At 40.1% G+C, this 115,343-nt stretch carries 115 protein-coding genes and 1 tRNA gene (2 of these 116 cut by a window edge); 76 read left to right on the top strand and 40 right to left on the bottom strand.

The features are described 5' to 3' along the window. Nucleotides 1-213: the start of a TonB-dependent receptor gene (locus tag ACSSVW_RS03870; RefSeq protein ID WP_454178887.1), read on the bottom strand. The gene continues 2,277 nt to the left of window position 1, outside the view; the window shows 213 of its 2,490 coding nt (coding positions 1-213); the start codon lies at nucleotides 211-213; the stop codon falls past the left edge of the window. 376 nt (nucleotides 214-589) lie between these two features. Here ACSSVW_RS03870 and ACSSVW_RS03865 point away from each other — a divergent pair, with 376 nt between their 5' ends. The 5 genes from ACSSVW_RS03865 (at nucleotide 590) to ACSSVW_RS03845 (ending at nucleotide 5,852) form a co-directional block, all read left to right on the top strand. Further along, nucleotides 590-1,363: a substrate-binding domain-containing protein gene (locus tag ACSSVW_RS03865; protein ID WP_421418314.1), complete on the top strand. Its 774-nt coding sequence runs from the start codon at nucleotides 590-592 to the stop codon at nucleotides 1,361-1,363. Continuing rightward, complete coding sequence (locus ACSSVW_RS03860; RefSeq protein WP_454178886.1) at nucleotides 1,360-2,457, top strand: hypothetical protein; 1,098 nt, start codon at nucleotides 1,360-1,362, stop codon at nucleotides 2,455-2,457. Before ACSSVW_RS03865 ends, ACSSVW_RS03860 begins: the two co-directional genes overlap by 4 nt. Nucleotides 2,458-2,548: 91 nt before the next feature. Beyond that, entirely contained in the window at nucleotides 2,549-3,943 is a 1,395-nt protein-coding gene (locus ACSSVW_RS03855; protein WP_454178885.1) for a M28 family metallopeptidase, read from the top strand. Nucleotides 3,944-4,040: 97 nt separating this feature from the next. Beyond that, nucleotides 4,041-5,393: an NADP-specific glutamate dehydrogenase gene (gene gdhA / locus ACSSVW_RS03850; RefSeq protein ID WP_454178884.1), complete on the top strand. Its 1,353-nt coding sequence runs from the start codon at nucleotides 4,041-4,043 to the stop codon at nucleotides 5,391-5,393. Between the two features lie 105 nt (nucleotides 5,394-5,498). Then, nucleotides 5,499-5,852: a DUF1428 domain-containing protein gene (locus ACSSVW_RS03845; RefSeq protein WP_036968171.1), complete on the top strand. Its 354-nt coding sequence runs from the start codon at nucleotides 5,499-5,501 to the stop codon at nucleotides 5,850-5,852. 97 nt (nucleotides 5,853-5,949) lie between these two features. Here the strand turns inward: ACSSVW_RS03845 and ACSSVW_RS03840 are convergent, their stop codons facing one another. The 3 genes from ACSSVW_RS03840 to ACSSVW_RS03830 form a co-directional block, all read right to left on the bottom strand. After that, nucleotides 5,950-7,665 (bottom strand): AMP-binding protein, encoded by a 1,716-nt coding sequence (locus tag ACSSVW_RS03840; protein WP_454178883.1) that lies wholly within the window; start codon nucleotides 7,663-7,665, stop codon nucleotides 5,950-5,952. A gap of 236 nt (nucleotides 7,666-7,901) precedes the next feature. Further along, nucleotides 7,902-8,348 carry a DUF3010 family protein gene (locus tag ACSSVW_RS03835; protein ID WP_036968178.1) on the bottom strand — a complete coding sequence of 149 codons (447 nt, stop codon included), beginning with the start codon at nucleotides 8,346-8,348 and terminating at the stop codon, nucleotides 7,902-7,904. Between the two features lie 64 nt (nucleotides 8,349-8,412). Then, nucleotides 8,413-9,423 (bottom strand): endonuclease/exonuclease/phosphatase family protein, encoded by a 1,011-nt coding sequence (locus ACSSVW_RS03830; RefSeq protein WP_118844335.1) that lies wholly within the window; start codon nucleotides 9,421-9,423, stop codon nucleotides 8,413-8,415. A gap of 257 nt (nucleotides 9,424-9,680) precedes the next feature. On the opposite strand from ACSSVW_RS03830, the gene thrS reads away from it, so the two are divergent. The 10 genes from thrS (at nucleotide 9,681) to ACSSVW_RS03780 (ending at nucleotide 19,958) form a co-directional block, all read left to right on the top strand. Beyond that, the gene (gene thrS / locus ACSSVW_RS03825; RefSeq protein WP_454178882.1) at nucleotides 9,681-11,591 is read left to right on the top strand and encodes a threonine--tRNA ligase; all 1,911 of its coding nucleotides are present in this window, start codon (nucleotides 9,681-9,683) and stop codon (nucleotides 11,589-11,591) included. Between the two features lie 57 nt (nucleotides 11,592-11,648). Next, nucleotides 11,649-12,212 (top strand): translation initiation factor IF-3, encoded by a 564-nt coding sequence (gene infC / locus ACSSVW_RS03820; RefSeq protein ID WP_074989585.1) that lies wholly within the window; start codon nucleotides 11,649-11,651, stop codon nucleotides 12,210-12,212. 206 nt (nucleotides 12,213-12,418) lie between these two features. Next, a complete protein-coding gene (gene rpmI / locus ACSSVW_RS03815) occupies nucleotides 12,419-12,619 on the top strand; it encodes a 50S ribosomal protein L35 (protein WP_004587840.1) in 201 nt (66 codons plus the stop codon). A gap of 15 nt (nucleotides 12,620-12,634) precedes the next feature. Further along, nucleotides 12,635-12,994, top strand: a complete 360-nt coding sequence (gene rplT, locus ACSSVW_RS03810; protein ID WP_036968189.1) for a 50S ribosomal protein L20 — start codon at nucleotides 12,635-12,637, stop codon at nucleotides 12,992-12,994. Nucleotides 12,995-13,193: 199 nt separating this feature from the next. Next, nucleotides 13,194-14,984, top strand: a complete 1,791-nt coding sequence (locus ACSSVW_RS03805; protein ID WP_454178881.1) for a M14 family metallopeptidase — start codon at nucleotides 13,194-13,196, stop codon at nucleotides 14,982-14,984. Between the two features lie 5 nt (nucleotides 14,985-14,989). Then, complete coding sequence (locus ACSSVW_RS03800) at nucleotides 14,990-15,631, top strand: MBL fold metallo-hydrolase (RefSeq protein ID WP_036968195.1); 642 nt, start codon at nucleotides 14,990-14,992, stop codon at nucleotides 15,629-15,631. 97 nt (nucleotides 15,632-15,728) lie between these two features. Continuing rightward, entirely contained in the window at nucleotides 15,729-16,187 is a 459-nt protein-coding gene (locus tag ACSSVW_RS03795) for an Lrp/AsnC family transcriptional regulator (protein WP_036968198.1), read from the top strand. Between the two features lie 164 nt (nucleotides 16,188-16,351). Then, entirely contained in the window at nucleotides 16,352-17,908 is a 1,557-nt protein-coding gene (locus ACSSVW_RS03790; protein ID WP_036968200.1) for a SulP family inorganic anion transporter, read from the top strand. A gap of 155 nt (nucleotides 17,909-18,063) precedes the next feature. Then, nucleotides 18,064-19,137: a sensor histidine kinase gene (locus ACSSVW_RS03785; protein ID WP_036968201.1), complete on the top strand. Its 1,074-nt coding sequence runs from the start codon at nucleotides 18,064-18,066 to the stop codon at nucleotides 19,135-19,137. Further along, nucleotides 19,134-19,958 carry a LytR/AlgR family response regulator transcription factor gene (locus ACSSVW_RS03780; protein ID WP_036968204.1) on the top strand — a complete coding sequence of 275 codons (825 nt, stop codon included), beginning with the start codon at nucleotides 19,134-19,136 and terminating at the stop codon, nucleotides 19,956-19,958. Before ACSSVW_RS03785 ends, ACSSVW_RS03780 begins: the two co-directional genes overlap by 4 nt. A gap of 63 nt (nucleotides 19,959-20,021) precedes the next feature. Here ACSSVW_RS03780 and pyk read toward each other — a convergent pair whose 3' ends face one another. Next, nucleotides 20,022-21,455, bottom strand: coding sequence for a pyruvate kinase (gene pyk, locus ACSSVW_RS03775; RefSeq protein ID WP_454178880.1), 1,434 nt, complete (start codon nucleotides 21,453-21,455; stop codon nucleotides 20,022-20,024). 422 nt (nucleotides 21,456-21,877) lie between these two features. Between pyk and gndA the strand changes: the two genes are divergently transcribed. Further along, nucleotides 21,878-23,251, top strand: a complete 1,374-nt coding sequence (gene gndA / locus ACSSVW_RS03770) for an NADP-dependent phosphogluconate dehydrogenase (protein ID WP_075593539.1) — start codon at nucleotides 21,878-21,880, stop codon at nucleotides 23,249-23,251. A 70-nt stretch (nucleotides 23,252-23,321) separates the two neighbouring features. On the opposite strand, the gene ansA is transcribed toward gndA, so the two are convergent. Together ansA and sppA are read right to left on the bottom strand one after the other, a co-directional pair. Next, nucleotides 23,322-24,332: an asparaginase gene (ansA, locus tag ACSSVW_RS03765; protein ID WP_036968216.1), complete on the bottom strand. Its 1,011-nt coding sequence runs from the start codon at nucleotides 24,330-24,332 to the stop codon at nucleotides 23,322-23,324. Between the two features lie 58 nt (nucleotides 24,333-24,390). Then, nucleotides 24,391-26,256, bottom strand: a complete 1,866-nt coding sequence (gene sppA / locus ACSSVW_RS03760) for a signal peptide peptidase SppA (protein ID WP_036968219.1) — start codon at nucleotides 26,254-26,256, stop codon at nucleotides 24,391-24,393. A gap of 198 nt (nucleotides 26,257-26,454) precedes the next feature. Here sppA and ACSSVW_RS03755 point away from each other — a divergent pair, with 198 nt between their 5' ends. From ACSSVW_RS03755 to ACSSVW_RS03725, 7 genes are all read left to right on the top strand, one after another. After that, complete coding sequence (locus tag ACSSVW_RS03755; RefSeq protein WP_036968222.1) at nucleotides 26,455-28,416, top strand: oxidoreductase; 1,962 nt, start codon at nucleotides 26,455-26,457, stop codon at nucleotides 28,414-28,416. 62 nt (nucleotides 28,417-28,478) lie between these two features. Continuing rightward, nucleotides 28,479-29,180 (top strand): HvfX family Cu-binding RiPP maturation protein, encoded by a 702-nt coding sequence (locus ACSSVW_RS03750; RefSeq protein WP_417699831.1) that lies wholly within the window; start codon nucleotides 28,479-28,481, stop codon nucleotides 29,178-29,180. 61 nt (nucleotides 29,181-29,241) lie between these two features. Continuing rightward, a complete protein-coding gene (locus ACSSVW_RS03745; protein ID WP_074989591.1) occupies nucleotides 29,242-29,790 on the top strand; it encodes an NAD(P)H nitroreductase in 549 nt (182 codons plus the stop codon). 200 nt (nucleotides 29,791-29,990) lie between these two features. Next, nucleotides 29,991-30,368: a hypothetical protein gene (locus tag ACSSVW_RS03740; RefSeq protein WP_036968230.1), complete on the top strand. Its 378-nt coding sequence runs from the start codon at nucleotides 29,991-29,993 to the stop codon at nucleotides 30,366-30,368. Between the two features lie 73 nt (nucleotides 30,369-30,441). Then, a tRNA-Ser gene (locus ACSSVW_RS03735) sits at nucleotides 30,442-30,532 on the top strand. A 53-nt stretch (nucleotides 30,533-30,585) separates the two neighbouring features. Then, a complete protein-coding gene (locus ACSSVW_RS03730) occupies nucleotides 30,586-30,987 on the top strand; it encodes a hypothetical protein (RefSeq protein ID WP_454178879.1) in 402 nt (133 codons plus the stop codon). Nucleotides 30,988-31,058: 71 nt separating this feature from the next. Then, a complete protein-coding gene (locus ACSSVW_RS03725; protein ID WP_036968233.1) occupies nucleotides 31,059-31,676 on the top strand; it encodes an FKBP-type peptidyl-prolyl cis-trans isomerase in 618 nt (205 codons plus the stop codon). 62 nt (nucleotides 31,677-31,738) lie between these two features. Here the strand turns inward: ACSSVW_RS03725 and fur are convergent, their stop codons facing one another. The 5 genes from fur to ACSSVW_RS03700 form a co-directional block, all read right to left on the bottom strand. Next, nucleotides 31,739-32,182, bottom strand: a complete 444-nt coding sequence (gene fur, locus ACSSVW_RS03720) for a ferric iron uptake transcriptional regulator (protein WP_036968236.1) — start codon at nucleotides 32,180-32,182, stop codon at nucleotides 31,739-31,741. A gap of 190 nt (nucleotides 32,183-32,372) precedes the next feature. Further along, entirely contained in the window at nucleotides 32,373-32,900 is a 528-nt protein-coding gene (gene fldA / locus ACSSVW_RS03715) for a flavodoxin FldA (RefSeq protein ID WP_036968238.1), read from the bottom strand. Nucleotides 32,901-32,914: 14 nt separating this feature from the next. Then, the gene (gene ybfE, locus ACSSVW_RS03710) at nucleotides 32,915-33,193 is read right to left on the bottom strand and encodes a LexA regulated protein (protein ID WP_004586673.1); all 279 of its coding nucleotides are present in this window, start codon (nucleotides 33,191-33,193) and stop codon (nucleotides 32,915-32,917) included. Between the two features lie 2 nt (nucleotides 33,194-33,195). Further along, entirely contained in the window at nucleotides 33,196-33,417 is a 222-nt protein-coding gene (locus ACSSVW_RS03705; RefSeq protein WP_036968243.1) for a DUF2788 domain-containing protein, read from the bottom strand. A gap of 96 nt (nucleotides 33,418-33,513) precedes the next feature. Next, nucleotides 33,514-34,281, bottom strand: coding sequence for an alpha/beta fold hydrolase (locus ACSSVW_RS03700; RefSeq protein ID WP_036968246.1), 768 nt, complete (start codon nucleotides 34,279-34,281; stop codon nucleotides 33,514-33,516). A 131-nt stretch (nucleotides 34,282-34,412) separates the two neighbouring features. On the opposite strand from ACSSVW_RS03700, the gene seqA reads away from it, so the two are divergent. The 7 genes from seqA (at nucleotide 34,413) to ACSSVW_RS03665 (ending at nucleotide 42,274) form a co-directional block, all read left to right on the top strand. After that, nucleotides 34,413-35,009, top strand: a complete 597-nt coding sequence (seqA, locus tag ACSSVW_RS03695) for a replication initiation negative regulator SeqA (protein ID WP_036968250.1) — start codon at nucleotides 34,413-34,415, stop codon at nucleotides 35,007-35,009. Between the two features lie 16 nt (nucleotides 35,010-35,025). After that, on the top strand, nucleotides 35,026-36,663 hold the full coding sequence (gene pgm / locus ACSSVW_RS03690; protein ID WP_036968253.1) for a phosphoglucomutase (alpha-D-glucose-1,6-bisphosphate-dependent): 1,638 nt from the start codon (nucleotides 35,026-35,028) through the stop codon (nucleotides 36,661-36,663). An 81-nt stretch (nucleotides 36,664-36,744) separates the two neighbouring features. Continuing rightward, nucleotides 36,745-37,800, top strand: coding sequence for a succinylglutamate desuccinylase (astE, locus tag ACSSVW_RS03685; RefSeq protein ID WP_036968256.1), 1,056 nt, complete (start codon nucleotides 36,745-36,747; stop codon nucleotides 37,798-37,800). 269 nt (nucleotides 37,801-38,069) lie between these two features. Further along, nucleotides 38,070-39,284, top strand: coding sequence for a thiamine pyrophosphate-dependent dehydrogenase E1 component subunit alpha (locus ACSSVW_RS03680; RefSeq protein WP_454178878.1), 1,215 nt, complete (start codon nucleotides 38,070-38,072; stop codon nucleotides 39,282-39,284). Then, nucleotides 39,284-40,261, top strand: coding sequence for an alpha-ketoacid dehydrogenase subunit beta (locus tag ACSSVW_RS03675; protein ID WP_036968262.1), 978 nt, complete (start codon nucleotides 39,284-39,286; stop codon nucleotides 40,259-40,261). Before ACSSVW_RS03680 ends, ACSSVW_RS03675 begins: the two co-directional genes overlap by 1 nt. An 8-nt stretch (nucleotides 40,262-40,269) precedes the next feature. Continuing rightward, nucleotides 40,270-41,841: a dihydrolipoyllysine-residue acetyltransferase gene (locus ACSSVW_RS03670; RefSeq protein WP_454178877.1), complete on the top strand. Its 1,572-nt coding sequence runs from the start codon at nucleotides 40,270-40,272 to the stop codon at nucleotides 41,839-41,841. Between the two features lie 94 nt (nucleotides 41,842-41,935). After that, entirely contained in the window at nucleotides 41,936-42,274 is a 339-nt protein-coding gene (locus tag ACSSVW_RS03665; RefSeq protein WP_065979958.1) for a DUF805 domain-containing protein, read from the top strand. 54 nt (nucleotides 42,275-42,328) lie between these two features. Here the strand turns inward: ACSSVW_RS03665 and ACSSVW_RS03660 are convergent, their stop codons facing one another. Next, entirely contained in the window at nucleotides 42,329-43,501 is a 1,173-nt protein-coding gene (locus ACSSVW_RS03660; protein WP_180310849.1) for a putative manganese transporter, read from the bottom strand. 71 nt (nucleotides 43,502-43,572) lie between these two features. Further along, the gene (locus tag ACSSVW_RS03655) at nucleotides 43,573-45,198 is read right to left on the bottom strand and encodes a M28 family metallopeptidase (protein WP_036968276.1); all 1,626 of its coding nucleotides are present in this window, start codon (nucleotides 45,196-45,198) and stop codon (nucleotides 43,573-43,575) included. A gap of 111 nt (nucleotides 45,199-45,309) precedes the next feature. Between ACSSVW_RS03655 and ACSSVW_RS03650 the strand changes: the two genes are divergently transcribed. The 4 genes from ACSSVW_RS03650 to ACSSVW_RS03635 all read left to right on the top strand — a co-directional run bounded on the left by ACSSVW_RS03650 (nucleotide 45,310) and on the right by ACSSVW_RS03635 (nucleotide 51,318). Beyond that, nucleotides 45,310-46,122, top strand: a complete 813-nt coding sequence (locus ACSSVW_RS03650; protein ID WP_454178876.1) for a DUF3025 domain-containing protein — start codon at nucleotides 45,310-45,312, stop codon at nucleotides 46,120-46,122. After that, the gene (locus ACSSVW_RS03645) at nucleotides 46,119-46,907 is read left to right on the top strand and encodes an ABC transporter ATP-binding protein (RefSeq protein ID WP_454178875.1); all 789 of its coding nucleotides are present in this window, start codon (nucleotides 46,119-46,121) and stop codon (nucleotides 46,905-46,907) included. Before ACSSVW_RS03650 ends, ACSSVW_RS03645 begins: the two co-directional genes overlap by 4 nt. After that, on the top strand, nucleotides 46,900-48,108 hold the full coding sequence (locus tag ACSSVW_RS03640) for an ABC transporter permease (protein ID WP_065979954.1): 1,209 nt from the start codon (nucleotides 46,900-46,902) through the stop codon (nucleotides 48,106-48,108). Before ACSSVW_RS03645 ends, ACSSVW_RS03640 begins: the two co-directional genes overlap by 8 nt. A gap of 171 nt (nucleotides 48,109-48,279) precedes the next feature. Further along, complete coding sequence (locus tag ACSSVW_RS03635) at nucleotides 48,280-51,318, top strand: ATP-binding protein (RefSeq protein WP_454178874.1); 3,039 nt, start codon at nucleotides 48,280-48,282, stop codon at nucleotides 51,316-51,318. A 5-nt stretch (nucleotides 51,319-51,323) separates the two neighbouring features. On the opposite strand, the gene ACSSVW_RS03630 is transcribed toward ACSSVW_RS03635, so the two are convergent. From ACSSVW_RS03630 to ACSSVW_RS03605, 6 genes are all read right to left on the bottom strand, one after another. Continuing rightward, nucleotides 51,324-52,157, bottom strand: coding sequence for a UDP-2,3-diacylglucosamine diphosphatase (locus ACSSVW_RS03630; RefSeq protein ID WP_036968287.1), 834 nt, complete (start codon nucleotides 52,155-52,157; stop codon nucleotides 51,324-51,326). A gap of 144 nt (nucleotides 52,158-52,301) precedes the next feature. Continuing rightward, nucleotides 52,302-54,026 (bottom strand): proline--tRNA ligase, encoded by a 1,725-nt coding sequence (locus ACSSVW_RS03625; protein WP_036968292.1) that lies wholly within the window; start codon nucleotides 54,024-54,026, stop codon nucleotides 52,302-52,304. Nucleotides 54,027-54,139: 113 nt separating this feature from the next. Further along, nucleotides 54,140-54,844, bottom strand: coding sequence for a tRNA (N6-threonylcarbamoyladenosine(37)-N6)-methyltransferase TrmO (gene tsaA, locus ACSSVW_RS03620; RefSeq protein ID WP_421418282.1), 705 nt, complete (start codon nucleotides 54,842-54,844; stop codon nucleotides 54,140-54,142). A gap of 98 nt (nucleotides 54,845-54,942) precedes the next feature. Beyond that, a complete protein-coding gene (locus ACSSVW_RS03615) occupies nucleotides 54,943-55,515 on the bottom strand; it encodes an outer membrane beta-barrel protein (RefSeq protein WP_036968298.1) in 573 nt (190 codons plus the stop codon). A gap of 207 nt (nucleotides 55,516-55,722) precedes the next feature. Continuing rightward, nucleotides 55,723-56,187 carry an acyl-CoA thioesterase gene (locus ACSSVW_RS03610; protein ID WP_036968300.1) on the bottom strand — a complete coding sequence of 155 codons (465 nt, stop codon included), beginning with the start codon at nucleotides 56,185-56,187 and terminating at the stop codon, nucleotides 55,723-55,725. Between the two features lie 367 nt (nucleotides 56,188-56,554). Continuing rightward, the gene (locus ACSSVW_RS03605; RefSeq protein ID WP_454178873.1) at nucleotides 56,555-58,201 is read right to left on the bottom strand and encodes an electron transfer flavoprotein-ubiquinone oxidoreductase; all 1,647 of its coding nucleotides are present in this window, start codon (nucleotides 58,199-58,201) and stop codon (nucleotides 56,555-56,557) included. A 194-nt stretch (nucleotides 58,202-58,395) separates the two neighbouring features. Here ACSSVW_RS03605 and ACSSVW_RS03600 point away from each other — a divergent pair, with 194 nt between their 5' ends. Together ACSSVW_RS03600 and ACSSVW_RS03595 are read left to right on the top strand one after the other, a co-directional pair. Beyond that, nucleotides 58,396-59,145 (top strand): electron transfer flavoprotein subunit beta/FixA family protein, encoded by a 750-nt coding sequence (locus ACSSVW_RS03600; protein ID WP_036968304.1) that lies wholly within the window; start codon nucleotides 58,396-58,398, stop codon nucleotides 59,143-59,145. Further along, nucleotides 59,146-60,072 (top strand): FAD-binding protein, encoded by a 927-nt coding sequence (locus ACSSVW_RS03595; protein ID WP_182396384.1) that lies wholly within the window; start codon nucleotides 59,146-59,148, stop codon nucleotides 60,070-60,072. It abuts the gene before it with no gap. A 316-nt stretch (nucleotides 60,073-60,388) separates the two neighbouring features. Here ACSSVW_RS03595 and ACSSVW_RS03590 read toward each other — a convergent pair whose 3' ends face one another. Continuing rightward, nucleotides 60,389-61,318, bottom strand: coding sequence for a PstS family phosphate ABC transporter substrate-binding protein (locus ACSSVW_RS03590; RefSeq protein WP_074989598.1), 930 nt, complete (start codon nucleotides 61,316-61,318; stop codon nucleotides 60,389-60,391). Between the two features lie 160 nt (nucleotides 61,319-61,478). Further along, complete coding sequence (gene asnS, locus ACSSVW_RS03585; RefSeq protein WP_180310841.1) at nucleotides 61,479-62,876, bottom strand: asparagine--tRNA ligase; 1,398 nt, start codon at nucleotides 62,874-62,876, stop codon at nucleotides 61,479-61,481. A 272-nt stretch (nucleotides 62,877-63,148) separates the two neighbouring features. On the opposite strand from asnS, the gene ACSSVW_RS03580 reads away from it, so the two are divergent. Next, nucleotides 63,149-63,583: an ATP-binding protein gene (locus ACSSVW_RS03580; RefSeq protein ID WP_036968312.1), complete on the top strand. Its 435-nt coding sequence runs from the start codon at nucleotides 63,149-63,151 to the stop codon at nucleotides 63,581-63,583. Between the two features lie 28 nt (nucleotides 63,584-63,611). Here the strand turns inward: ACSSVW_RS03580 and bioA are convergent, their stop codons facing one another. After that, nucleotides 63,612-64,904 carry an adenosylmethionine--8-amino-7-oxononanoate transaminase gene (gene bioA / locus ACSSVW_RS03575; protein ID WP_196857767.1) on the bottom strand — a complete coding sequence of 431 codons (1,293 nt, stop codon included), beginning with the start codon at nucleotides 64,902-64,904 and terminating at the stop codon, nucleotides 63,612-63,614. Between the two features lie 97 nt (nucleotides 64,905-65,001). Here bioA and bioB point away from each other — a divergent pair, with 97 nt between their 5' ends. The 5 genes from bioB (at nucleotide 65,002) to htpX (ending at nucleotide 69,690) form a co-directional block, all read left to right on the top strand. Beyond that, nucleotides 65,002-66,042 carry a biotin synthase BioB gene (gene bioB / locus ACSSVW_RS03570; protein WP_036968319.1) on the top strand — a complete coding sequence of 347 codons (1,041 nt, stop codon included), beginning with the start codon at nucleotides 65,002-65,004 and terminating at the stop codon, nucleotides 66,040-66,042. Nucleotides 66,043-66,049: 7 nt separating this feature from the next. Then, nucleotides 66,050-67,183: an aminotransferase class I/II-fold pyridoxal phosphate-dependent enzyme gene (locus ACSSVW_RS03565; protein WP_454178872.1), complete on the top strand. Its 1,134-nt coding sequence runs from the start codon at nucleotides 66,050-66,052 to the stop codon at nucleotides 67,181-67,183. Further along, a complete protein-coding gene (locus ACSSVW_RS03560; RefSeq protein ID WP_454178871.1) occupies nucleotides 67,180-67,974 on the top strand; it encodes a methyltransferase domain-containing protein in 795 nt (264 codons plus the stop codon). Before ACSSVW_RS03565 ends, ACSSVW_RS03560 begins: the two co-directional genes overlap by 4 nt. After that, complete coding sequence (gene bioD / locus ACSSVW_RS03555) at nucleotides 67,971-68,654, top strand: dethiobiotin synthase (RefSeq protein WP_065979947.1); 684 nt, start codon at nucleotides 67,971-67,973, stop codon at nucleotides 68,652-68,654. The genes ACSSVW_RS03560 and bioD overlap by 4 nt, the downstream gene beginning before the upstream one ends. A 175-nt stretch (nucleotides 68,655-68,829) precedes the next feature. After that, nucleotides 68,830-69,690 carry a protease HtpX gene (gene htpX, locus ACSSVW_RS03550; protein ID WP_036968332.1) on the top strand — a complete coding sequence of 287 codons (861 nt, stop codon included), beginning with the start codon at nucleotides 68,830-68,832 and terminating at the stop codon, nucleotides 69,688-69,690. A gap of 66 nt (nucleotides 69,691-69,756) precedes the next feature. On the opposite strand, the gene ACSSVW_RS03545 is transcribed toward htpX, so the two are convergent. After that, a complete protein-coding gene (locus tag ACSSVW_RS03545; protein ID WP_036968335.1) occupies nucleotides 69,757-69,963 on the bottom strand; it encodes a hypothetical protein in 207 nt (68 codons plus the stop codon). Nucleotides 69,964-70,043: 80 nt separating this feature from the next. Between ACSSVW_RS03545 and ACSSVW_RS03540 the strand changes: the two genes are divergently transcribed. From ACSSVW_RS03540 to ACSSVW_RS03525, 4 genes are all read left to right on the top strand, one after another. Beyond that, on the top strand, nucleotides 70,044-70,523 hold the full coding sequence (locus ACSSVW_RS03540) for a GNAT family N-acetyltransferase (RefSeq protein WP_065979945.1): 480 nt from the start codon (nucleotides 70,044-70,046) through the stop codon (nucleotides 70,521-70,523). Nucleotides 70,524-70,607: 84 nt separating this feature from the next. Continuing rightward, nucleotides 70,608-71,039 (top strand): DUF3859 domain-containing protein, encoded by a 432-nt coding sequence (locus ACSSVW_RS03535; RefSeq protein ID WP_454178870.1) that lies wholly within the window; start codon nucleotides 70,608-70,610, stop codon nucleotides 71,037-71,039. A 17-nt stretch (nucleotides 71,040-71,056) separates the two neighbouring features. Then, complete coding sequence (locus ACSSVW_RS03530; protein ID WP_180310836.1) at nucleotides 71,057-71,467, top strand: GFA family protein; 411 nt, start codon at nucleotides 71,057-71,059, stop codon at nucleotides 71,465-71,467. A gap of 5 nt (nucleotides 71,468-71,472) precedes the next feature. Next, nucleotides 71,473-71,784, top strand: coding sequence for an antibiotic biosynthesis monooxygenase family protein (locus ACSSVW_RS03525; RefSeq protein ID WP_454178869.1), 312 nt, complete (start codon nucleotides 71,473-71,475; stop codon nucleotides 71,782-71,784). Between the two features lie 537 nt (nucleotides 71,785-72,321). On the opposite strand, the gene ACSSVW_RS03520 is transcribed toward ACSSVW_RS03525, so the two are convergent. Next, the gene (locus ACSSVW_RS03520; RefSeq protein WP_075593554.1) at nucleotides 72,322-73,530 is read right to left on the bottom strand and encodes a porin; all 1,209 of its coding nucleotides are present in this window, start codon (nucleotides 73,528-73,530) and stop codon (nucleotides 72,322-72,324) included. Between the two features lie 171 nt (nucleotides 73,531-73,701). Continuing rightward, entirely contained in the window at nucleotides 73,702-74,223 is a 522-nt protein-coding gene (locus ACSSVW_RS03515) for a TetR/AcrR family transcriptional regulator (RefSeq protein ID WP_454178868.1), read from the bottom strand. 205 nt (nucleotides 74,224-74,428) lie between these two features. Between ACSSVW_RS03515 and ACSSVW_RS03510 the strand changes: the two genes are divergently transcribed. From ACSSVW_RS03510 to ACSSVW_RS03480, 7 genes are all read left to right on the top strand, one after another. Further along, nucleotides 74,429-76,015, top strand: a complete 1,587-nt coding sequence (locus ACSSVW_RS03510; RefSeq protein ID WP_074988205.1) for an ABC-F family ATPase — start codon at nucleotides 74,429-74,431, stop codon at nucleotides 76,013-76,015. A 195-nt stretch (nucleotides 76,016-76,210) separates the two neighbouring features. Beyond that, entirely contained in the window at nucleotides 76,211-76,693 is a 483-nt protein-coding gene (purE, locus tag ACSSVW_RS03505) for a 5-(carboxyamino)imidazole ribonucleotide mutase (protein ID WP_065979940.1), read from the top strand. A gap of 1 nt (nucleotide 76,694) precedes the next feature. Next, nucleotides 76,695-77,843, top strand: a complete 1,149-nt coding sequence (locus ACSSVW_RS03500; protein ID WP_454178867.1) for a 5-(carboxyamino)imidazole ribonucleotide synthase — start codon at nucleotides 76,695-76,697, stop codon at nucleotides 77,841-77,843. A 137-nt stretch (nucleotides 77,844-77,980) separates the two neighbouring features. Next, nucleotides 77,981-78,211 carry a DUF2798 domain-containing protein gene (locus ACSSVW_RS03495; protein WP_036968356.1) on the top strand — a complete coding sequence of 77 codons (231 nt, stop codon included), beginning with the start codon at nucleotides 77,981-77,983 and terminating at the stop codon, nucleotides 78,209-78,211. After that, the gene (locus ACSSVW_RS03490) at nucleotides 78,208-79,140 is read left to right on the top strand and encodes a YeiH family protein (RefSeq protein ID WP_454178866.1); all 933 of its coding nucleotides are present in this window, start codon (nucleotides 78,208-78,210) and stop codon (nucleotides 79,138-79,140) included. The genes ACSSVW_RS03495 and ACSSVW_RS03490 overlap by 4 nt, the downstream gene beginning before the upstream one ends. Then, complete coding sequence (locus ACSSVW_RS03485) at nucleotides 79,137-80,300, top strand: endonuclease/exonuclease/phosphatase family protein (RefSeq protein ID WP_036968360.1); 1,164 nt, start codon at nucleotides 79,137-79,139, stop codon at nucleotides 80,298-80,300. Before ACSSVW_RS03490 ends, ACSSVW_RS03485 begins: the two co-directional genes overlap by 4 nt. A 105-nt stretch (nucleotides 80,301-80,405) precedes the next feature. Next, nucleotides 80,406-82,898, top strand: a complete 2,493-nt coding sequence (locus ACSSVW_RS03480; protein ID WP_454178865.1) for a prolyl oligopeptidase family serine peptidase — start codon at nucleotides 80,406-80,408, stop codon at nucleotides 82,896-82,898. A gap of 74 nt (nucleotides 82,899-82,972) precedes the next feature. Here the strand turns inward: ACSSVW_RS03480 and ACSSVW_RS03475 are convergent, their stop codons facing one another. Together ACSSVW_RS03475 and rrtA are read right to left on the bottom strand one after the other, a co-directional pair. Then, entirely contained in the window at nucleotides 82,973-83,566 is a 594-nt protein-coding gene (locus tag ACSSVW_RS03475) for a hypothetical protein (protein ID WP_454178864.1), read from the bottom strand. A gap of 78 nt (nucleotides 83,567-83,644) precedes the next feature. Continuing rightward, nucleotides 83,645-84,259 (bottom strand): rhombosortase, encoded by a 615-nt coding sequence (gene rrtA, locus ACSSVW_RS03470; protein ID WP_374027194.1) that lies wholly within the window; start codon nucleotides 84,257-84,259, stop codon nucleotides 83,645-83,647. Between the two features lie 54 nt (nucleotides 84,260-84,313). Between rrtA and ggt the strand changes: the two genes are divergently transcribed. The 7 genes from ggt (at nucleotide 84,314) to ACSSVW_RS03435 (ending at nucleotide 91,586) form a co-directional block, all read left to right on the top strand. After that, nucleotides 84,314-86,071 (top strand): gamma-glutamyltransferase, encoded by a 1,758-nt coding sequence (gene ggt, locus ACSSVW_RS03465; RefSeq protein WP_454178863.1) that lies wholly within the window; start codon nucleotides 84,314-84,316, stop codon nucleotides 86,069-86,071. A 175-nt stretch (nucleotides 86,072-86,246) separates the two neighbouring features. Further along, on the top strand, nucleotides 86,247-87,941 hold the full coding sequence (locus ACSSVW_RS03460; RefSeq protein WP_075593559.1) for an NAD-dependent malic enzyme: 1,695 nt from the start codon (nucleotides 86,247-86,249) through the stop codon (nucleotides 87,939-87,941). A gap of 900 nt (nucleotides 87,942-88,841) precedes the next feature. Continuing rightward, a complete protein-coding gene (locus tag ACSSVW_RS03455) occupies nucleotides 88,842-89,282 on the top strand; it encodes a cupin domain-containing protein (protein WP_454178862.1) in 441 nt (146 codons plus the stop codon). A gap of 60 nt (nucleotides 89,283-89,342) precedes the next feature. Further along, nucleotides 89,343-89,486, top strand: coding sequence for a hypothetical protein (locus tag ACSSVW_RS03450; protein ID WP_454178861.1), 144 nt, complete (start codon nucleotides 89,343-89,345; stop codon nucleotides 89,484-89,486). Next, entirely contained in the window at nucleotides 89,465-90,091 is a 627-nt protein-coding gene (locus tag ACSSVW_RS03445) for a DUF6058 family natural product biosynthesis protein (protein WP_454178860.1), read from the top strand. Before ACSSVW_RS03450 ends, ACSSVW_RS03445 begins: the two co-directional genes overlap by 22 nt. A 136-nt stretch (nucleotides 90,092-90,227) precedes the next feature. Next, nucleotides 90,228-90,722, top strand: coding sequence for a nuclear transport factor 2 family protein (locus tag ACSSVW_RS03440; protein ID WP_454178859.1), 495 nt, complete (start codon nucleotides 90,228-90,230; stop codon nucleotides 90,720-90,722). A gap of 147 nt (nucleotides 90,723-90,869) precedes the next feature. Beyond that, nucleotides 90,870-91,586, top strand: a complete 717-nt coding sequence (locus ACSSVW_RS03435; protein ID WP_454178858.1) for an SIMPL domain-containing protein — start codon at nucleotides 90,870-90,872, stop codon at nucleotides 91,584-91,586. Between the two features lie 4 nt (nucleotides 91,587-91,590). Here ACSSVW_RS03435 and ACSSVW_RS03430 read toward each other — a convergent pair whose 3' ends face one another. Continuing rightward, nucleotides 91,591-92,940, bottom strand: a complete 1,350-nt coding sequence (locus tag ACSSVW_RS03430; protein WP_065979934.1) for a DUF2254 domain-containing protein — start codon at nucleotides 92,938-92,940, stop codon at nucleotides 91,591-91,593. 131 nt (nucleotides 92,941-93,071) lie between these two features. On the opposite strand from ACSSVW_RS03430, the gene ACSSVW_RS03425 reads away from it, so the two are divergent. The 4 genes from ACSSVW_RS03425 to ACSSVW_RS03410 all read left to right on the top strand — a co-directional run bounded on the left by ACSSVW_RS03425 (nucleotide 93,072) and on the right by ACSSVW_RS03410 (nucleotide 95,359). Further along, complete coding sequence (locus ACSSVW_RS03425) at nucleotides 93,072-93,446, top strand: MAPEG family protein (RefSeq protein ID WP_036968374.1); 375 nt, start codon at nucleotides 93,072-93,074, stop codon at nucleotides 93,444-93,446. 112 nt (nucleotides 93,447-93,558) lie between these two features. After that, on the top strand, nucleotides 93,559-94,197 hold the full coding sequence (locus ACSSVW_RS03420; protein ID WP_036968376.1) for a sulfotransferase: 639 nt from the start codon (nucleotides 93,559-93,561) through the stop codon (nucleotides 94,195-94,197). A gap of 49 nt (nucleotides 94,198-94,246) precedes the next feature. Beyond that, nucleotides 94,247-94,819 (top strand): tRNA-(ms[2]io[6]A)-hydroxylase, encoded by a 573-nt coding sequence (gene miaE / locus ACSSVW_RS03415; protein WP_036968378.1) that lies wholly within the window; start codon nucleotides 94,247-94,249, stop codon nucleotides 94,817-94,819. A 168-nt stretch (nucleotides 94,820-94,987) separates the two neighbouring features. Then, entirely contained in the window at nucleotides 94,988-95,359 is a 372-nt protein-coding gene (locus ACSSVW_RS03410) for a hypothetical protein (protein ID WP_304635435.1), read from the top strand. Here the strand turns inward: ACSSVW_RS03410 and ACSSVW_RS03405 are convergent. Further along, a complete protein-coding gene (locus ACSSVW_RS03405) occupies nucleotides 95,348-96,067 on the bottom strand; it encodes a metallophosphoesterase (protein WP_454178857.1) in 720 nt (239 codons plus the stop codon). The genes ACSSVW_RS03410 and ACSSVW_RS03405 overlap by 12 nt on opposite strands. A gap of 245 nt (nucleotides 96,068-96,312) precedes the next feature. On the opposite strand from ACSSVW_RS03405, the gene ACSSVW_RS03400 reads away from it, so the two are divergent. After that, nucleotides 96,313-97,884: an ABC-F family ATP-binding cassette domain-containing protein gene (locus ACSSVW_RS03400; RefSeq protein WP_454178856.1), complete on the top strand. Its 1,572-nt coding sequence runs from the start codon at nucleotides 96,313-96,315 to the stop codon at nucleotides 97,882-97,884. A 64-nt stretch (nucleotides 97,885-97,948) separates the two neighbouring features. Next, a complete protein-coding gene (locus tag ACSSVW_RS03395; protein ID WP_454178855.1) occupies nucleotides 97,949-98,116 on the top strand; it encodes a hypothetical protein in 168 nt (55 codons plus the stop codon). Between the two features lie 176 nt (nucleotides 98,117-98,292). Here the strand turns inward: ACSSVW_RS03395 and ACSSVW_RS03390 are convergent, their stop codons facing one another. Continuing rightward, nucleotides 98,293-99,147: a hypothetical protein gene (locus tag ACSSVW_RS03390; RefSeq protein ID WP_454178854.1), complete on the bottom strand. Its 855-nt coding sequence runs from the start codon at nucleotides 99,145-99,147 to the stop codon at nucleotides 98,293-98,295. 802 nt (nucleotides 99,148-99,949) lie between these two features. On the opposite strand from ACSSVW_RS03390, the gene ACSSVW_RS03385 reads away from it, so the two are divergent. The 5 genes from ACSSVW_RS03385 (at nucleotide 99,950) to ACSSVW_RS03365 (ending at nucleotide 105,498) form a co-directional block, all read left to right on the top strand. Next, nucleotides 99,950-100,330, top strand: a complete 381-nt coding sequence (locus tag ACSSVW_RS03385; RefSeq protein ID WP_036968390.1) for a response regulator — start codon at nucleotides 99,950-99,952, stop codon at nucleotides 100,328-100,330. A 22-nt stretch (nucleotides 100,331-100,352) separates the two neighbouring features. Further along, nucleotides 100,353-101,246 (top strand): AAA family ATPase, encoded by an 894-nt coding sequence (locus ACSSVW_RS03380; protein ID WP_036968391.1) that lies wholly within the window; start codon nucleotides 100,353-100,355, stop codon nucleotides 101,244-101,246. Nucleotides 101,247-101,396: 150 nt separating this feature from the next. Next, nucleotides 101,397-102,209, top strand: coding sequence for a DUF58 domain-containing protein (locus ACSSVW_RS03375; protein ID WP_454178853.1), 813 nt, complete (start codon nucleotides 101,397-101,399; stop codon nucleotides 102,207-102,209). Between the two features lie 2 nt (nucleotides 102,210-102,211). Next, entirely contained in the window at nucleotides 102,212-104,167 is a 1,956-nt protein-coding gene (locus ACSSVW_RS03370; protein ID WP_454178852.1) for a transglutaminase family protein, read from the top strand. Nucleotides 104,168-104,175: 8 nt separating this feature from the next. Beyond that, nucleotides 104,176-105,498, top strand: a complete 1,323-nt coding sequence (locus ACSSVW_RS03365; protein WP_454178851.1) for a Na+/H+ antiporter family protein — start codon at nucleotides 104,176-104,178, stop codon at nucleotides 105,496-105,498. Between the two features lie 278 nt (nucleotides 105,499-105,776). Here the strand turns inward: ACSSVW_RS03365 and ACSSVW_RS03360 are convergent, their stop codons facing one another. From ACSSVW_RS03360 to ACSSVW_RS03350, 3 genes are read right to left on the bottom strand one after another with little or no spacing between them, the layout of a single operon-like run. After that, nucleotides 105,777-106,214: an acyl-CoA thioesterase gene (locus tag ACSSVW_RS03360; RefSeq protein WP_036968399.1), complete on the bottom strand. Its 438-nt coding sequence runs from the start codon at nucleotides 106,212-106,214 to the stop codon at nucleotides 105,777-105,779. A 5-nt stretch (nucleotides 106,215-106,219) separates the two neighbouring features. Further along, complete coding sequence (locus ACSSVW_RS03355; RefSeq protein WP_454178850.1) at nucleotides 106,220-107,038, bottom strand: M23 family metallopeptidase; 819 nt, start codon at nucleotides 107,036-107,038, stop codon at nucleotides 106,220-106,222. Beyond that, a complete protein-coding gene (locus ACSSVW_RS03350) occupies nucleotides 107,031-107,888 on the bottom strand; it encodes a 6-carboxytetrahydropterin synthase (RefSeq protein ID WP_454178849.1) in 858 nt (285 codons plus the stop codon). The genes ACSSVW_RS03355 and ACSSVW_RS03350 overlap by 8 nt, the downstream gene beginning before the upstream one ends. 207 nt (nucleotides 107,889-108,095) lie before the next feature. Between ACSSVW_RS03350 and fabA the strand changes: the two genes are divergently transcribed. Further along, the gene (fabA, locus tag ACSSVW_RS03345) at nucleotides 108,096-108,611 is read left to right on the top strand and encodes a bifunctional 3-hydroxydecanoyl-ACP dehydratase/trans-2-decenoyl-ACP isomerase (protein WP_036968405.1); all 516 of its coding nucleotides are present in this window, start codon (nucleotides 108,096-108,098) and stop codon (nucleotides 108,609-108,611) included. 66 nt (nucleotides 108,612-108,677) lie between these two features. On the opposite strand, the gene rmf is transcribed toward fabA, so the two are convergent. Beyond that, nucleotides 108,678-108,848, bottom strand: a complete 171-nt coding sequence (gene rmf / locus ACSSVW_RS03340; protein WP_036968408.1) for a ribosome modulation factor — start codon at nucleotides 108,846-108,848, stop codon at nucleotides 108,678-108,680. 360 nt (nucleotides 108,849-109,208) lie between these two features. Between rmf and acuR the strand changes: the two genes are divergently transcribed. The 4 genes from acuR to gloA all read left to right on the top strand — a co-directional run bounded on the left by acuR (nucleotide 109,209) and on the right by gloA (nucleotide 112,351). Continuing rightward, nucleotides 109,209-109,841, top strand: a complete 633-nt coding sequence (gene acuR, locus ACSSVW_RS03335; RefSeq protein ID WP_180311557.1) for an acrylate utilization transcriptional regulator AcuR — start codon at nucleotides 109,209-109,211, stop codon at nucleotides 109,839-109,841. A 69-nt stretch (nucleotides 109,842-109,910) separates the two neighbouring features. After that, the gene (gene acuI, locus ACSSVW_RS03330) at nucleotides 109,911-110,903 is read left to right on the top strand and encodes an acrylyl-CoA reductase (NADPH) (protein WP_454178848.1); all 993 of its coding nucleotides are present in this window, start codon (nucleotides 109,911-109,913) and stop codon (nucleotides 110,901-110,903) included. A gap of 93 nt (nucleotides 110,904-110,996) precedes the next feature. Beyond that, nucleotides 110,997-111,413 carry a VF530 family protein gene (locus ACSSVW_RS03325; protein WP_036968414.1) on the top strand — a complete coding sequence of 139 codons (417 nt, stop codon included), beginning with the start codon at nucleotides 110,997-110,999 and terminating at the stop codon, nucleotides 111,411-111,413. Nucleotides 111,414-111,817: 404 nt separating this feature from the next. Beyond that, nucleotides 111,818-112,351, top strand: a complete 534-nt coding sequence (gene gloA / locus ACSSVW_RS03320; protein ID WP_036968417.1) for a lactoylglutathione lyase — start codon at nucleotides 111,818-111,820, stop codon at nucleotides 112,349-112,351. Between the two features lie 82 nt (nucleotides 112,352-112,433). On the opposite strand, the gene ACSSVW_RS03315 is transcribed toward gloA, so the two are convergent. The 5 genes from ACSSVW_RS03315 to ACSSVW_RS03295 form a co-directional block, all read right to left on the bottom strand. After that, complete coding sequence (locus ACSSVW_RS03315) at nucleotides 112,434-112,646, bottom strand: CPXCG motif-containing cysteine-rich protein (RefSeq protein ID WP_180311555.1); 213 nt, start codon at nucleotides 112,644-112,646, stop codon at nucleotides 112,434-112,436. A gap of 121 nt (nucleotides 112,647-112,767) precedes the next feature. Continuing rightward, nucleotides 112,768-113,877 (bottom strand): serine hydrolase domain-containing protein, encoded by a 1,110-nt coding sequence (locus ACSSVW_RS03310; protein WP_454178847.1) that lies wholly within the window; start codon nucleotides 113,875-113,877, stop codon nucleotides 112,768-112,770. Nucleotides 113,878-113,998: 121 nt separating this feature from the next. Beyond that, nucleotides 113,999-114,343, bottom strand: a complete 345-nt coding sequence (locus tag ACSSVW_RS03305) for a lipoprotein (RefSeq protein ID WP_454178846.1) — start codon at nucleotides 114,341-114,343, stop codon at nucleotides 113,999-114,001. Between the two features lie 56 nt (nucleotides 114,344-114,399). Beyond that, nucleotides 114,400-114,996, bottom strand: coding sequence for a DUF6624 domain-containing protein (locus ACSSVW_RS03300; protein ID WP_074988223.1), 597 nt, complete (start codon nucleotides 114,994-114,996; stop codon nucleotides 114,400-114,402). A gap of 183 nt (nucleotides 114,997-115,179) precedes the next feature. After that, a protein-coding gene (locus ACSSVW_RS03295) for a DUF7010 family protein (RefSeq protein ID WP_421419737.1) crosses the window boundary here: on the bottom strand, nucleotides 115,180-115,343 show its 3' end. Its footprint extends 382 nt past the window's final position; 164 of the gene's 546 nt are visible here — the last part of the coding sequence; the start codon falls outside the window, past its right edge; its stop codon occupies nucleotides 115,180-115,182.

Below are 115,343 nucleotides of genomic sequence, written 5' to 3'. Positions count from 1 at the left end.
ACGTCCAATGGTATCAGCTGCTACAATATCAACAAAATTTGAGGCTGATTGCTTTGCCATGATTGCAGCTTTTTGGCTATCTTTGATGGGAGATGCCACAGCGACGACTTCTTCTATTTGGTTATAATCGCTTGTTTGTTCTGCATAGCTATATGACGATGAACAGGCAAGTACAACACACGCTGCTAATCGATTTCGAGTAAATGGTGTCACTTGAATACTCCGGGTTATTTTTTGCTGTTTAAAAAGTTGCTGAAAGAATGGAATAGAAATATTTCAGTTTGGTTAAAAAATAAATGATTCAAAATACAGGGATATCTTTTAAATTTTTGTTTATATAAAACATAGGTTTATTGTTTTTTTAGAGATGTCTTTATGATTAATTTACTTAACCGAATAAGGGAACAGGTAAGGTGTGAATTTATGTTTCTTTGATAATAAAAAGTAATCAAATCGCTTTTCATAACTTTGTAATATAAATGCTATAAATTAGTCATTTAAAAGACTCCTTTAAAAATAATAAATGCCCCATAATTCTGTTTTCTACATTTTGAAGCTGCTTATTGTCATTGCGTTTTTTTTGTCTTGCATGGCTTTTTTTACCCATCAGACAATTGAGCCATTGACTTTAAAGCAGCAATACACTTATCGCTGTAATGTTAAACAGCCTAGTGGTAAAAAGCGCTTTCATATTTATTTGCCCACTAATTGGCAAGTAGAGGTGTTTGCTGAAAAGTTATGTGGCTCATTGCTAGTTGGCCAACCCTTTGAGACAGTCACAGTATCTTGGCAGCCCAGAGAGATGCTTAATACAGAACAATTACTCAATGACAATTATGCACTTATTTTAAATCGTGATTATGCCTTAAGCGGGTTACTGCCAAATTGGGATGATTTTTATACGGCAATATTAAGTTTTCCTAGTTATCAGATTTCATGGTTTTCACATCAAGACAACATGCTACTTTCGGCAAATTCATTAAAGAATAAACGAATCGGTTTACTTGACGACAAACGAAGCGAGTCTGGTTATCTAGCTCCAATGAGTGAGTTAAAACAGCTTGGTCACGGCCTTGATATTGCACAACTTGTTTTTTATCCAAATAGAGAAAGTTTGGTCAATGATTTCATGGCGGAAAAGCTCGATATAATTCCAAGTGTAGGTCATCATGAGCAGCTTCGGCATTGGCCTATATCAAAAACGCTGCCCTTACAACATGTTTCATCGACATTGTCTTGGTATCTCAATAATCAATATACTTATTTAGCTGCGCCGCTGACATCTTATTTACAACAATATCAAACAAGACTTTTAAAAGTTCATACTACGCATCCTTATAGTTTAGATGGGGGGTTAAGATGAGCTACTTAAAAATGCTCGTCTTATTTTTAGTCATTGTTGTTGGGCTTGTTTTCATGTCAGGGCAGAGTGCGAAACAGCAACTATTGATGACACTTGCAGATCAACTCCCTAAGGTAGTTAACCCATCACTCAATAATGCTATTGATGAAAGCCATGATCTTTTGCGAATGAGCCATTCGTTAGCACAAGACATGAATGAAATTACCTTTGTATCTCAATTACCGATAAATTTAGTCGAGTCATTGACTGTGACTAAATTAAACCTCAGTAAAATAGAGCTTTTAGGCAGTAATACGCTCAGCTGGCAATTTGGTAATCATAGGCTTTATGCAAGCATAGCTAGCTCAATTAAATTTCGTTTTTGGCTGGTGGTTATTTGCGCTAGTATATTAACTGCGCTTGGGGTATTAATTGATTATCTGTTGAGTCTTTTTGTAAAGCATAAAATTAATGCCAACAACATAGCGGCGTATGATGAAACAAGGACTGCCGCGATTGAAGAAATAAAGGCGATTACAGAACCAAGTTGGTTTGACGATTTAAAACATCAAGGTTTAATTAATGAATTAACTGCCCAGCAAGCGTTACAACTAGAATCATTACCAGCACAGCAACGGTGCTGGCTAAGTATTGCGTTAAAGCAGGGGTTAACGATGTCTAACGCATTGCAAGCGGCAGAGGCTGACGATGAGTTGTGCTTTGACTTAGTTAATCAACAAGTGATTATCCATGGTGTACCTATCAGAATTTCCAAAACCCCTTTACTTTATTATTTTTGGTATGCGAAAAGAAAGTTTGAGGGTGAGCCTGCTTATTTGAATCCACCACAAGCTAAACCCGATCAAAAAAGTGGTCAGGTATTAGCCAAGTTAATGTTGCAATATAGTGGTCATCAAAAAGCAATTCGTGATCTTGATGGTGGCTTAAAGAGCAAAACTTTGGATCAGAACCGTAATAAGATTAAAACAGAGCTACAACGTGTACTTGATGATTTAGCATGTGACTACTTGTTTGACTGCGAACGGGATGAACGAACAGCTCGATACCGTTATAGCTTGAAGCTGTCAGCCTCTCAATTAAAGTTCATCTCATAGCTTTAACCTAATAATCTGTCTTCTAACTCATTACTATTGCTTGAAGCGAAATATTAGTTAGCCTTGAATGATTCATTGAAGGAGTGACACTATGTTAAAGCGAAAAACAATAACAACGAGCAGTGTTTTGTTTGGCTCATCATTACTATTAGCAACGGCTGCACACGCCACAACGCCTGAAGTTAATAACCAACGAGCGTTGCATGAAATAGCCAGTGCAGTTTCAAAGACCCGTATAGAGCAAGATATTCAAACCTTGGTTGATTTTGGCACGCGACATACTTTATCAGAGACTAAATCAAATACTCGTGGTATTGGGGCTGCAAGACGCTGGATAAAAGCGGAGTTTGAAGCAATTTCAAAAGCGTGTGGCCAGTGCCTTGAAATCATTGAGGTCAAAGACACTATTTCTGGCGAAAAACGTATTCCAAACCCTGTTGAGGTGGTAAATATAATTGCCATTCAGCGAGGACAGGTTGACCCTAATCGGATGGTTATGATGTCGGGTGATATCGATTCTCGTGTCAGTGATGTGATGGACTACACCTCAGATGCACCGGGTGCGAACGATAATGCCTCAGGTGTAGCGGGTGTGATTGAGTCTGCGCGGGTGTTGTCACAATACACATTTAATGGCTCGATTGTTTATGCCGCACTATCAGGTGAAGAGCAAGGATTGTTTGGTGGTAAAATATTAGCGAAATACGCGCAAGATAATAACTGGCGAGTACATGCTGTCTTAAATAACGATATGATCGGTAATTCTACCGGTATTAATGGTGTAACAGATAACACCACCGCACGTATTTTCTCTGAAGGCACACGGGTTATTGAAACCAAAGAACAAGCCCATAAGCGTCGGTTTACCGGGGGAGAAGTCGATTCTGCGAGCCGCAACCTCGCACGTTACATCGATACAATCGCCGACAAATACATAGAAAATCTTGATACCATGTTGGTGTATCGATTAGACAGGTTTGGGCGTGGAGGGCATCATCGCCCATTCAACGATGTTGGCTTTGCTGCTGTTCGTATAATGGAAACCAACGAAAATTATAATCAACAACATCAAGACTTGCGCACCGAAGATGGCATTACATATGGTGATACAATTGATCATGTTGATTTTGCATATGCTGCAAAGTTAACGTCATTAAATGCAGTGAGTCTTGCGTCAATGGCATGGGCGCCAGCACCACCAACGGGAGTCAGTATTTCAGGGGCCGTTAAACCAAGCACCACCTTATCGTGGCACCACAGTGATGATCCTACAATTACAGGCTATAAAATTTACTGGCGTTATACCAGTGAACCCCAGTGGCAATTTAGTCGTGATGTTGGCAAAGTGACAACAGCGACGTTAAAAAATGTGGTGATTGATAACTACTATTTTGGTGTTGCAGCAGTAAATAAAGACGGTATTGAATCACCCGTTGTTTTTCCGGGTGATGTGGGTGCATTCGAATGGGCGAATAATGAGCCTTAAAACCTAATAACACGTCTTTATTATAAAGTGATCGATTTGTCTCATCAGTGAGTTTAAAACTAGTGAGACATTTCAATAGCTTGAAAAAGGAGCTGACATGCAATATCTAGAAAATATGCTGCAAACTGTAAAGGATTCTAACCCACACGAACAGGAATTCCATCAAGCCGTTGAAGAAGTGCTTACCTCATTAACCCCAATTCTTAAAGAAAATGACGTGTATCAACATAATGCGATTGTTGAGCGTTTAGTTGAGCCTGAAAGACAGATAATGTTTCGCGTGCCTTGGTTAGACGATAAAGGAAACGTGCAAGTTAATCGGGGATTTAGAATCGAATTTAGCTCTTCTCTTGGTCCTTACAAAGGGGGATTACGGTTTCACCCGAGTGTTAATTTAAGCGTGGTCAAATTTTTAGGCTTTGAGCAAGTTTTAAAAAATGCGTTAACAGGGCTTCCTTTAGGCGGTGCAAAAGGAGGGGCTGACTTTGATCCAAAAGGAAAGAGTGATCATGAAATTATGCGTTTTTGTCACTCTTTTATGACAGAGTTGTACCGACATATTGGTGCACAAACCGATGTGCCTGCAGGTGATATTGGTGTTGGGGAGCGAGAAATTGGCTATCTATTTGGTCAGTACAAGCGGATTACAAACCAATATAATGGGGTACTTACAGGTAAGCCCACTCTGTTAGGGGGCTCTTCATTAAGAGTCGAAGCAACGGGTTATGGTATCGCCTATTTTCTTAGTGCCATGCTTGATGCTAAAAATGATTCACTAAAAGGTAAACGTTGCTTGGTGTCAGGGGCTGGAAATGTTGCCCTGTATTTAATGGAAAAACTGTCACAATTCGATGCGATTATTTTGACCTGCAGTGACTCAAAAGGCACCTTATATTGTGAAGATGGCCTTGACGTTGAATTAATAAAACACTTAAAAAAAGAGCAGGGCGCTGCGCTGCGTGATTACTTGAACGAGCACCCACAAGCAGAGTATATCCCTGTGGGTCAGTATCCAAAAGATGGTCACCAAGTTTGGCACTTTAACGGCGATATCGCATTACCGTGCGCCACACAAAATGAAATAACTAAAAAAGATGCCCAAGCGCTTGTCGATAATGGCTGTAAAATTGTCTGTGAAGGTGCAAACATGCCAACGACCGCTGAGGCACACGCTATATTTCAAGAACACGATGTATATTTAGGTCCAAGCAAGGCTGCTAATGCTGGTGGGGTTGCAACGAGTCAATTTGAAATGGCGCAAAATGCAAGCTTGCAAACATGGCGGCCACAGCAGGTTGACGAAAAACTGCAACAAGTAATGAAAAACATTTTTTATAGAGTATCAGCAACGGCAAAGCGTTATTCAAGTGAAGACGACCTGTCGCTCGGTGCAAACATTGCAGGGTTTGAACGGGTTGCTCAGGCGATGCTTAAGCAAGGCGTTGTTTAACTCGCAGAACACTTATTAATGTTAAGAATGCGCTGCTAATGAAAATAGCTAGCCACTTTTTTGCTAATAGACTATGTTTAACATGCTTATTAAAGGAGTTAACTTATGTCTTATGCCGACGGTTTTGTAGCTGCTGTACCCACAGTAAATAAAGAAAAATACCTTGCACATGCTGAATTTGCAGCCGAAATATTCAAAGAATACGGTGCGTTAAAGGTGGTCGAAACCTGGGGGAGTGATGTACCCGAGGGTGAAGTCACTTCATTTCCCATGGCTGTAAAAGCGGATGAAAATGAAACGGTGGTGTTTTCATGGGTCATCTGGCCTTCAAAAGCTGTTCGCGATAGCGGCTGGCAGAAACTAATGGAGGATTCACGTATGAGCCCTGAAAACAACCCCATGCCATTTGATGGTAAACGCATGATTTATGGTGGTTTCGATATTATATTAGACAAATAAGAAGCGTGTATGTGGGCGTGTTTAAGCCCAATGATTTTTTCTGTCTGATTGCCTATTTATGTAAAGCTCAGCCTTGCTGAGCTTTACTGTTTCTAAACTACGAAAATGCCTTTTCGTTGAGTAGTTCTTGCATCTGTTCACGCATTTTGAATTTTTGCAATTTGCCTGTAACTGTCATCGGGTATTCGTCGACAAAGCGAATGTGCTTTGGCACTTTAAAATAAGCCAGCTTGTCTTTTAAAAACTCACGAATGGTATCTTCGTCAAGTACGGCATCCTCTTTTGGTTGGATCCACGCACACACTTCTTCACCATATTTTTCATCACTGATGCCAAAAATCGCTGCATCCTGAATACCTGGGTAGGTGTATAGTACTTCCTCTATTTCACGAGGGTAAATATTTTCGCCGCCGCGAATGATCATATCTTTAATACGACCAACAATCGCTACAAAACCGTGTTCGTCCATCACACCTAAATCGCCAGAATGTAACCAGCCGTGTTCATCGATAGTGGCATTGGTTTTTTCTTCATCGTTCCAGTAACAACGCATAATACCCGCACCTCGGCTACATACTTCACCGGGCACACCAATTTTTTGGATATCGCCAAGTTCATCAATAATTTTCACCTCGGTATGGGCAAGTGCTCGTCCTACTGTTGTCACTTGTTTTTCCAGTGGTGAATCGGTTTCGGTTACATTGTTAATCGGGCTGCATTCAGTTTGTCCATAACCAATAACCACCTCTTTCATGTGCATTAATGTTTGTACTTTGCGCATGACTTCCTCTGGGCATGTGGAGCCAGCCATAACACCTGTACGCAGGCTTGATAAGTCATAATCAGCAAAGTTTTTTAGTTCAAGTTCGGCAATAAACATAGTGGGTACGCCATGAAGTGCTGTACAGCGTTCTTTTTCAACAACATCTAACGTTGTTTTCGGATCAAAGGAATCACCAGAAAAAACCGCAGTAGCCCCTTTACTAATACACACTAAATTGCCCAGTACCATGCCAAAACAATGATATAACGGAACTGGAATGCATAATTTATCAAGATGGGTTAGTTTCATGGCTTGTGCCATTAAGAAACCATTATTGAGAATGTTTTTATGCGATAACGTTGCGCCTTTAGGGTTTCCTGTCGTACCCGAGGTAAATTGAATATTGATATCTTGATCTGCTTTTAATGTTGCACTAATCGCATCAAGCTCAAGTTTATGTGCATCAGTCGCACGTTGCATTATGTCGCTAAAACAATACATTCCCGCTGTAGGACGTTCGCCAATGCGAATGATATTTTTCAAATGGGGAAGTGCTTTAAGATCTAAATTGCCTGCATTTGCATTTTTTAGTTCAGGTGCAAGTTCATTTAGCATGTCGATATAATTACTCGATTTAAACTCATCAGCGGTGATGAGTGTTGAGCATTCGACACTGTTTAATGCGTATTTTAGCTCGCTTGGGCGGTAGGCAGGGTTAATACACACCATAATGGCACCTATTTTCGCCGTAGCAAATTGTGTTAAACACCATTCAATGTTATTGGGTGACCAAATACCCACACGATCGCCGGGTTTAACGCCAATTGACAGCAAGCCCATCGCAAGTTGGTTAATCTGTTGCTGGTATTCTTTATACGTAAGGCGGATATTTTGATGATTAACAACAATCGCGGGGTGTTCTGGGTAATTGTCGACAATGTTATCTAGGTACTGACCAATGGTTTGCTCTATGAGTGGAATGTCAGTGCGACCTTTAAAATAGCTTTGTGTTAATGGGAGACTGTTATTATGTATGTTCTTTGCTTGCATTGTTTTCTCCGTGTCCTATTAAAATGTTGTCATGGACTTGATGCGAAAATAACAAAAATGAATACACTGCGTGTTCATTTAGTGTCAGCTTACAGTGTTAACTAAGCACAGATTGTCGACAAATAAAAGTCTTATAAGACTAATGTACAGTGATTGCAGCTAAATTAAGAGAAAAGAATGGTTTTTGGCAGGCATAAAAAAACGTGCCGTAGCACGTTCTTTTTAAACAAGATAAATTACGCTTGATCCTGTTTATAGGTTTTTCGCATTAAGTACACATAGGCACTGATAAACGCGTTTTCTTGAAACTTTTTCAGTCCAGTGTCTTCAAATTCGATAGGCAGTGGATTGCGTTTAAGCTGCTCTTTAATTGTTGTTGCGCTGAAAATTTGCACATCTAACTCTTCAATAAGTTGAATGGCTGTTTCCATTTTGAAACCTTTAGCACTGCCTGCAAATTTACCTTTAGGTTGACGCTCTTTAATTGCAACAGAATCAATTTGGTAATCTTGCATCAGTTTTCTAAAATCAAACTGAAATTTGCGCATAACTTCTGTGTCATTACCATCGCCTAACGTAAAGCGAGTTTGTCTTACATCACGGATATCAAACACGTCGTTATCTTTCGTTAAAATACACAGTAGTACATCACTACCTGTAATTTCTACACCGCATGTTCTCATAGTTAATCTCTAAATAACTTAATTTGCGCAATTATAGCAAGTAACGTCCTGAAAAACAGTTGCTTTAAAAATGAATTTTAATTGCAATCGAACTATGGTCACTTACTGTAATATCTTCTACTGCTTGGTGGGGGTTTAAATGCGCATCATAGCTTTCGTATTCCAGCTTTGAGACCTTTGATAGTGCGCATTGTGGATTAAAATGCGCAGAGACCAAAATATAATCGAGCACGTTTCCCTTGCCGTGATAATAGTGGCTAAACGGCTTTGTGTTGTTCTCACTAGCAGCGCAAAATAGGTAGGCGTCTGTTAAGCCGACGACGGGTTCATTATTTGCTATACAGGGCTCGCAACGAGTCGGGTGAAAGCCTTGTGTCATAAATGATAATGTGGGGCTTGTCAGCACGTCGTTAAAATCGCCCATCACCAAGGTGGCACATTGTTTTTCACGCTGTGTTTTTAACGCATCGTAATAAACAATAGACGCCTCTAATGAGCGTGATATTTGCGATTGCATTGCGCCAACTGTTTGGTGCAGCAACTGCAATAAGGGATCTTCAAGGTTATGTATGTTGAGTATGTGCGCCATAGATTGCACACGTTGTGATTTAAAATGCACAACATAACAGCACACCTCACCAAATTCAGGAAAGTCCAAGAAACACTTTATAGGCGTGCGATTAAACTTAAAATCACTTTGGTTGTTGAGGTATTCAAGCAATTCTGGGCAGGGAGTCAAAGGTTCGACACAAGTGAAAGGGTATTTACTGGCGATAGCAACAATAGGATTAAACAGCACTTGAGGGTACAGCGCATCGTGCGAAGGGGAGTCAACGGTTTCAAAATAATCATAACCGGCTTCTTTACACTGTATTTCTAATGCGTGAGCACTAAAAACCTCTTGAAACGCGACCACATCGGCTTTCGAATCAAACAGAAAATCACGCACAAACTGCTGCTTTTGCTGCCACTGCGTGTTGTTATAGCGTTCATGCTGTTGGTAAAACGAATAAGGGGGGGCAGTGTAGTTAAGTAAATTCAAACTAGCAAACTTGAGCGTATGCGTGTGTGGCATCGTGATCACCGTTAAAGTACTGACCTGTTAAGTATGAAATGACTTAAGTAATTGTCAATTTACTCACCTAAATACTTGTATTTGAGGACTCTAGCGGCGACAATGGGTGCTTGTATTTGCGAAGACTCAGTAAATACACGTCTTTTAGGCACCAAATGGCAATGCTTATTCGTAAAAGCGTTGCAGAGTTACTCAAAATTTATTTAAAAAATTACATGTGATGCATTGTAGGCATCACCACTGTATAAGGATTTATAATGCCAGTTATTACCCTTCCTGACGGCAGTCAGCGTAGTTTTGAAAACCCAGTAAGTACATATGATGTTGCCAGCGATATTGGCCCAGGTTTAGCGAAAGCAACCATAGCCGGTCGTGTAAATGGTAATCGTGTTGATGCATGTGACTTAATTACCGACGATGCGCGCTTAGAAATTATTACTGCCAAGGATGACGACGGTTTAGAAATCATCCGTCACTCTTGTGCGCACCTTATTGGTCACGCAGTTAAGCAACTTTTCCCTGACGCGAAAATGGCAATTGGTCCAACGATCGACAATGGTTTTTACTACGATATCGATATGGATCACTCATTAAGTCAAGACGATTTAGACGCCATCGAAAAGCGTATGCTTGAACTTGCAAAAACAAACTACGATGTGGTTAAAAAGACCGTAAGCTGGCAAGAAGCGCGTGATACATTCGAAGCACGTGGTGAAACATACAAAATGGAAATCTTAGACGAGAATATCGCAAAAGATGACCGCCTAGGTTTATACCACCACGAAGAATACATTGACATGTGTCGTGGCCCACACGTACCAAATATGAAATTCTGCCAACATTTTAAAATAATGAAAGTGGCGGGTGCTTATTGGCGCGGTGATTCTGAAAACAAAATGCTGCAACGTATTTACGGCACAGCATGGGCAGATAAAAAGCAACTTAAAGCGTATCTAAAACGTTTAGAAGAAGCTGAAAAACGTGACCACCGTCGCATTGGTAAAGCACTTGATTTATGGCATTGGCAAGAAGAAGCGCCGGGTATGGTGTTTTGGCATAATGACGGCTGGAGCATTTACCGTGAGCTTGAAGACTTCGTTCGTGAAAAATTACGTGAGTACGATTACGAAGAAGTGAAAGGCCCATTAATGATGGACCGTGTTTTGTGGGAAAAATCAGGGCACTGGGATAAATACGCAGATGCCATGTTCACCACAGAATCTGAAAAGCGTGAATATGCTATTAAACCAATGAACTGTCCTGGTCATGTGCAAATTTTCAACCAAGGTCTAAAATCATACCGTGACTTACCATTGCGTATGGCTGAGTTTGGTTGTTGTCATCGTAATGAGCCATCAGGTGCATTACATGGCTTAATGCGTGTTCGTGGTTTTACACAAGATGATGCACATATATTCTGTACTGAAGACCAAATTATGGATGAAGTATCAGCGTGTATCAAAATGGTTTACGACACGTATGAAACGTTCGGTTTTGAAAAGATCGTTGTAAAACTGTCTACTCGCCCAGAAAAACGTATCGGTGAAGACGAAATGTGGGACAAAGCAGAGCTTGCGTTAGCAGAAGCTCTGAAAGTAAACGACATTGAGTTTGATTACTTACCGGGTGAAGGGGCGTTTTACGGTCCGAAAATTGAATTTACATTATATGATTGTTTAGACCGTGCATGGCAATGTGGTACAGTGCAATTAGATTTTGCATTACCAGGTCGTTTAGGTGCGACATACGTTGCAGAAAATAACGAACGTCGTACACCAGTTATGATACACCGTGCTATATTAGGTTCGATTGAGCGTTTCATTGGTATTTTAACCGAAGAATACGCCGGATTGTTCCCGACATGGCTTGCACCTAAGCAAGTGGTGATCATGAATATCACGGATAAACAAGCTGACTATGTGCAAGAAATTGTACAAAAATTAAATAAACTTGGAATTAGAGCCGCTGCTGACTTGAGAAATGAGAAGATTGGCTTTAAAATCCGTGAACATACGTTAAAACGTATTCCTTACTTACTTGTTGTAGGCGACAAAGAAGTTGAACAACAAGAAGTGGCAGTACGCACTCGCACAGGTGAAGACCTAGGCAAATTTAATGTTGATGATTTCATTGCAAAAATTAGCGACGAAATAAAAAATCGACAATAAATCATGAGCGTGTAGGGCATAACAAACAGCCAACTACACGCTTTTTATTTTATATTCTTGGAGGATCGTACCATTAGAGGCGGCAAGAAAGGGCAACAAACAGCTCAAAAAAATCGTATCAACGAAGATATTACAGCTAAAGAAGTTCGTTTAATTGACATTGACGGCGAGCAAGCTGGCATCGTGTCATTAAAAGAGGCGCAAGCTATGGCTGATGATGCGGGTGTAGATCTTGTAGAAATCAGTCCTAATGCTGAGCCACCTGTTTGTAAGGTTATGGACTACGGTAAGTTCATCTTTGAGAAAAGCAAAGAACTAAAAGAACAAAAGAAAAAGCAAAAGCAAATCCAGGTGAAAGAAATCAAATTCCGTCCAGGCACGGATGAAGGTGATTACCAGGTTAAGCTTCGCAATTTGCGTAAGTTCTTAGAAGCGGGTGATAAAGCTAAAATTACTATTCGTTTCCGTGGTCGTGAAATGGCTCACCAAGAAATTGGTATTGAATTATTAAATCGTGTTAAAGCTGATTTGGAAGATGTTTCACAAGTTGAATCTTTCCCAAATCGTGTTGAAGGTCGCCAAATGGTTATGATGATGGCACCTATTGCTAAAAAGCAATAAACAAGCGATAATACGCACCGAATTTATCTCAGGTCATCAAGTAACAGCATGCTGTTCACCTGAAATAACCGGTTTAAGTAAAGTTGCAGTGCATTAGTACTGGGCTTTCACCGGATAATGGCGGTAAGTTAGGCCTTGAAAGAAGAGCTATTTATATCTCTCGCCTGCTTGCCATATTGTTGAGCAATACATTTGGAGTTATTGCAATGGCTTACAAGCTAAAATCACACAGAGGCGCAGCTAAGCGTTTCAAGAAAACTGCTTCTGGCGGTTTCAAGCGTAAACAAGCGCATCTTCGTCACATTCTGACTAAGAAAACTTCTAAGCGTAAATTACACTTACGTCCTAAGATGATGGTTCATAAGAATGACCATGGTCTAGTTTCACGTATGTTACCATTCGCTTAATAGGAGTCTTCAGAAATGGCAAGAGTTAAACGCGGTGTTATCGCACGTGCACGTCACAAAAAAGTTTTAAAACAAGCTAAAGGTTACTACGGAGCACGTTCACGTGTTTACCGCGTAGCTTTCCAGGCAGTTACTAAAGCGGGTCAATACGCTTACCGTGACCGTCGTGCTAAGAAACGTACTTTCCGTCAACTTTGGATTGCACGTATCAATGCAGCAGCTCGTCAAAACGGTCTTTCATACAGCCGTTTTATCAATGGTCTTAAAAAGACATCTGTAGAAATCGATCGTAAGATCCTTGCAGATATCGCTGTTTACGACCAAGTTGCATTCGCAGCGCTTGTTGCAAAAGCTAAAGAAGGCCTAGCGGCTTAATTTTCGCTTTTGATACAGTTTAAAAAGGAGCCTAGTGCTCCTTTTTTTGATCTTAGAACTCCTTGAACCGTGAATCTTTAAATAATCACGTCCTGTCATTTGCTCCATTTTTTTGTTGAATCACCGCAGTTTACGCAATCTATTCTAATTAGTTGTTATAATTCCCGTTAATAGAATAAGTACCGCACTTGAGAGTGATATGTTTGCCAGTTTAGTGTTTTTATCTACTGTAGTGACTTTAGACAGCCACCTACCTCCTTTGTTACCGTGGCAAGGTAACAGTGTGTCATTAATGCAAGAAAAAGGGCCATTAACGACTGATTTTGAATTAAGTGATGGCACCTTATCGCCAAATTATGCAGACACAATGGCTTTTGTAGATCGACTCGTTGCGGCTAATCCTACTCAATTTAAAGTAAAAACGATTGCCACAAGTAGCAGTGGCCGCGCAATAAAAATGCTTGTTGCTAATGAGCAAGGGTTGTTTGAGCCAACACAACTTGTTGCAGATACCAAACCAACTATCTTTGTTCAAGCGGGTATTCACAGCGGGGAAATTGACGGTAAAGATGCCATGTTTATGCTATTACGTGATATTGCGACCGGAAAGCGTCGTGATATTTTAAGTAAAGTAAACATACTGTTCATTCCAATTCTGAATGTAGATGGTCACGAACGTAGCAGCCAATTTAACCGTATAAATCAACGCGGCCCAGCAGAAATGGGATTTAGAACTAACGGTCTAAATTTAAACTTAAATCGTGATTATACCAAGCTTGATACCCCCGAAATACAAGGGGTTATGCAGGTTATAAATCAATTCAAACCCGACCTTTATATTGATGTACATGTAACAGATGGCGCTGATTACCAATACGATGTCACGTATGGGTACAATCCTGTGTTCTCAAGTGAGTCACCAAGTGTGTCAGAAGCGCTAGACACCCTGTTTAAACCTGTCATTGATGCCAAATTAGAAAAAGCAGGGCACATACCTGGGCCATTAGTGTTTGTTATGGACAAGCGCGATTTTAAAAAAGGCTTAGCAGGATGGGTTGCGACACCTCGTTATTCGAATGGGTGGGGTGACTTACGTTCATTGCCTAGTATTTTAGTTGAAAATCACTCTTTAAAACCTTACAAGCAGCGTGTGTTAGGCACTTATGTGTTTATCGACGGCGCTATTGATGCGCTTGCAGCTAACGATAAAGCATTAAATGCCGCTGTAAAAAAAGAGCTCGATTTTAAACCGAGACAACTCGTTGTTGAGCGAAGTTACGCAAAGCAACCCGACACACTCGCATTTAAAGGCATTGCCTATTCACGCAGTGAAAGCGCGCTTACAGGGCAAGCTGAAGTTAAATACCTCGGTGAAGCTAAAAACTATGAGTCATTGCCGATTTTTTGGCAAAAAGACGTTAAGAAAACGGTTCATGTTCCTCGTGCGTTTTACATTCCACCTGCGTATAGCAATATAATCAAAAAACTTAAGTTACACGGTATCGACGTTACTCCGGTTGATAACACGCCAACAGCAGTGATGACACGGGCAAGCGTAGTCGACTATACATTTGCTAAAGCTCCCTTTGAAGGGCGTTTTCGTGTAGATGCCAAATTTGACTATGCCCCTGTGCAAGTAGATGTACAGGGCTGGTATAAAGTCTCAACGGCGCAACCCTACTCAGAATTGGCAACACATTTGCTGCACCCTGAAGCCCCTGATTCATTTTTTTCATGGGGTGAGTTTAACACCATTTTTCAACGTACTGAGTACATGGAAAATTACGCGCTCATGCCATATGCTCGTCAGATGCTAAAAGAAAAACCGGCCCTTGCATTAGAGTTTGATCAGAAAATTCGTGAAGATAAACAATTTGCGAATGATCCAGAAGCGCGTCTGAATTGGCTTTATGAGCGTACCCCATTTTATGATCAAGCGTATTTAAAATACCCAATTTTAATGACGTTTGAGACACCTGAACAAGGATAAAAACGATGAAAGTCATTACAGTCCCTGTGACGGGGTTTGCACAAAACTGCCGCATAATTATTTGCCAGCAGACGAATAAAGCAGCATTAGTTGACCCTGGCGGTGATGCTGAAAAATTATGCGCTCAGCTTGCCTCACTTGGTTGTGAATTAATTGCAATTTATCTAACCCATGGTCATTTAGATCATGTTGGTGCGGCTAAACAGCTTGCCGATAAGTTTAATGTTGACATTATTGGTCCACACATTGACGACAAGTTTTGGTTTGATTCACTGCCAATGCAAGCTCAAATGTTCGGATTTGCACCAATTTCACCTTTTTATCCAACACAGTGGTTAAACCATGGCGATGTGATTAGCGTGGGTAATAGCCAGTTATCGGTGCGCCATTGTCCAGGCCATACGCCAGGGCACGTGGTCTTTTATGATGACGAGACACAGCAGGTCATCGTCGGAGATGTTATTTTTCAAGGTTCAGTAGGGCGCACAGACTTTCCAAAAGGCGATAGTGCGCAGCTGCTTGCATCAATTAAATCAGAAATTTTATCGTTTGCAGATGAAGTTGCCATTTTACCTGGTCATGGTCCAAACACTACCGTAGGGCATGAGCGAAAAACGAATCCATTTATTAGTGGACGCTTTGGCTAAAATTGCATTTTTTTCGCATAAATAATAGAAAATAGGCAGACTGACATTCAAATCAGTTATATAATTTACTCAGTATTTTTAAAGAAAAAGAAATAAAATGTCTCTAAACCAAGTAGATCGCCAAATTTTGGCATTATTACAGCAGGATGCTAGCTTATCAACGGCAGAAATTGCCGATAAAGTTGGTTTATCTCAATCTCCTTGTTGGCGTCGTATCGCTAAACTTGAACAAGATGGTTATATCAAAGGTAAAGTTGCTTTACTTGATGAGAAAAAGCTTGGCTTTGATATGTTGGTTTATGCACATGTTCGCTTATCAAATCATGGCAGAACAAACTTAGCTGAATTTGAACGTTTAATCATGAGCTACGACGAAGTGACCGAGTGCTATAGCATGGCGGGTACTATGGACTTTATGCTGCGCATTATTTCTAAAGGAATTGAAGGGTATGAGCAGTTTGTTCGCGATAACCTTCTAAATCTTGAGTTTGTGCAAGAAGTACACTCAAATGTGACGATGACTTGTGTGAAGCGAAGTACATCTTTACCTCTTTAATTATACCTTCTTCATTTAGCTTTTTATTGACAAACGGTTAGTGCTTTTGCGTGCTAACCGTTTTGTTGTCTGTGTGTTTACGGTTGTTGCTGATTGTTAACGTAGGCAGTTTTTGCTAGAATTCTGCGCCTTGCCAAAATGCATACACTTGAAAGAGGATCTTAATGTTTAACTTACTCAGCAAAGCGCCAAGCTCTGCTAAAAACGATATATTATCAGGCCTGACAGTCGCACTGGCATTGGTGCCAGAAGCCGTAGCTTTTGCTTTCGTTGCTAATGTAGAGCCTTTAGTAGGCCTATATGCCGCATTTATTGTTGGTTTGATTACGGCTATTTTTGGTGGTCGCCCTGGAATGATATCAGGTGCAACCGGCGCATTAGCCGTCGTAATGGTAAGTTTAGTATTAGACCATGGCGTTGAATATCTATTTGCGACGGTATTATTGATGGGGATATTACAGATCCTCGCAGGTATATTTAAGCTTGGTAAGTTTATTCGCATGGTACCTCACCCCGTCATGTTAGGCTTTGTGAATGGTCTTGCTATCGTTATTTTCTTAGCCCAACTAGGTCAATTTAAAGTGCCAGATGGTATGGGCGGCCAACAGTGGATGGAAGGTCAAGCGCTCTACATAATGCTTGGTTTAGTCGCGTTAACAATGGCGATTATTCACTTTTTACCTAAGCTAACTACCGCGGTACCTTCATCATTAGTTGCTATTGTGACAGTCACGGGCATTGTGATTGGGTTTGACCTTGAAGCACGCACTGTGCTTGATTTCTTAAAAGGGATGACGGGTAACGAGCAAGCAACTATCGCAGGCGGTCTGCCGCAATTCCATATTCCAATGGTGCCATTTACCCTTGAAACGTTAAAAATAATTTTTCCGTATGCATTAATTCTAGCGGCAATTGGTTTAATTGAATCATTGTTAACACTCACGCTTATAGATGAAATTACAGAAACGCGTGGCCACAGTAATAAAGAGTGTATTGGTCAAGGTGCTGCTAATGTAACCTGTGGTTTCTTTGGTGCAATGGGCGGGTGTGCAATGATTGGCCAATCAATGATTAACATTAACTCGGGTGGTCGCTCACGTTTATCAGGTATTAGCGCGGCCTTACTCCTATTGGCATTCATTATTTTTGCAGCAGGCTTAATCGAAATGATCCCGCTGGCGGCACTGGTTGGTGTAATGTTCATGGTGGTACTGGGCACATTTGAATGGGCAAGCTTTAAAATGATGAAGCGCGTGCCAAAGTCTGATGCATTTGTGATTGTATTAGTGTCTGGTGTGACTGTTGCCACTGACCTTGCTATTGCTGTATGCGTAGGTGTGATTGTGTCTGCACTGGTATTTGCTTGGCAGCATGCTAAACACATTTATACAAGTAACTATATCGACCAAGAAGGCTCAAAAGTGTATGAATTGCATGGCCCACTGTTTTTTGGCTCGGTGAAAAACTTTGCCGAATTATTCGATGTAAAAAGTGATCCCCAAGACGTCATTATTGAGTTTAAACATAGCCGAGTGGCAGATCACAGTGCGATTGAAGCCATTGATAGTTTAGCCGATAAGTATGCTAAAGCGGGTAAAAAATTACATTTACGTCATTTAAGCCCAGATTGTATTCAGTTGCTTCATAAGGCGCGCGATCTTGTCGAGGTTAACGTGATTGAGGATCCTAAATACAAAGTAGCCTCTGATAAATTGGCGTAATAAATTGCTGATTAAAAAGCGAAGGCCGTCAAAGTCTTCGCTTTTTTAATGCCTGTAGAATGCGGTAAGGCTATTAAAAATTAAGATAGGTGGCAGTGCTTTGCATGAGTGACTATCGGTATAATAAAAATAACGACGAAAGGTAACTTGATATTTTGAATTGGCAATCATTAGTTGATAATCGACAACGCTTCTTCTGGGTTTTGCAAATAGCAGGCTGGATAGGCTACGCGTTGGTGAATTATATCGGCTCAAAAGTATTTGAAATGCGTGATATTTACGTATTTGTTATTGTATTAAACGCCTATGCAGGGTGTTTAATGACAGTACCACTGCGTTATATGTATCGCAAAGTTTGGAATGCATCGCCATGGGTTCTTATGCTGGTTGTGTTTGGGGCATCCTATATCACGGGCACGTTATGGGCGGTCGTTCAAAAATTCAACTTATGGGAAATTTATCGACACGGTTACCGGCCGAATGAATGGTTTTATTATTTTCAGCAAGGATTAGACTCTGTCTATATTATTCTGTGCTGGAGTGGTTTGTATTTTGGCATAAAGTATTACCAACTACTGCAAAGTGAGCGTCAAAAAGCCCTAAAAGCAACAACAATGGCGCACGAAGCACAGTTAAAAATGCTGCGCTACCAACTTAATCCGCACTTTTTATTTAATACACTGAATGCAATATCAACCTTAATTTTGGTGAAAGAGAATAAAGATGCGAATTTAATGGTCTCTAAATTAAGTGACTTCTTACGCTACACACTCAATACTGATCCCATTAAAAAGGTGCCTCTAGAGCAAGAAATACACGCACTCATGCTGTATTTAGAGATTGAAAAAGTACGTTTTGATGAGCGTCTTCAGGTCAATGTTGATGTTAGCGAGCAAGCGAAAGAGGCATTAGTACCGAGTTTGATCCTCCAGCCCATTATTGAAAACTCAATCAAGTATGCGATAGCGCAGCTTAATGAGGGGGGAGTGATTGATATTAAAGCACAAGTTTTTGCAAATGAACTATTATTGGAAGTAGGCGATAATGGTCCTGGTACTGAGTTAATAGATGGTCAACTGGTTAATTCTCAAGGCGTTGGCATAGCAAATACAAAGGACCGATTAAAAACACTTTATGAGAACAACTATTCGTTTGTACTCTCTGACAATTCGCCAAGTGGATTAAAAGTTAATCTGCGTGTTCCGTTTGAAAAGGCTGTTAAGAAATGAGCAAAATTAGAACTTTGATCGTTGATGATGAACCATTAGCTAGGAAAGGCTTAGCGGTTCGGCTCTCTGAGTTTGACGACATAGAAGTCATTCGTTTATGTAGCAATGGTCAAGAGGCAATAGATGAATGCCTTAGTGGTAACATCCAATTAGTTTTTTTAGATATTCAAATGCCAAATATGAATGGTTTCGAAGTAGCACGTGCGTTAAGCGAAAGTGTGAACCCTTTACCTGCAATTGTATTTGTAACGGCGTTTGATCAGTTTGCTGTAAAAGCATTCGAGATTCATGCATTGGATTATATTCTTAAACCAGTCGATGACAACAGACTAAAACAGGCGGTAGAGAAAGTGCATACCTATTTAAAGACGCAACAAGATAACGCCCATAAGAAAAAACTAGCGAGTTTTGTCGCGGGTATAACAGGCAATAATTGCGAAGAGATTTTAAAAAAGCTGGCCACAGGTGATAGCTTAGCCGACCGTCGTTATCCGGAGTCACTGGCTGTAAAAGAGCAGGGTGAAATAGTCCGTGTGCCTGTTGTTACTATTCAATGGGTTGACGCTGCTGGTGATTACATGTGTTTACATTGCCAAGACGGGCAAACACATATCTTACGCAAAACAATGAAAGAGCTTGAACAAGAACTAGATCCCCAGTTATTTGTGCGAGTACATCGCAGTGCGATTGTTAATACAAAACAAATCAGCAAACTTGTTACTCAAGTCAGCGGTGAGTACTTATTAGTGCTCGATAATGGCCAAGAGTTAAAAGTAAGCCGCAGTTATCGCGATAAAGTAAAAGCAGCACTGGCAAGCTGATACGCTATTTTAAACAAAAAAGGCGCAAAATTAATTCTGCGCCTTTTTTCGTTATATTGGTTTTTATACCGTCACAATTTTCATCGTGTTAGTTGCACCAATGGTTTCCATAGCGTCACCGTGAGTTAATATTACAGTGTCACCTGTGGCTAAAGAGCCTTGCTTAACAAGCGTGTTTAACGCATCACGAACCATGTTGTCTTTTTCACATTTAGTTGAGTCAAAGTATACAGGGTAAACGCCACGATAAAGTGCTGTTTGGCCTAATGTACTTGCATGACGAGACAGCGAATAAATAGGTAAACCAGAGCTGATACGCGACATAAGTTTAGCCGTGCTACCAGATTCAGTCAGTGTGATAATCGCTTTCACTGAGTCAAGGTGGTTAGCAGCATACATGGCTGAAAGTGCAATAGATTCAGCGTTAGAAGAAAAACGGCTATCTAAACGGTGTTTAGAGACGTGCGTTTCTTTTTGTGACTCGGCACCTAAACATACACGCGCCATGGTTGCGACAGTCTCTTCTGGGTAGTCACCTGCCGCTGTTTCTGCTGATAACATAACCGCATCAGTCCCATCAAGCACTGCGTTGGCAACGTCCATAACTTCTGCACGTGTTGGCATTGGGTTATCGATCATTGATTCCATCATTTGCGTTGCCGTTACTACTGTACGGTTTAATGAGCGAGCGCGTCTAATAATAAGCTTTTGCTTACCCACAAGGGCAGCATCACCAATTTCAACACCTAAATCACCACGCGCAACCATTACAGCATCAGAAGCTAGGACGATATCATCAATTGCTTCAACGGTTTCAACCGCTTCTGCACGCTCAATTTTAGCGAGTAACTGCGCGTTCGAACCTGCCGCTTCGGCTAGTGAACGTACATAGCGCATGTCATCACCACTGCGTGGGAAGGAAACTGCAATATAGTCAACACCAATTTCGGTTGCTGTGATTAAATCTTCTTTGTCTTTCTCGGTGAAAGCAGGGGCCGTTAGACCACCGCCTAAACGGTTGATGCCTTTATTGTTCGAAAGCACGCCACCCACAGTGACTGTGGTATGCACTAATTCACCTTCAACAGAGTCGACAGTAAGTTGAATTAAGCCATCATTTAACAGTAGCAAATCACCTGATTTTACATCGTTTGGTAATTCTTTGTAGTCAATACCCACAGCGTTTACGTCGCCTTGGCCTTTTTCCATTTTTGCGTCTAGCGTAAATTTAGCACCTACTTCTAAGTTTACTTTGCCATCTTTAAATGTAGAAACGCGAATCTTAGGACCTTGTAAATCAGCAAGTATTGCAACGTGCTTGCCTAAACGCTTTGCTATATCGCGTACAGCTTGAGCACGGTCTTTGTGATCTTGAGCAACGCCATGTGAGAAGTTCAAACGAACAACATTTGCACCTGCACGAATAATTTTTTCTAGGTTGTTATCGCGATCGGTTGCCGGTCCAAGTGTCGCAACAATTTTTGTGCGTCTTAGCATCAAATTCTCCTGTGCGCTTAATCGATGTTAAGCGAATTGATGGTTTACTATTAAAAAGTCGTGCTAAAAGCCTTGCTAATGGGCTTATACAACGGCACGGTGTAGAACTCATAGGTAAAAAATGTGTTTTTTAACTATGAGTATCTGAATCCATGTATTATTGAATCATAATACAAAAATTGAATGACGATATTATGACACCGGTGTCAGGTGGCGTCAATACACTTAACTTTTAAATGGGTATTATAAAAATCTGGTCCGATGCCTGCGTTATTTTGATATAATTTGAACAACGTCGCTTTTAAACACACTGATTTTTACCAAGTTGGCTTGGATGCTCGCATTTTTGGGCTGCTTGGGTATAATGCGCGCGTATTTATTTTGATTAACTAACCAATAGTTGTTACCGAGGAGGACACTAAATGCAAGTTGCATTAGTAGGGTTAGGCGTTATGGGTAAAAATCTTGCCCTCAACCTGATTGAAAAAGGGCTGACATTAGTAGCGTACGATAAGAACCCTGATGCGGGTGCTGAGTTACTAAGCTGTGCGAAAGCACTCGGATTGGCAGACCGTTTACATATTGTGTCTGATTTAAATGATATGGTTAGACGTTTAGAGCCGCCTCGTTCAATTTTACTTTTAGTTCCTGCTGGTGAATTGGTTGATAAAGTATGTACTGAGCTTGCGGAAGCAGGCGTCGAGTGTGATGACATCATCGTCGATTGCGGCAATAGTAACTATAAAGACGGTATTAGCCGTAAACTTAAGTTCCAAAATAAATTTGAATTCGCCACAATGGGGATCTCAGGGGGTGCCGAAGGCGCACGCCATGGTCCTGCAATGATGGCCAGTGGCTCCGAAGGCGGCTGGGAGCGTGTTGAGCCGTGGTTTGAAAAAGTTGCAGCAAGTTACAAGGGTGAGTCGTGTTTTGCGCGTGTAGGGCAATCTGCAAGCGGTCACTTTGTAAAAATGGTGCACAACGGTATCGAATATGCGTTGATGCAGCTTATTGCAGAAATGTATCAACTGCTTCGTTTGGGCACTAATCGCACGCCAAAAGAAGTTGCCGACATTTTTAATGATTGGTCTGAAGGAACATTAAATAGCTACCTACTATCAATCTCTAGTCATATTCTTAGCCTTGAAACAACTGAAGGTGAGCCTTTAGTTGACTTAATTGACAATAAAGTAGGGGCCAAAGGCACTGGATTATGGACAGCACAAAATGCGCTTGAGTTAGGCATTGCAGTGCCTTCACTGGTTGCTGCGGTACAAGCTCGCCATTTAACAAATACATGTGATACGCATGCTGCAAAAGAAATGACTTATGCAGCCAAAGCAACTAACACTGTTGAGTTAGACCTAGAAGAATTAAAAGACGCGTTTACGTTGGCAAGTTTACTGGCTTACCGTCAAGGTCTTGCGCTTATCAAAGGTGCATCACGTGCGCACCAATGGAAAGTTGATCTTGCTAAAACGTTACAAACGTGGCGAGCGGGTTGTATTATTCGTGCCGATTACTTAGATAATGTTGCTGAAGGCGTAGAGTTTATTGATTCTATGCAGCGTGAATCAGCTGCACTTCGTAAAGTGACAGGGGCGGCAGTTGCTTCTGGTCTTGCATTCCCTGTGTTAACTGCAACACAAACGTATATTGCAACACTTACAACACCAAGCAATGGACATTTGGTTCAGGCACAGCGTGATTACTTCGGTGAGCACGGTATCAAAACACACAGTGGTGAAGTTTGCCATTTAACTGATTTAGTCGATATTGACGAAAAAGTCCGTTAATGAGTTGAATTACTCACCATCATGAAAAAAGGCACCGTACGGTGCCTTTTTAATATCTAAAACTTTAATTTTATCGACTCAACTCGCCACGTAGGTTGTCTTGCATAAGATGGCGCACTGTTTCAACTTCAAGCTTTTGGCTAAATAAGTAATGTAACTTTGTTAAACAGGCTTCTAAAGTCATGTCATAGCCACTGATAACACCACAGTTGAGTAATGCATTACCGGTGGCATACCCGCCCATGTTGACATGTCCTTTTAAACACTGGGTAAGATTAACAATCACCATGCCACGCTTACTAGCCTCATTGAGGATGTCTAGAAAGGCAGGGTCTTGTGGTGCATTGCCAACGCCAAAGCTTAATAATACAAGCGCTTTAATGTTATCGTTAACCAAGCTTTTTACAACCTCAGGACTGATCCCCGGATATAAATACAGCACGCCAATTGGTTGTGGAGTAATGTTAGATACTTGCAGTTCGTTATCGACATACGGGCTCAATTGCCCCTTGATTAATTGTATATTGATACCTGATAACGCTAACGGTTCAAGGTTAGGTGAAGCAAACGCGTCAAAACCATCTGCGTGTGCTTTTGTTGCTCTATTACCACGGAAAAGTTGGTTATTGAAAAACAGGCTGACTTCAGCAATAGGGTAATTCGCTGCTAAGTACATGGCGTTTAGTAAATTAACTTGACCATCAGAGCGAAGCTGTGACAAAGGAATTTGCGAGCCTGTGACAATCACGGGTTTGGTCAAATTTTCAAACATAAACGATAAAGCCGATGCCGTGTAGGCCATTGTGTCAGTGCCATGTAATACGACAAAGCCATCATAGTCTTGGTATTTACTTTTGATATCGTCAGCAATAAGTTGCCAATGTGCCGGTGACATATCGGATGAATCAATCAAAGGGCAGTATTCGTGAATATCAAATAAAGGCATTTCATCACGATTAAACTCAGCATTGTTGACCACTGTTTCGGTTAAAAAGCCTTCAGCAGGAACATAGCCTCGGCTCGATTTTTTCATCCCGATTGTGCCGCCTGTATAGGCGATATATATACGTTTACGTTTCATAAAAAAGCCCAGTAAATTAACTGGGCTTAGTATACCTAAAATCGCGTTAGTTAGTAACTTATTGAATTACATTACACACTAAACAGCGTGCATAGACACCTTGTGGGTCGTTGTAATCTTTTAAATTATCAATTTCACTACTCAACTGCTTAACAAGGCTTTGTAAGTTAGCTTGTGTTGCAAGCACAGAGTCAGAAGACTGCGACTTAGCTAAGAATGCTTGTACAGCAGCGGTGCCAAAAATATCCTGTAGCATTTGCTCTTGGGGTGTTAAAGATTGCTTGATGGTTTTAACATCGTAATGCTTTAATTTTGCAAGTTCTGCTGCCGCTTCAATCGCATCTTGTTTGTCACCTAGTTTATCAACTAAGCCAAGCTCTTTCGCCTGAGTTGCAATCCACACACGCCCTTGGGCAATTTTATCAACTTGCTCAGGAGTCATATTTCGCGCTTCGGCTACAACGTTTAAGAAGCGTTTGTAGGCATTTTCTACACTGAGTTGAATGATGTCGGCCATTTTTTCATCCAGTGGGCGAGCAATAGAGAAGCCTGCTAAATCAGTGGTTGCAACACCATCTGAATAGATACCTAACTCAGCCATGGTGTTTTCAAATGTCATAAAAGTACCAAAAACACCGATTGAACCTGTAATCGTACTTGGCGCTGCCCAAATCTCATTTGCAGCAGAGGCAATCCAATACCCCCCCGAGGCCGCAACAGAACTCATTGACGCAATAACCGGTTTTCCTGCGGCTTTAAGTGCCAGAACTTCAGCACGAATAACCTCAGAGGCAAACATGCTACCACCGCCTGAGTCAATACGCAGAACCACAGCTTTTACTTTATCATCTAAGCGCGCTTTGCGAAGTAGGGCTGCGGTAGAATCACCGCCAATTTCACCGGCTTTACGTTCACCATCAACAATCGTGCCTTTTGCAACAACGACCGCTACTTTTTCGGTAATAGGGTTATCAAATTCGATAGGAGGTTTAACCAGCGATAAATATTCACGGAAGCTCACTTGCTTAAATGTTTTACCGGTTTCTTCTGTACCGACTAGGTCAATAAGTTGCTGGCGAATTTGTTGAGATGTTTTTAGTGAATCAACCCATTGATTGTTTAAGGCATAGTCACCTGAATTTCCATCCACTGCTTGCATTTTTGCAAGGTAAACATCCATATCTTCGTCAAAGTTACTTTCATCAAATGGGCGAGAAGCGGCAACATCTGACTTATATTCGTTCCAAAGTGCAGTTAACCATACTTGGTTGGCTTCTTTTGCTGCATCTGACATATCATTACGAATAAATGGTTCAACTGCTGACTTGTACGTACCTACACGGAAAATATGCTGTGTTACTTTTAGCTTTTCAAGGGCGTCTTTAAAGTAAAGCGGGAACATGCCGTAACCTTCAATGCTGACACCACCATAAGGGTGCATAGACACTTCATTGGCATGTGCTGCAATATAGTACTGTGCTTGAGTGTAGTAATAGCCTGTAGCAATAACTTGTTTACCAGCGTCTTTGAACTCATCAATCGCTTTTGTTATTTGTTTAAGCTTATTGATATGCGCGCTTGGCATTTTTTGAAGATCAAGCAACATAACAGAGATACGGTCATCTTTTGCAGCTTGGTTGATAACTTCAATAATATCATCAAGCAAAATCTCTGAAGGTGCTTCTTTGCCCATAGTCGCATCATTAATGGCTGCTTCTACAGGGTCAACATAGGTTTTCTCTTCAACGATAGGGCCATTTAAGTTTAGGCGCAGTACGGTTCCATCCGCGACTTTAACTTTGTCTTCTTCGCTAGTAATAGCGACAATAAAGAGTATTACTAGTATTAAAAATAATAGGTTTAGAACCAAACGGCGGGAAAAGTTTATCCCAGTCCATATGCCTTTAAATATCTTTGCTAGCAAAATAATTCCTTAATTCAGTACAGCTTAGTAGTAATCCCATCTTAGCTTAGAATAATCTGAAATTTAACTGTTAAATAGTAACAGAGTGTTTAAAACGAGAAATTGCGACAGTTAATTACTCGCTAAAAGTTGATTATTCTGGGTTATTACCGCAGAATCTAAACATCATAGAGGTTCGACCAGTTAACGGGGCAGACAATGTTAGAACAAAAATTACAATTACCGCATACCGAACTTCGTAATCGTTTGGTTATGGGCTCAATGCACACCGGTCTTGAAGAGGGCTGGCATAATCGTAAACGGTTACGCGCATTTTATGAAGCACGTGCTAAAGGAGGCACAGGCTTAATTATTACCGGCGGGTATAGTCCGAATTTACGCGGTAAACTTACTCCATTTGCATCAACGTTTAGCTCATATTATGACGTTGTTAAACACCGTGCTTACACTGAAGCAGTACACCAGCATGGTGGGAAAATTTGTTTACAGCTTTTGCATGCAGGGCGTTATGCCTACCATCCATTTAATCATGCTCCTAGTGCGATTAAAGCGCCAATAAACCCATACAAACCAAAGGCGATGTCACTTGGTGCTATTAAAAAAACCATAAAAGATTTTGCAAGCTCAGCGCGCTTAGCCGAAAAGGCGGGCTACGATGGTGTTGAGATCATGGGCTCAGAAGGCTACTTAATTAATGAGTTTATGGCGAATCATACTAATAAGCGTAATGATGCTTATGGTGGTAGCTTAGAAAACCGAATGCGCCTAGCTGTTGAAATAGTGAAAGCAGTACGCGCAAAAGTCAGTGAAAAATTTATTATTATTTTTCGTTTATCAGTGATGGATTTAGTTCCTGACGGTTCTACTCCTGATGAAGTAAAGCAACAAGCTTTGGCGCTTGAAGAAGCCGGCGTTGATATCTTTAATACTGGTATAGGTTGGCATGAGGCTCGCGTCCCAACGATTGCCAGTATGGTTCCTCCTGGCGCATTTAAAGAGGCGTCAAAACGTTTAAAAGACACGGTCTCAGTTCCTGTGGTTGCGGTAAACCGTATTAACACCCCACAGATTGCTAATAGTATTTTAGCGGCAGGAGAGTCAGACCTTATTTCGATGGCAAGACCACTTTTAGCTGATCCTGAGTTTTTTAATAAATACGTAAATAATAAAACTGAGCAGATAAATATTTGTATTGGTTGTAATCAGGGTTGTTTAGACCACGTATTTAAAAATAAACGTGCGACCTGTTTAGTGAACCCTCAAGCTGCATTTGAGCTTGAATATAGCCTAGAAAAAGCCGCGTCATCACGTTTAGTGTTAGTGGTAGGTGCAGGACCAGCTGGCCTTGCTGCGAGTTGCTATTTGGCGCAAAAAGGGCACAAAGTAACGCTCATTGAGCGTAAAGAGCAAATGGGCGGCCAGTTTAATTTAGCCATGCAAATACCCGGAAAAGAAGATTTTAATCACACGCTAAATTATTTCACTAATGAACTTAAGCGTTTAAATGTTGAATTAAAATTGGGCACTGAGTTTTCAGATAACATGCTAAATCAATACGATGATGTTGTTTTTGCGACCGGTGTTAGACCTCGTGAAGCTAAAATTGAATGTGCTGATGGTAAGCGTGTTTTTGCCTACGATGAAGTGATTAGAGGTGAGGTTGAACTGGGTGAAAAAATTGCGATATTAGGCGCTGGAGGTATCGGTTTCGATATGGTGGCCTTTTTAAGTGAGCATAAAGATCAAACCATTGAAGAGTTTAAAACTCAATGGGGAATAGAGTGTGAGCCACAACCTCACAAAGATAATCGCCAAATTTATATGCTAAAACGAAGTTCAGGTCGCTTTGGCAGTGAGCTGGGTAAAACGACGGGGTGGATCCACCGCCAAGTAGCAAAACAGCATGGAGTTAAACAAATTGCTGACTGCCAGTACATCAGTTTTGATAATCAAGGGTTAAAGATTACCGTAAAGGGTGAGGAACAGATACTTGATGTTGATACAGTGATTGCCTGTATTGGTCAGGTGTCTAACAGTGAACCATTTGCAGCTGAGGCTGAAAACGCAAAAGTGCATGTGATAGGTGGTGCAAAACTGGCCGCGGCCATTGATGCAAAACGTGCAATTTTTGAAGCATTGCAAGTCGCACGCAAAATCTAACTGAAAGATAACCACATTGTTAGCGGTCTTATTGATTAATCTATTTTAGTCATGAGACCGCTATGCACATTACACATACCTATCAAACAATCTTCAAACGTCTGCAGTGTTTACAGGGGATACCCGCTTTAATTTTTCGCTTAATCTTAGCGCCGGTGATGATAATCGCTGGGTTTAACAAGTTAGCGTTGAGCGGAGATGTCTCGCATTTTTACCAATATTTTCTTGCATCTGATGACATCGTTACATGGTTTGGTAACAAAGAATGGGGGTTAGGTTTACCGATGCCTGCACTACTGGCATTTTTGGCCGCATGGGCCGAGTTTCTTGGCGGTATACTGCTATTTTTGGGGCTGTTTACACGTCTTACAGCTATTCCATTAATGATTACGATGTGTGTGGCTGCGACTAGCGTACACGGTGATAATGGCTGGTTTGCTGTCACGCCTACAGATGCCAGTACCAGTCCTGCAAGAGTATTAAGCTGGCTACAAATACCAGGTGCACAAGCAAGCCTAGACAACTCCTCAGCGGCAGCTGAGCGCTTAACAAAAATGCGCGACTTATTAGAAACCCACGGTTTTACTGATTATTTATATGAAACAGGGCGCCCTGTGATTTTAAATAACGGAATGGAGTTTTCTGTTATTTATTTTGCGATGCTGTTAAGCCTATTTTTTACAGGCGGGGGACGCTATGTCAGTCTCGATTACTGGTTTAGCAGAAAGTACCGTAATCGCTTTATTGATAATGAAGTTAAATGATAAGCTTACATTTTATTGCCCGTATTAACGGGCATCGTATTTAAGAATTTACGGAATAATAATGGACGCTTTAACGCTTTTACAAACACGACAGTCAGATCCACGTTTAATTTCACCGGGTCCAACAGAAGAACAGCTTTCAATTATTCAGCGCGCTGCGATTAAAGTCCCCGATCATGGTTGTATTGCGCCGTGGCGTTTTATCGTGGTGGAAGGCGAAGCACGCCATAAATTAGGTGAGATCTATCACCAAGCCGCTATCGAAGAGCAGCAAGATGACCGTGTAATTGAGCGGGCAAAAGAGCTCCCCCTCAGAGCACCTATGGTGATAATCGCAATTGCCGATGTAAAAGAAAACCCCAAAGTACCGCGCATAGAGCAGGTGCAAAGTGCTGGGTGCGCTGTGTTAGCAATGCAACAAGCTGCATTCGCTCAGGGATTAGGTGGCATTTGGCGCACAGGCTACTTTGCGCAAAGTCCAGCTGTTAAACACGCGCTTGGTTGCAAAGCAGAGGATGAAATTGTCGGCTACTTGTATATAGGCACACCTGAGGTAGATATTAAAAAGCCCATTCGTCATAAACCAGACACTTTTTTTGAGAAACTGTAAGTTAAGGGAACTTTTTAGCATCACAAGAGTCATACCTGATTAAGCTTGCTTATGTTACTTTTTTTCAAGTTGTGGCTTTGCTGTAAGAAGCGCTTGGATGCAAAAACTTAATTATTCTTCTTCAGTATGTTTTTTAATCGGTTGTTTTTTGTTAACGTATGGATAGTCTTAGAAAAATAACGATAAAGAAGACGAGAAAAATGGGAAACTTATTTTTACGTGAAAAAGAAAATTGGTTCGCTTGGTCTCTTTGGGGCATTGTTGGTGCAGTGATCACTTTGTTTGTTGCACTCTCGACAAAAGCACCTCAGTTTTTAGGTTTATCAGCGGTCGGTGTTTTGTTTCTACTTACCTGGTGGATGCACAGTACAAAACGTTTTGATTTTGGGCGTGCGTTTAAAGTCTGTTGTTATGTTTTAACGTTTAGCAGTCTACCGGCCTTTTTACTGGTGATTGTGCCAAATCACAACATGAATAAAATAGACATTATTGTTCAAACACTCGGCTTTGCACTAATCAGTTTATTCGTCTGTTTAATTTGTTCATGGATTGCCCGCAGACCAAAGCAATATTATTGATTTAAATTTTTTAGGCTTTTTTACAGTTAAGTCTTTACAATGAAAGCTGTAAGCACTATTATGCGCGCCGTACGGAGAGATGGCAGAGTGGTCGAATGCACCGGTCTTGAAAACCGGCAGGGGTTTGTAGCCCCTCTAGGGTTCAAATCCCTATCTCTCCACCATTATTTTTAAAAAACCGCCTACAGGGCGGTTTTTTGCTATCTGGAGATAAGTCATGTCAACAAGCGAGTCTTCGTCTACTTTTAAACACCTTATAAAACATATTCTGCTTTGGAGTGTTTTTTCTTATTTTTATCATAGCGGCGTGAATGTTCTAGTTGCTATGGCACATGATGCAAAGCCAGAGCATGGTTTACTCACATCGATTGCTTATGGCATCGGTTTTAATGTGCTGGTTGGTCACTTAATTGGAAAATATGATAAGCATTGGCCTATTATAGCTGCACTGTATATCGCATCAGTTGGCTTGTTAATTGTGCCACTTGTTATACTCGGTAAAGCAGGATTGATGGATGTTTATTTTATTGTCGCAATGATCTTAAGTTTACCAACGTCAACCTTTGTCATTGAAAAAATAAAGCAGCGAATTAGTTTAAACACTGAGCAAACGCAGTAAACTAAGCATTATTCGTTGTTTTTTTATGTTAGTATAAATGCATCTTTTAACTAATAAACGTGAATTTAAACATGTCAGATATTTTTACAACAGACGCTGAAAAAGCAAGCTACGGTATTGGTTTACAAATGGGTGAGCAACTTAAAGCTAACCCTTTTGAAGGTTTAAACCTAAACTCAGTTTTTGAAGGTATGAAAGACGCATACGCAGGAAGTGATTTCCAAGTTGAGATCCCTGCAATTCAAGCTGCTTTCGAAAAAATCAATGCAGAAATCCAAGCTCGTCGTGAAGAAGAAGCTAAAGTACTTGCTGCTGAAGGTGTTGCGTTCTTAGAAGAAAATGCAAAACGTCCAGAAATTACGGTAACTGAATCAGGCTTACAGTACGAAGTATTAACAGCGGGTGAGGGTGAAAAGCCAACTGCTGAGTCTACAATTCGTGCTCATTACCACGGTACATTAATTAACGGTACTGTTTTTGACAGCTCTTATGAGCGTGGTCAACCTGCTGAATTCCCAGTAAGCGGTGTTATCAAAGGTTGGACTGAAGCGGTACAAATGATGGGTACTGGTTCAAAATGGCGTTTATACGTACCACACGAACTTGCCTATGGTGAGCGTGGCGCAGGTGCTGCAATCGCACCTTTCTCAACATTAATCTTTGATGTTGAGTTACTAGAAATTATCTAATTAATTTCTACAGGCATAAAAAAACCTGCTTAATGCAGGTTTTTTTATGTCTAAATCAAATTTTAACTATTTGATTCAGCGAACTCTTTGCACTTAGCAGTGTCTTCGCATTCACCATAAAGGTAAAGAGAGTGGTTTGTTAGTTTAATACCGTTCTCTTTTGCGATTTCTTCTTGGCGACGTTCAATCGTATCATCTTCGAACTCAACAACTTTACCACATTTTAAACACACTAAGTGATCGTGGTGAGTACTACCCGATAATTCAAAAACTGACTTGCCACCTTCAAAATGATGACGAGACACAATACCTGCATCGTCGAATTGGTTTAAAACACGGTAGACAGTTGCAAGACCAATCTCTTCGCCAATGTCTAACAGAATTTTATAGACATCTTCAGCGCTGATGTGTTGGTTGTCTGGAGATTGTAGAATCTCTAAAATTTTAATACGCGGCAGTGTTACTTTTAACCCTGCTTTTTTTAATTCCAAGTTGTGATCAGTCATTAAATCTGTCTCAATTTTATTTATTTATACTAGGCATCATAAAGATGCACACGACACATTAGCAAATATTAGAATAACGTGCCTAGTTACTAAGTGCAAAGAACAATTCGTTTAATTGCCGATTTTTTAAACAAAAATGAACTGGTTGTGCATCTTTACATCAGCTAGTAAATGCGAGTAGTACTTGTTATTAATCAGCAAGTTCTGCTAAACACATTTCTTCATAAACTTGAGCACACCACTCTTTAACACGCTTTTCAGTAAGTTCTGGCTGACGGTCTTCATCAATGCCTAGGCCTACAAAGTGATTATCATCAATGACCGCTTTTGAGGCTTCGAAGTCGTAACCTTCAGTAGGCCAGTGACCCACAACTATAGCACCACGTTCAGTAACGATATCGTTGATCATGCCCATCGCATCTAAGAAATACTCAGCATAGTCTTCTTGGTCACCGCAACCAAAAATAGCAACAAGTTTACCATCGAAGTCTACTTCTTCTAACTCAGGGAAAAAATCATCCCAGTCACATTGCGCTTCGCCATAATACCAAGTGGGGATACCGAATAACAATAAATCGAATTCAGCAATCTCTTCTTTAGAACTTTTTGCAATATCGTGAACAGCAACGAGCTTTTTACCTAATTCTTTCTGAATCATTTTTGCTACGTGTTCAGTATTGCCTGTATCGCTTCCGAAAAAAATACCTACGCTTGACATGGATTTAAAACCTTCTATCTATCAATAGCCAATCTTTCTTGTAAAATTGTTTCAATCAACGCGCTACGGCTAATATTCTGCGCATCGGCCATATCGCTTAGTGCTTGATATAACTGTGATGAAACCTTAAATTCTACACGCTTTAAACCACGTGCTTTGTCTCGTTTTATTTGATTACGTTTGTTGACTTTCAACTGCATGTCACGTGGTAGGGGGTTTGTTTTTGGTCTACCAGGACGCTTTTCGTATTCAAATAAATCGGGTGTTGTTCTATCTGTTTCTGACTTTGCCATGCCTAGCCTACACCTGCGCCTTGCCAGAAGACTTGAATAAGTCCTTTTGCTATAAAACCAGAGCAGCCTAAAAATAGCACTAACCAAACGATGTATCGGCCAAATCGGGGCACGTCACCTTTCTTTAGTACGTCTTGAATTGCCATACCAATAAAAAAGAAAATGCCGGCTAAGCCAAAATACAACCCTAAGGTATCAAATTCGTTAATTAACTGACTGACCATCAACGTATAAACCTTCAAATTAAACGGCGCGTACTATACCACACAAAATCGTATTAATTTAGTGCGTACGATCAAAAACAGTGAATTTTATCGACGTTAATTCGAGGCTAAAAAATCACTGATTGCTTTATTTACAGCAAGCGGTTTTTGAGCATGAAGCCAATGACCCGCACCATGAATTATTTTTGCCTTTGAATTTGGAAATAACGCCATAATAACAGGGCGATGTTCAGCTAAAATATAGTCTGAATCATTCCCTTTAATGAATAAAGTATCACATAAACAAGAATCATTTTCATCAAGTTGTGCTAAAATATTTTCATATTGTTGGTCTAAAACAGCTAAGTTAAACCGCCACTGATACTGGCCTTGTTCATTTTTGGCAAAACTTTTTAATAAGAATTGGCGTACGCCAAGCTCGGGAATCTGTTTGGCAAGTATTTCGTCGGCTGCTTTTCTATCTGTAACGGCAGAATTAGCAACATCGTTCAAACCTTTGAAAATAGCGCTATGGCGAGGTTTGTTAGCCACTGGCGAAATATCCATAACCACTAGTTTTTCAACGCGTTCTGGGTAGCTAAGTGCTAATTGCATAGCCACTTTACCGCCCATTGAATGGCCAACAATATGTGCTTTATTGATATTTAAATGGTTCAGTAACTCTAAAACATCGGCAGCCATTACAGTATAGTTCATGCTATCACTGTGGAATGATTTACCATGATTACGCAAATCGATATTGGTCACTGTGTAATTTTCTGACAGTGCTTTCGCGATGACATTTAAGTTTTCTAGCGAACCAAATAATCCGTGGATCAAAACAACATGCGAACCTTGGCCGCTTTGCTGGTAATTTAATAGCATTTTTAGCTCCTATTTTAAGTGGCGCTATTTTGCCTAGTGAAATAACAAATTGCAAAACATAGAGAATTGCTGCGAGCTTAGGTATAATCATTGCGAACTTTTAAAATGTGACCCGTAAAGACAGGAATAACATGAAAAAAATCGACATAGACGACGAGTTATATCAATACATCGCGAGTAATACGCAAAGTATTGGTGAAAGTGCATCAACCATTTTGCGTCGTTTATTAAACCTTTCTGATGGCACTTTAACGACCAGTCATTCAACGACGACAAACACTGAACAAGAAATCAGCGTTGTTGAATCAGAAGAAGACACGGAACAACACACAGAATCAGCAGCGCCTGAATCAAAAAGCCAACCAGCTGTCACAGCAACGACATACGCTAAAGGTAATGTATTCAATGTGCTTAATAAAGAAGAGCTAGCGATGCAAAAAGGCGTTGTCGGCCGTTTCTTATTTATTTTGGCTGCTTTGTACAGAACACATAAAGACGATTTTGTTAACGTGCTTGAAATTAAAGGACGTGACCGCGTTTATTTTGCCACAAGTAAAGAAGCGTTACTTGAAAGTGGCAGCAGTATGAACCCGAAAAACATCACTGATACAGAATACTGGGTGATGACAAACTCTAATACTACGCGTAAAAAAATGATGCTTCATGAAGTCGCCTTGTGCCTTGGTTACACGGCTGATGAAGCAGAAAAGATTCGTGATTACTTATAATCAATAAGGAAATATTATGGCGATTCATCCAGATGCAGGTAAAACTGCACCTCAAGAAAGCTTAGTCAATGTACCAAAGCTGGTTTCAGCCTACTATTTAAATGAACCAGATCTAGAACAAAATCCAGAGCATTGCGTTGCCTTTGGTACGTCTGGCCATCGTGGTTGCTCGTACGATGTAAAGTTTAATGAGTCGCATATTTTAGCGATCACCCAGGCTATTTGTGATTTTCGTAAAGAAAACGATATTTTTGGACCACTTTTCTTAGGTAAAGATACACACGCATTAAGTGAAGCGGCATTTAACTCTGCAATCGAAGTCCTTGTTGCTAATGAAGTACAAGTGATTACGCAAGAGAATGATGAATACACACCAACGCCGGTAATTAGCCACGCGGTAGTGTCACATAATAAAGTGAACCAAAATGAGTTAGCTGACGGGATTGTTGTTACACCTTCTCATAATCCACCCGAAGATGGTGGTTTTAAGTATAACCCGCCAAATGGTGGCCCAGCAGATACAGACGTTACCAAATGGATTGAAGACAGAGCAAATCAACTCTTATTAGAAGACCTTGTTGAGGTGGAGTTATTTCCTTTTGCAAAAGCGTCTCGCTCAGGCTTTATTAAATATCAAGACTTGATCACGCCGTACGTTAATGATTTAGAGAATATCATTAACTTGAAAGCCATCAGTGACGCTAAAATTAAAATTGGTATCGACCCACTAGGGGGTTCAGGTATTAACTTTTGGCCAGTGATTGCCGAAAAATACAATTTAGACCTAACGGTCGTAAATAAGTCAGTCGATCCACGTTTTGCATTTATGCCGCTTGATAAAGACGGTAAAATTCGTATGGATTGCTCGTCACCTTACGCCATGGCGAATTTAATTGCCCTGAAAGACGATTACGATATCAGTATTGGTAATGACCCAGATTACGACCGTCACGGTATTGTGACACCGGATGGTTTAATGAATCCGAACCATTTCCTTGCCGTTGCGATTGATTATTTATTAAATCACCGCGATTGGTCTGCAGATGTGGCAATTGGCAAAACGCTTGTTTCAAGCGGCATGATTGATAAGGTCGTTGCGCGCAACAACCGTAAAGTAAAAGAAGTGCCTGTTGGCTTTAAATGGTTTGTTGAAGGGTTGAGTAGTGGCGCTTTAGCCTTTGGTGGCGAAGAAAGTGCAGGTGCCTCATTCTTACGCTTTGATGGTACCGTGTGGAATACAGACAAAGACGGTTTTATTCTTGGCTTACTAGCTGCTGAGATCTTAGCGGTAACAGGCAAAACACCTTCAGCGCTTTACAAAGAGCTTGAACAAGAGTTTGGTGCGCCGATTTATAAGCGTATCGATGCGCCTGCGAATGCTGAACAAAAATCGCGCCTAAAAGCGTTATCAGCTGATGATGTGAAAGCCAATACACTTGCAGGTGATGAAATCATTCAAAAGCTGACCCATGCACCGGGTAACAACGCGGCGATAGGTGGTTTAAAAGTCGTAACTGAAAATGGTTGGTTTGCTGCGCGACCTTCAGGTACGGAAGATATTTATAAAATTTACCTTGAATCATTCAAAGGTGAAGAACACCTCGCATTACTAGAAAAAGAAGCCAAAAAATTAGTTGATTCTGTTATCCGCTAATTTATCTTTCTTTTTTATTATAACGGCTGATTTAATCAGCCGTTTTTGTATTCAACTCTCACGTAATATTAGGATCAGACCATGAGCTACTCATCAGCTACTTACCTGGATGCGCTTAAAGCGTCGGGTGATTTTCTAAGCTTAACTCGTGAAAACGAATTTTCATTACCTTATTCATCATTCACGTTAACTAACGGGACAAATGTGACTGTCCATGACACGGGGATTATCGAGTTTCAGCCTGCAACAGTAAGCAATAAAGATATTGTGTTATCAAGTGCGATACACGGTAATGAAACAGCGCCGATTGAAATTTGCGATCAGTTAATTAGTGCAATAATTAAAGAAGAGATGACCTTAAAACAACGCGTGCTGTTTATTTTTGGTAACCCAAAATCAATAAATATCGGTAAGCGATTTGTTGAAGAAAACTTAAATCGTTTATTCAATGGTCATCATACCCAAGAGGGCATTGCTTCAAACCCTGAGCGTGTGCGCGCAAAACAATTAGAAGATGTTGTCAGTGACTTTTTCAGTCGTGGCAGCGAAGGTAGCGCACGTTGTCATTATGATTTGCATACTGCTATTCGTGGTTCAAAAAATGAAAAATTTGCTGTGTATCCCTACTTACATGGAAAACCGTGGAAAAAATCTCAATTGCAGTTTTTATTAAGCTGTGGGGTAAACACCGTATTAATGATGAAGTCGGCAGCGACAACCTTTAGCTACTACTCGTCATTTGTCCATGGCGCTGACTCATTTACCGTTGAGCTCGGTCAAGTTAAAGCGTTTGGTGAGAATGATATGTCACGCTTTGCGAAAACCAAAGAAACTTTAATTGCATTAATTAGTCAAGAAAGTGTTGAATATGGTGAGTTTAATGCATCTGATTTTGAGCTTTTTTCAGTTTATAGAACAATAAACCGAACGTGCGAAGACTTTAGTTTTCCATTCGCAGATGATGTAGAAAATTTTACGGGCTTCGCGAAAGGTGAATTATTAGCAACTGATGGTCAGACCAGGTATGTGGCTGAGGTTGAGGGTGAAGCTATAATCTTCCCAAATGCTGATGTAGCCTTAGGTCAGCGTGCATTATTGACGGTTATTCCAATGCAAGTTGATAGCAACTTTATTTAAAATAGTTGCATTTACACCCACCAAAATACAGTTAACTATATGATATTAAATAAAATTTATTGTTGTATAGTTAACTTTCCATGCATGTTTAGCGATTTATCGACTATTCGTCTATGATTAGTTGAATAACAACTTACGTTAACGTAAAGTGTCGGCAGTTTAATTTAAATAGATTGAAAATTACGCAAACTTTATCCTTACAGCTTTTGCTGATAAAAATTCAAATAAGGGCAGTTGCGTATGTATCTGACAACGAAAGAAGGTAGGTTATGAGTAATCCAAATAACGTATCGCTGAATATTAATCATGAACTGTCATTTATTGATGGTCACGCATTAAAAATCCCTACATTAAGCATTCTTAATGAGGAAGGCGACATCTATGAAGGTGCAACAGCACCTGATATCGACAAAGACACCGCAATTCGTCTTTATGAGACAATGCGATTCATTCGTGCGCTTGATGAGCGTATGCAAGCGGCACAGCGTCAAGGTCGTGTTAGTTTTTATATGCAATGTTTAGGCGAAGAAGCGGCGGTGACTGCCTCGGCTGCAGCGCTTGATCAAAATGACATGATTATGGCGCAGTACCGCGAACAAGCAGCATTACGTTATCGTGGTTTTAGCCTAGACCAATTTATGAATCAGATGTTCTCGAATGAGAAAGACTTAGGTAAAGGTCGCCAAATGCCAATCCATTATGGCTCTCGCGAACTTAACTATATGACTATATCGTCGCCGCTAGGGACACAAATCCCGCAGGCTACGGGTTACGCATACGGTCAAAAAGTACGTCACATTGATGCAGAAACGGGTGATTTAAACAGCACGATTGATAACATCACTATTTGTTATTTTGGTGAAGGTGCTGCCTCAGAAGGTGATTTCCATGCCGGTTTGAATATGGCTGCGGTTCATAAAGCGCCTGTTATCTTTTTTTCACGTAACAATGGCTATGCGATTTCAACGCCTGCAGATGAGCAATTTAAAGGTGACGGTATTGCATCACGCGGTGTTGGTTATGGCATTAAAACTATTCGAGTTGACGGTGCAGATGCACTTGCTGTCTATGCTGCGACTAAGAAAGCACGTGAAATCGTTACAACCCATGGTGAGCCGGTACTGATTGAGTCGATTGCTTATCGACTAGGTGCACACTCTACGAGTGATGATCCAAGCGGTTACCGCAGTAAAGACGAAGAAGCCAAACATCAAGGTTGCCCAATTGAGCGTTTTCGCAAGTGGTTACTTAAGCAGGGGTGGTTAGATGAAGCCCAAGATGCGAAAGATAAAGAAACTATTCGTGAAGAAATTTTAGCGGCACTTAAACGTGCAGAAAAAGTGGCGAAACCAGCGTTAGAAGAACTTATCTCTGATGTATACGATACGCCAATTCCATCACTGCAAAAACAATACGAAGAATTAAAACAACACATTTTGCAGCATCCTGATGCTTATCCAACGACTGCAGGGAGATTAAAGTAATGGCTAAAATGAACATGCTTCATGCAATTAATTCTGCCCTTGATATCACCATGGCAGAGCACCCAAATGCCTGTATTTTTGGTGAAGATGTTGGCTATTTTGGTGGTGTATTCCGTGCAACCTCAGGCTTACAAGAGAAATACGGTAAGCATCGTGTATTTAATACACCTTTGACTGAGCAAGGTATTTTAGGTTTTGCCAATGGCCTTGCTGCATTCGGTGCGCCTGCATTAGCAGAAATTCAATTTGCTGATTATATTTTCCCTGCATTTGACCAAATTGTGAATGAATCAGCTAAATTCCGTTACCGCAGTGGTAATGAATTTAACGTGGGTAATTTAACAATTCGCACGCCGTATGGTGGCGGGATTGCAGGTGGTTTATATCATTCACAATCGCCTGAAGCTTATTTTGCACATACCCCAGGTTTAAAATTGGTTGTGCCACGTAACCCTTATCAAGCTAAAGGTTTATTACGTGCATCAATCAAGGACAACAACCCGGTTCTTTTCTTTGAGCCTAAGCGTTTATACCGTGCATCAACCGGTGAAGTGCCTGAAGAAGATTACAGCATTGAGCTTGGTAAAGCCGAAGTTGTTCAAGAAGGTACTGACGTTACCTTACTTGCTTGGGGTGCGCAGATGGAAATCATTGAAGACGCAGCCAAAAAAGCAGCTGAACAGGGTATTAGTTGTGAAGTTATTGACTTACGTACAATTTTACCTTGGGACGTTGAAACAATTGCTAAATCTGTTACTAAAACAGGGCGCCTAATTGTTAGCCACGAAGCGCCAATTACCAATGGTTTTGGGGCCGAGATTGTTGCGACTATTCAACAAGAGTGTTTCTTACACTTAGAGTCGCCAATTGCGCGTGTGTGTGGTTTAGATACGCCGTACCCACTCGCCCTTGAAAAAGAATATGTGCCAGATGCGCACAAAGTGCTTGCTGCGATTAAGCAATCAGTTGAGTTTTAGGAGTCAGTATGTCTAAAGATTTTATCTTACCAGATATCGGCGAAGGCATCGTAGAGTGTGAAATCGTTGAGTGGTTAGTTGCAGAGGGTGATACGGTAAAAGAAGATCAGCCTATTTGTGACGTAATGACCGACAAAGCACTTGTACAAATTCCTGCAGTGCACGATGGTGTGATCAGCAAGTTATATTACGCAAAAGGTGATATTGCAAAAGTGCATGCTCCTTTATTTGCAATGGATGTTGATGGTGAAACGCCAAGCCAAACAGTTGAAGCAGCAGACGATACCGCTGCACAGCCAACACCGCAAACTGCAACCTCAGGCTCGCATTTAGAAGACTTTATCTTGCCAGACATTGGTGAAGGTATTGTTGAATGCGAAATCGTTGAGTGGTTAGTCAGCGAAGGTGATGAAATAGTAGAAGATCAAGCTGTTTGTGATGTGATGACAGACAAAGCTTTGGTTCAAATTCCGGCTAAATACACGGGTAAAGTCGAAAAGCTTTACTATCAAAAAGGCGATATTGCTGCGGTACACAGCCCGTTATTCCAAATGAGTATCGAAGGTCATACTGCCGAGCCTGATGTCAGCTCAGCGGTTGTTAAAGCGCAAACTAACGCGGCCAATAAACCTTCAGAAAAACCAGCAACGCCTGCTGCAAATAAACAGCTTAACAAAAAAGCAGTTGCATCACCGGCAGTGCGTCGTAAAGCCCGTGAGCTAGATGTTGATTTAACGCAAGTGCCAGGTTCGGGTAAAAATGGCCGTATTTATAAGCAGGATATTGAAGACTTCTTAAATGAGGGTCAAAGCCAAGCACGCACTGAAACTGTTTCGTCAGCAACATCACAATCAACACCTGTGGTAGCGACAGGCACAAGCCGTGTTGAGCCAATTAAAGGCATTAAAGCAGCGATGGCTAAGCAAATGGTTGCGTCAGTATCGACAATTCCTCATTTTACATTCTGTGACGAAATCGATTTAACAAAACTTATTGCACTGCGTACTGATTTAAAAGAGCAGTATAAACAGCAGGGCGTTAAGCTCACTATGATGCCATTTTTTATCAAAGCGTTGTCGCTTGCAATTAAGCAGTTCCCAGTGCTTAACTCGCAAGTAAACGATGAGTGTACGGAGTTGACGTACTTTGATGATCATAATATTGGTATGGCAGTAGATTCGAAGATTGGTTTATTAGTGCCTAATATTAAATCATGCCAGTCGAAGAGCATTGTTGATGTTGCAAACGAAGTTACTCGTTTAACAGAAGCCGCTCGTGATGGTCGTGTATCACCTGATGACTTAAAGGGTGGAACAATCAGTATTTCTAATATTGGTGCGATTGGTGGCACAATTGCAACCCCGATCATCAATAAGCCTGAGGTGGCAATTGTCGCATTAGGTAAATTACAGCATCTACCGCGCTTTGATGAAAATGGTCATGTGGTATCGGCAGCTATAATGCAAGTGAGCTGGTCTGGTGACCACCGTGTTATCGATGGCGGTACTATTGCTCGATTCAATAATTTGTGGAAATCTTACTTAGAAGATCCCGCAAAAATGATGATGGCAATGAGCTAATTTATTCGTTATTAAAAAACCAGCTTCGGCTGGTTTTTTTATGTATGATGTTTAAGTGAATGTGTATAAATAACGATATCTTATAAGGAATTAAATGGAGCACTTTAAAGAAGCGTTGAATAGATATGCCGACTTTACTGGGCGCATACGTCGTCAGTCATATTGGATGTTTATCCTCTTTTACCTGCTATTTGCGATGCTTTGCGGCTTAATTGATAGCTTACTAGGCGAAGAGATTATTAGCAGTATTTATGCATTAGCGCTTTTTATACCATCATTAAGTGCAACCACCAGACGTCTTCATGATACTGGCCGGTCAGGTTGGTGGCAGCTTTTGTATTTATTACCTGTTGTTGGTGTGCTTATCGTTATTGTGTTCTGTGTTTTAGACTCAGAAAAAGAACACAATCAGTACGGCCCATGTCCTAAATAGCGCTCGTCACACAATGCCCTGTTTTCATAGGGCTTTGTGCGTTTAATCTCTACACTAAAGACCGTAAAAATATAAACCGTAACCAACAATCAAGGCTGGGATAGACGAATAAACAGTGGCGACCACTGCGGCTCGTGGAGCCAGCGCTATTGCAGGGAACAGGGCATCACCATCATTAGAGATTGCGTTTGCAGCCATCGCGCTAAACGGAATAATGCCTTGAATATAAAGAGTCATAACCACAATTTGTGGTCCGCAACCCGGAAGCAGTCCTATGGCAACAGCTATCAAGGGGGCTAAATAGGCATAGTCAGAAAACCAACCAGTCAGGTCAACACCCACCACATTAACAAAAATCTCAAATACCATAAACGAAGCGACAACCCAGGCAGTAACGAAGTGTGTATCCATCAAGACTTTCGTTAACTTTGAAGGTGGGGTGCAGGGCGCTTCTTCGCTGGTAATTTGTTTGTAATTTTGACCTTTTGACGACAACGCCCAGATAACAACCACAAATAAGGCCATTATCGATCCAAACACACTGATGATATCGATAATAGGTTGGCTAAAAAGTGTTTGCTCAACATTCATAGCAATTAAAAAAGCGATGATCACACTTGGGATCAGTGAAAACTTCCAAATAGGTCGGCTAAATTGGATTGCTTTTGGCTGACATTGTGGCTCTTCAATATAGTCGCTTGGCTGTGAAGGCTGAAAGCGGTGCCGACTATGAAAAAGGTTAACGATTTGTCCGCTGATGATGCCCACACACACGCCTAAAAGCATCATAATAAGGCCATCAAGTGGGCGGGTTGCGAGTAGTAAAAATGCAGCATCACCCATTGTGGCTGTTAATACCGCAACCACAGAGCCAAAGCTTGCTTGTCGTTTAGTAAATTGAGTGACAACAATGATTGCTCCGCCACAACCGGGTAATGCGCCCAATATAGAGGCAAAGCTCACCTCTAAAAAACCAGATCTTGCGCGTAAATAGCTTAATTGCAGTTGGGGAAGGCGATCAATTAAATAGTAATAGATTAATAGGGTTGCGGCTACGAAAACAGAAACCTGAAAAAAAGCATCGCTTAATGCTTGTAAGGTAAACCCGCGAGTTGCTGGTACAACAAGGGCAATAAGAATTAAAAGGGGCAAGAATAAGCGCTTATTGTCCGTAATATAACACCTCGCTTTTTGAGAAAAGAATCTCGATTGTGTTAATAAAATCATACAGTGCAACCTAAAAATTAATCAGATTACACTGTATTATTACTTTAAATGAAAATCAATATCATTTGCATCTATTTGCGTTGGAATTCTGAGCTTTCATTCCATTTAGGCCATTCTTCACGCTCAGAGATATCAAAACCAACTTGATAGAATAACTGAAGGTCTTGAACTGCGCCCGAAAGATCCCATTCATCACGGTAACGATCGCAAGGTTGATGATAACAACCACGAAGCACTAAACTCATGCGCTTGCGGTAAGTGGCCGTTTCTTCATCAAAAGCAACACTTCCACCGCCTGCATACATTGCAGGCACGCCCATGTTTGCAAATGCAAAATGATCTGAGCGGTAGTAGCCACCTGATGAAGGTTTAGGATCGCCCGAAACAGTTCTATCTTGTGCCTTAGCTGCCGTTTCTAATAACGTATCCATTTCTGACTTACCAATACCAACAACACTGATATCTTTTACTTTACCGAGCAAGTTCAAGCTATCCATATTAATGTTAGCAACAGTATTTTTAGCAGGAATAACGGGGTTAGCAGCGTAATACTTAGAGCCAAGTAAGCCTTGCTCTTCAGCGGTAACAGCTAAAAAGGTCATTGAGCGACTAGGGTGCTTCGGTAAACTTGTAAATGCTTCAGCAACCTCAATTAAACCCGCAGTGCCTGTCGCATTATCGTGTGCACCGTTATAAATCTGATCACCTTTACGGGTTTTATCAGTGCCTAAGTGATCCCAGTGAGCTGAGTATATAACATGCTCGTCTGGTTTTTCGCTACCAGGCAAAGTCGCAATGAAGTTATATGAAATTGACTTTTTAATCGTATTATTTACAGTTACGCTCGCGGTTAAATCGCCCATATCAACATGGTATGCACCTTTTGCTGCGTTGGCTTTCATGGTATCGAAGTCTAAGCCTGCTTTTGTGAAAAGCTCTTTAGCGACATCTGTCGTTACCCAACCTTCAACCGCAACACGGTCCATATTGTTGTTTTCTTTTTGAAAACCAAACTGTTCGCCACTCCATGAGTTTTCAACCACAGACCAAGGATAAGAAGCCGGAGCGGTTTCGTGAATAATAATTGCACCTGCGGCACCTTGGCGGCTCGCTTCTTCATATTTATACGTCCAACGACCATAATAGGTCATCGCATCGCCGGTAAATAGCGCCGGATCTTTTGTAGCAAAACCAGGATCGTTGACCAGCATAACCACTGTTTTACCTTCAACGTCTAAACCTTCGTAGTCATTCCAGTTATATTCAGGGGCGTTAACACCGTAACCAACAAACACGAGTTCAGAATCTTTAATGCTTTGTTGTGCGCTGATACGGCTACTGCCCATGACCATGTCTTTTTTATACTCATAATCTTTACCACCGATAGTAAGGACCATGTTAGGGTCGGCTTCAAGAGATACCAGAGGCACTTCTTGTAAGAAGCTATCACCATTACCTGGTTGGTAACCAAGCGCTTTGAATTGCTCTGTTAGGTAAGCAAGGGTTAATTCTTCACCTTTTGATGAAGGTGCACGACCACCAAACTCATCTGAAGCAAGCACTTTAATATGCTCAGCTAATTGTGCTGAATTAATGCTTTGATAGGCTTTTTCTACATCATCAGAAGTAATACTTGTTGAAGCACAGCCCGCAAGAATAGCGCTTGCGAGTACTGTCATTGGAAAATAGCGTTTCATAATAGCTCTTTTTTTGTTTTAAGATGGCAATAGTATATGAGGTTCTATTAATGAGAACCAGTTTTTACGGTAAACTAGCGTAAAGCTTCAAGAAGTTAAATGTAATAGCCCATGAAACGATTTACACCGCCAGAGCAGTGGTCAACACAGTATTTAACCACCGGCGCATTTGCCGACTTAGCCGATTTATTCAAAATTCATGAATTGACTGATTGGCCGAGTTGCCAATGGTTTTCACAATTTTTAAATGCCACAACGTCACAAGGCCAAGCTATTCGCTTTGTTGAAGACGAGCAGTTTGCTGATGAAAGCCGTTACTATGAACAAATTATATTCGAAACGGGCCACGTGCCGACGCGGCAACAGAATTGGCACGATCTCTTTGGTGGGTTTATTTGGTGTTTGTTTCCAAAAACAAAGTCACTGATAAACCATCAACATATTGAAGAAATTAAACTACATGGTCTAAAAGAGCGAAGTAAACACCGAAACGCCCTAACATTGTTTGATGAATGTGGTGTTGTGCTTGCAATTACACACACGCAATGGCAGCAACAATTGCGTGATCATCAATGGGAACATGCATTTGTTGATAAGCGCGAAGAATGGGGGCGCACTATTCGTCCTTATATGTTTGGTCATGCAAATTATGAAATGCTCACTCAACCTTATATAGGTTTGACAGGCAAGGCGTTGTTTATCGTTGTTCCTGATGACATATTTTGTAAAGATTTAAGCAGTCAATATGCATATCTAGATCAACGCCTTTATGAGATGATTAAGTTTGATGATTGTTTGCGCGATAATAAAAACTTATCGCCACTCCCTTTGTTAGGTGTGCCAAGGTGGTGGACCGACAATGAAAATCCAGAATTTTACAGTAATACAGATTACTTTAGACCGAAACGAAGGAAACGAACATGATTGAAGTAGCAGGGCTTAAAAAGAAATTTAAGCTGACGAAAGATCATAAAAAAAACAACACGGATAAAATCGATCCCCGTGAAGATAAGCAATTTTTTCACTCTGTAAGAGATGTCAGTTTTCACTGCGATAAAGGTGAAGTATTGGGTTTGCTTGGTCCAAATGGTGCGGGTAAAACAACGACACTTAGAATGATTTCTACCGCATTGAAACCCGATGAGGGCAGCATTACTATCTCTGGTCACGATATTGTTAAAAAGCCATTGATTGGACGAAAATCAATTGGCTTTTTATCAGGCAGCACTGGGTTGTATGGGCGATTAACCGTCAAAGAAAATGTAGAATACTTTGCACGCCTGCATGGTATGAATAAAAAACTGATTGCATCACGTTGTGACGAATTGTTTACTTTACTAGATATGCACAGTTTTATAGATAAACGCGCCGAAAACCTTTCTACAGGTATGAAACAAAAAGCCAATATAGCGCGTGCAGTGATCCACCGGCCAGACGTCGTCATACTTGACGAGCCAACCACTGGCCTAGATATTATGACCACACAAACCGTTATTAACTTTATTAAAGGCCTGAAAGAGCAGGGTACGCCGGTTATATTTTCAACGCATCATTTAGATGAAGTAGCCTTGTTATGTGACCGTGTCGCAGTTATTAATCAAGGACTTAGCTGCTTTGATGGCACGTTAGATGAATTTAAACAAACAGGACAAAGTGACGTGCTGAACCAAGCGTTTATGAATATTTTAACGGAGAGTCGTGATGTTTGAAGTATTTAAAAAGGAATTAAAAGAGCTATTACGCGACCGTAAAACACTCATATTTGTGGTTGCGCTACCTGTTGCTATTTTTCCATTGTTATTTGCAATTATGGCCTTTATAAGCTCGCAAGCTGCATTAGAGGCTGAGCAAGAAGTGCATACCTACGCCATTATTAATGGTCAATACGCACAAGAGTTTACAGACAAAGTTTTTTATCATAAAAGCTTTTCACAGTATAAAGGCGAAGAAACGTTCAATTCAGTTGAAGATTTAACAAATGCAGTTAAAGCTGGCACGATTGACATGGGGATATACTTACCCTCAGATGCCAAACAAACGTTAGATAATGCCAAACAGAGTGAATGGCAAGTCGTGTATAACGATGCAAAAGCGATTAACTTTTTGTTTGACCGTGTAAAAGAACTTGCCAAAGAGTATGGCGATAAACTGCGTACTACTAAGCTGTTAAGTTTTGGAGTATCAGAGCAGCAACAGGCTGCGATTATCGAGCCTATAAAAGTCGTGAAAGTGGATACGGCTGATAAACGTGAAAATCTGGGTGAAAAAATTGGCGGGTTTATTCCTTATTTATTGATCCCACTTGTTTTAATGGGCGCAACCTACCCAGCGATTGATTTAGGTGCGGGAGAAAAAGAGCGCGGTACGCTTGAAACTCTTTTACTTACGCCAATCACGCGAACGCAGCTGGTTCTTGGTAAATTTATTACATTACTCGCTTCATCTATCGCAACAACGACGATTACGGTACTCAGTATGGGAATTTGGGTGTCTGTTGCTATCGCATTTGTTGATTTAGCCGTTGTTAAAACAGCATTTAGCTCATTAACTGTGTTTGATTTGGGATTGATTTTTATATTACTCGTTCCAATTGCGGCCATTTTTTCATCGCTTGCGCTCGCGATTTCTATTTACGCACGTACCTTTAAAGAAGCACAAAACTACATGGCACCGCTGAGTATTGGGGTTATTTTCCCGATTATGATTGCGCTAATGCCTAACGTAGAGCTCACCAGCAAAACGGCGTTTATTCCGGTAACGAATGTTGCCTTAGCGATTAAAGAGATTATTAAAGGCACTGTTGATTACACCCTCGTTGGGCTCATTTTCTTAGCCACCGTTATTGTGGCGGGGGCGTTATTGGCTTTCTGCGTTAAGTGGTTTAATAAAGAAGATGTGCTATTTAGATAGTCAATAAGTCAGTTATTTATACGATTAAAAGCACCATTTTGGTGCTTTTTTCGTTTCTAGTGAACACTGCTGTAGTAGTCATAATTAATTATAATTTTTTATCTTTACCCCGTCTTTATCATGAAATTCTCCTATACTATTTACAAGGTGGTAAATAAGGCTTTTTGTTCAATGGATTTTGAAAAATTATCGCGTTTAATAGTGCTACACAAGTTACCTATATTTGCATTTATTGTCCTTGTCATATTGGCGTGCTTAGCAACCGTAAAATATGAAATTGATACGCGTGAAGATGTCTACAAACGAACTTATGAGCAAATGCAGCGAGAGCTTTCAGCAAAAAAGTCGACCTTTACTACGACATTAAGAGAGAATATTTCAGCTTTAAACTTCCTTGATGCAACCCCGCCGATCATGGCGATTATGCGGGCCACAAATGAAAACAATATCGACCCTGTGTTAGGCACGCCCATTTCAGCCTGGAAAGACCGCTTAGCTAAAATATTTAGCGGGTTTATGGCAACCGACAAAGATTTAGCGCAAGCACGCTACATATATGTCGCTGATAACGGCAAAGAGGTTGTACGTGTAGACAACATAAACGGCAAAGTCAGCCGTATTGCTGAGCAAAATTTGCAGCACAAAGGTCAGCGTGATTACATGCAAATCACCCGTCAATTAACCAATGGCCATATTTATGTTTCGCCTATTAATTACAATCGTGAAAACGGTGCACTTCAAGTGCCTTATGTAAGCACGTACCGAGTCTCTAAGCTGATTAAAGATGCCAATGGTGACCCTTTCGCGGTGTTAATCATTAACTATTATGCAGACGATTTAATTCAAGGTTTAATAGAAGGAACCCCGCGAAAATTTAATGTTTTTCTTTTAAATGCAAAACAACAATTTATCTATCATCCAAATGAAGCATACCGTTTTAGTTTTGAAAAAGGCGATGCGCATTTTTGGTACGAAGAATTTAATAGTAATCATGATATGGCGCACGTTGATCTCTTTGACGTGGTGAACTTACCTGACAGGCTTTTTTTGAAAGAGGAGATAGCGTTTCAAAATGGTATTCAAATGGAGCCGTTAACGATAGCAGTGGCAATTGATACTGAAAACTTACTGTATGAAATAAAGCAAAAGCGCTATAGATTTATAGCCATGCTCTGTTTGATCATTGTAGTAGTCGTTATCTTGTTCATTATTTACCAGCGAGATATTAATCGTAAACTCGAGCTAAGCTTTCTTAAGGAGAAGAATAGCAAAATAATCGAAAGCTCATCCGATGCCATTATTATGATAAAAGCAAACGGTGTTATCGATAATGCGAATAAAACAGCGAAAGAGTTTTTTGGTATTGAAGAGCAACACACCCAATTTGATGAATTATTTAACTACAATGACGAAGATTTTCAGGGCATTGCTCAAGCACTTAAAGAAGGAAAACGGTGCTCATTCGAAGCGATACATATTGCCGATGAAAATACCCACTACTTTTCGATTACCATGGCTCCTATTTTTGATGCGGCTAATCAAGAATTTCAAATAGCGGCAATATTACGCAATATTGATTCGCTGAAATGTGCTCAACATCAGCTTGAAAAGCTCAATGGTTCACTGGAAGAAAAAGTAAAGATGCGCACAGCCGAGCTTGAAGAAGCAACCGAAAAAGCATTAGCGGCAAGTAAAGCTAAAAGTCAGTTTGTTGCCAATATTTCCCATGAAATTCGGACCCCGATGAATGGTGTACTCGGTATGCTAGAAATGCTTGAAGAAGAACTGCTTACCCCACAGCAAAAAAAATATTTACATTACGCGAATAGTAGCGCTAATTCTTTAATGACGCTGATAAATGATATTCTTGATTTTTCTAAAATCGAGGCAGGCAAACTCGATTTAGACTGTCACGAATTTGATGTGGTATCTGTGTGCAGTGATTTAGTGACATCGATGGCAGTGCAAGGACAGAAAAAAGGCATTGAAGTACTTTTTGATTGCAGTGGCATTACACGAAGAACGGTTATGGGTGACAGTCATCGACTAAAACAAATCTTAAATAACCTGTTAAGTAACGCCTTTAAATTTACCCACCAAGGGCATGTTAGCCTGAAAGTTACACAGCTGTCTGTTGAGAAAAATAAGCTAATGTTGAATTTTTCGGTGTGTGATACTGGGATTGGAATTTCAAAAGAGAATCAAGATAAGCTTTTTGAGGTGTTTACCCAAGAAGACTCGAGTACAACGCGTCATTACGGTGGAAGCGGCCTTGGTTTGTCAATCAGTCGCAAGTTATCGCAACTTATGGGCGGTGATATCATAGTAGAAAGCGAAAAAGGTAAGGGCAGCTGTTTTATCGCAAGTGTTTGTGTCGCACCTTCAGACATATCCATACAACACAGTGTTATTGCAGCATTACCTGAAAAACGGATGGGTATCGCGGTGCAGTACGATAAATTGGCAACCAACCTTGAAAAACAACTTACTGTGCTATCAGAGCCTGCACCCAAACAGCTACTTAGGTTAAATAACGTAACAGAGGCTGAACTTAAGTTACTTGATTTAGTGATTGTTGAGCACAAACATCCCTTATTCGAGCTAGTGTTGAATTGGGCGAGAAATCATCTGCAAAAACATGCACTTATCTTAGGGGTCATGTCGTCACTTGCCAAAAAATATGACTTACCAGCTAATGTAATGGTGATTGCAAAGCCCATTACACCTGATGAATTAAGCTATCGATTAGCGCTATTATTGAATAATAGTCAGCAGTTTGTTGAGCATGTTAAAAGCACAGATAAAGAGCAAGTTAGAATTGATTTGAGCGATAAACATATTCTTATTGTTGATGATAATTTAATTAATATTGAAGTGAGTAAAGCCATCCTTCGCGACAGCAATGTGACTATTGAATCAGCCAATGATGGCTTTGAAGCATTAGAACTTTTGAAAAATAGTAAGACAGTATTCGATTTAATTTTAATGGACTGTCAAATGCCCAACTTAAATGGTTATGACTGCACAAAGGAAATCAGACAAGGTAAAGCAGGCGATGTTTATCAGGATGTGATCATCATTGCGATGACAGCCAGTGCTATGGCTGGCGACAGAGAAAAGTGTTTAAGTGTTGGCATGAACGATTACATTACAAAACCTATTAAGCAAGCCACATTACGCAATAAATTGTCGATGTGGCTCAAAGGTTAAACAGCTTATGCCGCATCTTGGCTTTTGTCGAAGGCGGGGGTTGGATTTAGTTTGCTGATATCTGCAGAGTGAATGACTTTTTGTGTTTCGCTCCAATGTAGCAACTCAATTTTTCCGCAACTGTTTTCAACAAGCGCTGTGCAGTTTTCTATCCAATCTCCGTCATTGCAATACACAATATCATCGACAATTTTCACCGCAGGGTGATGAATATGGCCACATATTATGCCATCAACGCCTTGTTTTTTTGCTTCATGAATTGCTGCATTTTCAAAGGCTTCAATTGCTGCACGCGCTTTGTGTACGCGTGCTTTGATCCACGAAGCAAGTGACCAGTAATTCCCTCCAAACAAACGTCTAATTCGGTTTGTCCAGCGGTTTAAAAAGAGTAAAAAATCGTATCCAGCATCACCCGCTATGCTAATTAGCTTGTTGTAACGGGTTGCTGAATCAAAGTCATCACCGTGCAAAAGTAAAAAACGTTTATTCGCCTTCGTGGTGTGTATATATTTTTTATGAACTTCTATACCAAATAATGACTCGTTGGCGTAATGACGAAAAGTTTCATCATGGTTTCCTGGTATGTAAATAACACGCGTGCCGTCTTTGGCTTTTTTTTGAATAAGCGCAAGTACATCATAGTGACTTGGGTGCCAGAAAAACTGCCGTTTCATTGACCATAAATCAACTATATCGCCAACAAGGTAAAGTACATCACATTCGATAGAATTTAAAAAGTTTAATAGATACTGAGCTTGGCAGTCTTTGTAACCTAAGTGAACGTCGGAAATCCAAACGGCAGGATAGTGAGTTTTATTACTGCTAGTTGTGTTATTCATGGCATTTACTCATGGTGTAATAAGCTAAATGCTAAGGATAGAAGGTGACATTAAAAAGACGGTTTAGCGAAACATCTATGACAAAGTGCTCATGATCAAAAAAACCGCCGAAGCGGTTTTTTTAACTGAGATAGCGTAAAAGGTTTAGCCTTTTACTAATGCCGCAATTTCAGCGATTGCAGTGTCTAAATCAAGCATGAGCTTTTCACCCGTACGACGGTTTTTAAGCTCAACTTTATTTTCATCTAGGTTTCGTTCACCAATAACCAGTGTGTAAGGCACACCGAGTAATTCCATGTCGTTGAACATAACACCTGGACGCTCTTTACGGTCATCAAATAACACATCGATACCTTGCGCTTTTAGACCGTCATATAAGTTGTTTGCAATATCAGGAATACGATGAGATTTATGCATGTTCATAGGAACGATGGCTAAATCAAACGGTGCAATAGGTTGTGGCCATTTAATACCGTATTCATCATTATTTTGTTCAATGGCTGCGGCAACGATACGCGATACACCAATACCATAACAACCCATTGTCATGATCTGGTTTTTACCTGACTCGCTTAATACACCTGCTTTCATTGCTTCAGAGTATTTAGTACCCAGTTGGAAGATATGACCAACCTCAATACCGCGCTTAATTTGTAACGTACCTTGGCCACATGGGCTAGGATCGCCTTCAACAATATTACGAATATCGGCAACTTCATAGTTTTCAACATCGCGGTCCCAATTAATGCCGCTAAAGTGCTCGCCATCTTTGTTTGCACCGGCAACAAAGTCAGCCATTACATTGGCAGTGCGGTCTACAATAATAGGCATGTTTAGACCAACAGGGCCTAGTGAGCCTGGTTTCGCGCCAATCGCCGCAACGATGTCTTCTTCTTTAGCCATTTCAAGAGGTGAATCAACAAGCGGGTGTTTCTCTGCTTTTAGTTCATTTAATTCATGATCACCACGTACAATAAGAGCCACTAAACCACGTTGTTCGTTTTCATCAGGTGCGCCATACACAATCAGTGTTTTAACGCCACGATGAGGTTTAACCCCGTAATGCTCTTTTAGCTCAGCAATTGTTTTTGCATCTGGCGTAGGGAATGCCTTAAGCTCTTTTGTCGCTGCTGGACGTGCATCTGTTGGTGCAAGCGCTTCAGCTTTTTCGATATTTGCTGCGTAATCACTTGCATCACTGAATGCAATGGCATCTTCACCAGATTCAGCCAGTACATGAAACTCATGCGATACGCTGCCACCAATAGAGCCTGTATCAGCAATAACTGGACGGTAATCAAGACCCAGACGCTCAAAGATATTGCAGTATGCTGTGTGCATTACTTGGTATGTTTTTTCTAAACACTCGTCACTTAAATGGAAAGAATACGCATCTTTCATGGTGAATTCGCGTGCACGCATCACACCAAAACGAGGACGCACTTCATCACGTACTTTTGTTTGTACTTGATAAAGAGTCAGTGGAAGTTGTTTATATGAGCTTACTTCTTTACGAACGAAATCAGTGATAACTTCTTCGTGCGTCGGACCAAGTGCGAATGGGCGATTGTGGCGGTCATTAATACGCAGTAATTCAGGACCAAATTGCTCCCAACGGCCCGATTCTTCCCATAAGTCAGCTGGCTGGATAATCGGCATTAGCATTTCGATTGCGCCGGCTTTATCCATTTCTTCACGTACAATGTTTTCTACTTTTTTCAGTACGCGTAAACCAGAGGGCAACCACGTGTATAAACCCGACGCAACGCGGCGGATCATGCCAGCTCGTAGCATTAATTGATGAGAAACAATCTCAGCATCAGACGGAGTTTCTTTAAGTGTTGCGAGTATATATTGACTGGTACGCATCTCTATTCCAAGTAGTGTTAAAATTATTATCGTTTACTCAAATCATTTGAGTAGTAACAAGGCGCTCAGTTTACCAGCGGAAGCGGTGACACTAAAGCGCTAAGTGTTAAAAACTAGCATTTTTCGATGCTGGTTACAGTATTATGGTCGCCAGTAACAAACCAACGAATATTAAAATCATATAATGTCATGCCGTAGCTTTGTGTTGATTCACGTTGCTTTTTGTAAGCAGGGCGTGGGTCTTGCTTTAACACATTGCTGATAAAGGCTTTTAATTCGGGATAATCGGTTTGTTTAGCGATAAAAGCAAGCGATTCTTCGCTAAATTCTACACTCATATCTGTTTCTGGGCGGGTGTCGGCAAAGCCAGCACTGGCCTCATTCATTGCATCTGAATAAGGTAAATAGGGTTTGATGTCTAAAATAGGCGTGCCATCAAGTAAATCAATACCCGATAACAATAAGCTCAACTGGCCATTTTTGTATTCAATGCCTTCAAGTTTTACGGCACTCATACCGATTGCGTTGGGTCTAAACGTGGCACGCGTTGCAAATACACCTTTACGCTCGTTACCCCCTAAGCGAGGAGGGCGTACCATAGCTGAATAGCCTTTGTCTGCTGTTTCATGAAATCTAAATAGCAGCCAAATATGACTAAACTCATCGAGGCCACGCACAAATTCTTCACGATTGAAATCAGCAGTAAAAACGAGTTTTGCTTTTGCTTCGGGTACTAAACGTGGTTGCCGTGGTATGGCAAACTTTTGTTTATAAGGAGAGTGGATATGCCCGACAGCCGTTAATTGATATTCGCTCATAATGCGTTGTAATTAGGAAAAACTGCCATCATTTTACATGCAAACACAAAAAAAGGCAGTCTGGGCTGCCTTTAAACATTTAAACTAAGTGGTCTAAATTAAAACATGTACTGAAAAGAGACCGATGCGACATCCATATCAGGGTCAATATCATCTTCAAGCTCATAACGCTCATACTCAAAACGTACTTGCATATTGGTAGTAAAAGCATACTCAATACCTGCGCCATAAAATACATCGCCGCCATCTGTATCTGCACTAATGCTGCCAAGATCACCTAAATCTTGTTCCACTTCGGCATCCCATTCAAGCCACCCGCCTTTAGCATACACTGAAAAGCTCTCAGTAATGGGGGCAGCAAGCCTCGCTGCGAGGGAAATACCATCAAGCTCTACTTTTGAATCAATGTCACTTGCTTCATCAAAGTTTTGATAGGCAAGCTCTAGGCTTAAGTACTTATTGAACTGTGTCCCTATGTAGCCTTTAAGCATTTGTGAATCATCATCGAAATCGGTGTCGTTTTCACTGTCTTCAAATTGGAAAGAGTATTGACCATAACCAATACCAGTATAAATACGAGGAGAATCCATTTCGGAAGTATCTGCATGGGCAGCATTATTAAAACCAAGTAGTGCTAAAGAAAGTGCAGAAATTGAAATTACTTTAATCATTTAATAGCTCCTTTAAAAAATAAATAAACGATGTATTCATATCGCTCGTAGGAACTATTGCACTGAATATGCCAATATATTTTATACGCTTAAAGTATTGGTTTTAACACTGTTTTAGGCTTTTTTTGCGCAGTATGATTAATCAGTGATCAGCTGTTCAGTTTCATATGCGCAACAATTTCAATCAGCTATGTAGAAGTTACTTAACTACGCTTTTTGCAGTAATGTTTCTGTTTCAATGGCAATCTCTTTCATTTTAATTGCGTAGTTTTCGATTTTCTTTTCTTCATCAGTTTCAGCTGTGTAGGTCGGTACCGCGATAGGGTAACCCGCTTCATCCATTGCTATGAAACTAATAACACAGTGATTTGTTTCGACTAAGTTTTGTGTTTTAGGGTCGCCGCAACGCACTTGAATAAAAATTTGCATACTTGTTTTACCGGTATGCGCAATACTCGCTTTAACTTCAACAATTTGTCCGACAAGAATAGGGCGCTGGAATTTAACGCCAGCAACAGACACGGTGACGCAGTAGTGACCGCTCCAACCCGCTGCACAGGCATAGCCTGCTTGGTCTATCCATTTCATTACAACACCTCCGTGTACTTTACCTCCAAAGTTCACATCAGTAGGCTCAGCTAAAAAACGAAAAGTTACACTTGATGACGGCATATATCACTCACTATAAATTTAAACACGACTAAGGGTTTGCTTACCTTTCAAGGTTAAATTTGCAGCAGTCTGTGTGCGATTCAGTCAAGGCAGCGGCTATGGCGTGTGGTTATCCCCATGAATAGCCGATAACGCAGCATCAAAACCAAACAGGCGCTCCCCTTTGAGTTATGCTTTGGGGCGCTTTACTCTTTGTTGCTCGGTTTTTACTTAGCTCACTAGGTTACAAACCACGCGCCGTGATTTAAGCGTCCCAAGTTTGAACAAATCTTAATCTGCAAAGGTAAACAGATCTTAAGCATAGACTAAAAAAGGGGCCGAAGCCCCTGCAATTTAGGATAAATAGTAATTAAATGAGTAACGTGCGTTACATATTAGGGTAGTTTGGTCCACCCGCACCTTCAGGCGTGACCCAGCAAATGTTTTGACTTGGATCCTTAATATCGCAGGTTTTACAATGCACGCAGTTTTGTGAATTGATCACAAACTCTTTTTGGCCTTCGATTTCTTGAACTTCATAAACCCCTGCAGGACAATAACGTTGTGCTGGTTCGTCAAACTTCACTAAATTTACGTTAATTGGAATGCTGTTGTCTTTGAGCTTTAAGTGACAAGGCTGAGATTCTTCATGGTTCGTATTTGATAAAAACACCGACGATAATTTATCAAAGCTCAGTTTGCCATCGGGTTTGGGATAACTAATCTTTTCGGCTCTGCTTGCATCAACAAGTGTTGCATAGTCAGGTGTATTGTCTTCAAACTTGAAGGGAAGTTTCCCTGCAAAGATATTTTGGTCAAGTGTGTTGTATGCGCCACCCAAAAATTTACCTAACTTGTGCATAACAGGGCCAAAGTTGCGTGATTGATACAGCTCTTTATAGGCCCAGCTTTGCTCAAATGCGGTTGCATATTCAGCTAAATCGCTATTTTCTTTGCCTTGAGCAAGCGCCTCAACAATCACATCGGCAGCGATCATGCCTGATTTCATAGCCGTGTGATTACCTTTAATTTTAGCAAAATTCAGTGTGCCGGCATCACACCCGACAATTAAGCCACCAGGAAAATGCATTTTTGGTAAAGAGTGCAGGCCGCCTTTTGCTATCGCACGAGCGCCATACGCAATACGTTCACCGCCTTCTAATACGTCTTTAAAGATTGGGTGATGTTTCATGCGTTGAAATTCATCAAACGGACTCAGGTGCGGGTTTGAGTAATTAAGGTCGACAATTAAACCAACCACAACTTGGTTGTTCTCGCTGTGATACATAAACGCACCACCGCTTGTATCACCCGTTAGTGGCCAACCAGTACCATGAACCACAGTACCTTGTTTATGTTTGCTTTCGTCAACGTGCCAAATTTCTTTAAAGCCTAAGCCGTAGTGCTGTGGTGATGCATCTTTATCAAGGGCAAAATGATTAATAAGCTCTTTGCCTAAATGACCACGGCAACCTTCAGCAAATACTGTGTATTTTGCTCTTAATTCCATGCCCGGCATATAGCCGTCTTTTTCATTACCGTCTTTATCAAGACCCATATCGCCGGTAATAATCCCTTTCACGGTGTCATCTTCGATAATTAACGAGTGCGCACTAAATCCGGGGAAAATTTCTACCCCTAGATTTTCTGCTTGTTCAGCTAAAAATCGACATACATTGCCCATCGAAACAATATAGTTGCCATCATTGTGGAACGTTTTCGGGCTCGCAAAGTGGGGGATGCTGGTGGCTTTTTCACTGTTATTAAACCAATAAATGTCATCCTGAGTCACTTTTGTTGAAACAGGCGCTCCTAATGATTGCCAATCTGGGAGTAGCTCATCAAGTGCGCGTGTCTCGAATACTGCACCCGATAAAATATGCGCGCCCACCTCAGAGCCTTTCTCTACCACACAGATCATTAATTCTTGTTGTTTTTCTTGTGCTTGTTGTGCCAATCGAATAGCTGTTGATAAACCCGCTGGGCCTGCGCCTACGATAACAACATCAAATTCCATGGTTTCGCGTTCGACCATATAAACCTCTTATCAGTGACGGACCTGCATTAAAAGAACCGTATTTCATACTTGCAAATGAAACGTTACAGGCTGTGAATACTTTAAGGTTATTTTAGGTTGACGTTTACGTCAACAGGAAGTAGTCTGAAATCATAAAATAAATAAGTTGACGTAGACGTCAGCTTTAAGAGCACACAATTGATGGAGTCACGATGAAAATCCTCGTTCCAATTAAAAGAGTAATTGACTATAACGTCAAAGCACGCGTTAAAGCAGATAAATCGGATGTTGATTTAGCTAATGTAAAAATGGCGATGAACCCGTTTTGTGAAATTGCAATTGAAGAAGCTATTCGTTTGAAAGAAGCAGGCACGGCAACAGAAGTTGTGGCTGTAACTATTGGTAATAAATCATCTCAAGAGCAATTACGTACAGCATTAGCACTGGGTGCAGATAAAGCGATTCATATCGAAACTGAAGAAAAACTAGAGTCGCTTCACGTAGCGAAGCTATTAAGTAAGATTGTTGAGCAAGAGTCACCCGAGCTGGTTATTTTAGGCAAACAATCGATTGATTCAGACAATAATCAAACAGGTCAAATGCTTGCTGCTTTAACAGGACGTGGCCAAGGTACTTTTGCCTCTAAAGTTGATGTGCAATCAGGTACTGTGAATGTTACGCGTGAAGTAGATGGTGGTTTACAAACTGTCGCGCTTAAATTACCTGCCATTGTAACGACAGATTTACGCCTAAACGAGCCGCGTTATGCATCGTTGCCAAATATTATGAAAGCAAAGCGCAAACCGTTAGAGGTCATTGCTGCAGATAGCTTAGGTGTTGACCTTGCTCCGCGCATTCAGCTTGTTGAAGTTAATGAACCTGAAAAACGTTCAGCCGGTATTATCGTTGAAGATGTGGCGACGTTGGTTGAAAAGTTAAAAACAGAAGCGAAGGTGATCTAAATGAAAACATTAGTGATAGCTGAACACGACAACGGTGTTCTAAAGCCTGAAACACATAAAACAATGACCGCTGCTGTTAAATTAGGTTTTGACGTTGATTTATTATTAGCTGGTGAAAATCTAGCGGCTATGAGCGAAAAGGCAGCGTCGATCGCCGGTGTTAGCAATGTACTCGTTGCTGACGATACCGCTTACGCTCACCAATTAGCTGAGAATGTGGCTGATCTTGTTTTATCTCTTAGTGACAATTATTCACACATTGTGGCAAGTGCTACGACAACGGGCAAAAACTTTATGCCACGTGTTGCGGCCTTATTAGATGTTGCGCAAATCTCAGAAATTATTGATGTGATTGATGCTGACACGTTCAAGCGTCCAATTTATGCGGGTAATGCAATTGCAACCGTTAAATCACTCGATACTAAAAAAGTAATCACTGTACGTGCAAGCAGCTTTGATGTGGCCGCTGAACAAGCCCCTGTTTCTGTCTCAGCGATTGATAGTAAAGGGTCTGTAGGCTTAAGCGAGTTTGTATCACAAGAACAAACTGAATCAGAGCGTCCTGAGCTCACGGCAGCACCGGTGGTTATTTCGGGTGGCCGAGGTATGCAAAATGGTGAAAATTTCGCGTTATTAAACGGTATCGCTGACAAACTAGGTGCGGCAATTGGCGCGTCTCGTGCTGCAGTTGACGCGGGCTTTGTGCCAAATGATATGCAAGTAGGTCAAACGGGTAAAATTGTTGCCCCTGATTTATACATTGCAGTAGGTATCAGTGGGGCCATTCAGCATTTGGCGGGTATGAAAGACTCAAAAGTCATTGTTGCAATAAATAAAGACCCTGACGCACCTATTTTCCAAGTGGCTGATTATGGTTTAGTTGCTGACTTATTTGATGTATTACCAGAGCTTGAGAACGCACTGTAATACATAACGATTCTGGTTGTTAAAAGCTGTTCACCTTCTAGGTGCGCAGCTTTTTTTATACTCGTTTCTATCTGAATACGAGTAAGGCGTTATTCATGAAACTAACGCGCGACTTTTCTTTATCGAAAATCGGCATGTAACATAAACTTGCTTTGGGACTCTATTTGCTCTGATTTTTTTTCCGGCTTTAACTGTCCCTTATTACGGTTTAGACGAACTTTTACTGAGCTCAATAGACTGTTTTATGCGCCTACAAGTTTATGCGCCTTCAAGTTGTTTTTTAGACATAAGAGGTCTTCTATTGGTTACACCTCTATTAATTCACTGCTAAATACCCTTGGTTGCTCATTTTGGCTTGCACTTGTGGAGACTTTAATAGCATTACTAGTTTTTCGCCAATCAGCTTAGAGCGGGGCGATTGGGTATTAACTATCAGAATTAACGGTCTTACAAATTCATAATCGCCATTTTCTATCGTTTCTTTGGAAGGTTTAACGTTATTAATTGATAACAGTGTTACTTTATTAATGCGTCTATCGTCTTCGAGTTTACTTATTGCACCGTAAGAGTCGTAGGCAATCGCGTTTGGAATCCGTTGAACAATGCCCAGCGCTTGGTTGAAATGGTCATATAGGCTCACTCGCTGGTTAGAAAACAAGCCTCTGTTGCCTGCATTTTTTAATCTTATGTAGTTTGTATCGGGGTCTTTAATGTAATCAAGTTCGAGAAACTCTAAAAACACATCAAAACTGCCGTGATGAGTCCCTTTACTAAAAAGTAGGATCTCATCATTTTTGTTACTTAATTTTGGTGTTTTTGATGACAGGCTAGACCACGTGTTTATTTTACCTTGGTAGATGTTTCTAAGCTCATTACTGGTCAGGTTGTCGATATTCAAAGAACTATTGATGAAAAAAGCAAGCGCATCTTGTGCAATCACAATTTGCTTTAAATAAGGCCACTTCTCTTGTTCAATCTTTGTCAGGTATCGTGAACTGCTGCCAACATCAATTACATTGTCGGCAATGGCTTTTATGCCTTTATCACTGCCCATGGGTCTAATTTGTATTGAGTTGCCAAAGCCATTGCGTAACTCGTCCTTAATTTCTACAAGCAGCTCTGTAACGGTCGTTGATCCTGCGATTAAAATCGGTTTCGCATTGACGGGTTCTTCAAGGGCAACCAAGCGGGGCGATAAGGTAAAAATAGCGGTGAGAGTTAATATCTTAAGAGAGTGTATGAGCATGTTTGATAATAGCTCCTTTATAAATCACTAACGTTGACTATAGAGTATAGATTGGCTTTTGTAATCATTATGCTGGTGATTTAATTGAGAAGGCTGCGTATTTACAGGTATAAAAAAACCAGCCAATTGGCTGGTTTTTAACACTAACATTTAAGCTTGCTTAGTAAGTCGCGCTGCCTTTAGTACGTGGGAATGCAATAACGTCACGTACGTTACCCATACCCGTTACATAAGCGACTAAACGCTCAAAGCCTAGGCCAAAACCAGAATGTGGTACTGTGCCGTATTTACGTAGGTCACGATACCAGCTGTAGTCTTCTTTATCTAAGCCCATTTCTTCTAAGCGTTGGTCAAGTACGTCTAAACGTTCTTCACGCTGTGAACCACCAATGATTTCGCCGATACCAGGCGCAACAACATCCATTGCTGCTACTGTTTTGCCATCTTCGTTTTGACGCATGTAGAAGGCTTTAATATCGCGTGGGTAGTTTTTAATAACAACAGGCGCGTTAAAGTGTTCTTCTGCTAAGTAACGCTCGTGCTCAGATTGTAAATCTACACCCCACTCAACAGGGAATTCAAACTGTTTACCACAGGCTTTTAAAATTTCGATAGCGTCAGTGTAATCAACTTGTGCAAAGTCTTTGGTTACAAACTCTTCTAAACGTGAAATGGCCGTTTTCTCAACACGTTGTGCGAAAAACTCCATGTCGTCACGGCGCTCAGTTAATACGGCATTAAAGACATACTTAAGCATATTTTCAGCAAGTTTTGCGATGTCTTCTAAATCAGCAAACGCAACTTCAGGTTCTACCATCCAAAATTCGGCTAAGTGACGCGATGTGTTTGAGTTCTCAGCACGGAAAGTAGGGCCAAAGGTATAGATTTTAGACATAGCAGACGCATACGTCTCACCGTTCAACTGACCAGATACAGTTAAGAATGCTTCTTTACCAAAGAAGTCTTCACTGTAATCGATATCGCCTTTATCTGTGCGTGGTAGATTTTGCATATCAAGTGTTGATACACGGAACATTTCACCGGCACCTTCACAGTCACTTGCTGTAATGATAGGCGTACTGATCCAGTAAAAACCTTGCTCATGATAAAAACGGTGAATAGCTTGTGCTAAACAGTTACGAACACGTGTTACTGCACCTATAATGTTAGTGCGTGGGCGTAGGTGCGCATGCTCGCGAAGGTATTCAATACTATGACGTTTAGCTGACATAGGGTAGGTGTCTGGGTTTTCTACCCAGCCTAGTACTTCAACCGTGTTTGCTTGAATTTCAAACGACTGACCTTGGCCAGCAGATTGCACAAGCACACCTGTTACAGAAACAGAACAACCCGCCGTTAAACGTGTAACTTCATCATAATTATTAAGTGAATTAGGTACTACCGCTTGAATAGGATCAAAACACGAACCGTCATGAACGGCTAAAAATGAAATTCCTGCTTTTGAATCGCGGCGTGTACGGATCCAGCCTTTTACTGTTACTTGGCTGTCTACCGCAACCTTGCCTTTTAATAGCTCTGAAATCGCTAAATGGCTCATCTTCACTCCAATGATATAAGTTGCCTAATATTATAATGCTGTGCATTGCACTTGAATCGACTATCTTACCTTCGTAAATCAAATAAAAAAACTATTCCGGCACACTCTTTAGCAGTTTTTCTTCAATTGGATAAAATAGCATCAATATTTTGCGTTAAAATGACGATTATTTAAATTCTCGCTGCGCTAATTGGTTATTTTGTGGCATTATTATCAATCCTAAACAAGAAATCGTTTCTTATTGTTTTTAACTTATTTGTATTACAGGTGCTATGAAACAAGTTTTTATTCTTCGCGGCTTACCCGGCTCAGGTAAATCATATTATGCGCAAAGCCTTGCCGATGAATTGGTGGCTGGTAATGAAAGTGATTATGTTGTGTGCGCAACCGATGATTATTTTTATAACAGCGAAGGTGTCTATCAATTCGATAAATTTAAGCTCCCTGAATATCATAATTTAAACTTAGCGCGATTTATTAATGCCTTAGCTGAAGAAATCCCTTTGGTGATTGTAGATAACACCAATATAAAAAAATGGGAATTTATTGCCTATGCCCAAGCTGCTACGGCGTTAGGTTATCAGGTTAAAGAAGTGATTGTAGGTGAAATCAAAGACAAGTCACTTCAGCATTTATATGCTAAACGCTGTGAGCACAAAGTGCCGCTAAGAATGATAAGCAAAATGGCTTATATGTTTGAATGGTAAAAGGAAGCATATGCTTCCTTTTTTGTGTCTAGAACATATTTTGGCTAATGGCGTCATCAATCGCGCCACACAATTTTTCTAAGCAAGTTTCGCTGCTAATATACGGTGGCATTAAGTAAATAAGTTTTCCAAATGGGCGGATCCAAACCCCTTTTTCTACAAAAAACTGTTGTATTTTAGCCACATCAACACGGCGGTTTAGCTCTACCACACCAATTGCACCAAGTGTCCGTACATCCACCACATTGGCATGTTGCTTACATTTGCTTAGCTGCTCAGTAAGCACCTCATTAATATGCACAATTTGCTCTTGCCAAGGCTGCTCTAGTAATAAATCAATACTTGCACAGGCTGTTTCACAGGCCAGTGGATTCCCCATGAATGTGGGGCCATGCATAAGTACACCGGCTTCGCCTTCACTTATGCCAACGGCCACCTTTGATGTCGTTAATGTGGCTGATAACGTCATCATCCCTCCGGTGAGTGCTTTACCAATACACATGATATCGGGCTCAATGTCGGCATGTTCAACGGCAAAAAGTTTGCCAGTACGGCCAAACCCAGTGGCAATTTCATCACATATAAGCAGTACATTGTACTGATCGCAAAGTGCTCTTATATGGCGAAGATACTCAGGGTGGTAAAAGTTCATCCCCCCTGCGTTTTGTACTATAGGTTCAATTATAAAAGCGGCGACGTCTTGATGATGCTCTTTAAAGTAAACCTCGAGTGTTTCTGCTTCATGTATATCAAAGGTTTCATTAAAGCGGGAGACGGGGGCGGGTACAAACACATGCTCAGGGAGAAACCCAGAGTACATACTGTGCATAGAGTTAACCGGATCGCATACGCTCATTGCCGCGAAGGTATCACCATGATATCCCTTAAGCGGGGTCATTAATTTTTGTTTAGTTTTAATACCTTGGCTTAACCAATACTGCAATGCCATTTTGATAGCTACTTCGACACTTACAGAGCCGCTGTCTGCTAAAAACACTTTATCTAATGTTGATGGTGTGATCTCAACGAGCTTTTTGGCAAGTTCAACCGCAGGTTTATGGGTTAAACCACCAAACATAACATGGCTCATTTTACCTAACTGTTTGGTAATGGCTTCGTTTAGTACAGGATGACAATAACCGTGAATCGCACTCCACCACGATGCCATACCGTCAATGAGTGCTTCGCCTGTTTCTAAAAAAATGCGGTTCGCTTTTGCATGGCTTACAGGGTAAACGGGAAGCGGGGTGGTCATGGACGTATAAGGGTGCCAAATATGTTCACGATCAAAATCTAAATCAATTGTTTGTTTATTGTGCATATGTAAACTTTGCTCTGCTTGGTTTCGTTGACAATGTTACGTCAAGACGTAGACTAAGCCAATCAGACCGTCCTAATAAATTTAAAAAGAGAAGATTATGGAGCACGCAATTGTCCGTCACGATTGGACCCACCAACAAGTAAAAGCATTATTTGATATGCCATTTAACGATTTACTGTTTAAAGCGGCCAGTGTTCACCGCGAAAATTTCAATCCTAATGAAGTTCAAATTTCAACGCTACTTTCTATTAAAACGGGTGCATGCCCAGAAGACTGTAAATACTGCCCACAATCAGGACATTATAAAACAGATCTTGAGCGTGAGCGCCTTATGGAAGTAGAAAAAGTTGTTGAGCAAGCGCGTGCTGCAAAAGAAAAAGGGGCTACGCGTTTTTGTATGGGTGCTGCGTGGTCAGATCCTAAAGATCGTGACATGCCTTACATCGAAAAAATGGTGCAAGAAGTTAAAGAATTAGGCCTTGAAACATGTATGACTTTAGGCATGCTCGATAATCAAAAAGCGCACGCCCTAAAAGAAGCAGGACTTGATTATTACAATCATAACCTAGACACCTCACCAGAATATTACCAACAGATTATTACCACCCGTACTTATCAAGACCGCTTAAATACAATAGACAACGTGCGTGATGCAGGCATGAAAGTATGTTCTGGCGGTATTGTTGGCATGGGTGAACAAGCCGCAGACCGTTATGGTTTATTAATGCAACTCGCAAACTTAGATCAGCAACCAGAGAGTGTGCCTATCAATATGCTGGTAAAAGTAAAAGGCACGCCACTGGAAGATGTCGATGACCTCGATCATTTTGAATTTATTCGCACCATCGCTGTGGCACGTATTATGATGCCAAAAAGTTATGTACGTTTATCGGCAGGGCGTACTGCGATGAACGAGCAAATGCAATCGATGTGTTTCTTTGCGGGCGCTAATTCTATTTTCTATGGTGATAAGCTACTCACAACAGAAAACCCAGAAGCAGATGCCGATATGATGCTGATTAAAAAGCTGGGTATGAACCCTGAAAAACGTGAAGATTATTCAGATGAAGCCGTCGCGGCGTCACTTTCTTCAAAAGTGGCCGACAAAGCAACATCAGAACTATTTTACGAAGCTTAAACACGTTATGCCTTTTGAATTTATTGCACAGCATCTTCAAGCGCGTAAAGAAGATGCTTTACTTAGGCAGCGCCAACTGGTCGAAGAGTCAAACGGACGCTTTATTCGTATTGCAGGAAAACAGTACTTAAATTTTGCCAGCAATGATTATTTAGGCTTTGCTGATGAACTCGTTACAGTGAGTGAGCTGCCACTAGGCAGTCACAGTTCAGCATTAGTAAATGGCTATAATAAACCGCAACAGGCTCTTGAGCAGCGCCTATGTGAGTTACTCGGTTATGAAAGTGCCATGCTTTTCAACAGTGGCTTTAGTGCAAATAGCAGTGTGTTAAAAGCCTTGTTTCACGATAAAGCTGTGGCGCAATCTGCCGCAATTTTTCAAGATAAACTCAATCATGCTAGTTTGATTGATGGCGGTCTCCATTCTCAAGCGGCGATGGTGCGGTTTAATCATAATGATTTAAAGCACTTAGAGTCACGCTTACAAAAATCGAAAGCTAAACATAAACTCATTGTGAGTGAAGGCGTGTTTTCGATGGATGGTGATAAAGCACCTGTTGCACAGCTGTGCGAACTTGCACATAACTATAATGCCTGGCTAATGATTGATGACGCCCACGGGTTTGGTGTGTTAGGTAAGCACGGGCTTGGTAGCTGTGAAGTGCACAAACCCGATTTATTGATCATTACATTTGGTAAAGCCCTCGCTAGCAGTGGTGCATGCTTGCTGGCGAGTAAATCGGTTATTGATTACATGCTGCAATTTAACCGTGATTATATCTATTCAACAGCCATGTCGCCTGTGATGGCAAGTAGTACGCGTGTACAACTAGAAAAAATACTGGCCGCTGATAATAAACGTATGCAGCTTTTTAAGAATATTGCGTATTTTAAAACATTAGCAAAAGCGAAAAACTTAGCGCTTATGGATTCAGATACAGCAATACAACCATTGGTACTCGGCGATGCCGCACAAACGGTTGATGTGGCGAATAAGCTAAAACAGCGTGGAATTTGGTTAACAGCCATTCGTCCACCAACCGTACCTTTTAATACATCGCGATTAAGAGTCACGCTTAGCAGTGCCCATCAGCTCGATGATATAAACACGTTAGTAGATACGTTAGTGGAGTGCTTATGAGCCAATTAGCACACAGTACTGCTAACGGCGTTAAAGATCACAAGCTGTCCACAGCGAGTCAGTTTTCGAAAGCGGCTGCGCATTACAACAGCCATGCTAACGTTCAAAAGCAAGCAGCAGCGCATTTAATCAAACTGCTTGCGAATAAAAACCAACAGGGCGTTTGCCTCGATTTAGGTGCAGGACCGCTGGTTAATACAGCCCTATTGCAACAATATTTCGCAACGGTAGTGGCGATGGACTTAAGCCACGCCATGTTAAACACCGATAAAAGCCGTGAATATTTGAAGCTGTGTGCCGATATGGATAATTTGCCACTGCAAAAAAACAGTGTTGATTGCGTATTCAGTAATTTTGCCGTGCAATGGTCTGCAGATTTACCCTTACTTTTCAAACAGCTGTTTGCCGTGCTTAAAGACAATGGTCGGGTGTATTTAAGTTGTGTTATTGCAGGCTCATTACACGAAATTAAACAGGCTTTTTCCTGTTTAGATGACCAGTCTCGTATTAATCAATTTCACTCATCCGACAATGTCACACAGTATGCGAAGGCTGCTGGATTTAAGGTGAATTTTGCAGTAGATACCTGTTATACCGACGCTTATAAAAGCCCACTTGAGGCAATACGTTCAATCAAGGCCATTGGCGCTACGTCATTACACAGTAGTAAAAAGCGTCAGGGTCTTTTAACAAAGCAAGCATTGAATAACGTGTGCAAGGCATATCCTCTGGTTGATGGGCATGCTAGAGTGAGTTATCACGTCGTACTTTTAGAATTAGAAAAACAATGAAAGAATTTTTTATCACTGGCACGGACACCGATGCCGGTAAAACCCATGTCACCAGTTTATTATTAAAGCTGCTAGCACAACATAAACAACGAGCGGTTGGTTACAAACCCATTGCAGCAGGGGCTGAGATGGCTTTTGGTGAATTGGTAAATGAAGATGCGCTAACCTTAATGGAAAGCTCGTCTGTTGGCGCTAAGTACACAATTGTGAATCCGTTTACTTATGAGCCACCAATTGCTCCGCACATTGCCGCAGCGAAAGTTGGCGATAGACTCACCTTTGAGAAACTAGATAGCGCGTATGAGAATGTGAAAGCACTCAATACTGATTATATTCTGACAGAAGGGGCCGGTGGTTGGTGCTTACCCATTAACGAAACTGACTTGCTATCTGATTGGGTTAAACAGCAAAACCTCAATGTTATTTTGGTTGTTGGCATGAAACTGGGTTGTTTAAATCATGCTTTATTGACTGCCGCTCATTTTAAAGCGTCGGGCGTAAACTGTGTAGGGTGGATAGCAAATCATGTTGACCCCACCATGCAAGAACAAGAGGCTAATTTACAGACCCTTAAAAATACTTTACCGTTTCCGCTATTAGGTATTACCCCCTACACAGAAAAAACCCCTAAATTAAATATTTATAAAACCTTACTTGAAATTTTATCCATTCACCCATAATAATTGAGTTGTTACTTTTGACATACTCTGTCACAATTGGTTGCAATTAGTTCCTTGTAACCAATTGCTTTAAAACTAAACTAAAGGTAGTAACAAGCTCAGTTAATTTTATTAACTAACGGTTTTTAATCATGCCGTTAGTTAATACAATTGGTATGTTTATTCTGAGGTTTTTATGAAGCGTGTATTCTTGTTTCTACTGACTAACTTAGCGGTCATGCTAGTGTTAGGCATTGTGTTGTCTATTGTGATGAGTGTACTGGGTATTAGTCATCGCAGTTTAGGCGGCATTCTAGTCATTTCGACCGTATTTGGTTTTGGCGGCTCATTTATTTCGTTATTTATGTCGAAATGGATGGCTAAAAAGTCAACGGGCGCTCATGTTATTGAACAGCCTCGTTCAGAAACTGAGCAATGGCTTGTTTCAACTGTGGCTGCACAGGCTAAAAAAGCAGGCATTGCAATGCCTGAAGTGGCCATTTACGACAGCCCTGAAATGAACGCATTTGCAACTGGGCCTAGTAAAAACAACTCGTTAGTTGCTGTGAGTACAGGTTTATTACACAACATGAATCAAGACCAAGCGGAAGCTGTTTTGGCGCATGAAGTATCGCATATTGCTAATGGTGACATGGTCACACTTACGCTTATTCAAGGCGTGGTGAATACCTTTGTTATCTTTATGGCAAAAGTATTGGCAGGTATTGTTGATAACTTTATCAATAGCGATGAAGAAGAAGGTGGCAGTAGCTGGACTTACTTCTTGTTTGATATGATTTTCCAAATGTTATTTGGTGTATTAGCGAGTGTGATTGTGGCCTACTATAGCCGTAAACGTGAGTTTTCGGCGGATGCAGGCGCTGCAAAACTTGTTGGCGCAGATAAAATGCGCAGCGCACTTGAGCGTTTAAAGCAAAACCACCCATCGCAACTAGAAGGTTCAATGATGGCATTTGGTATTGCAAGCGGTAAAGGTGTCGCTGAGTTATTCTCATCTCACCCGCCACTTGATGAGCGTATTAACGCCTTACGTTAAATAGACTAATAACGTGAGTTGCTAATTAACACATTAAAAAGCCAGCTTATTGCTGGCTTTTTGTTTTTATTCACTCTGACTTTTTTCTCTTTCGAGTTGCTGTGGTAGTAATACTTCAACGATTTCTCTGGCTGGCAGTGTGTATCTTACACCGTCAAACATGACCGATGTGTGCTCATCAATACTCGTGATGCCTGTTAAGGTCCAGCCTTCGCCTCGTTCTTTGCAATAAACAGTGGTGGTTGGTTGAATTACTTTAAATTCTTCACTCATCGTACTAAACCTAATTGCTTGTAATTGCGCTTATAGTAAGACAATAATGCCTGCTCATAAAGTAAAAAGAAGAAATAGACGTGTCTTGTGATGACAACTATGCCTACGATTTAAGGCCCATACGCCATAAAGATTGCCAAGCAATATGGGAGATTTTAAAAGATCCTCAAGTGCAGTCATTTAATGACTATAAAAGTGATTTAACAAAAGGTGACGTATACGATTTTATTCAAGGGGATATCGAAGGTTTTTATAACCAGCAAGGTATACGTTTAGTTATTGTTTTACGAAGCAATGGCTTAGTAATTGGCAGTATTGGGCTATTTAACATAATAGATGGGCAGGGTGTGTTAGGCTTTGAACTCGCATCTCACTACTTTGGTAAGGGGATAATGCAAAAAGTGCTGTTAGAGTTTTTTCAAAAACTAAATGTGTTTATAACAACTCCTGTCGATAAAGTGCATGCAATTGTTCAACCCGAGAATACAGCTTGCATAAAGCTGCTTGCAAAATGTGGTTTTGAACTTAGCAATGAGTTATGGACAAAACACATCACTTAAAGGTGTTATTATAGTACAAGCTTGTTATGGCAAAATGGCTACTATAAAATGAGCGCCTGTTTAATGAGAGGACCTTAAGTCGGTATGGCCAAAGCTAAACCTGTTTTGACTATTGAAAGTTATGGCATCTACAGTCATTGGGATGCAAAAGAAAAAGACCTACCACAAATCACTGAATTTACCACGGATGTGCCAGCCGAGTTAGATATCGAATTTGGCTTTATTGTTAATATTAAAAAAGCAAAAGGCCAAAAAATTAAGTTCTGTGTGTATCATCCAAATATTCCCGATGATGACGGTGAAATAATGCCGCCATTTGAAGGTGAAGAGTATGTAAAAACAAACGACTGGCAGTTTTACTTAGGCGATACTATCTGGGCGCCTGTTGATAATAAAGTGGGTATTTGGCGCATGACTATTGAGCTAAATGGCCATATAATTGCTGATAAATCGTTTAACTTACTGAAACCAAGCGAAGGCTCAGCCAACGATTTTTGGAAGCATCGCGGCTATTAAAAACCACAAGAGGGAATATGTACCAAGGAAGCTGTTTGTGTAGCAAAGTAACGGTAACAATTGCTGGTGGCATAGATTCAATTATTCATTGCCATTGCTCACTATGCCGTAAAAATTCGGGTACCGCTTATGCGACGAATGGGTTTATTCGCCGTGATGGGTTTGCAATTACACAAGGTAAGCAGTATCTGAGTGCGTTTGAATTTAAAGCCGGTAGAATACGTTATTTTTGTCGCTGTTGTGGCTCGCCTATTTACAGTGAAAATAAAGAGGATATGAGTCGTTTGCGTATACGCTTAGGTCTATTGGACAGCGATATTACAGAGCGTCCGATTAGTCATAACTTTGTCAGTTCGAAAGCCAATTGGGATACCTTCGACAGTGATATTCCATGCTATGATGGTTTTGAACCAAGCAGACGTAAGTAACCATTATGATAGCCACGACGCCCAAACCCCTGTATTACGCAGTTATATTTACGAACACCTTATCTGAGAACACCGCAGGCTATGAAGAAATGGCTAACCGTATGGTTGAGCTTGCCGAGCAACAACCTGGTTTTTTAGGCATGGAATCAGTGCGTGATGGTGTAGGGATTACCGTTTCTTACTGGCAAAGCCTAGATGCTATTAAGTCGTGGAAACAACATGTTGAGCACCGCAACGCTCAACAACTTGGTCGCGATAAATGGTATAACGCATTTACAACACGTATCGCAAAAGTAGAACGTGAATACTCGCTGTAGAATAGCAGTAACAATAAGAACACATCATACTCTATGTTTATTAATTACACTCTCAGCAATTGAGTGGGGAAGTATAATAGTTAATCGCAAGAACGATGGTTCAAGCCCTAAGTAACATCTAATTTAGTCGAATTAACTTTGCAGAGCTGAGTTAATTTTGTTTATCTTTTGCATTTTTGTCGCTTCTTTATTACCAATAACACGTCTTAATTTCGTGCATAAACCCCAGTTGCATTTTGCACCCAGTTACCAGCAAGCCGCATACGTAATATCAGAACAGTGACTTAATTTCTCCCCATGACATCGAAAATACGCTAGGTATGTAAAAGCTCGCAAAATAGAGGAGTAAGGAAAAAATAAGAGTTTTCACAATGGTGTTATCAATAACATCTTTTATGTGTATGTATTTATATTCAATTAGCTTTTAATGATTTGAATGTAATTATCGTTATTGCAGTGTCGTACAGGGTACGTTGGCAGAGAGTTATTTATCTAAAAAATAAAGCCCACGATTGTGGGCTCTAAATTAAAACTTAATTACAATGTGTAATTGAAGCCGATGGCAATACCATCATCTTCGGTTTGCGACATTTGAGCTTCTTGCTCTGCATCATTGCTTGAAAAGTCACTAAAGTCTTTACGCGCTTCGATATACAAAATCGTGTCTTTGCCCATGAAATAGTGTGCGCCTAATACTGCAAACTGACGCTTGAACACATCCTCAGGATCTGCATTAAAGTTTGGCTGGATCACGTAATCGTCACCGGCATCAAACACGTTATAGGCAACAAAAGTACGTAAATTATTGTCGAATCGATAACTTAAAATTGATTCTAACCCGACAGCGTCTTTTATTAAGCGGCCAATGTTATCGGTGTCGTGGTTTTCGTTTTTGTTTATGTTGGCCGATGCATACCAGCCCGGTTTATAAAAGTCACCATAGGTAATGCCCGCACCATAAATTAGATCAGTGACCGATTGATTGCGCCCACCCGCGTATAAAACATCAAATTGTCCACGGTTTACACCCGCTGTTAATTTTAAATTATCAGTAGCAAAATAGGTGAGGGCAGCACCATAGGTTGAATTAAACTCTACTTTTTGCGCAGCGTTATTGCCTTGGTTCCAAAGTACTTCACATGAACTTCGTGATATATCGGCAATATCACATGTATAAAAATCATCAGATTTTAACTGGGCTTGCAGTGCAACATGAAACTTACCCCATGTATTACGGTATTGCAGTACTTTATCACCTCGACCGGTGCCGTTTACTGCACCATCGTCTTTATTATACGTATACACGCCGGCTGCGTTACCATCCCACACTAAACTAAAATTAGTGTTATAAACAACGTCATACCAAGCACCCCATTGTTTACCCAGCGTAATTTGACCATAGTCATCGTGCTTAATACCGACATAACCTAATCGGTTATATAAAAACTCATCCTGAATTGATTCAAAGCGATTATTATAAATAATGTCACTACTGCCTACAGGGTTTACGCCCCATTCTAGTAATGCAAATGCATGCCATCCATTTTGTAATTGGCGCTTAAAATCAAAATTAATGCGTGACGCACCATTAACAACTTCTGTCTGACCTTGCGTGTTTATAATACGCGCATCGATAAAGCCGCCTACTGTGACACTGTTCGTTTCATCTTTGTATATTTCGATTGCATCCACAGTGTAACTTGTGAATAAACCAGCAATCAGCGTGGCAGCGAGTGTTCTTTTCATAGAGTACCTTGTTTTATTATTGTCCCTAAGAGGTATAAATTAACTAAAAGATGAAGACTATCAAAGCTAAAATAAGGTAAAAAGTGAAAAAATATCATGAAAGGTACAGCCTTTGTGGAATATTTATTCATTTTCAGTTCACTTCATTGAATAATCAACGTGTTAGTCAGACTAAAAAATAGACACTTTTTGACTGAGTGTTCTTAGCATTAATTTAGTATTGGGTGTGTCTGCACCTAATCCATACAATAAAGTCATAAAATAACAATCAAGCAAGATTGCGGCTTTTACTTTGTTAAATTGTGGTTGGTCAGCAAAAACTAATGAATGCATTAGATCCATATGCTGCTGTTGAAATGTTTGCGAAAACAATCGTTGGCTAAAAAGCACTTTATAAAAACGATGGTGCAAACAATAAAATTGATAAAAATATTGTGCATAGTGATTAAGCTTAAGTCGGGGAGGGCGATGTATATCGGTCTCTTTTGCACGCTCTAACACATCTTTAAAACGCATGTCTAAACACGCCTCTAAAATTGCCACCTTATCAGAAAAATGATTAAACAAAGTGCCAACAGCAATACCGCTTGCTGTAGATATTTGCCTGGTTGACGTGTCGTTAAAGCCTCTTTCAGTAAAGAGACTCCACGCTTCGTTCAGTATCCGTGAGTGCGTTTGATCGTGCTTTGTCATGTTTAGCCCATTGATTTATATTGATAAATTTTTAAATGAGCGCGCTCATAAGTAAAAGTGAGCATGCTCATTAAAGGTAGACTGCCCATTTGAAATTGTAAAATCACTGCGCGTATTTAAAGAAACTTTCATGGCGTGCAAAGCGGCTTTAGTTTAAAATTGCACGCAGTTTTATTTTTACTTTTACCCGCTGGAGGGTACCGCTATCATTAGTACAGCTAATATCACCATGCAATTTGGTGCTAAACCTTTATTCGAAAATATCTCAGCTAAATTTGGCGATGGCAACCGCTATGGTCTAATCGGTGCAAATGGCTGTGGTAAATCAACGTTCATGAAAATCCTCAGTGGTGAGCTTGAGCCATCAGCAGGAAATGTCAGCACAGATCCAAACGAACGTATCGCAAAACTAAACCAAGACCAGTTTGCTTACGAAGAGTTTTCTGTTATCGACACGGTTATCATGGGTCATAAAGAGCTGTGGGAAGTAAAAAAAGAGCGTGATCGTATTTATAGCTTACCCGAAATGAGCGAAGAAGACGGTATGAAAGTAGCCGATCTTGAGACCGAATTTGCTGAAATGGACGGTTACTCTGCTGAAGCTAAAGCAGGTGAGTTACTTATTGGCGTAGGTATTGGCACTGAACAGCATTACGGTCCAATGTCTGAAATTGCCCCTGGCTTTAAACTGCGTGTGTTACTTGCGCAAGTACTGTTCTCTGACCCAGATATCATGTTACTGGATGAGCCTACCAATAACTTGGATATTTACACCATTAAATGGTTAGAAGACGTGTTAAACCAGCGCGACTGCACCATGATTATCATTTCGCATGACCGTCATTTCTTAAACTCAGTGTGTACACACATGGCTGATATCGATTACGGTGAATTACGTATTTATCCAGGTAATTACGATGAATATATGTTTGCTGCAACACAGGCTCGCGAACGTTTACTAAGCGAAAACGCCAAGAAGAAAAGCCAAATTGCTGAACTTCAACAATTTGTATCGCGTTTCTCTGCAAATGCTTCTAAAGCAAAGCAAGCTACATCACGCGCTAAACAAATTGATAAAATTCAGCTTGAAGAAGTAAAAGCGTCATCACGTCAGAGCCCGTTTATTCGCTTTGAACAAGAAAAGCAATTATTCCGTAATGCACTTGAGTTAACTAACCTTGCACAAGGCTTTGACGAGATGCTTTTCAGCGGCCTTGAGGGCTTAGTGGAAGTGGGCGAGCGCATTGCGATTATCGGTGAAAACGGTGTTGGTAAAACAACACTTTTAAATACTCTTGCTGGGCGTTTAGCACCAAAGCAAGGTGAGTATAAATGGTCTGATAACGCGAACATTGGTTATTATGCACAAGACCATGCAGATGAGTTCGAAAAAGACATGAACTTGTTTGAATGGATGGAACAATGGCAACAAGCAGGAGATGATGAGCAAGTTGTTCGTAGTTTCCTTGGTCGTATGCTGTTTTCACAAAACGACATCAAAAAATCGGTAAAAGTCATTTCAGGTGGTGAGCAAGGCCGTATGTTGTTTGGTAAAATTATGATGCATAAACCAAACATTTTGTTAATGGATGAGCCAACCAACCACATGGATATGGAATCTATCGAAGCGCTAAACTTAGCCCTTGAAGCGTACGAAGGTACATTATTGTTCGTTTCACACGATAGACAGTTTGTATCATCACTTGCAAATCGTATTTGGGAGATTAAAGACGGTAAAATTATCGACTTTAAGGGAACATATACTGAGTACCTAGCAAGTAAAGAAGCGTAATCGTTAAGTTACTGCTTAAAAGCCATGCAAGTCATGGCTTTTTTGTGCTTCTAGAGTCGCATCTTTATGTGACTTAGGTATATAATACACGCCACAAAATAAGGACAAAAGTCCGCTTTTATACCAATTTGCATGATTAAATTATCAGTTGGTATTAATCGCTTTTTTATAAAATAAATTGATTGAGGTGTAAATATGACTGTTGGCATTATTATGGGTTCCAAATCAGATTGGCCAACGATGGAACATGCGGCGTTAATGCTTGAAAAATTCGGCATTGAATACGAAACCAAAGTTGTTTCTGCACACCGTACTCCTCAATTACTTGCCGATTATGCAAGCTCAGCTGCTGAGCGTGGTATAAAAATTATTATAGCGGGTGCCGGTGGTGCTGCGCACTTACCTGGTATGGCTGCAGCGTTTACCTCGCTACCTGTATTAGGTGTGCCTGTTAAATCTAAAACGCTAAACGGTGTTGATTCATTATTATCTATCTGCCAAATGCCTAAAGGTGTTGCTGTCGGTACGCTTGCTATTGGTGAAGCTGGTGCGGCAAACGCGGGTCTACTCGCTGCACAAATTTTAGGTTGCCAACAGCCTGAAATCTTCGCAAAAGTAGAAGCATTCCGCAAAGAACAAACAGAGACTATTTTAGCTAACCCAAATCCTGCAGAGTAATATGAATATTTTGATTTTAGGTGCAGGTCAGCTAGCTCGTATGATGAGTTTAGCGGGCGCACCGCTTGATTTAAACGTGGTTGCTTACGATGTAGGCAGTGAAAAAATTATTCACCCTTTAACGGGTGAAGTTTACAGCAGCACATTACAACAAGCAATCGATAATGCAGATGCTATTACCGCAGAGTTTGAGCACATTCCCGATGATGTCTTAACGCTGTGTTGTCAAAGCAATAAGTTTTACCCGGGCAAAGCAGCCATAAAAACTGGCGGCGACCGTGCATTAGAAAAAGCGTTACTCGATAAAACACACGTAGAGTGTGCGCCTTATCAATTAATCACCGAAAAAGCACATTTAATTGCCGCAGTTGAACGTTTAGGCAAACCGCTGGTAATTAAAACTTGCCAAGCTGGTTACGACGGAAAAGGCCAGTGGCGTTTAAAATCAGATGACGAAATTGAACAAATCTGGTCTGAAATGGCAGACTTTATTGCTTCAGGTACTGACTCTGCGCCACATTCAATCATTGCTGAAAAAATGATCCCATTTGACCGTGAAGTATCAATCATTGGTGCACGCGACAAAGCAGGTAATACGGTTATTTACCCATTAACCGAAAATCAGCATACCAACGGTGTATTAACGCTATCTGTTGCTGGCAAAGAAAAAGCGGCCATTCAAGAGCAAGCTGAGCGCGCGTTTAATAAATTAGCGCAAGAGCTTGATTATGTAGGTGTGTTAGCGATTGAATTCTTTGACGTGCAAGGTACATTGCTCGTTAATGAAATTGCGCCACGTGTGCATAACTCAGGTCACTGGACGCAGCAGGGCACTCACTGTTCGCAATTTGAAAACCATATGCGCGCAGTGGCGGGTTTACCTCTTGGTAGCACGGAGTTACTTCGCCCAACAGCGATGATTAACGTGTTAGGCCAACCGTCTATCCCTCAATCAGTGCTGGCTACACACGACGTTACGAGTCACTGGTATGGCAAAACAGCAAAGCCGGGTCGCAAAATGGGGCACATTAATGTCTCTGCCGCTAATCTTCATCAACTGGGTGAGCGTTTAGCGGCACTCGCCGAAATTCTGCCAGAAGAAGATTACCCAGGTGTCGCAAACACCAGTACACAGTTGATTTTAAACTAATCAGTTTAAATTGCTAAAAGCCGAGGTCTTCTCGGCTTTTTAATGCCATTACATGTATTTACGTCTCTTGTCTCAAAGAGCTTGCGTCTATAAATTCTTCCGATAGACTCCTATTTTTATACTAATATTAGCGTGCTATGTTCCATCCACGATTACAAACTGTCGTATTTGCGTTTTTTATGGCGTTATTTATGTCTGGTTTTATGTCATTGGTGATCAGCATTTTTAACGTTGGTTTTGTCGATAATATTGTGATTCTTTGGTTAAAAGCATGGGCTTTTGCTTTTTGTGTTGCATTTCCTACTGTGATTTTAATCGCGCCTTTAGTGCATAAATTAACAAACAGACTGATAAGAGCCCCGTTGTGATTGCTGAACGTCCCAAACAACTTCTTTTTATTGCGTTATTCTTAATCTCGGCTATTCCTTTTGTAGGTTCTGCTACCTCGCTCATTGTAGGGGCTTTATTTGCTATTATTTTGGGTAACCCCTTTGCAGCTCTCTCTCAAAAATTGAGTAAGATAATGCTCAAAATTGCTGTCATAGGTTTAGGGTTTGCTGTTGATTTTAATCAAGTTATTGAAGTAGGGCGCAGCTCTATCGTACTCACCATTGTTAGCATTACAGCCATAATTGGACTTGGTGAAATTTTATCTCAGTTATTTAAACTGAATAAAAATACTGGGGTATTGATATCGTTTGGTACGGCAATTTGTGGTGGGAGTGCGATAGCAGCTATGGCCCCCGTGATAAAAGCAAAAGATCATGAAGTCGCCATTTCACTCGCGGTTGTTTTTTTATTAAACGCGCTAGGTCTGGTGCTATTTCCAATGATTGGTCACTATCTTGGTCTAACAGAACAGCAATTTGGTGTATGGGCCGCACTTGCAATACACGATACCAGTAGCGTTGTTGGTGCATCAGCTGCTTATGGCGCATCAGCATTAGCGATTGCAACCACCATAAAGTTAACCCGAGCAATGTGGATTATTCCTTATACAAGTATTGCGGGAGTTTTTTGGAAATCCGATGAAAAAGCAAGTATCCCTTTGTTTATAATTGGATTTTTAGCAGCAGCACTGATAAATTCAAGCTTAACAGAGTATCAACCTCTTTGGCATGCATTGAATATTGGCGCGAAACAAATATTAGTTATGACGCTATTTTTAATTGGCAGTGGCTTATCTGTTACAGTGCTTAAGCAAGCTGGTATTAAACCTTTTATCATGGCAATGATCTTATGGATCATCGTCAGTAGTATTATTTTACTTTTAATAGTAGATGGATTTATTTCATGAAAAACGCCTTATTAACGTCTTCAATTGCACTTGCAACTGGTTTATTTGCAACTAACCTTGTTGCTGCCGACTTACGCGTTGCGACTTTTAACGTCAGTATGGACGCAACAAACTATGCAAGCAAAGGCGAAGCAATCGATAAAGACGCGCTCAGTAAAGCGCTTGCAAGTAACCACCAGCAAATTCGTAATATCGCAGAAATTATTCAACGCGTCAGACCTGATGTTATTTTACTCAATGAATTTGATTACATCGATGCAGATAAAGGCATTAATGTTTTTCGTAAAAATTATCTACAAGTCTCACAAAATAAGCAGGTTGCAATAGATTACCCGTATGCTTTCATTGCGCCGGTTAATACAGGTTTACCCACTAATTTTGACCTAGATAAAGATGGTGTAAAGGGGCATTACAAAGGCGACGCACACGGTTTTGGCTTCTTTGAGGGGCATTATGCGATGGCTGTACTCTCGCGTTATCCTATTGATTTAGAAAAAGCCCGTACACTGCAAACATTCAAATACAAAGATATGCCAAACGCGCAAATGCCTATCGACCCTAAAACAGGTAAAGACTGGTATTCAAAAGAAGCGTGGCAAGCTATTCATTTAAGCTCAAAATCGTTTTGGGATTTACCCATAAATGTAAAAGGGAAGACATTCCATTTATTAGCTTCGCATCCTACGCCACCTGTATTTGATGGTGATGAAGACCGTAACGGCAAGCGCAACCATGATGAAGTTAGACTGATTGCTGATTACATTAACAACGAAAACTACCTCTATGATGATAAAGGCCAACAAGGTGGCTTAAAACCGAATAGTCGGTTTGTAATTGTTGGTGATTTAAATGCTGCACCAGAAGGGGATAAAGCACGCCCAACGACAACGGATCAAATATTAAAAAATCCACATGTTAATGCGTCGTTTACACCATCGAGTAAAGGTGCAAAAGAGTCTTATAAAGACAGTTACGCTAAAAATTACACCGCATATTGGCAAGCACGTGCTGATTATGTACTGCCATCAAATTACGGTATTGAAATTAAAAATGGGGGGGTATTTTGGCCAACCAAAGACAGCGAATTGTACCGTTTAATTAAAGACCGTAATGCGTCTTCTGATCATCGCATGGTGTGGCTCGATATTTCGTTAAAATAAGCTGTTATTAAACGGAAAAGTTTGGCTGTTTATCCTATTAAAATTGCTATTTCATCAGTGCTTCTGCTTAAATAAGGCGAATTATAATTACCTGTAAGAAGCACTATGAAATTCAAAACCACTGCTAACAAAACGTTAGTGGCTCTCGCAGTCGCATCTAGCTTCATGCTAGCTGGTTGTCAAACAACCGCCTCAACTGCAACAGAAGTAAGTCCTACTCAAGTTGCTCCAATGGTTGCTACACCCGTAGACACTGGTTCATCTGAAATTACATTAGAGCAAGCTATGGCTCACCCTGATTGGCTTGGTCGTCAGCCTGAGCGCGCTTTTTGGAATGGTGACTCTAAAAGCATCGTTTATGCGCAAAAGCAACAAGGTAACGAATTACGTGACTTATATGTTCAAGCGGTTAATAGCCAGTCTGCATCTCAAGTTGCGTTAAATAAACTACACACTGTTGGTGCAAAAAATGCTGTTTATTCAACAGATAAAAAGCAACAGGCCTATGCATTTGAAGGCAATATTTTTGTTAAAAACTTGAGCTCAGGTCAAATAACGCAGATCACACACGACAGTGCACAGCAATCAAAACCGCAGTTTTTAACCGACGGCAACCTTGCTTACCGCCAAGGTAATGCATTTTATAAAGTTGATTTAGCGACAGGTCGTCAAGTAGAGCTTGTAAATCTGCATTTAGACGATGCACCAAAAGGTGTTCAAGAGCCTGACACGTATATTGCAAAAGAACAGCATAAATTAATTGATTACATTGCACTTACGCACAAAAATAAAAAAGATCGTGAAGCGCGTGAAGAACAAATCAAAGAGCAAAACGACAGCATTGCAAATTCACAGTTTTATTTAGGTAAAGGTAAGCGTTTAGCCGATGTGCAGCTTTCACCAAATGGCCAAGCATTAGTTGCAGTAACCACCGAAAGCCGTCCATGGCGTGATGAAGGCGATATTATGCCTAATTACATTGTTGATGATGCGCGAGTTAAAGCAGAAAAAGTACGTCGCCGTGTTGCAGATGAAAAACCAATCAGCTCAGATGTTATTTACATTGACCTTAAATCGGGTGAGCAAACAACACTGGCGTACGACACATTACCAGGCTTTGATGAAGATGTACTTGCCGCGGTTAAAAAAGAAAACTACGCCCGTGATGGCAAAACTTACAAGTCTGAAAAAGCACCACGTGCAATTAATCTAATGATGGACTGGGGTTGGGATCAAAGTGCAATCCAATGGAACACCGATGGCTCAAAGGTTGCGCTTATGCTTGAAGCATGGGACAACAAAGACCGTTGGTTAGCAACTGTTGATACAAAGAACAACACTCTTGTTTCTCAACACCGCTTACACGATGATGCGTGGGTTAACTATGCATACAATGACTTTGGTTGGTTAAATAACTCAGATACGCTTTACTACTTATCAGAAGAGTCTGGTTACAGCCATATCTATAAAAAGCCGCTAAACGGTAAAGCAACACAACTTACTAAAGGTCAGTTTGTTGTTTCAAACCTAACATTAACCGCGGATAACTCAGCAATTTACTACAAAGCAAATGTTGAGCACCCAGGTCTATACGAAATTTACCGTGTAAATCCTGCTAACGGTGAGTCTGAGCAAGTGACTAACCTAGACGGTATGACTGATTACCAGTTAAGTCCAGATGAAAGCAAATTACTGCTAACTCACTCAAAAATTATGTCGCCACCAGAGCTATATGTTGCTGATGCAAAAGCAAATACACAAGTAACTCAGTTAACGCATACGGTGTCTGACGAGTTTTTGGCTAAGAAGTTAATTGCGCCTAAAATTGTTGCTGTGCCTTCAAGCCACACTGATCAACCTATTTACGCAAAAGTGTATTACCCCGCTGACTATAAAGAAGGCGAAACAGGTAAAAATCGTAAAGCAGTTATCTTCAACCACGGTGCAGGTTACTTACAAAACTCTCACATGGGATGGTCTGGTTACTTCCGCGAGTTTATGTTCCATTCACTATTAGCATCTGAAGGCTATGTAGTCATGGATATGGATTATCGTGCGTCGAAAGGGTATGGCCGTGATTGGCGAACTGCAATTTATCGTCAAATGGGCACACCAGAGATTCAAGATTTAGCCGATGGCGTAAACTGGATGGCTGAAAACGCGAATGTTGATACACAAGCTGTTGGCACGTATGGCGGTTCTTACGGTGGCTTCATGACGTTTATGGCACTATTTACCCAACCTGATTTATTTAAAGCGGGTGCTGCACTTCGTCCAGTGACCGATTGGGCTCATTACAACGGACCTTATACGTCTAACATCTTAAATCATCCAGATGTTGACCCGATCGCCTACGAAAAGAGTTCACCAATTTACTTTGCTGAAGGCCTGAAAAGTCATTTATTAATTAATGCGCCTATGGTTGATGATAACGTATTCTTCCAAGATTCAGTGCGTTTAGTACAACGTTTAATTGAGCTTGAAAAAGAAAACTTTGAAACAGCCATCTTCCCAGTTGAACCCCATGGTTTTGTACAGCCATCAAGCTGGTTAGATGAATACCGTCGTATTTATAAGCTATTTAAAGAAACGCTTTAATACTATTGAGTAATTTAAAAACAGCCACTTTAAGTGGCTGTTTTTTTATTTATATTATGATTATTTCAATGGGTCTATTTGCAGTGAAATGTGCTTACATTGAGCACTTTTGTATACTGTTCTGATTCGCCTTTAAAAATTAAATCATCGCTCACTAAGCTCATCTTAAAGTTCTTTATCCATGATAGCTTGGCTATAAACTCTAATTCATAGCGATTAAAGGATGCAGGGCACTTTAAATACACATAATGATGCGCTTTGCCAAAAGCACCGGGGTCCGCTGTATAGACATAGAAAGTACGGTCATTAAGTGTGTATTCTTGATAAATGTAGTCTTTATGTGAGCCGAAGGTCGCATCCAGAAACATAACTAAGCCTGCCCCAGTAATCATCAAGCAAGCATACAAAAAACTCAATATAAGTGTGATGTTTGCGATTATTCTATTTTTAAAAAGCGCACTTACTTCCTGGTATTTCATGAGTAATAAGGTGAAGCCCAAAATAGCTGAGGCAAATACAATAATATTTTTTACCTGAGAGACATCACTCATATACCTTGGCGATATAAACTGTAAATTAATAAATGAGCTTAAAAAGCTAAGCAGTAAAGGGCCGTAAAGGCAAAGTGCGATGAGACCAAGATAAAAATAGCCATTATTCTTTATCATTTAAAATTCCTTTTTCGTATTAACAATTTTTCGTGTTAAAAAAGAACACAGCTAAAAAAAGCGTGCAAAGTTATGAAATTACTCGCGATGTTTAATAACTTTAATCAGTACAGGCAAAGCCAGCACAGTGCCGCCAACTGCACCGATAAAGTGAGCATCAATGGCAACATTTGACGCAATCAATTGGCTAACTGATTCACTAGGGCCTGCAACTTGCTCCCACACTACTTTTGCCCAGGTGCCTATAAATAACAACCAGCCACTTAGCATACCTGCTTGCACATCTTTGACAGCGCCCCAAATAATAACACCGTGCAAGAGTGCACTCAGTCCAGTGTATATTTTTATATCAGGGCAAAATAACCATACGCCTAAACCACACCATAAAGCCAAAACAGCGGTATTAAAAGCATACCTAGCAGGGGAGGTATGTTCTGCATGCAATGCCCATATTAATAAAATTCCGGCGCAATTTAAGGCTAAATGCGGCCAATTTGCATGTACAAATTGACTCGTGAAAATACGCCAAAATTCACCATCTGCAACTAAATTACGGTTAAATTCTAAATAATCATTTAAGTTAAACGCAGCAAAAAGGGTACTAATCAGCATTAAACACAGTGGCGGCAGTACATATTGTGGTTTCAGAGGAAGGTTGATCATGTTATTTTTGTTGTATCTTAAATTTTGCATATTGTGCACGTTTAATTTTAAGATGCCAATTAAACACCGGGATTAAGTTTATTTATGTTATTCAAAACAAAAGCACTTATTGTGCTCTCTTCGTCATTAATTTATACAACGTCAATTTTTGCAGCCCCAACTAAGGTTGAAACGCGTGAGCCTGAAGCCGCAACAGGCTTTGCGCATAAACAGGTCGTTGAAGGCACTAAATACATGGTTGCTGCTGCAAATCCGTATGCAGTAAAAGCCGGTCAAAAAATGTTAGAACTGGGCGGCTCAGCGGTAGACGCAGCCATTGCAACTCAACTGATACTTACACTGGTTGAGCCGCAATCATCGGGCATAGGTGGTGGGTCGTTTTTGATGTATTTCGACAACAAAAACAAAAGCCTAACCACTTTCGATGGTCGTGAAACAGCGCCAAGCCATGCTGATGAAACTCTTTTTTTAGACAAACATGGTAAAGCAGTAAAATGGATTGAAGCAGTTGTGGGTGGTCGCTCAGTAGGTGTACCAGGGATTTTACATGCCTTTGCAAGCGCGCATAAACGTTATGGTAAATTGCCATGGCACACGCTGTTTAAACCGGCAATTGAGCTGGCAGAGCAGGGGTTTGTTGTATCCCCTCGTTTGCATAAGTTGCTGGCAAAAGAGCTAAACCCTGGCGTTACAACGTTACCCGTCATTCGTGATTACTTTTTCCCTGATGGTAAGCCACTGGCTGTCGGGTCTGTAAAAAAGAACCCTGAATTAGCGGCTCTTTATAAAGACATAGCATCGCAGGGCATTGATGCCTTTTATAAAGGTGAGAATGCCAAACAATTAGTGCATGCAGTACAAAACTCAGTGGTTGCACCAGGCACGTTAACAGAAGCAGACCTTGCTAACTACCAGAGTAAAGAGCGTGCCCCTGTGTGTGTGGATTACCGTCAATACGAAGTATGCTCAATGGCCCCTCCGAGTAGTGGGGGTGTTGCGGTATTACAAATTTTAGCGTTGCTAGAACACAAAGATATGGCCAAGCTTGCACCTAACTCAGTACAAGCATTGCATTACTTTACCCAGGCATCACGTTTAGCGTTTGCAGACCGTAATGTATACATGGGCGATCCTGATTTTATGGCTATTCCAACGGACGGTTTATTAGATAAAAATTACCTAGCAAGCCGTGCTAAGTTGATTACTGAAAAAGATGCCCACGCAGAGGCTGGAACGCCTCCTAACTCATTGGCCTACGCGCAGGATGACGCTTATGAATTACCGTCAACGTCGCATGTATCAATTGTAGACAGCGAAGGCAATGCTGTATCAATGACCAGTTCAATTGAAATGGCTTTTGGTTCAACAGTTATGGTGAACGGGTATATTTTAAACAACCAGCTTACTGACTTTGCTTTATCGCCAACGAAAGATGGTAAACCACTCGCTAACCGTGTTGAGGCAGGTAAACGTCCGCGTAGTTCTATGTCGCCAGTAATGGTATTTAACAAAGACGGTAGCTTACGATTAGTCGTGGGTTCACCGGGTGGAAGCCGAATTATTGATTATGTAGCGCAGGTTGTTGTGGCTGTTCTTGATTGGGATTTAGATGCACAAGAGGCAATTAATTTACCACGTATCACAAATCGTAATAATTACACCAGTCTTGAAAAAGGCACCGAACTTGCCAACCACGAAGCCGATTTTGTTAACCGAGGTCACCAAGTTCGCATCTTAGATTTAAACTCTGGTTTACATGCTGTTGAACTAAAAGACGGTAAACTTTATGGTGCTGCAGATCCACGCCGTGAGGGCATTGCTTTAAGTGATAAAAGCCACTAAAAATAGGCTCAGCAGCCTTAAAGCTGCTGAGTTTTCATGTATACTTAGCTTTATGCCTTTTAGAGCATAAAATTCATTTTCTTCAATGGTCTGACAAGGTGGATTGTCATTGCAATTTAACCTTCAACAGTAATAATGTCAGATCATAATTATGACGCCATCAAAGCTTGGAAATATGACTACAAATACCGATCCGAATTATCTTTATATTCCTTATTCAGGCCCAGGTCTGATCGAAACGCCACTATTAAATAAAGGCAGTGCATTTTCACAAAAAGAAAGGGAAAGTTTCAACCTAGCCGGTTTACTGCCACCGCGTTATGAAACAATTGAAGAGCAAGTTGAGCGTTGTTACCAACAATATTCAAGTTTTAGCGACAACTTAAACAAACATATTTACTTACGTGCTATTCAAGATAACAACGAAACACTTTACTACCGTTTAGTGCGTGACCATCTTGAAGAAATGATGCCGATTATTTATACCCCGACAGTGGGAGACGCTTGCGAAAAGTTCTCTGATATTTATCGCAGTGCACGTGGCTTATTCATTTCGTACGAAGATCGTTTCCAAATCGACGATATCTTGCGCAATGCGACGAAAGGCAAAGTAAAGGTTATCGTTGTAACTGATGGTGAGCGTATTCTAGGCCTTGGTGACCAAGGTATTGGGGGCATGGGTATTCCAATTGGTAAGCTGTCGCTTTACACCGCATGTGGTGGTATAAGCCCAGCATACACATTACCTGTTATGCTTGATGTGGGTACCAACAACGAAAAACTACTTAACGATCCTATGTACATGGGTGCTCGCCATAAACGTATTTCGCAAGAAGAATACGACGAGTTCCTTGAGCTATTCATTAAAGCAGTAAAACGTCGCTGGCCAAGCGTGCTACTTCAATTTGAAGATTTCGCACAACCGAATGCAATGCCATTGCTTAAACGTTACCGTGACGAAATTTGTAGTTTTAACGACGACATTCAAGGTACTGCAGCTGTTACAGTTGGTTCATTACTTGCGGCGTGTCGTGTTAAAGGTGCTAAGTTATCAGAACAAAAAGTTGTGTTTGTTGGCGCAGGTTCAGCAGGGTGCGGTATTGCAGAGCAAATCATCAGTACGATGGTTGCTGAAGGCATTTCTGACGAGCAAGCGCGTTCACAAATATACATGGTCGATCGCTTTGGTCTACTAACAGAAGGAATGGAAGGTCTTCGTGATTTCCAAGATGCTTTATCGCAATCAAAAGAAAACTTAAAAGACTGGACTTACAGTGGCGAATACGCCTCGCTTCTTGATGTAATGCACTGCGCTCAACCAGATATCCTTATTGGTGTATCGGGTCAACCTGGCTTATTCACTGAGCAAGTTATTCGTGCAATGCATGCCTCGTGTGCGCAGCCAATTATTTTCCCACTTAGCAACCCGTCTAAGCAGGTAGAAGCACTGCCAGCAGATGTTATAGAATGGACCGACGGACAAGCCATTGTCGCCTCAGGAAGCCCATTTGAACCTGTTGAATACAACGGCCAGTTATTCCCAATCCCACAATGTAATAACAGTTACATTTTCCCTGGTATTGGTTTAGGTGTAATTGCTGCAAAAGCAACCCGTATCACAGATGCAATGCTTATTGTATCAAGTGAAACGTTAGCAGAGTCTTCACCACGTGCAAACACTGGTCAAGGTAGCTTATTGCCAGCACTAACTGAAATACAAGCATTGAGTAAACGTATTGCGTTTGCTGTTGCTAAAAAAGCGATGGAAGAAGGTGTGGCACTAGAACTAACAGACGACGCGCTGTGGGCTGCTATCGAAAAGAATTATTGGTTACCTGAATACCGCAACTACAAGCGACGTAGTATTTAAACTAAAGCATTTAAACTAAAGCATTTAAACTTAAGTATTTAAACTTAAGTATTTAAACTTTAAATATTAATAGAAACCAAAGCCTTCGCGCTTTGGCTAAATGACAAAGGGGACCTAAAATAGTAGGTCCCCTTTTTTTGTATAAAAATACATGCACTCAACACCAGTAACACAATTGTCGAGCTAAGATGAGTCGATACTGGACTAATTGCTATTAAGTAACGCAATTTCATCGGCTTTTATTTTCTGCTAAACAGCTTCGTTAAGAGAGTAATCAAGGATTCAAAGGGATAAAGTGCGCTCTTGTAGAACAATTCTCCCATTGTGAAATGTATAAGTTAGTAAGCTATGCCAACTAAACAACCAGCCTCACAAAACCTAATATTTTTATTAGAGTGAACCATATTCTATTTACTATATTATTAGTTTTTTAAATTTATCGAGTAAAGATCTGACCTGTTTTGTTTATTACAAAAAGATTGATTGGAATTAATGTCTTTTCTTCTGGTATCGCTGTAAGGTGGTTAATTATTACTCGTTCTTATTAAAGTAACGTCGTTTGGGTAACCCCATGTTTAATTCGAACTTTCATCTTACTTATCTACAACATGCATCCCTAGCCAAATAACAACGTGTGCATGGTTTCTAGTTTGCTACATCACGATTAGGTGACATACATAGTTATTTTACGGATAACAGTAATACATAGAGTATTTTTAAGTCTTTAATTTTATAGTCAATTTACTGAATTATAAATTAGCCAGACTGTAATTTATTTTTAAATGATACCTAGCAAGAATCCTATTAAGTGGCTGCTGCCAGCCCAAAACACTGGGCGCTTTTTTTGCCGCAGAGCCATGCATTAAGCAACTAACCGATTTTTTAACTCAGGAGAGTAAAATGAAGAAGGAAATGATCCAAACTGCAGTCATTGGACTGATAGCGTTATTAGCATTCAGTGCAGGTGCAGTAGATAAACCAATTTCGGCTTCGCCGAAAGACAAAGATCTTAAGTGGGGACCTTGTCCGGCATTTTTTCCAACAGGTTGCGAGCTAGCCGTGTTGCAAGGAGACCCGGCAGAGCCAAACGCAGATTTGTATTTCAAGATCCCAGGAGGATACAAATTTCCAGCTCATTGGCACACATCTGCAGAGCGCATGGTATTGGTGTCCGGTGAAATAAACGTTCAGTACCACGGGCAGCCTACAATCCACCTAAAAAAAGGTATGTATGCGTATGGCCCAGCTAAAGCAGTACATAAGGGCAAATGCATAAGTAAAAAGGACTGTGTGCTAGTAATCGCTTTTGAAGAGCCCGTTGATGCGCACGAGCATAAATAACCTCAGCGTTTGGAGACCGCTTAACGCGGTTCCCAACTTGTTTCTGTAAGGCATATAAGCATGTTATGGTCATGGCAAAAGGCAGCAAAAATAAAAAAGCCTGTTGTTAAACCATTATTTATACCTCAACTTGCTACGCTAGCAGGCATGGGGCGTCAGTTTTTCAAGGAATATTTTAGCAAATGGATCTTATCAATTATCTAAGTGAACACTTTTATACAAAACAGCAATTACTTGATTTAGCCAAAATTAGTGAAGCTGAGCTTGAGCATTTTCAAGAAAAAAAAGTGATGCCAAGCTGTTCATATAAATTAGCATTAAATTATTCTTGCGATTCATTTTTTGGTGAGTTTAATAACCAAAACGACATTGAATATTATGCTAAGGGATATTTATCTTGGCTTGGTATGCTTAAGGTAACTCCTAATCCGCACGATGTTTTCAATATTTTTTCCCAACGATATACAAATTCAATATCAGAATTAAAAAAGTCAGGGTTTAGCGCTAATAATGCACTCGTCAATTCAAAGCTTGAAGCCCATATTGAAAAAGAGTGGGAGCATTTATTGAATGGAATTTATGGCTTATGCACAAAGTCTGGGCTTCCTGAAGAGATAGCAAGTAAAGAGTTAGCTGTATTACAAATCGGTGAGATTTTAGAGCAAGATAAAGCAAACATTGATCTTGTACAATTAACTAAAGCGGTTAATTTATTAGACAAATCGAGCGCTTTGTTTGCTCCACATGAGCGGCTTAAAAGCTCTAGGCATCGTTTAATTGATGAAGTGCGACGTGAATATAAACTCTAAAGCTTGCACGAATTTAAAGCGCTGCGCCTAACAAGGTGCTCTGTTTCTTTCAGCTCCATTTTAGCCACATTTTTTGCCCATATTAAGGGCAAGAAATACATGAACATTCTGACAACAGCGTGTATAGGAGAAATATATGAGTACAGGGAAAATAGCGATTAGAGTTGTGTTGTTTGCAATTTCCATAACCCTTGTAGGGTGTGAATTAAATGCAAAAAGTAGCGCAGAAACTGCTTTAGAGGAATCTAACTTAAAGAAGGCGTTGTATTGCATGGAAATCCTCGAAAATAGACCAGATCTTGAGCCTAAGCATCGAATAGATATTTTGCGTAATGAATGTTACAGCGAACATTTTATTGAGCATTCACCAAACATACCTGATGGCCGTGATTCGCTGTTGAGTTTGTTTGAGAGCCGTTATAAAAAGTACCCTAAACTGTCAATGTCCATTAAGCGAACTGCTTCTGACGGTGATCTTGTTTGGCTTCACCTTCATGTAAAACATACACCTGAATCACTTGGCGGTGCAGCAATCCAAATATTTCGGATGGAAGAAGGTAAAATTGTTGAGCATTGGGGAGTTGGGCAGTCTGTTCCAAAGGAATCTAAAAACATTAATACAATGTTTTAATCCTGATGTGTAAATAAAAAGCGCATAAAATAATGTTGTTCAAAGCCGTGTTGTTTCGAGCGTTAAGCTTCTAGTTTAAGCTTGTTCATTGCTAATTAACCTTATAAGGTATTTAATAGTTCACGTTTATACAAAAGGAACAAGGTTATGAATAAATTTGTTTTTTCATCTATTGCCGCATTTATGAGTTTTAATGTTTTTGCCTTGGCAACGCCAGACGCTCCGCATATTTATATTCAAGGTAATGCGTCTATCACCACAATCCCCGACAACGTAAAACTAACGGTCGCAATTGTAGAAATTGATAAAGACTTAATCGCCGCTAAAAATAAAGCCGACAATACAATGGCAAAAGCTATAAAGCTTGCAAAGTCAAAAGGGGTAGAAGAAAAGGGCATTTATGCGTCTAATATTTCTATTCAACGCGAAACGGAATATAACCGTGAAACAGGCAAACAAAAATTCGTTGGATACCGTGTAACTCGTAATTTATCACTCACGCTCACTGATACAAAACAGTACCCTGTTTTACTTCAACAACTCGTAAACTCAGGTATTAATGAAATAAATCAAACACAGTTTGTATCGAGCCGATATGAAGAGCTACAAAAGCAGGCACAAAAACTGGCAATTAAAGATGCCCGTGCCGCAGCAAAAGAGTTTGCCAATGATTATGGTGTTGAGTTAAAAGGCCTTTATACGGCTTCAAATAGCCCACTCGACACGGGAGTGCAACCCTACATGAGAGCTGAAAAAATGGTTATGGCTGATGCAGCACCGAGTAACTATGTACCCGATGCATACAATGGGGGTGAAATAACCATCACCGCAAGTAGCTATGCGGTCTATTATATCGAAAATTAAACAGTTAGTTGGTGGTAAACTTTGCCACCAACGCCTTTCCTTTGTGTTCTGAAATACGCGCAATAGCCTTGAGCATATTGGTTACTTGCTGACGGTCGTATTCATTCGTTATATGCTTATTAATGTCTTCAACAATAGCCTCTAAATAAACAAATAAGCTTTCTGTCGCTTTACTGCTATCAGCCGATCTAAACAAAATATTTTTAAATGCTTCAAGTACATTGACCATCACATAAGCATCGCCTTTTGCATAATTTCTAATGGGTGTGAAGTTATCATGCAGTAATTCATCAAACGATGTCTCGTGCAGGTATAAATAAGGTTGATTATTCGTTGAATGCTTTAGCGAATAATTCACATCGCTTATTTTAAGACGTTCTATCAGTAAAATGCTTAACATATCAATGGCCTTAACCGCAGTGCCCGGATCATTAATACCTGGGCTCATTGCTTTTACTGCAATTTCAGAAATTTGCGTCATACCATAGCGATAATGGTCACTTATGTATTCTTCAATATAAAAAATAAAACAGTTGAGCAGGGCATCAACAAGTTCAGGCATGTCTGATAAATCTTTATCACACTTTAAGAATGGGTAGCCTTTAACAGTGAAAAAACCTTGTTTAACCGCAATATAAATTTTTATATCGTGCTCTTTACACAGCGCACATAATTTATCACTGTGAGCCCCTTTAAAATAACCTTCTGTTTCACTCTTAATGTTGTGCCATTCATCAAAATTAGGAAACTCATTAACATCGGTATCTTTTTGCATTGCGACAATGCAGGTGAGTTCATTTTTGGTATTTTTAAATAAATCGTTAAGTACATTATCAACTTGGATAGCCTTTGAGATTGAATGAATAAAGTAAACAAAAAACCCCAACGACACTAAGCCAAACAGCAAAGAAAAGAAAATACCCAAAGAGGGGATCCCCATTTCACCGTTTTCCATCGCGCGTATGTTTATCAACATAATGATGGTGTAAATGATACTGCCTAAGTAAAAACCTAAAACAAGCTGATGCGATTTACGAGTGATCAAACCAGGTAAAACTCGCGGTGACAGGCTCGCACTGGCACTATTAAGTACCACCATTACCATTGAAAAGCTAAACACGGTTAGCGAAATGATACTGCCGGCAAGGGTACTCAATATGGTTCGTGCGTTTTCTTCACTATCGACTAATAGCACAGCAAAAAATTGCTTAACTTCCATTGTGATAGCTGCGTATTCAATTGCAGTTGTGATTAAAGCAAACAAAAGAAATAAAACGGATAGCATCGATGGGTAAAACCCAATACTGCTGATCATCTCGCGGTAATTGTCTGCAATTTTTCTTGGCGTAAACATGCATATCCTTTAAGAACAGTTAGACATTAATCATTATCGAGTCATAATAGTGTGCTAACTTAAATACCTATTTTATAGCCTAGCAACAAATAGTGCTAAGCGTCTAACTTTAAATAAGAATTGGAAATACAGTGATCGTTTCAACCTTTGCCGCCATATTGGCGATTTTATACATTCAGTTAAGTTTTCGTGTTATTAAAATTCGTAAAGCCAAGCAAATTTCACTTGGCGATGGCGGTGATGCATCTTTGCAAGCAGCAATTCGTGCGCATGGAAACTTTATAGAGTATGTGCCATTTACTTTGATCTTATTGTTCTTGGTTGAGTACCAAGGTCTATCAAGTCATTATTGTTATATTTTAGGAAGCATGTTGCTACTAGGTCGATTCTGTCACAGCTACGGGCTTGCTGATAACGTAATGAAATTACGTGCTTTTGGTATGATACTTACCTTTTTAACACTGGTTATCAGTGCTTTCATGTTATTAGTTACACAAGTTATGTAGGTAAAAGCGGGTGTCATTGCTAACGTTAGCAATGACACTAAAATGACTGGTTTAAAACGCCACTCATTAAGCAACCCCAGTTCTCATGCCAACATAATTAATACGAATTAAGATGAAGAATAAAATTTTTATAATAGGTCTGCCGCGCACAGGCACTACCAGTATTTGCCATAGCTTTTTACAATTAGGCTATAAAACGGCCCACACAGCGTATACACAAGCGGCAATTGAAAGTGCAGAGGTTATAGCTGACACTCCCGTCTTTAGTGAGTTTCCGTTACTTGATAAGCATTACCCAAACAGTATTTTTATTAATTTGCAGCGTGATTTATCAAAATGGATCCCCTCAATAAGACAACTGCTTGCGCGCATGCATACTAATTTGATGCGCGAAGATGGCGGCTTTAATAGCCATTTAAAACGCTGTTATTTAGAGGTGTTTGGCCACTACACACTGGCAGATATAGAATCAGATGAGTACCTTATTGCATGTTACAAGCGGCATCAACAGCAAGTGCAAAACTATTTTAGTGATAAAAAACAGCAACTATTAACACTTGATGTTTCAGACGAGCATAGCCCTGACGCACTCAAAGCATTTTTACAAACCGAGCAACCAATTGTTTTTAAACAACTGAATATGGCCGGTAAAGTAACGGCTTGGAATGACATAAAACACCCCGACAAAATAGCCTCAACCCGCAATGGAAAAATAGATAAATCCCTTGGTTACAATCACAAGATTTTATAACCAAAATGCGTTAAAATCGCCGCCATTATAAGTTAAGTTGTTCCTTATCATGTTTGAATTAAAATATCACACTCCCTTTGAATGGACAGAAGGTGTCTTAGCGGACTTCAACACCTTTTTACAAGATCATGCTGCCGCTGAAAAAAAAGCATCGGGTATGGCTATGTCAATGCTGTCGCATTACCCAGATCGTCGTAAACTTGTTAAAGCTATGACCGACTTAGCGCTTGAAGAAATGATTCATTTTAAACAAGTACTCAAGCTATTAATGGAACGCGATATTTCATTGGGTAACGATCAAAAAGACCCTTACATTAAGCAAATTCGTGGCTTATTTAGAAATGGCCGCGACGAGTTTTTAATGGACCGTCTTCTCGTTGCGGGTGTTATTGAAGCAAGAGGGCATGAACGCTTTTCATTAGTTGCCGAAGCGCTACCTGCTGGCAAAGAAAAAGAGTTTTATGTGGCCATCGCGAAATCTGAAGAAAAGCATAAAAACTTATTTGTCGAACTTGCCTACGAGTATTTCGACAAGCAAGAAGTAGATACACGACTAGAAGAAATTCTTATAGCTGAAGCCAAAATCTGTAAAAGCATTCCGTTTACAGCCGCACTTCACTAAATGGTATCACGCGCATAGGGCTCAGTGAGTCCTATGCACAAAATAGGTACTTACAAAACAGTAATTAAGCATTTTGAAAATACTTTTTCGAACTGTGATTGATTAAATAAACATCAAACATCTCGCTTTCCTCCTATAGTTAAAGTAATCAATAGTGAGGATAAAAGCATGAAATGGATGATGACTCTCACAACGCTATCGTTAATTGGTATCGTAATTACGGGTAACTCAATTTACTCTGAAGTGAAAATCTTTCAGAGCAACGATAAGCCAACCGAAATAACCGCCAGTATGTATCGTTCTCTTATTTGGCACAGTGAAGTGTACAAAGACGATGAGTTTCTAACAATTTCAAATAGTTACTTTAGCGATGGCAAAATCGATACCCGTGAATATTCTAAACTAACCAGTTTAGCAAAGAAAAATACCGGTCCACTTATTTACCTGCAAGAATCTGATGAACAGCTTTGGCACGCAAGGTATAAGTACAAGCAGTATCTCGAAGAAAACATCCCCTCTGAACTTGCGTCAGTCCATTGACTGGGCTTGTTTAAAGTCGCTTATTAAAGAACTCAGCTCGACAAGTGTTGGCTCACCGCCTAAATAATTTGTATCGATGTGATAAGTGTTCCCAATCCAATAGGGCCGAGGGGTCGAGTTATGGCCATGAATAGAAAAGTCGACGCCTTGGTTGTGCAAAACCTTACCTTGTTTTGTAATAGCTCTATCCCAAAGTAAGCCGGTAACGGCTTGAGAATGATTGCGAGGAATATTTTGCCAATGCCAATTTTGTGGCACCGTGTGCGACAAACCAATCGTCATGCCTGCATATTCAATAAGGTAAGAAAGAGGGCAATTTAGGAGTTGCAGACAAACATCCACACTTTCAGCCTCGCTTAATTCGTAATGCCAACGCCCGCCATTTTCAACCCATAACGCGTGATAACCACTATCTTGGGCAAGAACTGATTCGAGCATCATATGTTCATGATTACCCAGAGTCATATAAACACCCAGCTCTTTAAACCTCTGTAATAGAGCAACACTGTGTGCACCTCTATCAATAACATCGCCAAGCGCAAATAATACATCGTTCGCTGCATTAAAATTTACCGATGCTAACGCACGTTCAAACTTGGGTAGGTCGGCATCTAAATCACCAATAACAAAAACACGTTTTTTAGCATCAAGTGTCAGTTTTACTTGCACAGTATTATTGAGAATGGCTTGGCAATTAACTAAATTCAAAATGCATTCCTTTCACGTTCTATGAGTATTAGCCTAACATAACTCGTTGCCTTTTTGGCAAGGGCTGGATATTATCTAATCTCATTATTTAGGAGCACGCGCCAACATGAACAACTAAACCTGTTATCCAATTTCATTTTTTCTTTGGACCAACAGGGTTAGTAGGCGTTGCTCACTATCACTTTACACGCGTAAATTATCTTTGCGTTACCAACGCTTTCTGCCCCTGTATTACAGGAGGCACTATGCCACAACTTCACGCTTTTAACCTTTGCTTTCAGCATGCCAATGGCAAACGTCTGTTTAACAATATAACACTGTCATTAACAGCAAAAACAACCGCACTTGTTGGTCGCAATGGCAGTGGTAAATCAATTTTAGCATCGTTACTTTGTAAAGAGCGCTCACTAACGTCAGGAACAGTAAGCAGCAGCGGCCTAATGGGTATATATAAACAAGTAGACGACATTAAACGGTTAAATACCCTCACAGTTGCTGAATCTATAGGGCTTGATCATTACTTCAACGCCTTACAGGCCATTAATGAAGGCCAATTCACAGAGCACGACTTAGCAATAGTGGATGGTTATTGGGATTTAGAGCAACACTTTAATTCTGTATTAAATGAATTAGGCCTTAAAAACATCACTGCCACTGCGCGTGCGAATTCCTTAAGTGGCGGGCAACTCAGTCAATTAAAATTATGGGCTTTATTTACCTTAAAGCACGATATTTTGATTCTCGATGAGCCTTCAAATCATTTAGATAATCAGGGTAAATCATGGTTAAAAAATCAAATTGAATCATATCCAGGGCAAATACTACTGATCAGCCATGACCGAGAGTTACTAGAAATTGTTGATGAAATATGGGAACTATCGTCACTGGGGTTAGTTGTTTATGGTGGCAACTTTACAGATTACACCCGCCAAAAACAGCTACATGTTACAGCATTAGAAAACAAGCTTAATGCAGCGACAAAACAACAAAGTAAGCTTGAAGCTCAACAGCAAGTTAATAAGCAAAAAGCAGAAAAACGCGCGAATAAAGGCACAAAGCTTCAAAAATCAGGCAGCCAGCCCAAAGTGCTTCAAGATGCTAAAAAAGACAGAGCCTCAGCAAATCAATCATCGCAAAGTAAAAGCGCAGCAAAAAGAGAGGCGCAAATCACTAAAAATAAGCAAGTGCTTATATCTCAACTTGAGCAAGTAAAACCCCAACAGTTCTATTTAAATCAAACAGAATTCAAACGTCAAAAAGCAGTAACACTCGAGAACGTTGTATTGCAGTATGGAACGAACACCCCCTTAAATTTATCGCTTTATAATGATGAAAAAATACATTTATCGGGCGCCAATGGCACCGGCAAATCAACACTTTTAAAAACGATGATGGCTAAATTGCCAGTTAGAGCAGGGCAGATACATGTTAATCAACCACTCTATTATTTAGATCAACATTTTTCATTAATAAATAATGACTTAACCCTGCTTGATAACCTAATGTTCTATTGCCGCGAGTTAACCCACAATACAGCCCGAACACTGCTTGCTTGTTTAAACTTCAGAAAAGACGACGTTTATAAACAAGCCGCACAGTTAAGTGGTGGCGAAAAAATGAAACTCGCAATGTGTATCGTAAGCCATATTGAAAAGCATGTTTTTTTGTTACTCGACGAGCCTGATAATCACCTAGACCTTGAATCAAAACAGCTTTTAGCCGATGCATTACACGCATTTAATGGCGGGTTTATCATAGTCAGCCATGACCAGTACTTTATAGAGGGAATTGGTTGTCATAAGAAAATTGCATTATAAAACAGATGGATAACCTTGCATTATAAACGCTGAAACCATAACGATAGCGGCCAAGGGGTAGGGTATGGCCATCGGTGCAAACTCAATAAACTTGCTTTTCATTGTTATTGTTATTGTTCAAATTGGTGGCGCATTCGCCACCGTTGCCGCAGTGAAAACTGACATTACTTGGATAAAGCGTGTAATTAAAAAACACGGTGAAGATATTACGAAATTCCAGGGTAAATTATGATAGCAACAATAGGTAAATACTTAGCAGCTAAATTACTAACCGAAGCATTTATAAGGCGTTTTTGCTTGGCTACGGCAAGGTACTTGGCAAGTAAACAGAAAGCAAGCTTGATGATGAGTTGGTAAGTGCATTATCAGAAGCTCTAAAGTAAAAGTTTTTTAATAAATAATGCCCGCTTATTTACCGGGCATTATTAAACGAACTTGAGCTTGATCTACATCTATAAGATGGAAATAGTTTTTATTGTTAATTTCTTCAAGCCTTTTGTGTGTGTAGCTCGACGCAAAAGAGATAAGATAGTTACGATGCTTTCCACGCTGTACTGTAAAAAGTTCTGGTGTAGTGCCTAAATATACATCATCGAATAATCTTGAATTAATCAGGATGTTTGAAATATCTTTACCTTCTTCAAAATGACTCAGTAACTCATTTAAATCTGGATTTTCCTTATACATATTTATTGCTTTATCATAATGATAGTTTAAAAATCCTTCGGTGGTTTCTCGAACTTCTGGGTTGATGGTATATAGAAATGTTGACCCCTCTAAAGGGTGTAATTTTAAAATGTAATTGCTGTTATAAAGTAGTTTTATAACTTCATTGTAATGAACAGCAGATAATTTACTAGCGCATGCCTCAGCTAGTGCGGAAATTGTATCCTCACTAAAATCGAATATAACTGACGCTAAAGAATCATTTAGCTTTTCAACTCGCTCTTTCTCTTTCAATATCTTATTTTCATTAATTCTTTTTGTTCTATTTAATGTTTTGAAATAGTTGGTGCACCAATTTACGGCTTTAACACAAAAGTAGATTAGCTCAGTCAGAGCAACTCCCAGACTGATGGAAAGTAAAAGTAAAATTGTTTTTTGAAGATTTTCATCTATGGATATTTCAAGCTCAAGTAAAAAAATAGGTAGGTATTTACTTAAGAAAACATAAAAAACACAAGTTAAAAAGATACTTATTGCATTTTTTAGATTTATTATTAGCTTTGACACTTTTACTATTAATTCTACATATTCATTCAAGCTGAATTCCTTTTTCTATTAATTTTGTACTTTTAGGTTACCAATTTTAAAATGAATAGGCCACTTAATGAGGCCTTGTTAGATATTATGCTGTTTTCTTCTCTCCATACTTCAAAACAATATCTTTTAGAGCAAGCTGATCACTCATTTTGATTAAGTCATTGCCAATGATTTTAAGGGTTTCACTGGCTTCAACTAAGTCATACAGGTGTGCAATTTGAGCTTGCAGGGCATCTACATGACTTTCGTTATAACGAACAGAGCGTTGTAAAAACTCAATCTTGTTGATGAAATTAGAAGGTACCTAAAATTCACCGCGTGGTACCTATAAACAACCATCTCTAAAAATTAATAAATAACCAGACCGTGCTAGCCGTAATGCTAGTAAAGCAATGTGTATTCAAACAGACGAACAGTGTAGTTAAATGAGAGTGAGTGTAAATCAGCTCGTTTAAATAAAGCATGGTAAAAATGACAAATACAAATTGCTTTTAACTCACAATGTAAAAGAGCATCTTTGTACAAAAGCAGGTGAAAATACGTTAAATCTACAAGGCAATAATGAACTTAATTATATAAATATTTACCTTATTTAACATAATATAAATTATAGGAAGTAATGGTTTGTATATATCTGAGCGCTGTATTCAGTGACACTAAGTCCAATACTAGACGGTATCGGACATTAGGTGAGTGTTTTGCTATATAATCCATTTAATTATCGACTGTTTCTTGAGCTTAGGTATTGCATGGCATATATTAAAACTATCAAACTAAGATGTAACGATAAGATGTAAACAATATGGAATTTGTGAAACCGTTAGAACCCATTTTGATAATTGATGATATGCAAGATATCAGAGACTATCTCAATCAGATATTAACAGGCCTTGGCTTTGAAGATATTTTAGAAAGCCGAGATTTTGAATCAGCTAAAACAGTTATTGAAGAAAAATCGCCTAACGTCATCTTTCTCGATATAGAGCTCCCCAACACAGACGGCACAGAGATTTTAGAATACTTAAACGACAACTACCCACACACACATGTTGTTATGTGCTCTGGCCACAACAGTCTCGAAAATGTACAAAACACGTGGGAACTTGGCGCGAAAGGTTTTATTGCTAAACCATTTAACGCAAAAAAAGTCGATACTGTTATGAAACGTCTAGAATTGATGTAAACCATAACAAATTAAGAAGTTTATGAATTCGACTATTGAACGCGTTATAGATGACCTATCGACAGTAATATTTGGTAAACAACAACAAATTAAGTTGGCATTAGCCTGTTTATTCAGCCAAGGTCATTTGTTAATTGAAGACTTACCAGGTATGGGTAAAACCACTTTATCGCATGCACTTGCGGCGGTTTTAGGTTTATCGTATCAACGCATTCAATTTACCAGTGACTTACTTCCGTCAGATATATTAGGAACAAATATATTTGATGCCAAAGAACACACTTTTTCATTTCATCAAGGGCCTGTTTTTAGCCAAGTTGTCCTTGCAGATGAAATAAATCGCGCGGGTCCTAAAACACAAAGCGCTCTGTTAGAAGCAATGGAAGAAAAGCAAGTCACGGTCGATTCTGTTAAACACGCCCTGCCATCGCCTTTTTTTGTGATTGCTACACAAAACCCAGTAAATCAGTCTGGTACATATCCTTTACCTGAGTCACAGTTAGACCGCTTTTTTATGCGAATTAGTTTAGGGTTTCCTGATAAACAGGCTGAGAAAAATTTAATTTTGGGTTTAAATAATCGTAACTACGACGATTTACCCGTGCGTATAACAACTGAGCAACTCTCTATTATTCAAACAGAAATTACTCAGGTCACACTCAGCAATGCCGTTGTTGATTATATTTTAGAGTTAGTTGCATTTACTCGCCAAGACAAGCACTTTGTTAATCCTTTATCGCCAAGAGCATCTATTGCGCTTTCTCGTGCAGCTAAAGCATGGGCCTACATTGAAGGACGTAATTTTGTTTTACCTGAAGACGTTCAAGCGGTGTTTGCAAGTGTGACAGATCACCGTCTTGGGTTGAATAAAGATGACAGTGCTTATGCACTAAAACATGTTCCTGTTAGCTTGTAAAAGATGCTTAAGCGCCCTACTTTTGCAACTCGTTTTACGCACTTTTTTATAAATAAGTTATTAAAAAATAAGCATAAAACAAACGAGATTACACTGCGTCATAATACAATTTACGTTTTGCCATCGCGCTTAGGAGCTAAATTTTTATTTGTGGCACTGTTAAATTTTGTGATGGGTATTAATTATCAAAACAACCTTATTTTAGCGATGGCGTACCTCATGGTTGTTTTATTAGTGTTCGCCATTTTAACGGGTTATAAAAATCTACGTGGTCTCAGTGTAAAGTTTAATCACGTAACGCCATGCTATGCACCGAATCAACCAACCGCTCATTTTTCTATGAAAGCTAAGAGCGCGTGTCAACGTGTTGCGCTTGGATATAAAAATACAAAATCACAGCTCATTGATGTCGGTAATAACGAAGTAATAAATACGCATATTTCGTTAAACTTAGACAAACGTGGGCGTTATTGCTTCGAAAAAGTCCAAATTTATAGCTCTTTTCCTTTTGGGCTTGTGTCGGTATGGAGTTATATTGAGCCCAGTGATGCAATTTATATATACCCAGAGCCAATCGATGACCCTAGTTTAGTTTTTGACACACTGGAATTAGGCGATAGCGAAGAGCATGAAAGCCAACAAAAGCCGGGATCGGATGATTTTCACCAACTGTCTCCTTTTATCCCCGGTACAGCACTTAATAAAGTATCTTGGAAACACTACGCAAAAACTCAGCAGTTACTCAGCAAGGAGTTTACGAGTCATTCGTCTGCCAAAATGGCACTTAACTTTAATAACTTAAACGGCAATACTGAAACTAGGCTCAGTCAACTATGTTATTTAGTCAATAAGCTCACTGAACAGCACGTTACATTTTCTTTAACGTTGCCAAATAGTGAGATTGCTTCGGGTTGCGGTTTAGAGCATCAAAAATCGTGCCTTCAAGCGCTGGCGGAGTTTTAAATATGCTGAAGATGCATAATGCAGGCTTAATAAATTCGGCACTTTCATTCATATTCATCATTATGAGTGGATTTTTGTTTACTGAAGTCCCTGCTCTTTTTCTCGCCATTTTAATTTCTTTAAGCTGCCTTAATTTATTAATTGGAAAGTTCTATAAAAAACTCAATGGTAAGGTGGCTAATATTTTAGCTGCGGCCTGTCTAATCGCTTTATTTGTTGTTGTCGGTGTGTCTGACACAGTTAAGTTATTTGTTTCAATGATGCTACTTGCAAGTACATTTAAACTATTGCAAGCGCGAACAACCAAGCAATATCAAACCGTGTGTTTACTCGTGTTTTTTAACTTATCGACCCTGTATCTCTTTCATCAAGGTTTACTCGAAACATTGCTGGTAAGCAGCTTATATATCGTTAATTTTGCAGTCCTTGGCTATTTAGACAGCCCTAATAGCTTTAAAACGGCAAATAAACAGAGTGTTAAGACCATTTTGTTCGCTTTACCTATTGCTGCATTTCTAATTTTATTTTTACCAAGACTTCCTGCTTTTTGGCAATTACCGGGACCAAAGCTTGCTAAAACAGGTTTGTCTGAACAGGTAAACCCGTTTTCTATTGCCAGATTGGCAGAATCAGACGAGCTAGTTTTTAGAGTTGAAGAGCCTAATAATACAGCTCTGCAGCCCCCCTATTATTGGCGAAGCCTTATTCATGATGAGTTTAATGGTAACGAATGGTTAATATTGGACATTTTAAAATCTCAACAGTTTAACCTTACTCGCAAGCCAGTTCCCCCTCAAAACTACGTTCAATATCAAGTTATTGCAGAGCCTTCATCGGCTAATTGGTTATATGGTTTAGGGTATGCAACAAGTGATAATACGGCTGTAGTCTCCACCTATAATGGTTTGCTAAAACGCAAAGGCAATTTAAATAAGAATATAAAATACACCGTTAAAAGCGGCTCATTAAATAATGTTGTTCTGTCTGACTTTGAAAAAAGACTTTATACGCGACTTCCTGGCAACGTGAACCCTAAAACGCGCACACTGTCATTATCTCTCGCTGAAAAAAATACCAACGAAGAAGCCTATTTTAATGCTTTATTGCGCTATTTTAATGAACAAGCATTTAGCTACACACTCACACCAACAGCAATGACTGGCGAGAATACAATTGACCAGTTTGTATTTGATAATAAACGTGGCTTTTGTGGACATTACGCAAGTACAGCAGCCTTTATGTTCAGGGTTGCCAAAATTCCTGCGCGTGTAGTTTCTGGTTACTTAGGCGGCGAACAAAAGCAAGGTTCAACACTCAACGTTTATCAATACGATGCCCATGCCTGGGTAGAAGTACATTTTAATAATGCGTGGCATGTGTTTGATGCAACCGCGGTTGTTGCACCAGAGCGGTTAAATGGCTCGTTATCACAATTAAGCGAATTAAATGAAAGCTTTAATGAAAATTTAGGATTTGGCCTAAAACGCTGGAGTCACTTTAAAGCAATAAATTGGCTTAGAAATCACCTTGAAGAATTAGATTATAAATGGACGAATTGGGTGCTGACTTTTGATCAGCAATCACAACAAAACTTTTTAAAATCATTATTTGGAAATAAAGCGAACTGGATAACGCCACTTGTAGTTTTGGTTACGCTAGCCTTTATTTTTCTAGGTTACTTTTTCTATTCAAAGCGCACGCCTCTCTCTAATGAGCCACTTATTAACGAAATAGAACAGCTTTACCGTTGGGCGAATAAACGGGGTATTGAAACCGATGTCACTCTTACTCCTTTGCAAAACATTGCAAATATAAAAAAACAAAAGCCCCATTTATCCAGCGAATTGGCTAAATTTGAACAGATAATCATCGAAGTGCGCTATCAACAGCTCGCATTTACTCAAAAACGTAAAACCACTGCTCGAGTTCTGTTAAACTCTCTCAAAACAGCAAAATAGAGAACAATATGAATGCAGTAATTGTTGGCGTTATATTAATGCTGGTACTGACACTTTGCCGTATTAATGTCATTGTCGCGATGACACTAAGTGCCATTGTTGCCGGTTTAACGGCTGGGCTTGGCTTGTCAGATACGCTTAATGCATTTAACGAAGGGTTATCGGGCGGCGCTGAAATAGCACTAAGTTACGCAATGCTAGGTGCATTTGCTGTGGCTATTTCTAAGTCAGGGTTAACACGCATTTTAGCAGCCAAATTGCTCAAGCAAGTGAATGATAACAGCCACAAAGGCGAAACAACCCTAAGCTACTTAATTTTAAGGATCATATTATTGTGTGCGATTTCGTCGCAGAACTTAGTCCCGGTACATATCGCGTTTATTCCTATATTAATTCCCCCGTTACTAATTGTATTTAACACGCTGCGATTAGATAGACGTGCCATTGCCTGTATTTTAACTTTTGGTCTTGCAACCTCTTATATGGTTCTTCCGTATGGGTTTGGTGGAATCTATTTATATTCAATTTTACATAAAAACCTCACTGAAAACGGCTTAGAACTTGTGAATACACAAGTCCCTATCGCTATGATAATTCCTGCGCTTGGCATGTTAGTTGGCTTAATTATCGCGGTATTTGTTAGCTACAAAAAGCGACGTCATTATGAGGCTCACGCCCTAACAGAAAAACAGCAAGACGTTGTTATCGAACAACCAAAAAAGGTATTGGCTGTTGGTATTGCTGCCGTACTTTGCTCATTGCTGGCTCAAAATGTGAGTGGCTCTATGATTCTAGGTGGCCTTGTTGGAGTTATGATATTTAGTCTGTTTGGTATTGTTAAGTGGGAGCAGAACAGCGACGTTTTTAGTAAAGGTGTAGCCATGATGGCAATGATTGGCTTTATTATGATTTCGGCACAAGGCTTTGCTTCCGTTATGAAAGCAACTGGCGACGTTACCTCATTAGTAAGCTCTGCTGCTGGTATGATAGAAGGAAACAAACCGCTTGCCGCTGCACTCATTTTATTAGTTGGCCTATTGATCACCATGGGCATTGGTAGTTCTTTTTCTACGGTGCCAATTATTGCGACCCTTTTTGTACCACTGTGCTTAGAACTTAACTTTTCTGTTATGGCAACGGCTGCACTTGTTGGTACTGCTGGGGCATTAGGTGATGCGGGCTCCCCTGCTTCTGACTCTACCTTAGGACCAACGTCTGGATTGAACGCCGACGGCCAACATGATCATATTTGGGATTCAGTGGTACCCACATTTATTCACTTTAATATTCCGCTATTGATATCGGGTTGGATAGCAGCAATGGTACTTTAAATTAAAACACTGTACTGCAACTTCAAAAGTTATTCAGCCAGTTAAAAAGACTTTAGCCCTGCATATGTGGGGCTTTTTATTACCTTGTTACGGCCAATTTTAAACACTTTTTTGCTTTGCTCTTAAATTACATCTTCTGCTATCCCCTGTTTAATTTAAGGTAAAGGATTCATAAGTGCTGAGTAATACATATTACAATATATAGTATGATGTGTTCTTTCTGGTTAATTAAATAAGTACCCGCAGGTACTTATTTATTTTAGCTATCTTTGAGTGTGTTAGCTGTCGAAACCGTAGATCATTTTATCGCACACAACCGGTGTTGGTCTGTGGTTATCATCAACCGCTACAAACGTAAAGCTACCCGAGATAGCAAGATGCTTATCGTCTTTATGCATTCTCTCTAAAAATATCTCTACGTCTACTTTTAGGCTGGTATTACCAACATAGACTACTTTAGAGATAAGTTCTGCAAACGTACCGGCAGGAATCGCTTCTTTAAAGTCAACACGGTCAGACGAAATCGTTACTAAAGGTTTACGACAAAAACGAGTTGCAGCAATAAAAGCAACTTCATCCATCCACGCTAACGCGTCACCACCAAATAAGGTGTTGTGATGGTTAGTACGGCCAGGAAATACTGTTTTTGTTACCGACGTTGTTGAGTCAGCAATACGCTGGGCAATAATAGCGTCACGATCGATTTGTTGTGTCATAGTCTCTACTTTTCATTAGCTAATGTGTCTTGCATCATTAGCGCAGGGTCAAGGCGTTCATTTTTCCAATTAAAACGCCAGTCTAAATGGGGTCCTGTTACTCGGCCCGTTGCACCTATCTCAGCGATTTTATCGCCTCGGGTAATGGTATCCCCTACTTTTACATCCAATTTGCTTAAATGAATATAAGTCGAAGTTACACCATGGCCATGGTCAAGAATCAACGTGCCACCAGAGTAATATAAATCAGGCTCAGCAAAAACAACGGTACCACTGACAGGCGCATACACAGGGCTGCCAGTTTTATTTGCGATGTCTAAACCAAAGTGTGGTCTACGTGGCTCACCGTTAAAGTAACGCTGGCTGCCATACACACCCGAAATACGGCCTTGTGCTGGCTTATAAACCGGATCTAAAAAATAACGGAGGTCAGAATTAACTTCTCGCGCTTTTCGCACAGCAACCGCTTCACGAGAAATTCGCTCAGATACCTCTTTGGGCGGCGAAACATACTTTTTTGCCACGCCTGTAATTTTGTCAATCTTGTATTCGCGCTTTGTAATAACAATGGCTTGCTCATGCTCGACACCGTCATTATCAACCCACGTTAATGTGTGCTGTGTGTCTGCGTCACGGCCAAAACCAAATACAAATTCACCTTGAGGCGACAATTTTAAGTTTTCACCGTTAAAACTCACACTTTTAACGTTTTCAAGTTGGCCTGTGACTAAACCGCCTTGAGTTAAATGTCCTTTTAGTTCAACCGCATTTACATTTATAGACAACAAACTTGCCAACGCGGTTAGCAGTAATCCTTTACGCATAGCTAATTGATCCTTTGCCGACCCCTTCGTACGCGGTGATTTTCACCTCAGACTCTGGGTATTCATTTTTAACTTGTGCGCTAAGATAGTCAGCTATGCATTCAACCGTGGTATCGCACGGTAAAATGTCGCAACGCGATTCAGCAATGGCCATTTCAAAGTAGCCTTGCTGCGATGTATACGCAAAGCACACATCGTTATCTTCTGCTGTAACATGTTTTAACTCTGCTTTGCTGACTTCGTCTTCAGCTGTCGCTAAATAAATATCTTCCCATTTATCGGCCCACTCTTTTTGCAAACGCGGCATAGCCATGCCATCAAGGCTAATACCAATTTGCGAACGGTGACCATGAATAATGCGCTGACAATTGCCATCATGCTTTTTAAGACCATGGCTGTAGTGGTAGTAAAAACTTTGGCTGCGCTCAGGGTATAAATTAATTTCAATTTTTTCGATGTTGCTAGGCAATTGCGGCATTATCGTTTTAATTAAAAACGCGGTCACTGAGTGCTCATCAATCACGTCGGCATCAATTAAACAAAAGGCTTGGTTTGGTGCGCTCATCGCTAAGTGGTGGTTGTCACCAAAATGACAATCTAATACGCTGTGCTCATCGTGTTGAGTAAGTGAACCGTTTAGTTTCGCAGGCACGGCAAGTTTGTGATCTATACATTCATCAATAATGCCTTTGATTTGTTTTTTAACTAAACCAAAATCAAGCACCATAGACTCATCATTAAGTTGGCCATGCAGGGTTAAATCAACAATCCAGCTCTCGCCAACTGCGCCGCGTTTATTACACAAGTAAGAAAAATCAATCACTGTCAGTGAGTTTACAAAAAGGATCATAAATTTCCTTTAGACTGGTTAAAGAATCACAGCAATTATAATGATTTTTAATACACAATGCGCGGTTTTATCTCCCTTTAACAGCAACAGTTTAATTAAATGGTCATAAAACAAACTAAAAATAGCAAAAAATTAACTGCTCCGAGTTGTTTAGCGTACAAGTGTACGCTAAAGTACGGGGCAATTTCTAAGCGATGAAAAAGAGTTATGGAACCTAAAAACAGCTATACAAAAGAAGAATTGGTCCTTTGTGGTCAAGGTGAAATGTTTGGCGAAGGCAATTGTCGTCTTCCAAGCGATAACATGTTAATGATGGATCGTATCGTTTCTATCACTGCCGATGGTGGTGAACACGGTAAAGGTCAAATCGTTGCTGAACTTGATATCAACCCTGATCTTTGGTTTTTCGACTGCCACTTTAAAGGTGATCCAGTAATGCCGGGTTGTCTTGGTTTAGATGCAATGTGGCAATTAGTTGGCTTTTTCCTTGGCTGGTCAGGTGGCCCTGGTCTTGGTCGTGCACTGGGTGTAGGTGAAGTTAAATTTACTGGTCAAATCTTACCAACGGCTAAAAAAGTAACTTACCGTTTAGATATGAAGCGTGTTATCAAGCGTAAATTGTTCATGGGTATGGCTGACGGTACTGTAGAAGTAGACGGTCGTGTAATCTATGAAGCAAAAGATCTTAAAGTAGGTCTTTTCCAAGATACAACTGCATTCTAATAACCCCAGAATGCAGAAACAAAAAAGCCCCTTTTGGGGCTTTTTTGCGTAAATAAGATGCCTATTTTAAGTTTTGAACATGTTTCGGTTTTCTATTGCTTCTCGCCATCCACCTAACCATTCTGATTTAGGGTCAATTTGTTGATAAGGGCATTGTTCTTTGGAACGGCCTGCCAAGCCTGCTTTATAACCTTGAGAATGAGCTCTTTCTAAACGATCTCTTTTCTGTCTCTTCATAGGTAATATCCTCACCTTTTATATTTATAGATATGTAGCGAAATTGACATCTACATTTAATGAATAGTTAATAAAACTGTTAAATTCAAATGACAAAAGCAATTAAATAAATTGACAATGAGTAACGTGCTGATGATCAACTGAATTAACATTTAAAACCTTTAAGTGGTCATACCTCTATATTTCAAACCACCTATAAATACAGTAAAAACGAGCTATAAATTGCATAGCCATTATTTGTGACACAGGCTATTTCAGTAAAGTTCCCCATTAATTTGTAATTATGACATTTTTATTATGATTACAATTTAGACAACAAATTGCTTGCATGTTAAAAACCGATCGGTCTAATATTGAGCTATGGAAACAAAAATAATACAGCCAAGCCGTCGTGGCAGGCCCCCAAAAATTGAGCGCACAAATGCAGATACCCGCGCATTGCTAATTAATACTGGGTTAGCTGTATTAACTGAAAAAGGCTTTAGCGCCACAGGTATCGATTTAATTTTAAAGTCGGCGCAAGTGCCTAAAGGCTCTTTTTATCATTACTTTAAAAGTAAAAATGATTTTGGTTTAGCCTTAATCGATGCTTACGACAGTTACTTTCAAGCAAAGCTTAAACGCCATCTCACTAATAGCGCTATTAGTCCACTTGAACGCGTTGTTTTATTTGCTAACGATGCCAAACAAGGCATGGCAAAATATGCGTTTAAACGAGGGTGCCTTATTGGCAATCTTAACCAAGAGCTCAGCCACCTTGATGACGCAATGATAGCCCGCATTAAACAAGCGTATACGCACTGGCAGCAATTAGTTGAGCAGTGTTTAATTGAAGCGAAAGAACAAAAACAAATCGCAAAATCGACAGACTGCAAAATGCTTGCTGAATTTTTTTGGATTGGCTGGGAAGGTGCCGTTATGCGCTCAAAGCTTGATAAATCAAGCGAACCCCTTACCCTTTATACAGCACAATTTTTACGTTTAATCTTATAAAGCCGTTATAAATCAATTAACGGTTTTAATTTAACCATTAAAAGACGATCGGTCTAAAAGGAGTCAACCATGACAACATCAGCCAAATCGATAGTTATAAATAAAGATGATCAAGGCTATCACGCCAATTACACAGATTTTCCTGTTGAGAGCATCCACCAGCATAATGTTAATATTGATGTTGACTACAGCACCCTAAATTATAAAGATGCTCTGGCGATAACGGGGACAGGACCAGTGGTAAGACAATTTCCTATGATCCCAGGTATTGACCTTGCAGGCACGGTTAGCGAGTCCGATTCTGACGAATTTAAACCGGGCGACACCGTATTATTAAATGGCTTTGGTGTTGGCGAAAAGTATTTAGGCGGTCTTAGCGAAAAAGCCTCAATGAAGAGCGATTGGCTTATCCCCCTCCCCGCTAATTTAACCCCTAAACAAGCAATGCAAATTGGCACCGCAGGCTACACCGCAATGCTGAGTATTATTGCGCTTGAAAAGCACGGTATTAGCCCACAAAGCGGCGAAGTATTAGTGACTGGAGCAAATGGTGGAGTGGGAAGTTTTGCCATCTACTTACTCAATAAGCTCGGTTTTGACGTTGTAGCAACAACGGGTCGTATGAACGAGGCCGAACACTTACAAAAACTTGGAGCAAAACGTGTTTTATCACGCGATGAGTTCTCCACTGCCGGTAAACCACTTGCCAAAGAGCAATTTGCGGCAGCCATTGATTCGGTAGGTAGTCATACACTGGCAAATGTCTGTGCATCAATTAACTATGGGGGTGTTGTTACAGCCTGTGGTTTAGCACAAGGCATGGATTTCCCAGCAACCGTTGCGCCATTCATTCTTCGTGGTATCAGCTTAATAGGCATAGACAGTGTCATGCGCCCTAAAGCTGACCGTATCGAAGCATGGCAACGTCTGAGCGAGTTAGTTGAGCCTGAGTATCTAGATACAATTTCGCGAGAAATTCCATTATCAGACGCCATTAGCCATGCTGATGCGTTATTAAAAGGCGAAATACGTGGCCGTGTTGTGGTTAACTGTAAAGAATAACCACTCAAAATACAGTTTCTTGCTTCGTTAGGTATAAAACTAGGGTAAAGGCAATTATACTTACCCTAGTTTTGAGAAATACCGGACAGTCGAATGAGTAATAAAGAAATTTTCAGCAATAACCCACTACAGGGTGTGGGCATTGAGCAGGTTGTCACTGAACTTGTTGACCAGTATGGCTGGGAATTACTCCATGCCTACCTGCGTTTAAACTGCTTTAAAAATAACCCTGATGTAAAATCTGCCGTTAAGTTTTTGCGAAAAACTCAATGGGCGCAAGAAAAGGTCGAGAACTTTTATCTGTACCGCCTAAAAAACTTACCGCGCCCTGATGACGTTAACTACGAGCTACCACCACGCGATCGCGTAATCCCAGCAGATCAAAAACCTGGTGAGCCGTGTGAGCTTAGTTTTACTGATGCAAAACGCATTCATGAGAAAAAAGAAGCGAAACAAAAAGCCCGTGCGCGTAAACAGCGTTCAAGTGCTAGCAACCCTTGGGGTAATTAATCTAGCTTCATGTTTTAAGTTTAAATGAGCCGTTTTTAAGAGCGGCTTATTTAGGTTGTTTCTCTGCTTTTTACGACTAATCAAAAGTAGTTGTTAAAAAGTACCAGTTAAAAAGTATCTGTTAAAAAAGTACTAATCAAAGTTCCAATCAATTTAAGTCAATTTGTTAGACGTTTTCGTAAAACCCACATCGTTATTTCCTCCTTGGTTTATAAATATCTGCTCAGTCTTTAATAGCAACGGCCCGTGTATTAAGTGACATAAATAGATACACCTATTTTAAAGAAAATAGTTCACTTTATTAGATAGCCTTTACGTATCATGGTTTAAATTTCAATGGAGGTTGATTATGATTACTACACTACATTTATGTTTTTTCACCTCTAACTTTTCAAAGGACATGTATGTCTGACTACAATGAATCGCCAGAACAAATCGCAAATGCGACACAAGATTACGTAATGCAACAAACAATGCTGCGTATAAAAGATCCTAAGCCTTCATTAGAGTTTTACCAAAACGTTTTAGGAATGAAACTATTAGGCAAGTACGATTTTCCGGCAATGGAATTTACACTGTACTTTTTAGGCTATGAGCAAGCTATACCAAAAGGGACTGATAAAGAAAAAGCACAGTGGGTATTTCGCCGCCCAGCGCTTATAGAGCTTACACATAATTGGGGCACTGAAAACGACGACAGCTTTGAGGGTTACCATAATGGTAATAACGAACCCAAAGGGTTTGGTCATATAGGTATTAGCGTGCCTGACGTATACGCAGCCTGTGAACGCTTTGCTAAATATGATGTTGAGTTTGTGAAAAAGCCTGATGATGGCTCAATGAAAGGCTTAGCTTTTATTAAAGACCCAGATGGATATTGGATAGAAATACTCTCGGCTGAGGGGATCACTGAGATTATAGAAGCTCAGAAGCCATAAAACTTTAACATTCAAAAACCTGCAATATGCAGGTTTTTGTTTAATGTGGCGTTAAGCATAAAAATAGCTAACAATCCGTAATCTAATAAGACGCAAACCCATAACCAGCATCATCACTGGATACTGTCACTGAAAGCGTTTCATCAGCGCTTTCAAAAACCAAAAAATTAATAGGCTTACAACAAACTTGGCAATCTTCTATGTATTGCTGATCAACATCAGCGGGGTCTAATAATACATCAATGTATTCACCACAATACGGACACGCAATCGTTTTTTCAGTTAATTGATTCATCAGTACGACTCCCTATTATTGAGCTCTATACTAAATAGATTGTTATTCTCTCTATGCTTTTCAACATAACCACCTTATTAAGTATCAAAAATACCTATTAAGTAAGCTTAGTTGCTATAAACTACTCACTTTTAGGCTTGCGCAGTTTAGATAAAATAAGACTATCAATATCATTACTAACGCTTCCTATGCTGCTATTGGTAAGTATTACGTAGCCTCTATTTTGTTGGTCTGTAATCGACCGTGTTAACGCTATCCACCCTTGGTTAAATCCAGCGAACCCTAAACTTTTATTTTCTGAATCGACAACATAACTCATACTCCAGCGACCCCCTGTATTTGCTACAGGTGTAATCATTTCTTTAATTAAAGCTTGTGATATAAGACGAGAGCCATTGTATTTATTTTCCTTATTTTTAAGCACGGCTAAATTAAATCGTGCTAAATCAATAGCAGTTGTTTGTAAACCCGCAGCGGCTTGCTCAGCAAAGTAGATCATGGATGTTTTCTTTGCATTTTCATCATACGGTGTTGCTGATTTACTCATAACAGCAGGTGTTACATTAAATGTTGAGTTATTCATTCCGAGCGGCTTAAGTACATTTTTCTGCATATAGTCTTCAAAACTTAAACCCGATACATCTTCTATGAGTAACTGAACAATAGAGTACCCACCACCTGAGTATGACCATTTTGTATTTGGTGTATGTATTAATTTTACATCGCCTGCACCATTATTCTTGCCATTTAATGAATCTACAATCGAAGGAACATCTGTCGGTGAGCCCCAGCCAGAATAAGGACCGAGAGACAAGCCCGATGTATGCGACAGAACATTTCTTAACGTTACATTTTCAGTTCCAAACTCAGACTTAGGTATCTTCCAGCGTTTTAAATAATTATTTATTGGTTTATCAAGTTCAACTTTACCTTGATCCACCAACTGCATAACCCCCCACGAAGTCACTACTTTTGATATTGAGCCTACATTAAACATGGTATTTTCTGTAATGGCTTTTTGACTTTCAATATCTGCAAAGCCATAAGAAAGAAATCCGGTAACCTCTTCGCCTTGAACAAAGGCAACGGCAACACCAGGGGCTTTATGCTTATCTAAAATCTTTGGTACAGCCTGATCAAGCTCGGCTTTTAGTTCTGAGAAATAAGTCGCGTCAGCTGCTTGAGCATTACTAATAACGAAAAAAACAATAAAAAATAATAATTTATTCATAACATCCCTTTTGAAACACTAAATAACGCAAATACACGCTTCTAAAGTAAGAATCTCTTATAATAAAAACAACCTAATATTAATTATTTAAGTAAGTTCCTATAAATATTTACAGCAATATCTAATAACCTTGGTTTTTTGTTAATCTCACGCCATCAACAACCATTACCCATTCGTCACCAACCAAATGTGGTGCTTCTGTCACATCGAAATTAGAGGTTAAAAAAGCCACACCCACTACAAAGTCGTCTCCTATAAACTCTTTTAACGGCGCGTTTATAGATGTTGACCCACCATCTTGGACCCTCTTATATACCACCGTACCGTCTTGATGGATAAGCAAGTACATTTCTTTGCTTTCCCACTCACCTACGTAAGATAACTTATCCGCTGGCAAAGGCTTGCTACAAGAAGTCAAAGTAAGCACAGCTAAAACCAGTAAAATAAACTTTTTCATTTCTACCATTAAGATCCCACCGAAAACCTGTCTTAAAAGAGCTTAATTTTGCTTTTATCGTTGTATTAATTAAGATCTATTTCAGGGTGATCTTTTATACCGTACATTTCTTCCATTAACTTTTTATAAAAATCGAGTGGTGGCATTTTCATTTTTGCTCGACGTTTATCAACATTAGCCTTGTCTTCAATAGGACTAAATACTATTTGACCCTCAATTAAGTCAGCCTGAGTGCCATAGAGTTGCTTGTTGCCCTGAGCAATAAGGACCCTATCAGTTAGTAGGGCAAGTTGCTGTCCCGTTATACCTTCATTATTTAAATATGACGTCTCTAAATACGGGAGCATTTTTGCTTTAAATTCAATATCTGATGAATGCTGAATTATTAAAAAAGCAGCACTCACTCCTTCAATACCGACCAATTCTTTTGTTAGCCATGAATGTTCTTTGATAATAGCTTTTAGCTTAGTTGTATTAGCTTCATCTATTATCTTTAGCTGGTTTATGAGTTCTTTGGGGGGATTTTGCCAGCCAACTTTTCCTATTTTATTGCGGATACTTTGATCTTGAATTTCCATTTGCATTAATTCCTTTTTTAGTTCTGGATTGCTTTCAGCTAAAGTAAAAAATGGAATAAATAAGATAAGTATTAAATAACGCATAATTTTCTCTTCCTTGTAAAATGAGTTTTATCTCTGTGGCATGAACGACAACCGATTTAACTATAAACAGCGTTTTAATAAGGGTTCAGAGCGTAAACGCTATTTCTAGGTAAAGTTCTTCCATGTTTCTCCAATTCTCCAATCTGTATACCTGCCAGTTAAAATTCACACTAGCAAGGCGTGTTATGTTATTTTTAGATGCAAATTTTTTGATTGATTTAAAATTACGACCGCAAACACGATTTCTAATGCAGCCCCAATAAATGCACCAATTACAAAATCACTCGCCAAATATATGCACAGCGCGCCAGATATCATAAGCAGAGCCCCTAAAATCCAATACACTT

Source organism: Pseudoalteromonas sp. MBR-15 (genome assembly GCF_053628915.1).
This window is presented reverse-complemented; position numbering and strand designations above follow the sequence as displayed.

Bases quoted from the DNA above. Each gene is read 5' to 3' on its own strand.
- ACSSVW_RS03675 (WP_036968262.1), top strand. From the start codon at position 39,284: ATGGCTAAAATGAACATGCTTCATGCAATTAATTCTGCCCTTGATATC.
- ACSSVW_RS03630 (WP_036968287.1), bottom strand. From the start codon at position 52,157: ATGAATAACACAACTAGCAGTAATAAAACTCACTATCCTGCCGTTTGG.
- ACSSVW_RS03845 (WP_036968171.1), top strand. From the start codon at position 5,499: ATGTCTTATGCCGACGGTTTTGTAGCTGCTGTACCCACAGTAAATAAA.
- ACSSVW_RS03680 (WP_454178878.1), top strand. From the start codon at position 38,070: ATGAGTAATCCAAATAACGTATCGCTGAATATTAATCATGAACTGTCA.
- ACSSVW_RS03795 (WP_036968198.1), top strand. From the start codon at position 15,729: ATGTCTCTAAACCAAGTAGATCGCCAAATTTTGGCATTATTACAGCAG.
- ACSSVW_RS03385 (WP_036968390.1), top strand. From the start codon at position 99,950: ATGGAATTTGTGAAACCGTTAGAACCCATTTTGATAATTGATGATATG.
- ACSSVW_RS03600 (WP_036968304.1), top strand. From the start codon at position 58,396: ATGAAAATCCTCGTTCCAATTAAAAGAGTAATTGACTATAACGTCAAA.
- fldA (WP_036968238.1), bottom strand. From the start codon at position 32,900: ATGTCAAGCGTAGGTATTTTTTTCGGAAGCGATACAGGCAATACTGAA.
- gndA (WP_075593539.1), top strand. From the start codon at position 21,878: ATGCAAGTTGCATTAGTAGGGTTAGGCGTTATGGGTAAAAATCTTGCC.
- ACSSVW_RS03790 (WP_036968200.1), top strand. From the start codon at position 16,352: ATGTTTAACTTACTCAGCAAAGCGCCAAGCTCTGCTAAAAACGATATA.
- astE (WP_036968256.1), top strand. From the start codon at position 36,745: ATGAGCTACTCATCAGCTACTTACCTGGATGCGCTTAAAGCGTCGGGT.
- ACSSVW_RS03835 (WP_036968178.1), bottom strand. From the start codon at position 8,348: ATGAGAACATGCGGTGTAGAAATTACAGGTAGTGATGTACTACTGTGT.
- acuI (WP_454178848.1), top strand. From the start codon at position 109,911: ATGACAACATCAGCCAAATCGATAGTTATAAATAAAGATGATCAAGGC.
- ACSSVW_RS03640 (WP_065979954.1), top strand. From the start codon at position 46,900: ATGTTTGAAGTATTTAAAAAGGAATTAAAAGAGCTATTACGCGACCGT.
- ACSSVW_RS03730 (WP_454178879.1), top strand. From the start codon at position 30,586: ATGTCAACAAGCGAGTCTTCGTCTACTTTTAAACACCTTATAAAACAT.
- tsaA (WP_421418282.1), bottom strand. From the start codon at position 54,844: ATGAGCGAATATCAATTAACGGCTGTCGGGCATATCCACTCTCCTTAT.
- ACSSVW_RS03355 (WP_454178850.1), bottom strand. From the start codon at position 107,038: ATGCGTAAAGGATTACTGCTAACCGCGTTGGCAAGTTTGTTGTCTATA.
- ACSSVW_RS03495 (WP_036968356.1), top strand. From the start codon at position 77,981: ATGTTCCATCCACGATTACAAACTGTCGTATTTGCGTTTTTTATGGCG.
- ACSSVW_RS03475 (WP_454178864.1), bottom strand. From the start codon at position 83,566: ATGATAAAGAATAATGGCTATTTTTATCTTGGTCTCATCGCACTTTGC.
- ACSSVW_RS03750 (WP_417699831.1), top strand. From the start codon at position 28,479: ATGCACATTACACATACCTATCAAACAATCTTCAAACGTCTGCAGTGT.
- ACSSVW_RS03435 (WP_454178858.1), top strand. From the start codon at position 90,870: ATGAATAAATTTGTTTTTTCATCTATTGCCGCATTTATGAGTTTTAAT.
- rplT (WP_036968189.1), top strand. From the start codon at position 12,635: ATGGCAAGAGTTAAACGCGGTGTTATCGCACGTGCACGTCACAAAAAA.
- ACSSVW_RS03480 (WP_454178865.1), top strand. From the start codon at position 80,406: ATGAAATTCAAAACCACTGCTAACAAAACGTTAGTGGCTCTCGCAGTC.
- ACSSVW_RS03865 (WP_421418314.1), top strand. From the start codon at position 590: ATGGCTTTTTTTACCCATCAGACAATTGAGCCATTGACTTTAAAGCAG.
- ACSSVW_RS03705 (WP_036968243.1), bottom strand. From the start codon at position 33,417: ATGGTCAGTCAGTTAATTAACGAATTTGATACCTTAGGGTTGTATTTT.
- ACSSVW_RS03315 (WP_180311555.1), bottom strand. From the start codon at position 112,646: ATGAATCAATTAACTGAAAAAACGATTGCGTGTCCGTATTGTGGTGAA.
- ACSSVW_RS03525 (WP_454178869.1), top strand. From the start codon at position 71,473: ATGATAGCCACGACGCCCAAACCCCTGTATTACGCAGTTATATTTACG.
- ACSSVW_RS03605 (WP_454178873.1), bottom strand. From the start codon at position 58,201: ATGGTCGAACGCGAAACCATGGAATTTGATGTTGTTATCGTAGGCGCA.
- ACSSVW_RS03625 (WP_036968292.1), bottom strand. From the start codon at position 54,026: ATGCGTACCAGTCAATATATACTCGCAACACTTAAAGAAACTCCGTCT.
- ACSSVW_RS03590 (WP_074989598.1), bottom strand. From the start codon at position 61,318: ATGCTCATACACTCTCTTAAGATATTAACTCTCACCGCTATTTTTACC.
- ACSSVW_RS03445 (WP_454178860.1), top strand. From the start codon at position 89,465: ATGGATCTTATCAATTATCTAAGTGAACACTTTTATACAAAACAGCAA.
- ACSSVW_RS03615 (WP_036968298.1), bottom strand. From the start codon at position 55,515: ATGATTAAAGTAATTTCAATTTCTGCACTTTCTTTAGCACTACTTGGT.
- ACSSVW_RS03670 (WP_454178877.1), top strand. From the start codon at position 40,270: ATGTCTAAAGATTTTATCTTACCAGATATCGGCGAAGGCATCGTAGAG.
- ACSSVW_RS03565 (WP_454178872.1), top strand. From the start codon at position 66,050: ATGCCTTTTGAATTTATTGCACAGCATCTTCAAGCGCGTAAAGAAGAT.
- ACSSVW_RS03430 (WP_065979934.1), bottom strand. From the start codon at position 92,940: ATGTTTACGCCAAGAAAAATTGCAGACAATTACCGCGAGATGATCAGC.
- ACSSVW_RS03515 (WP_454178868.1), bottom strand. From the start codon at position 74,223: ATGACAAAGCACGATCAAACGCACTCACGGATACTGAACGAAGCGTGG.
- ACSSVW_RS03655 (WP_036968276.1), bottom strand. From the start codon at position 45,198: ATGAAACGCTATTTTCCAATGACAGTACTCGCAAGCGCTATTCTTGCG.
- bioB (WP_036968319.1), top strand. From the start codon at position 65,002: ATGGAGCACGCAATTGTCCGTCACGATTGGACCCACCAACAAGTAAAA.
- ACSSVW_RS03660 (WP_180310849.1), bottom strand. From the start codon at position 43,501: ATGATTTTATTAACACAATCGAGATTCTTTTCTCAAAAAGCGAGGTGT.
- ACSSVW_RS03610 (WP_036968300.1), bottom strand. From the start codon at position 56,187: ATGCCGTCATCAAGTGTAACTTTTCGTTTTTTAGCTGAGCCTACTGAT.
- ACSSVW_RS03595 (WP_182396384.1), top strand. From the start codon at position 59,146: ATGAAAACATTAGTGATAGCTGAACACGACAACGGTGTTCTAAAGCCT.
- pgm (WP_036968253.1), top strand. From the start codon at position 35,026: ATGGCGATTCATCCAGATGCAGGTAAAACTGCACCTCAAGAAAGCTTA.
- ACSSVW_RS03740 (WP_036968230.1), top strand. From the start codon at position 29,991: ATGGGAAACTTATTTTTACGTGAAAAAGAAAATTGGTTCGCTTGGTCT.
- acuR (WP_180311557.1), top strand. From the start codon at position 109,209: ATGGAAACAAAAATAATACAGCCAAGCCGTCGTGGCAGGCCCCCAAAA.
- ggt (WP_454178863.1), top strand. From the start codon at position 84,314: ATGTTATTCAAAACAAAAGCACTTATTGTGCTCTCTTCGTCATTAATT.
- ACSSVW_RS03365 (WP_454178851.1), top strand. From the start codon at position 104,176: ATGAATGCAGTAATTGTTGGCGTTATATTAATGCTGGTACTGACACTT.
- ACSSVW_RS03325 (WP_036968414.1), top strand. From the start codon at position 110,997: ATGAGTAATAAAGAAATTTTCAGCAATAACCCACTACAGGGTGTGGGC.
- ACSSVW_RS03460 (WP_075593559.1), top strand. From the start codon at position 86,247: ATGACTACAAATACCGATCCGAATTATCTTTATATTCCTTATTCAGGC.
- ACSSVW_RS03545 (WP_036968335.1), bottom strand. From the start codon at position 69,963: ATGAGTGAAGAATTTAAAGTAATTCAACCAACCACCACTGTTTATTGC.
- ACSSVW_RS03300 (WP_074988223.1), bottom strand. From the start codon at position 114,996: ATGCGTTATTTAATACTTATCTTATTTATTCCATTTTTTACTTTAGCT.
- ACSSVW_RS03530 (WP_180310836.1), top strand. From the start codon at position 71,057: ATGTACCAAGGAAGCTGTTTGTGTAGCAAAGTAACGGTAACAATTGCT.
- thrS (WP_454178882.1), top strand. From the start codon at position 9,681: ATGCCAGTTATTACCCTTCCTGACGGCAGTCAGCGTAGTTTTGAAAAC.
- ACSSVW_RS03360 (WP_036968399.1), bottom strand. From the start codon at position 106,214: ATGACACAACAAATCGATCGTGACGCTATTATTGCCCAGCGTATTGCT.
- ACSSVW_RS03780 (WP_036968204.1), top strand. From the start codon at position 19,134: ATGAGCAAAATTAGAACTTTGATCGTTGATGATGAACCATTAGCTAGG.
- ACSSVW_RS03725 (WP_036968233.1), top strand. From the start codon at position 31,059: ATGTCAGATATTTTTACAACAGACGCTGAAAAAGCAAGCTACGGTATT.
- ACSSVW_RS03665 (WP_065979958.1), top strand. From the start codon at position 41,936: ATGGAGCACTTTAAAGAAGCGTTGAATAGATATGCCGACTTTACTGGG.
- rmf (WP_036968408.1), bottom strand. From the start codon at position 108,848: ATGAAGAGACAGAAAAGAGATCGTTTAGAAAGAGCTCATTCTCAAGGT.
- fur (WP_036968236.1), bottom strand. From the start codon at position 32,182: ATGACTGATCACAACTTGGAATTAAAAAAAGCAGGGTTAAAAGTAACA.
- ACSSVW_RS03580 (WP_036968312.1), top strand. From the start codon at position 63,149: ATGAAACAAGTTTTTATTCTTCGCGGCTTACCCGGCTCAGGTAAATCA.
- fabA (WP_036968405.1), top strand. From the start codon at position 108,096: ATGGAACCTAAAAACAGCTATACAAAAGAAGAATTGGTCCTTTGTGGT.
- ACSSVW_RS03855 (WP_454178885.1), top strand. From the start codon at position 2,549: ATGTTAAAGCGAAAAACAATAACAACGAGCAGTGTTTTGTTTGGCTCA.
- ACSSVW_RS03420 (WP_036968376.1), top strand. From the start codon at position 93,559: ATGAAGAATAAAATTTTTATAATAGGTCTGCCGCGCACAGGCACTACC.
- ACSSVW_RS03500 (WP_454178867.1), top strand. From the start codon at position 76,695: ATGAATATTTTGATTTTAGGTGCAGGTCAGCTAGCTCGTATGATGAGT.
- ACSSVW_RS03410 (WP_304635435.1), top strand. From the start codon at position 94,988: ATGAAATGGATGATGACTCTCACAACGCTATCGTTAATTGGTATCGTA.
- ACSSVW_RS03305 (WP_454178846.1), bottom strand. From the start codon at position 114,343: ATGGTAGAAATGAAAAAGTTTATTTTACTGGTTTTAGCTGTGCTTACT.
- ACSSVW_RS03635 (WP_454178874.1), top strand. From the start codon at position 48,280: ATGGATTTTGAAAAATTATCGCGTTTAATAGTGCTACACAAGTTACCT.
- ACSSVW_RS03455 (WP_454178862.1), top strand. From the start codon at position 88,842: ATGAAGAAGGAAATGATCCAAACTGCAGTCATTGGACTGATAGCGTTA.
- ACSSVW_RS03535 (WP_454178870.1), top strand. From the start codon at position 70,608: ATGGCCAAAGCTAAACCTGTTTTGACTATTGAAAGTTATGGCATCTAC.
- ACSSVW_RS03310 (WP_454178847.1), bottom strand. From the start codon at position 113,877: ATGAATAAATTATTATTTTTTATTGTTTTTTTCGTTATTAGTAATGCT.
- ACSSVW_RS03485 (WP_036968360.1), top strand. From the start codon at position 79,137: ATGAAAAACGCCTTATTAACGTCTTCAATTGCACTTGCAACTGGTTTA.
- ACSSVW_RS03645 (WP_454178875.1), top strand. From the start codon at position 46,119: ATGATTGAAGTAGCAGGGCTTAAAAAGAAATTTAAGCTGACGAAAGAT.
- bioA (WP_196857767.1), bottom strand. From the start codon at position 64,904: ATGCACAATAAACAAACAATTGATTTAGATTTTGATCGTGAACATATT.
- htpX (WP_036968332.1), top strand. From the start codon at position 68,830: ATGAAGCGTGTATTCTTGTTTCTACTGACTAACTTAGCGGTCATGCTA.
- bioD (WP_065979947.1), top strand. From the start codon at position 67,971: ATGAAAGAATTTTTTATCACTGGCACGGACACCGATGCCGGTAAAACC.
- ACSSVW_RS03370 (WP_454178852.1), top strand. From the start codon at position 102,212: ATGCTGAAGATGCATAATGCAGGCTTAATAAATTCGGCACTTTCATTC.
- ybfE (WP_004586673.1), bottom strand. From the start codon at position 33,193: ATGGCAAAGTCAGAAACAGATAGAACAACACCCGATTTATTTGAATAC.
- ACSSVW_RS03450 (WP_454178861.1), top strand. From the start codon at position 89,343: ATGTTATGGTCATGGCAAAAGGCAGCAAAAATAAAAAAGCCTGTTGTT.
- ACSSVW_RS03560 (WP_454178871.1), top strand. From the start codon at position 67,180: ATGAGCCAATTAGCACACAGTACTGCTAACGGCGTTAAAGATCACAAG.
- ACSSVW_RS03840 (WP_454178883.1), bottom strand. From the start codon at position 7,665: ATGCAAGCAAAGAACATACATAATAACAGTCTCCCATTAACACAAAGC.
- asnS (WP_180310841.1), bottom strand. From the start codon at position 62,876: ATGAGCCATTTAGCGATTTCAGAGCTATTAAAAGGCAAGGTTGCGGTA.
- ACSSVW_RS03380 (WP_036968391.1), top strand. From the start codon at position 100,353: ATGAATTCGACTATTGAACGCGTTATAGATGACCTATCGACAGTAATA.
- ACSSVW_RS03700 (WP_036968246.1), bottom strand. From the start codon at position 34,281: ATGCTATTAAATTACCAGCAAAGCGGCCAAGGTTCGCATGTTGTTTTG.
- ACSSVW_RS03805 (WP_454178881.1), top strand. From the start codon at position 13,194: ATGTTTGCCAGTTTAGTGTTTTTATCTACTGTAGTGACTTTAGACAGC.
- ACSSVW_RS03860 (WP_454178886.1), top strand. From the start codon at position 1,360: ATGAGCTACTTAAAAATGCTCGTCTTATTTTTAGTCATTGTTGTTGGG.
- ansA (WP_036968216.1), bottom strand. From the start codon at position 24,332: ATGAAACGTAAACGTATATATATCGCCTATACAGGCGGCACAATCGGG.
- ACSSVW_RS03395 (WP_454178855.1), top strand. From the start codon at position 97,949: ATGGCCATCGGTGCAAACTCAATAAACTTGCTTTTCATTGTTATTGTT.
- ACSSVW_RS03755 (WP_036968222.1), top strand. From the start codon at position 26,455: ATGTTAGAACAAAAATTACAATTACCGCATACCGAACTTCGTAATCGT.
- ACSSVW_RS03440 (WP_454178859.1), top strand. From the start codon at position 90,228: ATGAGTACAGGGAAAATAGCGATTAGAGTTGTGTTGTTTGCAATTTCC.
- purE (WP_065979940.1), top strand. From the start codon at position 76,211: ATGACTGTTGGCATTATTATGGGTTCCAAATCAGATTGGCCAACGATG.
- ACSSVW_RS03800 (WP_036968195.1), top strand. From the start codon at position 14,990: ATGAAAGTCATTACAGTCCCTGTGACGGGGTTTGCACAAAACTGCCGC.
- ACSSVW_RS03650 (WP_454178876.1), top strand. From the start codon at position 45,310: ATGAAACGATTTACACCGCCAGAGCAGTGGTCAACACAGTATTTAACC.
- rrtA (WP_374027194.1), bottom strand. From the start codon at position 84,259: ATGCAAAATTTAAGATACAACAAAAATAACATGATCAACCTTCCTCTG.
- gdhA (WP_454178884.1), top strand. From the start codon at position 4,041: ATGCAATATCTAGAAAATATGCTGCAAACTGTAAAGGATTCTAACCCA.
- ACSSVW_RS03350 (WP_454178849.1), bottom strand. From the start codon at position 107,888: ATGATCCTTTTTGTAAACTCACTGACAGTGATTGATTTTTCTTACTTG.
- ACSSVW_RS03830 (WP_118844335.1), bottom strand. From the start codon at position 9,423: ATGCCACACACGCATACGCTCAAGTTTGCTAGTTTGAATTTACTTAAC.
- seqA (WP_036968250.1), top strand. From the start codon at position 34,413: ATGAAAAAAATCGACATAGACGACGAGTTATATCAATACATCGCGAGT.
- ACSSVW_RS03520 (WP_075593554.1), bottom strand. From the start codon at position 73,530: ATGAAAAGAACACTCGCTGCCACGCTGATTGCTGGTTTATTCACAAGT.
- miaE (WP_036968378.1), top strand. From the start codon at position 94,247: ATGTTTGAATTAAAATATCACACTCCCTTTGAATGGACAGAAGGTGTC.
- rpmI (WP_004587840.1), top strand. From the start codon at position 12,419: ATGGCTTACAAGCTAAAATCACACAGAGGCGCAGCTAAGCGTTTCAAG.
- gloA (WP_036968417.1), top strand. From the start codon at position 111,818: ATGTCTGACTACAATGAATCGCCAGAACAAATCGCAAATGCGACACAA.
- ACSSVW_RS03400 (WP_454178856.1), top strand. From the start codon at position 96,313: ATGCCACAACTTCACGCTTTTAACCTTTGCTTTCAGCATGCCAATGGC.
- ACSSVW_RS03745 (WP_074989591.1), top strand. From the start codon at position 29,242: ATGGACGCTTTAACGCTTTTACAAACACGACAGTCAGATCCACGTTTA.
- pyk (WP_454178880.1), bottom strand. From the start codon at position 21,455: ATGCTAAGACGCACAAAAATTGTTGCGACACTTGGACCGGCAACCGAT.